The 115343-nt window shown below is 65.8% G+C and carries 90 protein-coding genes, 3 other RNA genes and 4 pseudogenes (2 of these 97 cut by a window edge); 73 read left to right on the top strand and 24 right to left on the bottom strand.

Going from position 1 to position 115343, the window contains the following annotated elements:
- The 3 genes in view from XCC_RS18010 to XCC_RS18000 are tightly spaced (at most 34 nt apart) and all read left to right on the top strand, a layout consistent with a single transcriptional unit that may run on beyond the window.
- Positions 1 to 733, top strand: partial view of a beta-propeller fold lactonase family protein gene (locus tag XCC_RS18010; protein WP_011038572.1) — the 3' portion only. Its footprint begins 314 nt before the window's first position; 733 of the gene's 1047 nt are visible here — the last part of the coding sequence; the start codon falls outside the window, past its left edge; it ends in the stop codon at positions 731 to 733.
- A 34-nt stretch (positions 734 to 767) separates the two neighbouring features.
- Positions 768 to 1874 carry an S-(hydroxymethyl)glutathione dehydrogenase/class III alcohol dehydrogenase gene (locus XCC_RS18005; RefSeq protein WP_011038571.1) on the top strand — a complete coding sequence of 369 codons (1107 nt, stop codon included), beginning with the start codon at positions 768 to 770 and terminating at the stop codon, positions 1872 to 1874.
- Between the two features lie 10 nt (positions 1875 to 1884).
- Entirely contained in the window at positions 1885 to 4269 is a 2385-nt protein-coding gene (locus tag XCC_RS18000; protein WP_011038570.1) for a TonB-dependent receptor, read from the top strand.
- A 301-nt stretch (positions 4270 to 4570) separates the two neighbouring features.
- Here the strand turns inward: XCC_RS18000 and XCC_RS17995 are convergent.
- From XCC_RS17995 to XCC_RS17985, 3 genes are all read right to left on the bottom strand, one after another.
- Positions 4571 to 5369, bottom strand: a protein-coding gene (locus tag XCC_RS17995) for an IS5 family transposase (protein WP_087942922.1) whose coding sequence is annotated in 2 segments (ribosomal slippage) — positions 4571 to 5099 and positions 5098 to 5369 — 801 coding nt in all. Because the reading frame shifts where the segments join, the coding sequence is not laid out codon by codon here.
- A 393-nt stretch (positions 5370 to 5762) separates the two neighbouring features.
- A complete protein-coding gene (locus tag XCC_RS17990; RefSeq protein WP_019237253.1) occupies positions 5763 to 7736 on the bottom strand; it encodes a sigma-54-dependent Fis family transcriptional regulator in 1974 nt (657 codons plus the stop codon).
- 679 nt (positions 7737 to 8415) lie between these two features.
- Complete coding sequence (locus XCC_RS17985; RefSeq protein WP_011038567.1) at positions 8416 to 9348, bottom strand: carbohydrate kinase family protein; 933 nt, start codon at positions 9346 to 9348, stop codon at positions 8416 to 8418.
- A 276-nt stretch (positions 9349 to 9624) separates the two neighbouring features.
- Here XCC_RS17985 and XCC_RS17980 point away from each other — a divergent pair, with 276 nt between their 5' ends.
- The 18 genes and pseudogenes from XCC_RS17980 to XCC_RS17895 all read left to right on the top strand — a co-directional run bounded on the left by XCC_RS17980 (position 9625) and on the right by XCC_RS17895 (position 30361).
- Positions 9625 to 10671 (top strand): rod shape-determining protein, encoded by a 1047-nt coding sequence (locus XCC_RS17980; protein ID WP_003482734.1) that lies wholly within the window; start codon positions 9625 to 9627, stop codon positions 10669 to 10671.
- A gap of 175 nt (positions 10672 to 10846) precedes the next feature.
- A non-coding RNA gene (locus XCC_RS17975) (sX9 sRNA) lies at positions 10847 to 10923 on the top strand.
- Positions 10924 to 11003: 80 nt separating this feature from the next.
- Positions 11004 to 12353 (top strand): rod shape-determining protein MreC, encoded by a 1350-nt coding sequence (gene mreC / locus XCC_RS17970; RefSeq protein ID WP_011038566.1) that lies wholly within the window; start codon positions 11004 to 11006, stop codon positions 12351 to 12353.
- On the top strand, positions 12350 to 12835 hold the full coding sequence (mreD, locus tag XCC_RS17965) for a rod shape-determining protein MreD (RefSeq protein WP_011038565.1): 486 nt from the start codon (positions 12350 to 12352) through the stop codon (positions 12833 to 12835). Before mreC ends, mreD begins: the two co-directional genes overlap by 4 nt.
- A 3-nt stretch (positions 12836 to 12838) precedes the next feature.
- Positions 12839 to 14899, top strand: coding sequence for a penicillin-binding protein 2 (gene mrdA / locus XCC_RS17960; RefSeq protein ID WP_011038564.1), 2061 nt, complete (start codon positions 12839 to 12841; stop codon positions 14897 to 14899).
- Complete coding sequence (gene rodA / locus XCC_RS17955; RefSeq protein WP_011038563.1) at positions 14896 to 16014, top strand: rod shape-determining protein RodA; 1119 nt, start codon at positions 14896 to 14898, stop codon at positions 16012 to 16014. The genes mrdA and rodA overlap by 4 nt, the downstream gene beginning before the upstream one ends.
- 170 nt (positions 16015 to 16184) lie before the next feature.
- A non-coding RNA gene (locus XCC_RS17950) (sX9 sRNA) lies at positions 16185 to 16259 on the top strand.
- A gap of 151 nt (positions 16260 to 16410) precedes the next feature.
- Positions 16411 to 17106, top strand: a pseudogene (locus XCC_RS17945) (type IV secretory system conjugative DNA transfer family protein); the annotation flags it as partial.
- 66 nt (positions 17107 to 17172) lie between these two features.
- A protein-coding gene (locus XCC_RS17940) for an IS3-like element IS1404 family transposase (RefSeq protein WP_138922025.1) occupies positions 17173 to 18275 on the top strand; the annotation gives its coding sequence in 2 pieces (ribosomal slippage) (positions 17173 to 17431 and positions 17431 to 18275; 1104 coding nt in all).
- A gap of 26 nt (positions 18276 to 18301) precedes the next feature.
- Positions 18302 to 19318, top strand: a pseudogene (locus XCC_RS17935) (type IV secretory system conjugative DNA transfer family protein); the annotation flags it as partial.
- Positions 19319 to 19405: 87 nt separating this feature from the next.
- Positions 19406 to 19828 (top strand): hypothetical protein, encoded by a 423-nt coding sequence (locus XCC_RS17930; protein WP_075287115.1) that lies wholly within the window; start codon positions 19406 to 19408, stop codon positions 19826 to 19828.
- A 122-nt stretch (positions 19829 to 19950) separates the two neighbouring features.
- The gene (locus XCC_RS17925; protein WP_011269504.1) at positions 19951 to 20595 is read left to right on the top strand and encodes a hypothetical protein; all 645 of its coding nucleotides are present in this window, start codon (positions 19951 to 19953) and stop codon (positions 20593 to 20595) included.
- Positions 20592 to 23504, top strand: coding sequence for a zeta toxin family protein (locus XCC_RS17920; protein WP_011038559.1), 2913 nt, complete (start codon positions 20592 to 20594; stop codon positions 23502 to 23504). The genes XCC_RS17925 and XCC_RS17920 overlap by 4 nt, the downstream gene beginning before the upstream one ends.
- A complete protein-coding gene (locus tag XCC_RS22485) occupies positions 23480 to 24427 on the top strand; it encodes a peptidoglycan-binding domain-containing protein (RefSeq protein ID WP_158014641.1) in 948 nt (315 codons plus the stop codon). Before XCC_RS17920 ends, XCC_RS22485 begins: the two co-directional genes overlap by 25 nt.
- Positions 24428 to 24783: 356 nt before the next feature.
- Positions 24784 to 26184, top strand: a complete 1401-nt coding sequence (locus tag XCC_RS17910) for a glycoside hydrolase family 28 protein (RefSeq protein ID WP_011038557.1) — start codon at positions 24784 to 24786, stop codon at positions 26182 to 26184.
- A 354-nt stretch (positions 26185 to 26538) separates the two neighbouring features.
- Positions 26539 to 27678, top strand: coding sequence for a lytic murein transglycosylase B (gene mltB / locus XCC_RS17905; protein ID WP_011038556.1), 1140 nt, complete (start codon positions 26539 to 26541; stop codon positions 27676 to 27678).
- A complete protein-coding gene (locus tag XCC_RS17900; RefSeq protein ID WP_011038555.1) occupies positions 27675 to 29021 on the top strand; it encodes a septal ring lytic transglycosylase RlpA family protein in 1347 nt (448 codons plus the stop codon). Before mltB ends, XCC_RS17900 begins: the two co-directional genes overlap by 4 nt.
- A gap of 128 nt (positions 29022 to 29149) precedes the next feature.
- Entirely contained in the window at positions 29150 to 30361 is a 1212-nt protein-coding gene (locus XCC_RS17895) for a D-alanyl-D-alanine carboxypeptidase family protein (protein WP_011038554.1), read from the top strand.
- 122 nt (positions 30362 to 30483) lie between these two features.
- On the opposite strand, the gene XCC_RS17890 is transcribed toward XCC_RS17895, so the two are convergent.
- A complete protein-coding gene (locus XCC_RS17890) occupies positions 30484 to 31545 on the bottom strand; it encodes a lipid A deacylase LpxR family protein (RefSeq protein WP_011038553.1) in 1062 nt (353 codons plus the stop codon).
- A 321-nt stretch (positions 31546 to 31866) separates the two neighbouring features.
- On the opposite strand from XCC_RS17890, the gene XCC_RS17885 reads away from it, so the two are divergent.
- The 5 genes from XCC_RS17885 to XCC_RS17865 all read left to right on the top strand — a co-directional run bounded on the left by XCC_RS17885 (position 31867) and on the right by XCC_RS17865 (position 37375).
- Positions 31867 to 32850, top strand: coding sequence for a CsgG/HfaB family protein (locus XCC_RS17885; protein ID WP_011038552.1), 984 nt, complete (start codon positions 31867 to 31869; stop codon positions 32848 to 32850).
- A gap of 125 nt (positions 32851 to 32975) precedes the next feature.
- Positions 32976 to 33254: a YbeD family protein gene (locus tag XCC_RS17880; RefSeq protein ID WP_011038551.1), complete on the top strand. Its 279-nt coding sequence runs from the start codon at positions 32976 to 32978 to the stop codon at positions 33252 to 33254.
- Positions 33242 to 33940: a lipoyl(octanoyl) transferase LipB gene (gene lipB, locus XCC_RS17875; RefSeq protein WP_011038550.1), complete on the top strand. Its 699-nt coding sequence runs from the start codon at positions 33242 to 33244 to the stop codon at positions 33938 to 33940. The genes XCC_RS17880 and lipB overlap by 13 nt, the downstream gene beginning before the upstream one ends.
- Before the next feature lie 14 nt (positions 33941 to 33954).
- Positions 33955 to 34968: a lipoyl synthase gene (gene lipA / locus XCC_RS17870; protein WP_011038549.1), complete on the top strand. Its 1014-nt coding sequence runs from the start codon at positions 33955 to 33957 to the stop codon at positions 34966 to 34968.
- 223 nt (positions 34969 to 35191) lie between these two features.
- Positions 35192 to 37375 carry a carboxy terminal-processing peptidase gene (locus tag XCC_RS17865; protein ID WP_011038548.1) on the top strand — a complete coding sequence of 728 codons (2184 nt, stop codon included), beginning with the start codon at positions 35192 to 35194 and terminating at the stop codon, positions 37373 to 37375.
- A 110-nt stretch (positions 37376 to 37485) separates the two neighbouring features.
- Here the strand turns inward: XCC_RS17865 and XCC_RS17860 are convergent, their stop codons facing one another.
- Complete coding sequence (locus XCC_RS17860; RefSeq protein WP_011038547.1) at positions 37486 to 38229, bottom strand: sulfite exporter TauE/SafE family protein; 744 nt, start codon at positions 38227 to 38229, stop codon at positions 37486 to 37488.
- 88 nt (positions 38230 to 38317) lie between these two features.
- Between XCC_RS17860 and XCC_RS17855 the strand changes: the two genes are divergently transcribed.
- The gene (locus XCC_RS17855) at positions 38318 to 39223 is read left to right on the top strand and encodes a LysR family transcriptional regulator (RefSeq protein WP_011038546.1); all 906 of its coding nucleotides are present in this window, start codon (positions 38318 to 38320) and stop codon (positions 39221 to 39223) included.
- 80 nt (positions 39224 to 39303) lie between these two features.
- On the opposite strand, the gene XCC_RS17850 is transcribed toward XCC_RS17855, so the two are convergent.
- Positions 39304 to 40170, bottom strand: a complete 867-nt coding sequence (locus tag XCC_RS17850) for an endonuclease/exonuclease/phosphatase family protein (RefSeq protein WP_011038545.1) — start codon at positions 40168 to 40170, stop codon at positions 39304 to 39306.
- Positions 40171 to 40351: 181 nt separating this feature from the next.
- On the opposite strand from XCC_RS17850, the gene XCC_RS17845 reads away from it, so the two are divergent.
- From XCC_RS17845 to gnd, 8 genes are all read left to right on the top strand, one after another.
- Positions 40352 to 41407, top strand: coding sequence for a bifunctional nicotinamide-nucleotide adenylyltransferase/Nudix hydroxylase (locus XCC_RS17845; RefSeq protein WP_011038544.1), 1056 nt, complete (start codon positions 40352 to 40354; stop codon positions 41405 to 41407).
- Positions 41408 to 41466: 59 nt separating this feature from the next.
- Positions 41467 to 42873 (top strand): nicotinate phosphoribosyltransferase, encoded by a 1407-nt coding sequence (locus tag XCC_RS17840; RefSeq protein ID WP_011038543.1) that lies wholly within the window; start codon positions 41467 to 41469, stop codon positions 42871 to 42873.
- Positions 42851 to 43996, top strand: coding sequence for a hypothetical protein (locus XCC_RS17835; protein WP_019237259.1), 1146 nt, complete (start codon positions 42851 to 42853; stop codon positions 43994 to 43996). The genes XCC_RS17840 and XCC_RS17835 overlap by 23 nt, the downstream gene beginning before the upstream one ends.
- Positions 43989 to 45053, top strand: a complete 1065-nt coding sequence (locus XCC_RS17830) for a DNA methyltransferase (protein WP_011038541.1) — start codon at positions 43989 to 43991, stop codon at positions 45051 to 45053. Before XCC_RS17835 ends, XCC_RS17830 begins: the two co-directional genes overlap by 8 nt.
- 74 nt (positions 45054 to 45127) lie before the next feature.
- Complete coding sequence (locus XCC_RS17825) at positions 45128 to 45913, top strand: DUF2242 domain-containing protein (RefSeq protein WP_019237260.1); 786 nt, start codon at positions 45128 to 45130, stop codon at positions 45911 to 45913.
- A 125-nt stretch (positions 45914 to 46038) separates the two neighbouring features.
- Positions 46039 to 46416 carry a glycine zipper 2TM domain-containing protein gene (locus XCC_RS17820; protein WP_011038539.1) on the top strand — a complete coding sequence of 126 codons (378 nt, stop codon included), beginning with the start codon at positions 46039 to 46041 and terminating at the stop codon, positions 46414 to 46416.
- 83 nt (positions 46417 to 46499) lie between these two features.
- Positions 46500 to 47894: a hypothetical protein gene (locus tag XCC_RS17815; RefSeq protein WP_011038538.1), complete on the top strand. Its 1395-nt coding sequence runs from the start codon at positions 46500 to 46502 to the stop codon at positions 47892 to 47894.
- 22 nt (positions 47895 to 47916) lie between these two features.
- Positions 47917 to 48858 carry a phosphogluconate dehydrogenase (NAD(+)-dependent, decarboxylating) gene (gnd, locus tag XCC_RS17810; RefSeq protein WP_011038537.1) on the top strand — a complete coding sequence of 314 codons (942 nt, stop codon included), beginning with the start codon at positions 47917 to 47919 and terminating at the stop codon, positions 48856 to 48858.
- 122 nt (positions 48859 to 48980) lie between these two features.
- On the opposite strand, the gene XCC_RS17805 is transcribed toward gnd, so the two are convergent.
- Positions 48981 to 50039 carry an oxidoreductase gene (locus XCC_RS17805; protein WP_011038536.1) on the bottom strand — a complete coding sequence of 353 codons (1059 nt, stop codon included), beginning with the start codon at positions 50037 to 50039 and terminating at the stop codon, positions 48981 to 48983.
- A gap of 149 nt (positions 50040 to 50188) precedes the next feature.
- Here XCC_RS17805 and XCC_RS17800 point away from each other — a divergent pair, with 149 nt between their 5' ends.
- The 5 genes from XCC_RS17800 to folK all read left to right on the top strand — a co-directional run bounded on the left by XCC_RS17800 (position 50189) and on the right by folK (position 55457).
- Positions 50189 to 50560 (top strand): BON domain-containing protein, encoded by a 372-nt coding sequence (locus XCC_RS17800; protein WP_043877709.1) that lies wholly within the window; start codon positions 50189 to 50191, stop codon positions 50558 to 50560.
- Between the two features lie 539 nt (positions 50561 to 51099).
- Positions 51100 to 52911 (top strand): CHASE3 domain-containing protein, encoded by a 1812-nt coding sequence (locus XCC_RS17795; RefSeq protein ID WP_011038534.1) that lies wholly within the window; start codon positions 51100 to 51102, stop codon positions 52909 to 52911.
- Entirely contained in the window at positions 52908 to 53348 is a 441-nt protein-coding gene (locus XCC_RS17790) for a response regulator (RefSeq protein ID WP_011038533.1), read from the top strand. Before XCC_RS17795 ends, XCC_RS17790 begins: the two co-directional genes overlap by 4 nt.
- Before the next feature lie 3 nt (positions 53349 to 53351).
- Positions 53352 to 54854, top strand: a complete 1503-nt coding sequence (locus tag XCC_RS17785; protein ID WP_011038532.1) for a hybrid sensor histidine kinase/response regulator — start codon at positions 53352 to 53354, stop codon at positions 54852 to 54854.
- A 96-nt stretch (positions 54855 to 54950) separates the two neighbouring features.
- Positions 54951 to 55457, top strand: a complete 507-nt coding sequence (gene folK, locus XCC_RS17780; RefSeq protein ID WP_011038531.1) for a 2-amino-4-hydroxy-6-hydroxymethyldihydropteridine diphosphokinase — start codon at positions 54951 to 54953, stop codon at positions 55455 to 55457.
- 6 nt (positions 55458 to 55463) lie between these two features.
- Here the strand turns inward: folK and XCC_RS17775 are convergent, their stop codons facing one another.
- Complete coding sequence (locus tag XCC_RS17775) at positions 55464 to 56201, bottom strand: pteridine reductase (RefSeq protein WP_011038530.1); 738 nt, start codon at positions 56199 to 56201, stop codon at positions 55464 to 55466.
- On the opposite strand from XCC_RS17775, the gene XCC_RS17770 reads away from it, so the two are divergent.
- Together XCC_RS17770 and XCC_RS17765 are read left to right on the top strand one after the other, a co-directional pair.
- Complete coding sequence (locus XCC_RS17770; protein ID WP_170873857.1) at positions 56200 to 57453, top strand: class I SAM-dependent methyltransferase; 1254 nt, start codon at positions 56200 to 56202, stop codon at positions 57451 to 57453. The two genes, XCC_RS17775 and XCC_RS17770, sit on opposite strands and share 2 nt — an antisense overlap.
- Positions 57450 to 57854, top strand: a complete 405-nt coding sequence (locus XCC_RS17765) for a VanZ family protein (protein WP_016944396.1) — start codon at positions 57450 to 57452, stop codon at positions 57852 to 57854. Before XCC_RS17770 ends, XCC_RS17765 begins: the two co-directional genes overlap by 4 nt.
- Before the next feature lie 44 nt (positions 57855 to 57898).
- On the opposite strand, the gene XCC_RS17760 is transcribed toward XCC_RS17765, so the two are convergent.
- On the bottom strand, positions 57899 to 58765 hold the full coding sequence (locus XCC_RS17760) for a 2OG-Fe(II) oxygenase (RefSeq protein WP_011038527.1): 867 nt from the start codon (positions 58763 to 58765) through the stop codon (positions 57899 to 57901).
- A 186-nt stretch (positions 58766 to 58951) separates the two neighbouring features.
- Here XCC_RS17760 and XCC_RS17755 point away from each other — a divergent pair, with 186 nt between their 5' ends.
- The 21 genes from XCC_RS17755 to XCC_RS17655 all read left to right on the top strand — a co-directional run bounded on the left by XCC_RS17755 (position 58952) and on the right by XCC_RS17655 (position 84831).
- Positions 58952 to 60436 carry a hypothetical protein gene (locus tag XCC_RS17755; RefSeq protein ID WP_012437382.1) on the top strand — a complete coding sequence of 495 codons (1485 nt, stop codon included), beginning with the start codon at positions 58952 to 58954 and terminating at the stop codon, positions 60434 to 60436.
- Positions 60437 to 60515: 79 nt separating this feature from the next.
- Complete coding sequence (locus XCC_RS17750; protein WP_011038525.1) at positions 60516 to 63170, top strand: TonB-dependent receptor domain-containing protein; 2655 nt, start codon at positions 60516 to 60518, stop codon at positions 63168 to 63170.
- A gap of 158 nt (positions 63171 to 63328) precedes the next feature.
- Positions 63329 to 64141, top strand: a complete 813-nt coding sequence (locus XCC_RS17745; protein ID WP_016944398.1) for a type II secretion system protein N — start codon at positions 63329 to 63331, stop codon at positions 64139 to 64141.
- The gene (gene gspD / locus XCC_RS17740) at positions 64138 to 66210 is read left to right on the top strand and encodes a type II secretion system secretin GspD (protein ID WP_011038523.1); all 2073 of its coding nucleotides are present in this window, start codon (positions 64138 to 64140) and stop codon (positions 66208 to 66210) included. The genes XCC_RS17745 and gspD overlap by 4 nt, the downstream gene beginning before the upstream one ends.
- A gap of 4 nt (positions 66211 to 66214) precedes the next feature.
- Positions 66215 to 67714, top strand: coding sequence for a type II secretion system ATPase GspE (gene gspE, locus XCC_RS17735; RefSeq protein WP_011038522.1), 1500 nt, complete (start codon positions 66215 to 66217; stop codon positions 67712 to 67714).
- Complete coding sequence (gspF, locus tag XCC_RS17730) at positions 67701 to 68897, top strand: type II secretion system inner membrane protein GspF (protein WP_011038521.1); 1197 nt, start codon at positions 67701 to 67703, stop codon at positions 68895 to 68897. Before gspE ends, gspF begins: the two co-directional genes overlap by 14 nt.
- A 26-nt stretch (positions 68898 to 68923) precedes the next feature.
- Positions 68924 to 69388, top strand: coding sequence for a type II secretion system major pseudopilin GspG (gspG, locus tag XCC_RS17725; protein ID WP_011038520.1), 465 nt, complete (start codon positions 68924 to 68926; stop codon positions 69386 to 69388).
- A 60-nt stretch (positions 69389 to 69448) separates the two neighbouring features.
- A complete protein-coding gene (locus XCC_RS17720; RefSeq protein ID WP_011038519.1) occupies positions 69449 to 69922 on the top strand; it encodes a GspH/FimT family pseudopilin in 474 nt (157 codons plus the stop codon).
- On the top strand, positions 69906 to 70277 hold the full coding sequence (gspI, locus tag XCC_RS17715) for a type II secretion system minor pseudopilin GspI (protein WP_011038518.1): 372 nt from the start codon (positions 69906 to 69908) through the stop codon (positions 70275 to 70277). The genes XCC_RS17720 and gspI overlap by 17 nt, the downstream gene beginning before the upstream one ends.
- A complete protein-coding gene (gene gspJ, locus XCC_RS17710) occupies positions 70277 to 70876 on the top strand; it encodes a type II secretion system minor pseudopilin GspJ (RefSeq protein WP_267131491.1) in 600 nt (199 codons plus the stop codon). Before gspI ends, gspJ begins: the two co-directional genes overlap by 1 nt.
- Positions 70873 to 71865, top strand: a complete 993-nt coding sequence (gene gspK, locus XCC_RS17705) for a type II secretion system minor pseudopilin GspK (protein ID WP_011038516.1) — start codon at positions 70873 to 70875, stop codon at positions 71863 to 71865. Before gspJ ends, gspK begins: the two co-directional genes overlap by 4 nt.
- The gene (gene gspL, locus XCC_RS17700) at positions 71862 to 72929 is read left to right on the top strand and encodes a type II secretion system protein GspL (protein ID WP_011038515.1); all 1068 of its coding nucleotides are present in this window, start codon (positions 71862 to 71864) and stop codon (positions 72927 to 72929) included. Before gspK ends, gspL begins: the two co-directional genes overlap by 4 nt.
- Positions 72926 to 73378: a type II secretion system protein GspM gene (gene gspM, locus XCC_RS17695; RefSeq protein WP_011038514.1), complete on the top strand. Its 453-nt coding sequence runs from the start codon at positions 72926 to 72928 to the stop codon at positions 73376 to 73378. The genes gspL and gspM overlap by 4 nt, the downstream gene beginning before the upstream one ends.
- A complete protein-coding gene (gene gspN / locus XCC_RS17690) occupies positions 73375 to 74091 on the top strand; it encodes a type II secretion system protein N (RefSeq protein WP_011038513.1) in 717 nt (238 codons plus the stop codon). The genes gspM and gspN overlap by 4 nt, the downstream gene beginning before the upstream one ends.
- Positions 74092 to 74456: 365 nt before the next feature.
- Complete coding sequence (locus tag XCC_RS17685) at positions 74457 to 75179, top strand: GntR family transcriptional regulator (protein ID WP_029216943.1); 723 nt, start codon at positions 74457 to 74459, stop codon at positions 75177 to 75179.
- 45 nt (positions 75180 to 75224) lie between these two features.
- Complete coding sequence (locus XCC_RS17680; RefSeq protein WP_011038511.1) at positions 75225 to 76502, top strand: sugar MFS transporter; 1278 nt, start codon at positions 75225 to 75227, stop codon at positions 76500 to 76502.
- Positions 76503 to 76542: 40 nt separating this feature from the next.
- Entirely contained in the window at positions 76543 to 77610 is a 1068-nt protein-coding gene (locus XCC_RS17675; RefSeq protein WP_011038510.1) for a LacI family DNA-binding transcriptional regulator, read from the top strand.
- Positions 77611 to 77616: 6 nt separating this feature from the next.
- A complete protein-coding gene (locus tag XCC_RS17670) occupies positions 77617 to 78645 on the top strand; it encodes an SIS domain-containing protein (RefSeq protein ID WP_011038509.1) in 1029 nt (342 codons plus the stop codon).
- A 2-nt stretch (positions 78646 to 78647) separates the two neighbouring features.
- Positions 78648 to 79802, top strand: coding sequence for an N-acetylglucosamine-6-phosphate deacetylase (nagA, locus tag XCC_RS17665; protein WP_011038508.1), 1155 nt, complete (start codon positions 78648 to 78650; stop codon positions 79800 to 79802).
- Between the two features lie 314 nt (positions 79803 to 80116).
- Positions 80117 to 81487 carry a S41 family peptidase gene (locus XCC_RS17660; RefSeq protein WP_170873858.1) on the top strand — a complete coding sequence of 457 codons (1371 nt, stop codon included), beginning with the start codon at positions 80117 to 80119 and terminating at the stop codon, positions 81485 to 81487.
- Positions 81488 to 82134: 647 nt separating this feature from the next.
- The gene (locus XCC_RS17655) at positions 82135 to 84831 is read left to right on the top strand and encodes a TonB-dependent receptor (protein ID WP_012437396.1); all 2697 of its coding nucleotides are present in this window, start codon (positions 82135 to 82137) and stop codon (positions 84829 to 84831) included.
- Between the two features lie 129 nt (positions 84832 to 84960).
- On the opposite strand, the gene XCC_RS17650 is transcribed toward XCC_RS17655, so the two are convergent.
- Together XCC_RS17650 and XCC_RS17645 are read right to left on the bottom strand one after the other, a co-directional pair.
- Positions 84961 to 86193 (bottom strand): multifunctional CCA addition/repair protein, encoded by a 1233-nt coding sequence (locus tag XCC_RS17650; RefSeq protein WP_011038505.1) that lies wholly within the window; start codon positions 86191 to 86193, stop codon positions 84961 to 84963.
- A 70-nt stretch (positions 86194 to 86263) separates the two neighbouring features.
- Positions 86264 to 88234: a transglycosylase SLT domain-containing protein gene (locus XCC_RS17645; protein ID WP_016944404.1), complete on the bottom strand. Its 1971-nt coding sequence runs from the start codon at positions 88232 to 88234 to the stop codon at positions 86264 to 86266.
- Between the two features lie 263 nt (positions 88235 to 88497).
- Here XCC_RS17645 and XCC_RS17640 point away from each other — a divergent pair, with 263 nt between their 5' ends.
- A complete protein-coding gene (locus XCC_RS17640) occupies positions 88498 to 91377 on the top strand; it encodes a TonB-dependent receptor (RefSeq protein WP_011038503.1) in 2880 nt (959 codons plus the stop codon).
- A 742-nt stretch (positions 91378 to 92119) separates the two neighbouring features.
- Here XCC_RS17640 and betA read toward each other — a convergent pair.
- The 7 genes from betA to XCC_RS17605 form a co-directional block, all read right to left on the bottom strand.
- A complete protein-coding gene (gene betA, locus XCC_RS17635; RefSeq protein WP_011038502.1) occupies positions 92120 to 93790 on the bottom strand; it encodes a choline dehydrogenase in 1671 nt (556 codons plus the stop codon).
- Between the two features lie 90 nt (positions 93791 to 93880).
- Positions 93881 to 95353, bottom strand: a complete 1473-nt coding sequence (gene betB, locus XCC_RS17630; protein ID WP_011038501.1) for a betaine-aldehyde dehydrogenase — start codon at positions 95351 to 95353, stop codon at positions 93881 to 93883.
- 40 nt (positions 95354 to 95393) lie between these two features.
- Complete coding sequence (gene betT, locus XCC_RS17625) at positions 95394 to 97373, bottom strand: choline BCCT transporter BetT (protein WP_011038500.1); 1980 nt, start codon at positions 97371 to 97373, stop codon at positions 95394 to 95396.
- Between the two features lie 124 nt (positions 97374 to 97497).
- A complete protein-coding gene (locus XCC_RS17620; protein ID WP_011038499.1) occupies positions 97498 to 98235 on the bottom strand; it encodes an endonuclease/exonuclease/phosphatase family protein in 738 nt (245 codons plus the stop codon).
- A gap of 49 nt (positions 98236 to 98284) precedes the next feature.
- Positions 98285 to 99106 (bottom strand): thiol:disulfide interchange protein DsbA/DsbL, encoded by an 822-nt coding sequence (locus XCC_RS17615; protein ID WP_011038498.1) that lies wholly within the window; start codon positions 99104 to 99106, stop codon positions 98285 to 98287.
- 93 nt (positions 99107 to 99199) lie between these two features.
- Positions 99200 to 99850, bottom strand: coding sequence for a thiol:disulfide interchange protein DsbA/DsbL (locus XCC_RS17610; protein WP_011038497.1), 651 nt, complete (start codon positions 99848 to 99850; stop codon positions 99200 to 99202).
- A 104-nt stretch (positions 99851 to 99954) separates the two neighbouring features.
- Positions 99955 to 100752 carry a c-type cytochrome gene (locus XCC_RS17605; protein ID WP_050911270.1) on the bottom strand — a complete coding sequence of 266 codons (798 nt, stop codon included), beginning with the start codon at positions 100750 to 100752 and terminating at the stop codon, positions 99955 to 99957.
- Positions 100753 to 100898: 146 nt separating this feature from the next.
- Between XCC_RS17605 and yihA the strand changes: the two genes are divergently transcribed.
- Both yihA and XCC_RS17595 read left to right on the top strand, forming a co-directional pair.
- Positions 100899 to 101522 carry a ribosome biogenesis GTP-binding protein YihA/YsxC gene (gene yihA / locus XCC_RS17600; RefSeq protein ID WP_011038495.1) on the top strand — a complete coding sequence of 208 codons (624 nt, stop codon included), beginning with the start codon at positions 100899 to 100901 and terminating at the stop codon, positions 101520 to 101522.
- A gap of 495 nt (positions 101523 to 102017) precedes the next feature.
- Entirely contained in the window at positions 102018 to 103382 is a 1365-nt protein-coding gene (locus tag XCC_RS17595) for a glutamate--cysteine ligase (RefSeq protein WP_011038494.1), read from the top strand.
- 39 nt (positions 103383 to 103421) lie between these two features.
- On the opposite strand, the pseudogene XCC_RS17590 reads toward XCC_RS17595, so the two are convergent.
- The 3 genes and pseudogenes from XCC_RS17590 to XCC_RS17585 form a co-directional block, all read right to left on the bottom strand.
- Positions 103422 to 104492: pseudogene (locus XCC_RS17590) on the bottom strand (ATP-binding protein); the annotation flags it as partial.
- An 86-nt stretch (positions 104493 to 104578) separates the two neighbouring features.
- Positions 104579 to 104918, bottom strand: a pseudogene (locus XCC_RS22830) (two-component sensor histidine kinase); the annotation flags it as partial.
- On the bottom strand, positions 104915 to 105634 hold the full coding sequence (locus XCC_RS17585) for a response regulator (RefSeq protein ID WP_011038492.1): 720 nt from the start codon (positions 105632 to 105634) through the stop codon (positions 104915 to 104917). The gene XCC_RS17585 and the pseudogene XCC_RS22830, both read right to left, overlap by 4 nt.
- A 135-nt stretch (positions 105635 to 105769) precedes the next feature.
- On the opposite strand from XCC_RS17585, the gene XCC_RS17580 reads away from it, so the two are divergent.
- A complete protein-coding gene (locus XCC_RS17580; RefSeq protein ID WP_011038491.1) occupies positions 105770 to 106867 on the top strand; it encodes a glycosyltransferase in 1098 nt (365 codons plus the stop codon).
- Between the two features lie 744 nt (positions 106868 to 107611).
- Here XCC_RS17580 and XCC_RS17575 read toward each other — a convergent pair.
- The gene (locus XCC_RS17575) at positions 107612 to 108778 is read right to left on the bottom strand and encodes a TDT family transporter (protein WP_187282996.1); all 1167 of its coding nucleotides are present in this window, start codon (positions 108776 to 108778) and stop codon (positions 107612 to 107614) included.
- A gap of 110 nt (positions 108779 to 108888) precedes the next feature.
- Between XCC_RS17575 and XCC_RS17570 the strand changes: the two genes are divergently transcribed.
- The 5 genes from XCC_RS17570 to fghA all read left to right on the top strand — a co-directional run bounded on the left by XCC_RS17570 (position 108889) and on the right by fghA (position 112991).
- Positions 108889 to 109803, top strand: a complete 915-nt coding sequence (locus XCC_RS17570) for a LysR family transcriptional regulator (protein WP_011038489.1) — start codon at positions 108889 to 108891, stop codon at positions 109801 to 109803.
- 207 nt (positions 109804 to 110010) lie between these two features.
- A complete protein-coding gene (locus XCC_RS17565; protein WP_011038488.1) occupies positions 110011 to 110286 on the top strand; it encodes a metal/formaldehyde-sensitive transcriptional repressor in 276 nt (91 codons plus the stop codon).
- 63 nt (positions 110287 to 110349) lie between these two features.
- Positions 110350 to 111459, top strand: a complete 1110-nt coding sequence (locus tag XCC_RS17560) for an S-(hydroxymethyl)glutathione dehydrogenase/class III alcohol dehydrogenase (protein WP_011038487.1) — start codon at positions 110350 to 110352, stop codon at positions 111457 to 111459.
- A 66-nt stretch (positions 111460 to 111525) separates the two neighbouring features.
- Positions 111526 to 112101, top strand: coding sequence for an S-(hydroxymethyl)glutathione synthase (gfa, locus tag XCC_RS17555; RefSeq protein WP_011038486.1), 576 nt, complete (start codon positions 111526 to 111528; stop codon positions 112099 to 112101).
- A 59-nt stretch (positions 112102 to 112160) separates the two neighbouring features.
- Positions 112161 to 112991, top strand: coding sequence for an S-formylglutathione hydrolase (gene fghA / locus XCC_RS17550; RefSeq protein ID WP_011038485.1), 831 nt, complete (start codon positions 112161 to 112163; stop codon positions 112989 to 112991).
- A 4-nt stretch (positions 112992 to 112995) separates the two neighbouring features.
- On the opposite strand, the gene XCC_RS17545 is transcribed toward fghA, so the two are convergent.
- Both XCC_RS17545 and XCC_RS17540 read right to left on the bottom strand, forming a co-directional pair.
- Positions 112996 to 113068: non-coding RNA, sX9 sRNA (locus XCC_RS17545), on the bottom strand.
- A gap of 318 nt (positions 113069 to 113386) precedes the next feature.
- Positions 113387 to 114796, bottom strand: a complete 1410-nt coding sequence (locus tag XCC_RS17540; RefSeq protein ID WP_011038484.1) for a PLP-dependent aminotransferase family protein — start codon at positions 114794 to 114796, stop codon at positions 113387 to 113389.
- A 122-nt stretch (positions 114797 to 114918) separates the two neighbouring features.
- Here XCC_RS17540 and XCC_RS17535 point away from each other — a divergent pair, with 122 nt between their 5' ends.
- A protein-coding gene (locus tag XCC_RS17535) for a PhzF family phenazine biosynthesis protein (RefSeq protein WP_011038483.1) crosses the window boundary here: on the top strand, positions 114919 to 115343 show its 5' portion. It continues 367 nt past the right edge of the window; the window shows 425 of its 792 coding nt (coding positions 1-425); it begins with the start codon at positions 114919 to 114921; its stop codon lies off the right edge, out of view.

The raw sequence follows: 115343 nt of genomic DNA, 5'->3' as shown, positions 1-115343 counted from the left end.
CGAGCACCACCGCCTGATCGAACTGGATACCACGCAGGACCGTGTGCTGCGCAGCGTGGAGATCGGCGAGAACGCCGAGGGCATCGCGCTGTCGCCGGACGGCACGCAATTCGCCATCTGCGTGGAAGGCCAGAACCAGGTGATGCTGATCGATGTCGGCCAGTTCAAGGTGCAGCAGGTGATCGCCACGCGCGGCCAGGCGCCGGAGCACTGCGCCTACACGCCGGACGGGAAGTGGGTGCTCACCAGCAATGAGGGCTCCAACGACATGGACATGATCGACCTCGCCACGCACAGTTCGCGCGGCGTGGTCGCCACCAGTGGCCATCCGCGTGGCATGGCCTTCGCGCCCGATGGCCACAGCGTGTACATCGCGCAGGAAACCGCCAACGTGGTGGATGTGATCGACCTGCAGACACGCACGCGCCGGGCCAGCATTCCGGCCGGCGTGCGCACCGCCGGGGTGACCTTGTCGGCCGATGGCACGCGGCTGTATGCCTCCAATGGCGGCGCTGGCAGCGTGAGTGTGCTCGACACCCGCACCGGTGCCGGCATCGCCGAAATCCCGGTCGGCCTGCGCCCGTGGAATCCGGCGCTGACCCCGGCCGGTGACAAGCTGTACGTGGCCAACGGGCGCTCCAACTCGGTGAGCGTGATCGACACCGCCACGTTGCGTGAGATCAAACAGATCCCTGTCGGCGAATTGCCGTGGGGCGTGGTGATCGCGCGCTGAGCGGCAGCATGCCGATGCGCGCCCGGGAGGCTGGATGAAGACACGCGCCGCGGTGGCCTGGGGCCCGCACCAGCCGCTGAGCATCGAAGAAGTGGACCTGCAGCCGCCACGTCCGGGCGAGGTGCTGGTGCGCCTGGTGGCCACCGGCATCTGCCACGGCGATGCGCATGCGTTGGCGCATGCGCCGGCCAGTAGTTTTCCGGCGATCCTGGGCCAGGAAGGCAGCGGGGTTGTCGAGGAAGTGGGTATCGGCGTGACCAGCGTGCGCGTGGGCGACCACGTGATTCCGCTGGACATGCCCGAATGCGGCGTCTGCAAGTTCTGCCGCTCCGGCCGCACCAATCTGTGCCAGGCGATTCGCAGCAGCCAGGAGCGTGGGCTGATGCCCGATGGCAGCAGCCGCTTCTCGCTGGATGGGCGGCCGATCCTGCATCACATGGGTACCAGCACGTTTTCCGAATACACGGTGCTGCCGGAGATCGCGGTGGCGCGGATCCATCCGGATGCGCCGCTGGATCAGGTCTGCCTGCTCGGCTGCACGGTCACCACCGGCGTGGGCGCGGTGCTCAACAGCATCCACGTGCGCCCTGGCGATTGCGTGGCGGTATTCGGCCTGGGCGGCATCGGTTTGTCGGTGATCCAGGGCGCGGTGCTGGCGCAGGCCGGGCGCATCATCGTGGTGGATATCGCCCCAGGAAAATTCGCCTTGGCACGCGCGCTGGGCGCCACCGACTGCCTGGACCCACGCGACTACGGCGCGCCGATCCAGCAGGTGATCGTGGACCTCACCGACGGCGGCGCCGACCACAGTTTCGAATGCATCGGCGATGTCGGTGCAATGCGCGCGGCGCTGGAGTGCTGCCACAAGGGCTGGGGCGAGAGCGTCATCCTCGGCGTCGCCGATGGCGCGCAGGAAATCAGCACGCGGCCCTTCCAACTGGTCACCGGGCGGGTGTGGCGCGGCAGCGCCTTTGGCGGGGTCAAGGGCCGCAGCGAACTGCCCGGTTATGTGGAGCGGTATCTGCGCGGCGATCTGCAGCTTGCACCGCTGATCACGCGCACGCTGGCATTGGACGACATCAATCAGGCGCTGGCGGATCTGCGTGCGGCGCGCGGCATCAAATCGATCGTGCTTTATTGAGGAGACCAGCATGGCAGCAGGCAAGCGCAGGGCAGCGGGAGTGCAGCGGAAGACGTTGGCGGGTGCATGCGCGATGGCGCTGCTGGCGGGGCCGGCGATGGGCATCGCGGCCGAGGCGCCGCAGGTGACCTGGCTGGATCGCATCGAAGTGACCGCCACACCGATCCCCGGCACCACCATCGATGCCGCGCAGCTGCCCTACATGGTGCAATCGGCCAACCGCGCCGAGCTCTCGCGCGGGCGCAGCAACAACCTGGGCGATCTGCTGCAGCGGCGTTTTGTCGGCGTGGATGGCAATGACGTGCAGGGCAGTGCATTCCAGAACGATCTCACCTTCCACGGCTTCCGCGCCTCCGCGTTGCCGGGTGCCTCGCAGGGCGTGTCGGTGTATCTGGATGGCGTGCGCTTCAATGAACCCTTCGCCGACATCGTCAGCTGGGACATGCTGCCCGAAGCGGCGATCAACGCAGTCACGCTGATGCCCGGTTCCAATCCGTTGTTTGGCCCCAACACGCTCGGTGGTGCGGTGGTGCTCACTACCGCCTCGGGGCTGACCGCGCCCGGCGCACAAGGCGAGCTCAGCATCGGCAGCGGCGCGCGCAAGCGCCTGGATGCCAGCTACGGCATTGCCGGCAACGACGGCTGGCATGGGTTTGTGGCGGTCACCGGCTTCGATGAAAACGGCTGGCGCGATGCGTCCGAAGGCCGGCTGGGAACGGTGTTCGGCAAGGTCGGCAAGCAGGGCGAGCAGACCGACTGGAGCCTGTCGGTGCTGCATGGGCGCAGCCGCCTGATCGGCAACGGCTTGCTGCCGGACACAAGCTACACCGACGACGGCAGCAGGCCGGGCCTGTACCGTGCCGACCGCCGCGCGGTCTACACCTCGCCCGACCTCACCCGCAACCGCAATACCTTGTTCACCGCGCAGCTGGATCACCGCTCCGATGCGGACACCGCGCTGCATGCATTGGCCTACTCGCGCGTGGGCCGGCGTGACACCGTCAATGGCGACATCGGCGAAGACTACGAGGAGTTCGTCGAAGAGTGCGCCTCCGGCTATGCCGCAGATGGCACTGCGCTGGATGCCGATTGCGACGTCGCTCGCGCCGATGCCGATACCTTGCCCACCGGCGCGCTCAATACCACCCAGATGCGCCAGGAAGCGCAGGGCGTGGCGGTGAATGTGAGCAAGCAATGGGGCGCCCATGCGCTCAGCACCGGCGCCACCTTCGATCGCGGCCATGTGCGTTACCAGCAATTCGCCCGCGAGGGCTGGGTGCAGCCAGACCGCTCGGTTGCCGCCGATCCGGATGCCGAACGCGCGTTCTTCTCCGGCGTACGCGGCAGCACCAAGACGCTGGGCGTGTTCGTTGCCGACACCTGGGCGCTGGATGCGGCCACCCATCTCACCGCCGCGGTGCGCTGGAATCACGTCACCGTGGACAACATTCTTTCCACCGCCGAGGACGGCGACCGCCCGCGCGAGCGCTTCGTGTATGCCAAGGCCAATCCATCGCTGGGCCTCACCCATCGGTTGCATGAGGGGCTCACTGTGTATGGCTCGGTCGCGCAGAACAGCCGCGCACCCACCGCCATCGAGCTGGGTTGCGCCGACCCCACCCAACCGTGCCGGCTGCCGACCGGGCTGCAGGCCGACCCGCGGCTGGAGCAGATCATCTCGCGCACCTACGAGCTGGGTGCGCGCTGGGCGCCTTCGCAAGACAGCGACGTCACCTTGTCGGTGTACCGTGCCGACAACCGCGACGACATCCTGTTCCTGCGCGCACCAGACACCCAACTGGGTTATTTCGACAACGTGGGGCGCACCCGCTACCAGGGCGCCGATGCGGCAATGCGGTTTCAGGCGGGCGCCTGGCAATGGTCGGCGGGCTACAGCTATCTGGATGCGACCTACCGCAGCGACGGTGAGCTGCTCTCCGGCGAACGCGTGATCACCTTGCGCCCGGGGCTGCGCATTGCCGCACTGCCGCGGCATAACCTCAAGCTCGGGGTCGAATGGCAGGGCGATGCACTGACGCTGGGTGCGGGGTTACGCGCGGTGTCGGGGCGCGTGGCCAGCGGCAACGAAGACGGCCAGGTCGATAACGCTGAAGACGGCGAGCCCGCACCCGAACGTATCGACATCGGCACCGCCGGTTATGCCTTGGTGGATCTGCAGGCGCGCTGGCAACTCAGCGAACGACTCTCGCTGTTCGCGCGGATCGACAATGTGTTTGACCGCCAGTACGCCACGTATGCCGCAGTAGCCGAAGACGTGTTCCCAGATGGCGAACTGGCGCGCCCGCAGGACGCGCCGGTAGAAACCGGGCCGGCCCGGTTTCTCGCACCCGGTGTGCCGCGGCAGTATCTGATCGGGGTGCGTTGGGCGTTATGAGTTTGGGGCGGGGATTCGGTATCGGAGATTAGAGATTCGTAAGGCGTCAGCACCAGCCGCGCTCGGCGGTCTCTGGAGGGCCGCGTGTCGCGCTGATCGGCAGTGCGGTGCCCTCACCGCTCGCGGGACACGCCGTGAACCCGTCCCTGGGGGCTCGGTGGCGGCATCCGTGCCGCCACACGGTCCCGCAAGCGGCGAGGACACCGCACCTTGGAGTTGGTCGGTTGTTTTCTTGAAATCTTGTCCTTTGCTCGGCTTTCATTGAGAAAATGATCGGACGCGCGGTTATCTAAGAACCTGTTCACGATCTTCTGAGTAATAGTGCCAAGAAGGCCAAATGGATGAACTGCAGGCTGGTGTTGAGTTTGCGCTCGCAGTTCTTCCATAGCCTTCGGTTCTTCTCCAGCCAAGCAAAACTACGCTCGACGATCCATCGCTTGGGCATGACCTTGAAGGTGTGCAGTTCGCTGCGCTTGGCAATCTGCACCGTGAGCTGTTCGCCTAAAATCTCTCGCACGCCGTCGGCAAACCGTACTCCGGTGTAACCGCTGTCGCACAGTAAGGTTTGTACATGCGTCAACTTTGACTGGCAGCGCTCCAACGCTTGCAGCGCACCTTTGCGGTCGGTCACCTCCGCCGTCGTCACCGCGATTGCATGGGGCAATCCCTGAGTATCAACAGCGATATGCCGCTTGATGCCCGACACCTTCTTGCCCGTGTCATATCCCTTTTGCCCTGCTGTGTCCGTGTTCTTTACGCTCTGCGCGTCCACGATCAAGAACCTGGTGCAAGCGTTGCGCTCCTGTCTGGCGCGGGCCACGCCAACCTGATTTTTTAAGTGCCTGCTCCAGCAGGCTCACTCCCTCATCGTCGCACTCGCTCCACTTGGCAAAGTACGAGTGCACGGTTCGCCACTTCGGAAAGTCGCTGGGTAGCGCTCGCCATTGGCAACCGGTTCGCAGCACGTACAACACTGCGCACCACACCTCATACATATCCACACGGCGTGGCTTGGTGCGCTTACGCGCTTGTTCCAGAATCGGCAGCACGTGTTCGAACTGCTCCCGGCTCATGTCACTCGGATAGGTCTTTTGGCGCATCCGCATAGTCTGCACTGATCAGGAAAGATCGTGAACAGGTTCTAAGCAACCCACGTCAAGCATTGCTTGCACCATGCACACCGACCATCTCCACTGGTCCTTGCCCGCTCACCGTCGCGGGACCTTACGCGGCATGGATGCCGCGTAAGAGCTTACAAGGACGTACTTGCAGCGTGTCCCGCGATGGTGGGCGGGCAAGGGCCCTGCAGCTAAGCCCAGAGCACCCGCTCCGCAATCGCGACATGCGCGCATGACAAACGCCGCACACGGCCACAGCACCACCCGTCTGATGGCCAAGAAATAATTGTGTTGATCGCTCTAAATGTCAGCGCAAAGCCACTGCCTTGGCTTTGACGAATCCCCAATCCCCAATCACCAATCCCCGCCGCTCAGTCACCCCGTTTCCAACCCATGCTTGCGCAGCTTGCGATACAGCGTATTGCGGCTGATGCCCAGCGCGTCAGCGGTGCGGCTGACATTCCAACGGTGTCGTTCGAGCTGCTGCTGCAGGACCAGGCGCTCGGCCTGGTCCAGCGCCACGCGCCCGGGCATGTCGTCGGCGGCCACGGCGCGGCCATCGACCAGGCACGGCGCACTGCCGGCATCGACGATTTCCTGCGGCAGGTTGGGCAGGCGAATCACCGCATCGCTGCACAGCACCGCGGCGGTGCGCAGCACGTTGCGCAGCTGGCGCAGATTGCCGGGCCACGCGTAGCTGAGCAGTTTGTGCATGGCCTCTTCGCTGATGCGGACACCGCGCTCGTTGTTCTCTTCGCGCAGCAGGGTGCGGATCAACTCGGCCTTGTCGCTGCGCTCGCGCAAGGGCGGCAGATGCAGCACCACGCCGTTGAGTCGGTAATACAGGTCTTCGCGAAACTCGCCCGCGGAGACGCGCTGGGCCAGGTCTCGGTGGCTGGCGCTGATCACGTGCAACTCCAGCGGCACCGCACGCTCGCTGCCGAGTGGGGTAACGCATTGTTCTTCCAGCACACGCAGCAGGCGGCTTTGCAACGGCAGCGGCATGTCGCCGATTTCATCCAGAAACAAGGTGCCGCCGCTGGCCTGCAGCAACTTGCCGTGGCGGCCTTCGCGCGCGGCGTCGGTAAATGCGCCGCGCGCATAGCCGAACAATTCGCTTTCGATCAGCGCCTCGGGAATGGCCGCGCAGTTGATCGCCACAAACGCGCCGCTTGCCCAGGGCGAACCGCGGTGCACGGCCTTGGCAAACTCCTCCTTGCCGGTGCCGGTGTCGCCGCGCAGCAGGATGGAGACGCGGTGCGCCGCCAGTTTCAGCGCATTGGCCAGGTTGTGGCGCATGCGCGGATCCGAACCGACATGCTCGCCAGGATTCAATTCGGTTTCCGTGGCCGGCTGTGCCGGCCCGCCCACTGCCGGCAGCGCCGGGCGCGCACGCGGCGGCCGCACCAGCGCATAGAAGCGGCGGCCGTGGCAGGCGCAACGGATCGACCACAAGGTGCCGGCATCGCTGCCGGCGCGGTGCTCGATGGTGTCGAAGTCCAGCTGCATCACCTGCGAGATGTCGCGGCCCACCAGCTGGCTGCGGTCCAGCTTGCCCAGCTGCTCCAGCACCGCCTCGTTCACGGCCAGCACGCGGCCATCGGCACCGATGGCGATCAGTGCTTCATGCAGCAGGCCGGCGAACTCCGGGCGGCTGTGGAAGCGCAGGATGAAGGCGTGACCGAACTGGTTGAGGAAGTGCGAGCGCGAGATCTGCGCCGCCGACATGCTCACCAGCGCCACGGTATGGCGCTGGATCTGCTTGCCGTCCTGGGCATTGGGGGTGGAGGCATCCAGCACCGCCAGCAGCCCGCCGTGCGCGTCCAGGATCGGCGCGCTGCAGCACGACAGCGGCAGGTGCCGGGTCAGGTAATGCTCGCCGCGGTGCACGCTCACCGCGGTGCGCTCGGCCGCGCAGGTGCCCAGCCCGTTGGTGCCCTGATGGCGCTCCGCCCAGCTGGCGCCGGCAAACAGGCCCACCTGGCGGAATTCGCGCAGCAGGGTAGGGTCGTGCACGCTGTGCAGCACGGTGGCGTCGGCGTCGGCAAAGATCACCGCATAGCCGCTGCCGGCGATCTGCTCGTAGAGGTTTTCCATCTCCACCCGGGCGATCCGCAGGACATCGCCCAGGCGTTGCTGGCGCTCGCGCACATGCAGGGCGTCATGCACCATCGGGTCCGGCAGCGCCTCCGGCAACAAGGCGTAGTCCTCCAGGCAGCGACGCCAGGAACGCGACAGCGGAGCCGCCAGCGGCGCGATATCGCGCAGCCGGCGGATCTGCTGGAGCAGTTCCGGCTCGATCTCCGGCAGGACGATGGAGGTGCTGGCCACAACGCTCGGCTCGGACATGGGCCAGCGTTCCTCGAAGGGCGCGAGGCGCCAGTAGAGACACAAACCGGGCCCATGCTCAAACCGCATCGCAGCAAAGCGCGACGGCGGTGACGCAATGCCTGCTGCGGTATGGCGGGCCGGACCACGGCTGGCGCGGTGGGATGACGCGCGCAACGGCGGTTTGCACGGATAGGGCGACCACAGCAGCCGTTATCACTCGGCGAAGTCGGCACGCTGCTATTGCTGAGTTCGCTGCAATGCACTGCAAGCTTGCGCGGGCTTTACGCAGGACGACGGCGTTTTAGCCGAACTGCTGTTTCGCGGCCTTGGACACCTGGTGCGCATGACTTGATGCCGGCGCTGTGCCATTGCCATTGCCACTGCCCGCCGTAGCAGATCGGCAGCCGCAGGCAGCGGCTCGCCGCCGTGCTGAGTTGTCCCACGCAATCGACTGTCCCGATCACTTCGGATGGGGAAGAAGGGGACGAGGCGGGCGGGGGAGATGCACACCCGCGCCATCGCCACGGGCGAACCCACTATCGCCACGGCCAAACGTATTTGACCGGGACATCGGTGCATGAGCTACCAGTGCGCCTCGCAGCAACCATTACACGCAACGCCGGCGCCGCCGCCACGGCGCGCGGAGCCAGGTCATGCACTTACAACCGCATCAGCACCCTGCGGCGCCGCTGCGTGCTTACAGCGCGTAGCCGAACTGCTGCTTGAACTGGTCGTTGAACTCGGCGAAGTCGAAGCGCTGGTTCTGGGTGCCCGGGTGCTCCACCTTCAGCGCGCCCATCAGGTTGCCCATGCGGCCGATGGTCAGCCAGTCGTAGTTGTGCTGGATGCCGTAGATCAGCCCGGCGCGGAAGGCGTCGCCGCAGCCGGTGGGGTCGACCACGCGGCGCTCGTGCGCCGGCGGAATGTCGTAGGTCTTTTCGGGCGTGTGCACCAGCGCGCCCTTCGGGCCCTGCGTGGTGATGTAGGCCTGCACGCGCGACACGATGTCCTGCTCGTTCCAGCCGGTGCGTTCCTGCAGCAGGTTGGACTCGTAGTCGTTGACCACCACGTAGTCGGCCTGCTCGATGAACTCGCGCAGCTCCGGGCCGTTGAACAACGGCATGGCCTGGCCGGGATCGAAGATGAAGGGGATGCCGCCGGCAGCGAACTCTTCCGCGTTCTGGATCATGCCTTCGCGCCCGTCCGGGCCCACCAGGCCCAGGGTCACGCCCGGCACGTCGCGCACGTGGTTCTCGTAGCTGCGCATCATCGCGCCCGGATGGAAGGCGGTGATCTGGTTGTTGTCGTGGTCGGTAGTGATGAACGCCTGCGGGGTGAACAGGTCATCGATGATCTTCACGCGCGACAGGTCGATGCCCAGCGTCTCGAAATGCTCGCGGTAGGGGCCGAAATCCTGGCCCACCGTGCCCATCGGGATCGGCGCGCCGCCCAGCAGATGCAGGTTGTAGGCGATGTTGCCGGCGCAACCGCCGAACTCGCGGCGCATGCGCGGCACCAGGAACGACACATTCAGGATGTGCACCTTGTCCGGCAGGATGTGGTTCTTGAACTGGTCCGGGAACACCATGATGGTGTCGTAGGCGAGGGAACCACAGATCAGTGCGGACATCGAGTCAGGCCTTTGCGTAGGGAAATAGCCGCCAATTGCCGGGCATGGCAGCGGGACGGCGCGGGCGCCGCGGCGCAAAGGTTAACGGCTGCGGCCGGCCAGGGCCAGACGCGCTTGCCATGTTCAGGGTGACCGCCGCATGAAAATACGCGCGTGACGGCGCATTTTTCCTTGCTCGCACCTAGGCGGATTGCTAGGCTAGTTGACTTCGTTTTCTGCCCATTTTTGCGCCAATCGGCCGCCGGGCACGCGACTCCTTCAGGAACGACTCCCTCGATGTTCAAGAAACTCCGCGGCATGTTCTCCAACGACCTGTCCATCGACCTGGGCACGGCCAATACGCTGATCTACGTGCGCGGACAAGGCATCGTACTGAACGAACCCTCGGTGGTGGCGGTGCGTCAGGACCGTGCCATCGGCGGAACGCGTTCGGTGGCTGCCGTCGGTGCGGAGGCCAAGCAGATGCTGGGCCGCACCCCCGGCCACATCACCACGATCCGCCCGATGAAGGACGGCGTCATCGCCGACTTCACCTACACCGAGGCAATGCTGAAGCACTTCATCAAGAAGGTGCACAAGTCGCGCTTCCTGCGCCCCAGCCCGCGCGTGCTGGTGTGCGTGCCGGCCGGTTCCACCCAGGTGGAGCGCCGCGCGATCAAGGAATCGGCGGAAGAGGCCGGTGCGCGCGATGTCTACCTGATCGAGGAACCGATGGCCGCGGCGATCGGCGCCGGCATGCCGGTGACCGAAGCGCGTGGCTCGATGGTCATCGACATCGGCGGCGGCACCACCGAAGTGGCGGTGATCTCGCTCAACGGCATCGTCTACTCGCAGTCGGTGCGCGTGGGCGGCGACCGCTTCGACGAGTCGATCACCAACTACGTGCGCCGCAACCACGGCATGCTGATCGGTGAAGCCACCGCCGAGCGCATCAAGCTGCAGATCGGCTGCGCCTACCCGCAGGACGAGGTGCAGGAGATGGAAATCTCCGGGCGTAACCTCGCCGAGGGCGTGCCGAAGATGATCAAGATCAACTCCAACGAAGTGCTCGAAGCGCTGCACGAGCCGCTGTCGGGCATCGTGTCTGCGGTGAAGCTGGCGCTGGAGCAGACCCCGCCGGAACTGTGCGCCGACGTCGCCGAGCGCGGCATCGTGCTCACCGGCGGCGGCGCGCTGCTGCGCGACCTGGACCGCCTGATCTCCGAAGAAACCGGCCTGCACGTGCAGGTGGCCGACGACCCGCTCACCTGCGTGGCCCGCGGTGGTGGCCGCGCGCTGGAGCTGGTGGACATGCATGGCAACGAGTTCTTCGCGCCGGAGTGATGGGGACGGGAATCGGGAATCGGGAGTGGGGAATCGTCAAACCATTCCCTGCCTGCGGCCCTGCGCCGTTTCGATGCGCTCCCGCCGAGGTGAGCTCCGCCAATGTGAGTTGTAGAGCAGCGAACAACGCCGCTGCGCAGCTGCCAGGCAGGCGCGACCGCTGCTCGAAACCCTCATGGACCCCCCCCTGCGCTTTGGCTCCTCTGCGCTGTCCGCACCCGCCTGACGATTGCTTGCTACGGTCTGTTCGCCGCGCTTAGCCTCAACCGCACCGAGGGCGGCACAGCGCTCTCCGATTCCCCACTCCCAATTCCCCAATCCCGGCCCTGAAAGTGCCCTCCTACGCCGGTCCTCCTGTCGCCTCCCGCCCGGGCGAAGTCACCTCCACGCTGCGGCTGCTGGTCTATCTGGTGCTGGCGGTCGTGCTGATTGCGCTCGACAGCCGCGGTGGCTGGCTGAGCCAGCTGCGCCTGCAGGCCAATCTGCTGATCCAGCCGGTGTGGGCGGTGGCGGGGTTGCCGGGCCGGATCGGCTCGCAGGTGCGCGACAACGCCGCGACCCACGCCCAACTGGTGGAAGAGACCCGCGCGCTGCGCAACCAGCTGCTGGTGGCCAATGCGCGCCTCACCCGCCTGCAGACCGCTGCGCTGGACAACGCCCAGCTGCGGGAACTGCTCAACGTGGCCGAGCGCCGCGGCCTGGACGTGCAGCTGGCGCCCATCCTGGATATCGACCTGGACCCCACCCGACAACGCCTGCTGCTGGATGCCGGCAGCCGCGACGGCGTGCTGATGGGCCAGGCGGTGATCGACGCCGGTGGGCTGATGGGGCAGGTGATCGAAGTGACGCCGCTGCATTCCACCGTGCTGCTACTCACCGACCCGGACCATGCGGTGCCGGTCAGCGTGGCGCGCAACGGCGTGCGCCTGATCGTCTACGGCCGCGGCGACCGCCTCGAACTGCGCGACATCCCGCTCAGCGCCGGCGTGCAGGTGGGCGATGAGATCGTCACCTCCGGCCTGGGCGGGCGGTTCCCGGCCGGCTTCCCGGTCGGCAAGGTGTCCGAACTGCATCCGGACGACACCCACGCCTTCCTGGTCGGCGAACTCACCCCCGCCGCCAAGCTCGACCGCGGCCGCGATGTGCTGTTGCTGCGTGCCGGCAAGCCGCTGCGGGTGGCGGTGGGGGCTGGGAATGGGGAGTCGGGAATTGGGAATGGCAACGGCAACGGCAGTGTCGCGCCAGACACCACTGCGCCAGCGAACATGCCGGTGACTGCAGCCCCGCGCACGCCGGCGGCTGGCGGTTCCAGTGCGGCGACCGATCCGGCACGCCCGACGGCGGGCGCGGCATTTGGTGCCACAACCGCCACCGCCACCAATATCGGCGCCGCGCCGCGCGCCCAGTCCGCGCCGACACCAGCCACGCCTGGCGCACAGCCGGCCAGCGCGCCGACGCCCAGCCGCCCGACAAGTCTGCCTGCCCGTCCTCCTGCATCGAACGAATCCAGCATCCAGCATCCCGATTCCCGCCCGGCGTCGCCGCAGGGCTCACGGGCATCAGGGAATGCAGCATCGGGAACGGGCAACCGCAGCGCCTCACCGCCGCAGAGCACTGCTCCTATCGATTCCCGACTCCCGACTCCCGATTCCCGGCCGTCTCCCACGGAGACGGACCAATGAGCCGCATGCGCAACAGCTGGATCCTGCCGGTCAGCATCATGATCGCGCTGGTGCTGGGGCTGCTGCCGCTGCCGGCGGTGGTGCAGCCGCTGCGCCCGTACTGGCTGGCGCTGGTGCTGGCCTATTGGGTGATCGAGGAGCCGGACCGGGTAGGGCTTGGCGCGGCGTTCGTGGCCGGGGTGCTGGCCGACCTGCTGTATGGCGGTCTGCTTGGCGAACAGGCGCTGCGGCTGGTGATCATGACCTTCATCCTGCAGCGCTTCCGCGCGCGGATGCGCTTTTTCCCGATCTCTCAGCAGGCGCTGGCGATCGGCGGGCTATTGCTCAACGACCGTATCGTCTCCTCGGCGGTGCATCTGGCGGTGGGTGAGCCCACCCTGCCATGGAGCTACTGGTGGGCGCCGCTGCTCGGCATGGCGCTGTGGCCGCCGGTGTTCGTGTTGCTGGATGCAGTGCGGCTGGGCAAGCGGAGCAAGAAGTAACCCATGCACGGGCGTCGCCACCCCAAGAATCCGCACGCCGAGGCCGAGCAGTTCCGCCGCCGCGCGGTGCTGGGCTTTGTGATGGTGGTGCTGTGCCTGGTCGGGCTGGGCGGCTGGTACTTCAAGCTGCAGGTGCTCGACCACGAGGTCTATGCCACCCGGTCGGAGGCCAACCGCATCAAGCCGCGTCCGGTGGTCCCTGGGCGCGGCATGATCTACGACCGCAGCGGCCGGCTGCTGGCCGAGAACGTGCCGGCGTTCCGCCTGGACGTGACCCCGGACAAGGTCGAGAACATGGAGACCATGCTGGCCGCGCTCGGCAAGGTGATCCCCATCGCGCCCGAGGACCTGGAGCGCTTCAACCGCGAGCGCAAGGCCCGCCGCAGCTTCTTGCCGGGGACCCTGAAGCTGCGCATGAGCGATGAGGAGATGGCGCGCTTCGCGGTGGAGCGCTGGCGCTTCCCCGGCGTGGAGCTGGAGCCGTACCTGACCCGGCGCTACCCGTACGGGCCGCTGTTTGCGCACATCATTGGCTACGTTGGGCGCATCGACGAAAAGGACCTGGCGGTGCTGGGCGAGGGCAATGCCGCGCTCACCCACATGGGCAAGTCCGGGCTGGAGCGCTATTACGAACAGGACCTGCGCGGCCAGGTGGGCTACGAACAGGTGGAAACCAACGTGCAGGGCCGGGCGATCCGCACGGTGGGCCGGGTGGCGCCGCAATCGGGCGCAGACCTGCGCCTGTCGGTCGATGCCGACCTGCAGCGCGCGATGGTGGCCGCGTTCGGCGAACACGAAGGTGCGGCGATCGCGATGGACCCGCGCACCGGCGAGATCCTGGGCATGGTCAGCCTGCCCAGCTACGACCCCAACCTGTTCGTCAACGGCATCTCGCATACCGACTTCAAGGCACTCAACGACAACCCCTCGCGGCCGCAGTTCAACCGGCTGGTGCTCGGTGGCGTGGCGCCGGGCTCCACGCTCAAGCCGTTGATCGCCCTGGCCGGCCTGGACAGCGGGCTGCGCCGCCCGGAAGACCGCGTGCTCTCCACCGGCATGTTCTATCTGCCGGGCGTCAGCCGTGGCTGGGGCGATTCGCACCGTGGCGGGCATGGCTGGACCGATCTGCGCAAGTCGATCGCCCAGTCGGTCAATACCTATTACTACCGCCTGGCGGTGGACATGGGCATCGACCGCTTCGACCACTACATGGGCGAATACGGCTTCGGCCAGCCCACCGGGGTGGATCTGCTGGGCGAAATCGGCGGCATCCTGCCGTCGCCGGCCTACAAGTACAAGACCCGCAAGGAGCGCTGGTACCCGGGCGACACGGTCAACATCGCCATCGGCCAGGGCGACTGGAAAGTGACGCCGCTGCAGCTCGTGCGTGGGGTCTCGGCCATTGCCGGCGGCCTGTTGCTGCGCCCGCACCTGGTGCTGGAAGAACGTACCGGGTTCGACCACCCCTGGCAGCCGATGATCCAGCCGCCGGGCAAGCCGATCAGCGCCAACGCCGCCCATCTGCAGGTGGTGCGCGAGGGCATGATGGACACCATGCGCCCGGGCGGCACCGGCTATGCGATCACCCCTGGCGCGCCGTACCAAATGGCCGGCAAGACCGGCACCGCGCAGGTGGTCAGCCGCCGCGGCGTGGCTGCCGTGGACCCGCGCAGCCTGCCCTTGCATCTGCGCCACCGCGGCCTGTTCGTGGGTTTTGCCCCTGCCGACAACCCAGTCATCGCCGTCGCGGTGGCGGTGGAAGGTGGCGGTTTCGGCACCAGTTCGGCCGCGCCGATCGCGCGCAAGATCTTCGATGCCTGGCTGCTCGGCAAGTTGCCCGAAGGCCTGGAGCCGCTGGATAGCGAGCTGGGCATGACCGCGGTCGGCGTGAACCAGTTCGAGGCCGGCGCCACCGATGCGCGCCAGCAAGGCGATGCCGCCGCTGCGGCGCTGGACGAATTGCCGGTGGTGATCGGCCAGGTGGCCGTGGCCCTGGATCCCAACCGCCCCGCGCAACCGGTGATTCCGGACGTGCCGGACACTGTCTCGGAGACCGACCGGTGAGCGACATCCTGCGCTGGCTGGTGGATCTGGCCGCACGCTTCGCCCGCAGCCTGGACTGGGTGCTGTGCCTGGCGCTGGCCGCGCTGATGGTGATCGGCCTGTCGGTGCTCAAGAGCGCCGGCGGCACCGCCAACGGCGATCACCTGGTGATGGCGCAAGGCGTGCGCTTTGCCATCGGCGCGGCGGCAATGTGGGGCATCTCGCGCATGTCGGTGCTGCGCCTGCGCGCGTGGACGCCGTGGGTGTACGGCTTGTCGATGCTGCCGCTGCTGGCGGTGTTCGCGCTGGGCACCGGCAAATACGGCCGCCAGTGGCTGGATCTCAAGCTGTTCTACCTGCAGCCGGCCGAGCTGCTCAAGATCAGCCTGCCGATGATGGCGGCCTGGTATCTGCACCGCATGCCATTGCCGCCGCGCATTTCCACCGTGCTGGTCACCTGCGTGATCATCGGCGTGCCTACCGCCTTGATCATGTTGCAGCCGGACTTCGGCACCGGCGTGCTGATCGCCGCCAGCGGCGTGTTCGTGCTGCTGCTGGCCGGCCTGCCGTGGTGGTGGGTGGCGGTGGGCGTCGGCGGCGTCTCGGCCGCGGCGCCGGTGGCCTGGTTCTGGCTGCTGCGGCCATACCAGAAGGACCGCATCATGATGTTCCTCAACCCGGAAAACGATGCGCTCGGCGCCGGCTGGAACATCATCCAGTCCAAGATCGCCATTGGCTCTGGCGGATTGAACGGCAAGGGCTGGGGGCTGGGCTCGCAGTCGCACCTGAACTTCATCCCCGAACAGACCACCGACTTTGCGTTTTCGGTGCTCAGCGAGGAATTCGGCTGGATCGGCGTGGCCACGGTGCTGACGCTCTACCTGGTGGTGATCGGCCGCTGCCTGTGGATCGCCTCGCAGGCACGCGACACCTATTCGCGCCTGATCGCCGGCGCCACTGGCCTGGCGTTCTTCGTCTACGTGCTGGTCAACGGCGGCATGATCTCCGGCCTGCTGCCGGTGGTCGGTGTGCCGATGCCGCTGATGAGCTACGGCGGCACCTCGGCGGTCTCGCTGCTGGCAGGGCTGGGCCTGGTGATGGCGGTGAAATCGCATCGACCGGTGCACGGGTACTGAGGCTGTCGGCCGCTGTGCCCGAATAGCCAATTTTCGCAATGCCGGCCTTTGCAAATGAGCGCTGTGGACTCGTCAAGAGAGGCTGATCAGTGCAGTAACTGGCACCTTAGAGCAGCTATCAAAACTACTGCGCAGCCGTCAGGCGGGCGCGGCCGGTGCTCGGAATCCTCATGTACCCACGTACACTCCGGTTCCTCCGCGCCGTCCGCACCCACCTGACGACTGCTCGCTACGTTTTGTTAGCCGCTCTTAATCCTCATGCCTTGCAAGGCAGACCTGGCAGAAAATCTTGCATGGCTGGTAGAGCTTCCTGACAGTCAGCGGGTGCTGACCCTGTAATCTGGAAGACGGCTTACGCTGGTAGACGAGTCAAGGACCGATGAAAGGAATCGCACGGTGAGCAGTAATCTCAGGATAGTCGCTGCATTCGGCCTGTTGCTGCTCGCAGCAATCGCGGGAATTTTCTTCTCCGGTCAGTTGATCTTGATGCTGTTGAAGGTGGCTGCGCCGCTCAGCGTCGACACTTACTGGTCTTACGTCAAAGCGCTCGACCTCCCGCAGTTCGCTCCCTATGCCAGCAAGATCAAGCTGGCTGGTGCCATAGGCTTCGGCGTGCCGCTGCTGGCCTGGATCGCGCTGCTGATCCCGCTGTTCAAGCCAAAGGCGGCCGCATTGCATGGCGACGCGCGCTTTGCCTCCGGCAGTGATCTGGCCAAGAAGGACATGCTCAAACCGTCGCCAACCGGCATTGTGGTTGGCAAGCACGGCGGCAAGGTGGTGCGCTTGCCTGGTCAGCAGTTTGTGATCCTGGCCGCGCCCACGCGTTCGGGCAAGGGCGTGGGCATCGTCATTCCCAATTTGCTCGACTACCAAGGATCGGTGGTCGTTCTGGACATCAAGCAGGAGAATTTCGACCTGACCTCGGGTTGGCGCAAGAGCCAAGGCCAGGAAGTCTTTTTGTTTAACCCGTTCGCGGAAGACGGGCGCACCCACCGTTGGAACCCGCTCAGCTATATCTCACCGGACCCGGCGTTTCGCGTGTCGGATCTGATGAGTGTTGCGGCGATGCTCTACCCGGATGGCTCTGACGCGACGTCCCCCCAATTTTGAGTAGCGCCTCAGTTTGGAGTCCAATTCCCTACCCCGAGGAGATTGGACGTGAAGAAACGTTTTACTGACGAGCAGGTCATCGGCTTTCTGCGCGAAGCCGAAAGCGGCGTCGCCATCAAGGACCTGTGCCGGCGGCATGGCTTCAGCGAGGCCTCGTACTACCTGTGGCGCAGCAAGTTCGGTGGGATGAGCGTGCCCGATGCCAAGCGGCTCAAGGACCTAGAGTCCGAGAACGCGCGGCTGAAGAAGTTGCTGGCCGAGCAGCTGTTCGAGAACGACCTGATCAAGGATGCACTGCGAAAAAAGTGGTAAGCGCACCGGCGCGTCGGACGCTGGTGCGCGAATGGATCGGGCGTGGTGCCAGCGAGCGTCGTGCGTTGGCAGTGATCGGCATGAGCGCCAGTGCACTGCGGTATTGCCCGCGCGAAGATCGCAATGGCGAACTGCGCGAACGCATCTGTGCGTTGGCACATCGCCATCGCCGCTATGGCGTGGGAATGATCTATCTCAAATTGCGGCAAGAAGGGCGCATCGTGAACTACAAGCGTGTGGAACGGTTGTACCGCGAGCAGCAGCTGCAAGTGCGCCGCCGCAAGCGCAAGAAGGTCCCAATAGGCGAGCGTCAACCGCTGCTGCGGCCATCGCAGGCCAACCAGGTGTGGTCGATGGACTTTGTGTTCGACCGCACCGCCGAAGGCCGGGTGATCAAGTGTCTGGTGATCGTGGACGATGCAACCCACGAAGTGGTCGCCATCGAAGTGGAGCGCGCGATCTCCGGGCACGGGGTGACGCGCGTGCTGGACCGACTGGCGCACAGTCGCGGTTTGCCGAAGGTGATCCGCACTGACAACGGCAAGGAGTTTTGCGGTAAGGCGATGGTCGCCTGGGCGCATGCCCGTAATGTGCAACTACGGCTCATCCAGCCAGGCAAACCGAACCAGAACGCCTACGTCGAATCCTTCAACGGCCGACTGCGCGACGAATGCCTCAACGAGCACTGGTTCCCGACGTTACTGCACGCGCGCACCGAAATCGAACGCTGGCGACGCGAATACAACGAGGACCGACCCAAGAAAGCAATCGGCGGCATGACCCCGGCTGCTTATGCCCAACATCTGGCAAACACCGATATCATCAACCCCGGACTCTAAACCAGGCCGCTACTCAGGGCGGGGGGACGTCGGACGCCCAAAAGTTCTGGGTGAGCCAGGCCCGCAACGCCTTCATGGCGTTTACGCTCTATCTGTTCGATAGCCTCGATGATCAGATCAAGCGCGAGCACCCCAAAGACACCTGGATGTTTCCAACCCTTGGAATGCTCTATCGCGTGTCGTCGGGAGATGGCAGCGACTTGAAGGGCTACCTCAAAAAGCTCTCGCAGCGCGACTTCCTGGGTCGTGACGCAAAGACAGCCTTTGACAATTTGCTCTCGCAAGCCGAAGAGACCTTCGCCTCGATCATGGGCACGTTCAAGGAACCGCTCAACCAGTTCATCAATCCGATCCTGGATGCGTCAACCAGCGACAACGACTTCCTGCTGACTGATGTGCGCAAGAAGAAGATGAGCATCTACATCGGCATCCAGCCGAACAAGCTTGCCGAAAGCCGCCTGTTGATCAACTTGCTGTTTAGTCAGCTCATCAACCTCAACACCAAAGAGCTGCCGCAGAACAACCCGGTGCTCGAACACCAGTGTTTGTTGCTGATGGACGAGTTCACGTCCATCGGCCGGGTCGACATCATTGCAAGCGCGGTGAGCTACATGGCCGGCTACAACATTCGCTTGCTACCGATCATCCAGAGCATGGCGCAGCTGGACGCGACCTATGGCAAGGATGTCTCGCGCACCATCATCACCAACCACGCCTTGCAAATCGTCTATGCCCCGCGCGAGCAGCAAGACGCCAACGACTACTCGGACATGCTCGGCTACACCACGGTGCGCAAGAAGAACAAGTCGCAAACCAGTGGCAAGCAAAGCAGCGTGTCTTATTCAGAAACCGAGCAGCGCCGCGCCTTGATGCTGCCGCAGGAGTTGAAGGCGATGGGTTTTGATAAGGAAGTCTTCCTCTATGAAGGCATCCCAAGCCCGGTGCTCTGCGAGAAGATCAAGTATTACGAAGATGCTTACTTCACGAAGCGGCTGTTACCTAAAGCAGAAGTTAAGGCCTTAATGTCTACGGCGGCATGGTAACAATTAATTTTTATAAAAAAGTGCTATGGGATATGGAGAGACGGTTAGTTCCTGCGCCTGGTACGCAAACGTGGAAGGAGTGTTGAGATGCTAGTCGATGAAAACGAACCTCTGGATCGTGATTTACGCTACCCAATCCCACTGGAGTTATACAAAATATTAAGAAGTTATCCTACATATTTATCGAGGTTGCAAGATGCTTTTGATCAATTCGCGGAAAAATTGCCAGGTGGCGAATTCTCGAGGGAGAAATACGGCCCGGCTTACAGAAGGTTGATGGATATGGTTTGTGCTGAATTAAATAAATTTCACATTGAAGCATCGCAAGAACTTGATGCTGTAGCTAAAGACGTTAGGCTTTCTAAATCAGCAGTTGACCAGATAAAAATCGATTTTTCTTGCGAATTAGCTGAAAAAAAGTTCAGGGATTTTTCAGCATTTCCAGTATACCGCGGCTATTTTTCCGATCTTTCTCCTGTCGTTAAATACCTCGTCTCACGAGGAAAATGATCGGCATTGATGGATCGCATTTACAATAGAATATTAAAAAATGGATATCGCAATGTTAGCCATGCGACACCATTTTACTGAAGCCGGTTATTCTCCAGCGGCATCTGCAGAAGGAAGCCCATATGAGCGATACATCAGGCTCCCATTACATCGCATTGGCGCAGCGCTTAGCCGAGACGCGTGCCGCACAGCTGCTGCGCGATTTGCAACTGATCAATGAACGCACGCAGCGCGAGCTAGGCCCGCTGCCGCATGGCGGCTTGCTGGAGCATGTCAAGCGCAAACCCAAGCCGGCACCGTGGGTGCAGCCGGTGCAGCCGGTCCCTGCACTGGATGACAATGCGCACACTGCGCCGCGCGTGCCCATGCCTAAGAGGAAAGATCCTGCCATGTCGAAGCCCATGCCTCCCTCCATTGAAAACGGCTTGCCTGCGCCTCCTGTGCCGCAGAAATTGCGTGAGCTACTGAGAGACTATCCCGAGTTGATTCAGCGCTTGCAGGATGTTCTCGATGATTACATCAGGAAGCCAAATCCGTTGATTCCGTTCGATGGAGCCATCTGGGCGTTGGAAGGAAGGCTTGAGTCTTTCATCTCCGAAGCCCGCGAGGAACTCGATCTTGCGCACGCTAGCGGTGATGCTAACGCCGTAAAAATGGCTGAAGAAAAAGAACGTTTGACCCGCCATGCAAGATCGAGAAATCGCGGAATGTCGGATCTAGATCAGCTGTGGAATTACATCGAGACGCACAAGGAGTCTTTGATATGAACGAAAAGGAATCCCGTCTCGATAATGTCGAGCATCGCAGATTATTTGAGCAGAAGATTCTTGATGATGCCGCACTGGAGACAAAAACGTCCTTCGAACACCCCAAGGCGATCATCCTCGCTGGGCAACCTGGCTCGGGAAAAGGAAGTCTCGCAAGAGCTGCAGACGTCGAGCTAGGCAGGGATGTCGTCCTGATCGATCCGGATGAATTGCGTAACGCTCACCCCGAAGTGTCCGCCCTGCGCAATGCCCACCCCTACACCTGGTCTGGCTACACCCACTCCGATGCCAGCCAATGGGCCGATGAACTGCTGCAAGTCACTATCGAAGGCAAGAAGAACCTGATCTTCGACACCACGCTCAGCAATGGCCAGTGGAGCGCGGAACTGATCAAGGATCTGCAATCGCGCGGCTATGACGTCGAGGTGCGTGCAATGGCCGCGCACAAGCTGGAAAGCGAGCATGGCGTCGATTCCAGGTTTTCTCAGCAGCTCGATCGGGAAGGCTACGGCCGCTACGTGCCCGAAAGTCATCGCGAGGTCGTCTACACCAGGCTGCCGATCAGCCTGGACACGGTGCATGCCCAGACCACGGCGCCCGTACGCATCTTCAACCGCCAGGGTGCCGAGGTTTACGATAGCCGCACCGATGCACGTCCGCCCGGGCAGGCACTGGAAGCGGCGCGCAATGCGTGGTTCAAGGATCCAGCGGTCACCCAAGTACTGCGCGAAAGCTGGCAACAACAGGTCGATTGGCACCGCGATCTACCGGCGCATGTGCAAGACATCCCCAACGCCGCCCCCGCCGTTCAGGAGCAAGTGCTTGCTGAGCACGCCGAGCTACACGTCAGTGACGGCGTGAACAGCCGGCTGGAAGGCATTGCCACCATTGATGAACTCGTGCGGCCAGGGGCTCCGCCTGCACGCGTGCCTGTGCCTGAGCCGGAGATCCCAGGCTTGCGTCGCGCCGGGATGACAGCAGGGCTTGCGGGTTTGGGCGTTGCCGCCACTGCCTACGATGCGTCGCAAACCGGAGAGCGTGTTGGCACGCTGTTGGCGCAAGACAACCTTACCGCTGCGCGGTCAGAAGCGCTGCACTTTAGTGCCCGAGGCATAGGCGGCTGGGCGGGAGGCACCGCCGCCGCTGCCGTGGTTGGCACAACCGGCGCCGGGCCCGTCGCGCTGGTGGTGGCCGATGGTTATCTGTTCAGTGCTGCTGCCGACAAGGCCGTGACGCTCTGGGACAACCGCCAGATCTATACACAAACTGACAAGCAGGGCGTGAGCTGGGAGTTCAATGGCAACCAGTGGTTGCGCCAAGAAAAGGCCGATCTTCCCAACGATAGCGTCGATGCACCGCAGAAGCAGGCCATGTTCGCACTGCCCGAAAAAGCGCGCGAGCTGAACTATCACGCCAGTAGCGAAGCGACCGAGCAGGCGCTTGGCAAGGTGCAACCCAGTAACCCCTATGTGCAGCCATCCAGTGAGGCAGATGCTGCGCATCTTTACGCACGGGATTGGCGGCATGATCCGGCAAGTGGCCAGTGGTCCCGGATGATCGCCGACGAAGTCGATAGGAACGAGCGGCCCGTCTGGACGGTTGATCCGGCAAGCCCCGAGCGCAGTGCCGGGTTGGATCAACAAGCAGCCCAGGTGGTGGACGCCAACATTGCCCGTGGCCCAGCTGCAATTGCAGCGACTTATCAGACTGCCTATCAGCGCAATGGATGGGACGATTTTGGCCCCGTGCCATCAGCCGTGCAGGCAGCCTTGAACCCAGACTCACTGCAAGCCTCGGACGGCAAGCAGTATCAGCGCGATACGCAAGATCAGTGGCGGCATGATGGTGTTGCTGCCGAAGGCAATGTCCCGTCAGAACTCAATGCAACGCGCGAACGCTTGCAACCGGCATTGGAGCAGCACGGGCAGGCGTTGGCACAGATGCCGGCAAGGCAAGCGCCAACGCCAACGCCACAGCAACAAGATCAGGCCAATACCGAAGCGGCCTATGCCGCCTATGGCGTTGCGCCCAATGCCCAGACCGCAGGCGCGATCCAGCTTGCGGTGCAACGGACACGTGAGGCAAACGGGATCGATGCCGCGACCAGCTCTTTGGCGTTGCAGCGTGATACGACCGCGCAATACTCGGTGTACAGCCCCATCCAGCATCTGAGCCGTGACGCCGATGGTGCGGTGCGTGTTGCAGCAATGACCAGCACCGACGATATCCATCAGGCACTCAGCGAGGTGCAGTCACTTCGGCAGGAGCAACCGCCTTCGGCCGGTGCGCCGGAGCGCCGGAGCAACGCATTGACGCACAGTCGCCCCAAGAGCGCGATGCTTACGAGCAAGCGTTGCGGGAGGCTAATCGGCAAGGTGTGCCTACGCAAGAAGCGCAGCAAGCCGCAAGCTTTGCGGCGACAACGGTTACCGCCCCGCATGTGGATGAAACCCGAGCACCTCAGGCGGCCATTGATGCGCAGCGAGATCGAGACGTTGCACGTACACCCGATGCGCCTGCTGCTGCGGAGGCGGCAACGCCTGCTCCTGTCGCGGTGGCTACATCCGTCAACGCGTCTCTGCAGGAAGACGTGCGCCCGGTCGCCAAGCCTGCCGAACCGAAGCCCGAACCTGTCCCGCAACGAGAACCCCAAGAGACCCAAGCACCTGAGGTTGGGGCACCCCCGACAGCCGGCGCAGTCCAGCCGAGGGCAGAGGCAGTGGGCCCAGCCTTGGCGGGCGCATCTGCGCCGAACCTTGGATCAGCATCATCCGCTTCGACCGTCCCCAATCAAGCGCCTACTCAGGCAGCTGCCGCAACACCGCGCTCATCGCATGAAGTGGAAGGGCTGCGCCTGGGCGACCGGGGGCAAGAAGTCGAGTTCTTGCAATATCGCTTGCAGCAAGTAGATGCGCGTGGTCCAAACGGGCAGGCCGTGCCGCAAGACGGGCACTACGGTTCGGAGACCGAACATGCCGTGAGACAGTTCCAGCAAGACCAAGGTTTGCCGGCAACGGGCGTTGCCGGACAAGAGCTGGATGAAGCGTTGTCCCAGGCACAACATGCGCGCCGAGAAGCTTTGAAACCCATAGCGCCGGCATCGGCAAATGGGCCGGTGGAGCAGGGCAGCGAGCAGCAAGCCCGAGTAGGCACGCCACAGAACGATGCGCCATCGGCTGTTCCATTGCAGGCAGAGCAGCAAGAAGCGATGCAGGCAACATTGCCGCCAACGCCAACGCCAACGCCAACGCCAACGCCAACTCAGAGCGAAGTGCCGGCACAGATCGTCTTGCCTGAGCGCGCGTCGTCCTCCTATACGTCATCGCCTGGCTTTGGTGGGACTGGCGGGCGTTCAAACGCAGGCGTGAACGATGAGGATCGGGTCGAGCAAATCAGGCCATCCCAAGATGTCGCTCAGCAGGCGTTTCCCTCTGATCATCGGGATTACGCATTGTTCTCCGCCATCCAGGCACAGCTCCCCAGGGGCACATCTGATGAGAAAACGGCCGAAGTGCTTCAAGCCGTCAAAGAATCGGGGATTGAGCGCGCGGATGAACTCCGGAAAGTAACCATCCAAGATGATGTGGCCTTTGTCTTTGGCAAAACGCTGGGATTCCATTCGGAAACCGCGCTCAATACGCCATCGCCCGGCATGACTGAAACCTTGCAAAAAACGGAGGCAATGGATCAGCAACGGGCGCAGGAGATGGTGCAGTTCCAGCGCGAGCGCGAGGAGATCGACAAGGAGCCTACGGGCCCGGTGATGACGCTTGCTGCGCGCTCTCAGCAGCAGGCGATGTCAGAAGCGCCTGCCAGTGATGGCGGTGGTTGACCTTACTTTGAAGCGACGCGCCGCCTGTGTTGGATGGCCCTCTGCGAGGCAGGGTAATGTCGGCGGCATGCCTTGCGGAAGTTCCGCTCAGCCGGGCATGCGCCGCAACTAGCCGCAGTGGATCGTTTCCTTGCCAAGTAACGCCACGCACTAACTTGCTGACCACGTGGATCTGCGCACTTGGTAGCAACAAGGAAGCGCGGTGGCATGCTGCTTCGTTTGCACGGCAGCCGGTTCGCGCGCTGCCATCGCCCCCGGTCGACGCGCTGTAGAGTGCGCCATTCACCGTGTTGGTTCCCTGGGCGCTGCGTCGCCCCCGAACGGCACGCGTCTCTTCTTCTTCGGGTGACTACGTCATGAAACTGCTTGCTGCCGCCATCGGCGGTCTTTGTCTTTCGCTTGCCTCACAGGCGAGCGCCATCACCCAGGCAACCGGCGATGGTCGTGCAGTCTCCGAGCCTGGTATTCCGGCGACCTGCCAGGCGGTAAAGGCCGAGCACACGGCTAGCGCGCGCCAGTTCGCGGCGGCATTGGAAAGTGCGCCGCCCGATACCAAAAACATCCAGGCCGCACTGACCGCGTGTGCGGGGAAGAATGGCAGCGTGCTGCTGACGGCGGGCGCGGGCAACGCGTTCCTGACCGGGCCGCTGTCGATTCCTACTGGCGTGACGTTGGTGGTCGATCAGGGCGTCACCGTGTACGGCTCGCGTAACCCCGCCGATTACGGCAGTGGCTGCGGCACGGCCGGTTCCAAGAGTGGCGGATGCCTGCCGTTGATCAGCGTCAAGGGCACCAGGTCCGGTGTGATGGGTGTGCGCATCGGTGGGCGCCAGGGCACCATCGATGGCCGTGGTGACCTGACCATGCTCGGCAAGAGCACCACGTGGTGGGAGTTCGGCGAGAACGCCAAGAAGGCCAACCAGGTGCAGAACAGCCCGGACCTGATCAAGGTGCAGAATTCCAGCGCATTTACGCTCTACAACGTCAATCTGATCAATGCGGCGTACTTCCATTTCTTCGCGCATATCGTCGATGGCCTGACCATCTGGGGCACGCGGGTGAAGTCGCCAGCGACCAGCCCCAACACCGATGGCCTGGACCTGGATAGCGTGGTCAACGCAACCGTGTTCGATAACGATGTGATGGGCGGCGACGATTGCGTGGCGATCAAGACCATCGCCTCCAAGTCCGGCAACATCACCTTGCGCAACAATCGTTGCTACGGCACGCACGGCATCTCGATCGGCAGCGAGGTGATGTCCGGCGTCAGCAATGTGTTGGTCGATTCCACTGCCATCACCGCCAGCGACGATGCCGGCAACCGCAGCACCGACAACAACGGTCTGCGCATCAAGACCAGCATCGCCAAGGGCGGCCCGGTCAGTCTGATTACCTATCGCAATACCTGCCTGTACGGCGTCACCAGCCCGCTGGTGATCAACCCGTTCTATTCCAGCGGCGGCAGCGGCACCGCGCCCACCTTCAGCCAGATTGTCGTCAATGGCTTGCGGACCACCGGCGATGCGGGTCTCAAGGGCAAGGGCTGGATCCTGGAAGGCTATAACGAGCAGACACCGCTGGACCTGGTGCTTGCCAATGTTGCGACAGGCAACAAGGCCGTCACCGCCAGCAATGCGCGGATCGGGCTGAGCAGCAGCGAGCTCGTGCCGACCGGCACCAATGTCACCACCAGCACCGTGCAGCTTGCCGGCAGCATCCCGACCTGCTCGAGCGCACCGCACTTTCCTGCGTTGTGATCGGACTGGGTGCGGTGGGTCACCGGGGCTGCGCAACTTACCGGCAGCAGGTCGACCTGCCTGGACGAACTGCTTTCAGTTGATGTATCCCATCCAGGTGCGGCCGGAAGCCGGTCGCACCTGGTGAGGTGTCACGGAAGGTGATGCCAGAGGCGGCACGCGACAGCCGCGACCGGCAGTCGCGGCAACCAGGCCCATCTGTTCGCTCTCGCAGTTCTTCCATGCCCATGCCCGCTCGCCGGCAGTCGCAGCGAGGGTGTGCCCGTGCTGCGCCCTGCCTTGACAAGACCTAAAGTTCTTGCGTTTCATGGCCTTATTGCCAGAAGTTCATCTGGTCTCTGTTACCCTCGGCCGATGATTCGACGCACACTGACCTGCCTGCTCACCCTCGGCCTAGTCGCTTGCGCGACCCAGCCCAGCCCTCCACCTGCGCCTCCGGCCGCCAGTGCGCCGCCGGCCAAGCCGCCGCTTGCTCCCGCTGCGCCCGCCAGTGCGGCGGCCGAAGCGCCGGCCTTGCCGCCGGTGGACCTGACCCCGGTGCCGTTCGAGATCGCACGCGCCAACTTCGTGCGTGACACCGCGGCCAAGTACGGCATCGACGCGGCGCAGATCGAAGCGGTGCTGGCACAAGCCCAGTTCAAGGATGCGATCGTCACCGCGATGTCGCGCCCGGCCGAGCGGGTCAAGCCGTGGAACGAATACCGGCCGATGTTCATCACCCAGGCGCGCATCGACGGCGGCCGCAAGTTCCTGGCCGAGCACCGCGCCGAGCTGAGCAAGGTGGAAGCCGCCACCGGTGTTCCGGCGCAGGTGATTGTGGCCATCATCGGGGTGGAAACCAGCTACGGCAGCAACGCCGGCAAATACCGTGTGTTGGACGCGCTGTACACGCTGGCCTTCCGCTACCCGCGCAGCGGCGACCCAGCCAAGCTCGAACGCGAAGTGCGCCGCGAGCTGTTCTTCCGCGATGAACTCGGCCAGCTGTTCGCACTGGGCAAGGAAGAGCAACTCGACGTCACCACCCTGATCGGCAGCTATGCCGGCGCCATGGGCATGGGCCAGTTCATGCCGTCCAGCTACCGCCAGTTCGCGGTCGACGGCGATGCCGACGGCAAGCGCAATCTGTTCACCGATCACGACGACGTCTTCGCCTCGATCGCCAATTACTTCGTCAAGAAGGGCGGCTGGGTGCGCGATGGTCAGGTCGCCGTGCCGGCCACGTTGGCTGCGGGGCGCGAGGAGTTCAACCCCACCGACTGGTCGCCGGTGTACACGCTGGCCGATCTGTCTGCGCGCGGCTACCAGCCCAACGCGCCGGTGGTTGCCGGCAGCACCGCCACGCCGATCACGCTGGATGATGCCAACGGCAAGCAGTACTGGTTGGGCTTCCAGAACTTCTACGCGATCACCCGATACAACATTTCCAAGATGTATGCGATGGCCGTGTTCCAGCTGTCCGAGGCCATCGCCGGCAAGGAGTTACCCCCGGCATGAACAGCATCACAGGTCCCAAGTGGCTGATCCCGATGGCATTGATGCTCGGGCTGGCGGCCTGTAGCAGTGCACCGAAGAAAACCGCCGGCAACGGCGGCAATGGCGCGATCAAGGGCGTCAAGGTAGAGGGCAAGGGGCCGGCGCATGTCGCCACCGGCTGCCCGTCCACCTCGCCGTATGCCGCCGCCAAGGAAGACCCCTCCACGCGCGGCGACTACACCGCCGGCGGCCTGTACAAACCCGGCGTCAAGGACTCCACCCCGGACCACGTGCCCAACGTGGCCTGCATTCCCGAGCCGCTGGTCAGCAACGAGCCGCGCTCGGCGGTGGGAAATCGCTCGCCGTATGAAGTGCTGGGCAAGCGCTACGTGGTGATGGACAACCCCGGCGACTATGTCGAACGCGGCACCGCCTCGTACTACGGCAGCAAGTTCCACGGCCGGCTGACCTCCAACAAGGAGGTGTACGACATGTACGCCTTCACCGCTGCGCACAAGACCCTGCCGCTGCCCAGCTTTGCGCTGGTGACCAATACCGACAACGGGCAATCGGTGGTGGTGCGCGTCAATGACCGCGGGCCGTTCCACGATGGCCGGGTCATCGACCTGAGCTACGCCGCTGCGGTGAAGCTGGGGATCACCGGCAAGGGCACCGGTAATGTCGAGGTACGCGGCCTGACCGAAGCCGACAACGCCAATCTGCTGGCCAAGCGCCGTAGCGGCATCGCGCCGGTCACCACCGTGGCCGCGGCCAAACCGGCTGCCAGCAGCCAGATCGACAGCCTGGTGCAACAGCTGCCCGCCCGCGGCACCACTGCCCGCCCGCCAGCCACCGGCACGGCCGCAGCGCCAGTGCCGATGGGCGAGCGCTGGCGTTACCGGGTGGCCGATTCGCGGCAGCCGGGCAATGCCGACAATTTCGATGCGTGGATGAAGTCGCAGGGCGTGCGCGTGGCCACCGGCAAACCGACAGCGGCCACGCCGCGCCCGGCCGCTGCCGCCGCCGTGGCAACCACCGTGGCGGTGGCCAGGACGCCGGATGCTCCGCCAGCGCCGCGTCCTGCCGCTCCGGTCATCGTTGCCAAGCCGCCGACCGCCGCCGAAGCCGCGCTGGGCGACATCCTGTTGCAGGTCGCCAGCTTCGCCAGCCGCGAGAACGCCAACCGCGCGCTGTCACAGCTGGCCTCGGCCGGCATTGCCGGTGCCAGCGTCAGCGACATCGTCAGCGGCGGGCGCACCCTGTGGCGCCTGCGCGTGAACGCACGTGACCACGCCAATGCCTCGGAAATCGCGCAGCGCATTGCCGGGCTGGGCTTCGGCCGCCCGCAGATCGTGGCCAATTGAGCGCCCTGCGCGCCTGAGCGGGGCTGAACTTCGGTCAGGCGCGACGCCAGTGCGCATCGCCCTGATCGCTGTGGCCCCTTACAATTTCGCATTACCCAGCCTTCGGGCCCGTCAGGAGTCGTTCTTCAATGAAATTCCGCTTCGCCGCCGCTGCCGTGGCCACGTTCGCGTTCGGCCTGGTCTGCGCACAGACCCCTGCGCCGCAGCCGACCCCCGCCGCTGCCGCGCCGACCGCTCCGGCGGCATTGCCGGTTCCGCCGGCACCGGCACCGGCCGTGTCCAAGTCCTGGATCCTGATGGACTACGCCACCGGGCAGGTGCTCGCCGGTGAGAACATCCACCAGGAACTGGCGCCGGCCAGCATCACCAAGGTGATGACCTCCTACGTGGTGGCGGCCGAGATCAAGAACGGCAAGATCAGCCGCGACGACCAGGTCATGATGAGCGAGCGCGCCTGGCGCGAGGGCGGTGCCGGCACCGACGGCAGCTACAGCGGCTTCCCGGTCAACCAGACTGCGCGTCTGGAAGACATGGAAAAGGGCATGGCGATCCAGTCCGGCAACGATGCCGCGATTGCGCTGGCCGAGCATGTCGCCGGCAGCGAAGAAGCCTTCGCCTCGCTGATGAACAGCTACGCCGCCAAGATCGGCATGAAGAACTCCTACTTCGTCAACGCACATGGGTTGAGCGCCGAGGGCCACCATTCCAGCGCCTACGATCTGGCCATGCTCGGCCGTGCGATGGTGCGCGATTACCCCGAGACCTACGCCTACAACAAGATCAAGGAATTCCAGGTCGGCACCATCAAGCAGAACAACCGCAATCTGCTGTTGTGGCGCGACCCGGCCGTGGACGGCATCAAGACCGGCCACACCTCCGAAGCCGGCTACTGCCTGCTCAGCTCGGCCAAGCGTGGCGACCAGCGGCTGGTGGCCGTGGTCATGGGCGACACCTCCGAGCGCCAGCGTGCCGATGACAGCCTGGCGCTGCTCAACTGGGGCTTCCGCTTCTTCGAGACCCACAGCCTGTACGCACCGGGCAAGGTGGTGACCAAGCAGAAGGTCTGGAAGGGCGAGCAGGACGAAGTACAACTGGGCGTGGCCCAGCCGCTGCTGGTCAGTCTGCAGCGTGGCCGCTACAAAGACCTCAAGCCCAGCATGGAAGTGGCCAAGAACCTGCAGGCGCCGATCAAGAAGGGCCAGCAGGTCGGCACCGTCAAGGTCAGCCTGGAAGGCAAGGTCATCGCGCAGGCACCGCTGGTGGCGATCAACGCGGTGGAAGAGGGCGGGTTCTTCAAGCGCCTCTGGGACGCCTTCTGGATGTGGTGGGAATCCGAATAACAAAAAAGCCGGCGAAAGCCGGCTTTTTTTGTTGAATCGGGAGTGGAGAATCGGGAATCGTAAAAGCGGCGCGCCGCTCCTGCTGTTCCCATTCCCAATTCCCGATTCTCTATTCCCAGCTTTCAAAGCATCCGGCTGATCGTGAAACTGCCATACACCGGGGTCTCGCGCTGGGTCTCGAACTCGCGGGTGCGGTGGTAGCGGGCGATGGCGAATTTCCAGCGGCCGTACATCACCGCCAGGCCGTAGCCGACATCGCCGACTAACGGGCGCTTGTCCACGCTGTGGCTGTTGCGGAAGGTGTTGCCGTCCAGGGTGATGTCGCGGATCACCCAGCGCGCATCGGTGGTCAGGAACAGATGTCCGGACCAGCCACTTGCGCGGCCCAGGCGGCTGGGTGCGGTGTTCTCGCCGGCCGGGCGGGTCGGCGTGCTGCCGAAGTCATCCGGCAGCTTCCAGCCGAAGCGCACTTCGCCGCCGGCATTGAGATGGGTCGACATGTTGCCCAGCGATCCGCCCCAATGCGAAATCGCATCCCAGCCCCAACCATCGGCGTTGACCGTGGCATCGCCCGGCCAGCGGCGCATGCGCTCGTGCACGAGGTTGACCAGCGGCTCGTTGTGCAGCTGGTTGTCCCAGCCCTGGAATTTCTCGTCACCCAGCGCGTCATGGATGGCGTCCTGCGCTTCCTGCGCGAAGGCCCACGGGCCAACCACGCCGATCTGCAGCTGCGTGGTACGCAGGTGCGCGTCGTTACGCGCGTTGTAGCCGAAGCTGGCGAGCAGGATGCCCGCGTACGGGCGGTCGTCCGGAATCACGTCGCGGCGGGTGTAGTCGGTCGGGGTAAAGATCGCCTGGCCGATCGAGAACACCATGTTCTGCTGATCGAACTCGCCCGGATGCAGGCGTTCCAGATAGCTGTTGACCCAGCGCGCCGTGCGCGGCAAACACGGGTCGTCGGTGTAGTCGACCAGATTCGGCGAGACCAGCGTCAGCAACGCGCCGTTGGAATAGCCCTGGTCCTGGTCTTCGCCGCCGAACAGGTCGTTGTCGACCCGGAAATTCACCGCCGGCGGCGTACGACCCAGCCGGCTGGAATCGCACTGGTCGGCCGCCAGCGCGGGCAGCGCCAGGCCGGTGAGGGAAAGCAACAAGGCAGCGGACAGCGCGCGCGGTCGGAGCATGGAGGACCCGGTACAGGAGGGACAGGATGCGGCAAAGGTGCCTGCGGCCACTGCTGCGCCGCGTGAACATGGGCTGCATGATGCAGCGCCTGCCGTGGCGGGCATGACTGCATGTGCGGACCAGTTCGTTCTATCGCGCTCGGGAGGTCCGTCGGCGCGAATTGCACGGCGGGCATGAGCCCGCTGCCATGAATTTCGCGCGCTAATAGCATATGATCCGCCCCGGGGGAACTAGCCCCAAGGAACGGCGGCCTGCAGCAGGCTATTTCATTACCAACGGATCGCGTTCGCCCACGGCGGCGCAGGTGTTAGGGGAACAACATGAGCAAGACGATTTCTGTGAGCGCGGCGGTACTGTCCAGCGTGCTGGGTATTGCATTGGCCAGCGTGAGTGCACCGGCGTCCGCCGGGCTGAAGGACGCCTTCAAGGGATCCGCGCAGGACCAGCGGAAAGATGCCGTCGCGCAGATCCCGGTGTGCGCCAAGCCCCTGGGCAGCCTGTCGGTGATTGAGCCGGAAGACGCCGTCAACTGGTGGTCGGGTCAGCAATTGCCTGCGCCCTCCAAGCTGATCAAGGTCTTCGTGAACCGGTCGCGCTGCTTCACCCTGGTGGACCGTGGTGCCGGCATGGCTGCCTCGCAGCGCGAGCGCGACATGGCCGCCAATGGCGACCTGCGCGCGCGCTCCAATATGGGCAAGGGGCAGATTCGCGCGGCCGATTATGTGATGACGCCGGACCTCATCTCGCAGAACCGCAATGCCGGTGGCAGCGCCATTGCCGGCATGTTGGGCGGTCTGGTTGGCGGTAACGCCGGCAATCTGGTGGGTGGGTTGAATCTAAGCAAGAAGACCGCCGATGTGGTCTTGACCATCACCGACGTGCGCTCGTCCGAGCAGGTCGCAATGGCTGAAGGCAATGCCAAAAAGACCGACCTCGGCTGGGGCGCGCGCGGCAATGTGTTCGGCGGTAGCGACTACGGCGCTGCCGGTGCTGGCGGTTATGCCAATACCGAGATCGGCCAGGTGATCACGCTGGCGTATCTGCAGGCTTACACCGATATCGTCAGCCAGTTGGGTGGTCTGTCCGGCAATGCCGCAGCGTCCAATGCCCAGCAGGCAGTCACCGTGACCCGTGCGGGCCGTTTGCTGGCCAATGCCAAGGGCTCGGGCGCAGCAGTGCGTACGCTGGAGCCGGGCATGATGCTGTACCCCACCGGCACCAAGGAAGGCGTCATGTGGGAAGTCGAAGACGAAATGGGCAACCGCGGCTGGGTGTCGTCGGCCATGCTGGAACTGTCCAAGTAAGTCGTCCGCAAGATGCACATTTAGTGTGAAACGACGGGGCCCACTGGGCCCCGTTTTGCTATCTGCGACAGGCGGTGCGACAGGGCAGGGTTGGGTTTGCCGCCAGGCGGCCCGATAATGGGCGGATGGAAATCAGCTCCGACAACCCCGATCACGGCTTCCAGTTTCCCGGCACCTTCGAGCTCAGCGCCATGGGCACGGCCGAGCGCGGGCTGGAAACCGAACTCCCGCGCCTGCTTGCCGCTACCGGCGTTGAACTGCTGGAAGAAAGCATCAGCTGGAAGCACTCCTCCAGTGGCAAATACGTCTCGGTCCGGATCGGCTTTCGGGCCGACACCCGCGAGCAGTTCGACTCCGCGCATCAAGCGCTGCGCGAGCACCCGGAAGTGAAGTGGACGCTGTAGCGGCCGAGCCTGTCGTGGCCCCGGTGTTGCCCTTGCCGGCGCAGGTCCGCGACCTGGGCATGCAGGATTACGCCCCGGTCTGGCGTGCAATGCAGCGTTTCACCGATACACGTGACGAGCACACCGGCGACGAGCTGTGGGTGGTCGAGCATACGCCGGTGTTTACTCTGGGGCAGGCCGGCAAGCCCGAGCATGTCCTGGCTCCGGGCGAGATTCCGGTGCTGCAGGTCGATCGCGGCGGGCAGGTGACCTACCACGGCCCTGGCCAGCTGGTGGTGTATCCGCTGCTGGATCTGCGCCGACTCAAGATCGGTGTGCGCGACTATGTGTGCAAGATCGAGCAGGCCCTGATCGATACGCTGGACGAGTGGAACATTGTGGCCGAGCGCCGCGATGGCGCGCCTGGCGTGTATGTGGGCGGGGCGAAGATCGCCGCGCTCGGCATCCGCGTACGCCGCGGCTGCACCTTCCATGGGCTGTCGTTCAACGTGGCGATGGACCTGGAACCGTTCCACCGCATCAACCCGTGTGGCTACCAGGATCTGCAGGTGACCTCGGTGCTAGACTTGGGCGGCCCCTCCGGGATGGACGCCGTCAAGGCGGTGCTGCTCGACCAGCTGGCGCGCCAGTTCGGCCTCGTGTTGCAGCCCACCTCCGCATTGCCCGACCTTTCGCTTCCGGCCTGAGCGCCCGTACCGTCATGACCCAGCCTATCGCCCGCTCCATTCCCTTGCAGGTCGTCTCCGGCGACACCGCCGCACCTGCGTCGCTGCAGACCGGCGTCAAGCAGATCGGTGGCGACAAGATCAACCGCTCGCCGGTGCAGTTCGTCGACGCGCCGGTGCTGCGCAAGCCGTCGTGGATCCGGGTGCGGATCCCGTCCGGCAACGCGGTGCAGAACCTCAAGGCCAAGTTGCGCGAAAACCGCTTGGTCACGGTCTGCGAAGAAGCCAGCTGCCCGAACATCCACGAGTGCTTCAGCCACGGCACCGCCACCTTCATGATCCTGGGTGAGGTGTGCACGCGGCGCTGCTCGTTCTGCGACGTGGCGCATGGTCGGCCCAAGCCGCCGGATGCGAGCGAGCCGGCCAGCCTGGCCACCACCGTGGCCGACATGGGCCTGAAGTACGTGGTGGTGACCAGCGTGGACCGCGACGACCTGCGCGACGGCGGTGCCCAGCACTTCGTCGACTGCATCTCGGCGATCCGCGCCAGCGCGCCCAAGACCCGGATCGAGATCCTGACCCCGGACTTCCGTGGCAAGGGCCGCATGGACCGCGCGCTGGAGATCCTGGCCACCAGCCCGCCGGACGTGTTCAACCACAACATTGAAACCGTGCCGGACCTGTACCCGAACGTGCGCCCCGGTGCCGATTACCAGTGGTCGCTGACGCTGCTGCAGCGCTTCAAGGCGCAGCACCCGACCATCGCCACGAAGTCCGGCATCATGCTCGGCCTGGGCGAAACGATGGAGCAGGTGCAGGTCACCCTGCGCGACCTGCGTGCGCACGATGTGGACATGATCACGATCGGCCAATACCTGCAGCCCACGCCGCACCACCACCCGGTGATGCGCTACTGGACGCCGGAGGAATACAAGGCGCTGGAGGAGTACGGCAATGCGCTGGGCTTCAGCCACGTGGCGTCCGGCCCGATGGTGCGTTCCTCGTACCACGCCGACCGCCAGGCTGCCGGTGCCGGCGTCGCCGCCTGAGCCCAACTGCATCGGTGTGTGCATCACGGCCCTGCGCAGTGCGCGGGGCCGTGTCGTATCCGGGCCAGCGTGCCGAGGGTACGGGCGCGTTCACAATCTGCTACATGCCCGGAGCTAGGCTGATTCAGCCAGCGGATGACAACGCCAGCAACTTTCGGCACTGTCATGCTGTCACATCCGATCACCGCCCTTCTTTCATCGGCCCCGTGCCGAGAGCCATTCGATGACCTACAACGTTTCTGCGTCCCTGAAGGCCGGCCTGCTGGCACTGGTGCTCACCACTCCGATGGCATTGCTGGCGCGTGCGGACACGGCGCTGCCTGCCGCGGCCACGCCCGAACAGGCGACGGCGACCAAACTGGTCTACGGGTTGCTCTCGGACAGCCGGTATGCGTATCGCCCGCGTACCCTCGACGAGGCGATGTCCAAGGACGTCTTCAAGCGGTATCTGGAGACGCTGGACGGCGGCAAGCAATTCTTCACCCAGGCCGATGTGGATGCGTTCGCGCCGCTGCAGGCGGGCGTGGGTGATGCGCTGCGCGGCGGCAATCTGGAGCCGGCGTTCCAGGTGTTTTCGGTCTACAAGAAGCGTGTCGATCAGCGCGTCAAATACGCGCGCGAACTGCTCAAGCAGGATTTCGATTTCACCGGCAGCGAGAAGTTCGAGTACGACCGCAAGGACGTGCCGTGGGCAGCCGACGACAAGCAACTGGACGTGCTGTGGCGGCAGTCGGTGATGAACGACTGGCTGCGCCTGAAGCTGGCCGGCAAGAAGTCGGACGACATCCGCAAGACGCTGGACAAGCGCTATGCCACGTTGGCCGATTCGGTCAATGAACTGAAGGGAGAAGACGCGTTCCAGTTTTTCCTCAACGCCTACACCAATGCAGTTGACCCGCACACCGATTACTTCACGCCGCGCACGGCCGAAACCTTCAATCAGCAGATGTCGCTGTCGCTGGAAGGCATCGGCGCGCAGCTGCAGAAGCAGGACGACATGGTGGTGATCCGCGAGGTGATCCCGGGTGGTCCGGCCGCGGTGGACGGCACGCTCAAGCCGGGCGACCGCATCGTTGGCGTTGGCCAGGCCAAGAGCGGCGCCATCGAAGATGTGATCGGCTGGCGCATCGATGACGTGGTTGCCAAGATCCGCGGCAGCAAGGACACCCAGGTGCGCCTGGAGTACATCCCGGCCGAGCTGGGCATCGACGGCACGCACCGCACCGTGACCCTGACGCGGCAGAAGGTGCGCCTGGCCGAACAGGCTGCCAAGGGCGAGACCATCACGCTGCCGGCCAGTGGCGACGTGCCACAGCGCCGGATCGGCATCATCAAACTGCCGGGCTTCTACCAGGATTTCGAAGGCCGTCGTCGTAACGCGGCCGACTATGCCTCGGCCACCCGCGATGTCGCCAAGCTGCTGGCGGGCTTCAAGTCCGACAAGGTCGACGGCGTGGTGCTGGATCTGCGCAACAACGGTGGCGGTTCGCTGGACGAAGCGATCGAGCTCACCGGGCTGTTTATCGAACAGGGCCCAGTGGTGCAGGTGCGCGAATCCGGTGGCCGGGTCACCGTCAATGGCGACAGCAACCCGAAGGTGGCCTGGGATGGCCCGCTGGGCGTGCTGATCAACCGCGGCTCGGCTTCGGCGTCGGAAATTTTTGCTGGTGCCATCCAGGACTACGGCCGCGGTCTGGTCATTGGTGAAACCACCTTCGGCAAGGGCACGGTGCAGAACATCGTTGACCTGGACCGCTGGCCGGCCGCCGAAGGGCAGCGTTATGGGCAGGTCAAGCTGACCATTGCGCAGTTCTTCCGCGTCAGCGGCTCCAGCACCCAGCACAAGGGCGTGGTGCCGGACATCGCATTCCCGGCCAGCGTGGATGCCACCGAATTCGGCGAAAGCACCTACGACAACGCGCTGCCGTGGACGCGCATTGCCGCCGTGCCGCACACCCAGTACGGCAACTTTGCCCCGCTGCTGCCGAAGCTGCAGACCCTGCACGCCACGCGCATCGCCAGCGACAAGGAATTCCAGTGGTGGGAAGAGGACGTCAAGCAGTTCCGTGACGAGAAGGCCAAGAAGTACATTTCGTTGAACGAAGCCGAGCGCGTGGCCGAACGGCAGAAGCAGGATCAGCAGCGCAAGGACCGCCAGCAGGTGCGCAAGCAGCTGGGTCTGCCACTGGACCCGCTGGCCGACGACAGCGACGACGGCCTGACCGGCAACGAGCGCGATATCGTCAAGGACACCGCCCGCGAGAAGGCCGCTGAAAAGCGTCCGGATCCGCTGCTGCACGAATCGGCGGCCATCCTGGCCGATGCGCTGGGGTTGTTGTCCAAGGACCAGCCGCTGTCGGCGCAAGTACTGCCGCAATCGACGGCACCGGGTCGCTGGGCTGACTGATTGCTTGCGTCATTGATGGGTGAGCAACGCCACCGCTTGTCGGTGGCGTTTGTTTTTGGGGCGGCGCATCGGTGGGCGACACCTGTGCGCACCCGACTGCCTGCAGCAGATCAGGCCAGCGCCTGCCAGCAGGCCTGCAGGCCGAGCAGCAGCAAGGTGCCGAAGAACACGCGCCGGAACATCTCGGCGGAGATACGTCGCCGCACCCGGGTGCCGGCCCACATGCCCAGCGCTGTTGGCAGCAGCGCCAGTAGCGATGGCACGCCCGCCGATAGCTGCACGCCGCCCTGCCAGACCAGCGCGATGGCCAGAGCAAGCGTTGCGGTACCAAAGCAGGTGGCCAGTGCGCGGATCAACAGCTCGCGCGGCAACCCCAGCGCGGCGAAATACGGCGCTATCGGCACCACCACCACGCCAGTGGCGCCGTTGAGCAGGCCGCTGATCAGGCCGGTCAATGGGCTGGCCCAGCGTTCATGGTGTGGTGGCAACGTCCACTGCCAGCGGGCAAGCCCCAGCAACGCATAAGCCACCAACAACACGCCGAGCGCGGCACGCAGGGTGCGCGGGTCGCCACCGATGATCAACCCGGCAGTCAGCCAGGTGCCCACGCTCATCAGTGCCAGCAGGGGCCATAGTCGCCGCAACAGTGCACCCGGTGCCGGCCCCCAGGCCTGCTGCAGATTCGTCACCAGCGAAGGCAGCACCAACAACGCGGCTGCCTGGCTGGGTGGCAGCCAAAGCCCGAGCAGGCCCATGGACACGGTCGGCAGGCCCATGCCGGCCACACCCTTGACCCCGCCAGCCAGCAGGAACACGCCTGCGATCAGGACCCAGTGCAATGCATCGTCATTCATGCCGGGCAGGATCCTGCCGCCGGGGCGAGGCGGCAAGCTGTCTTTGTTTGAGGCAGACTTCGTCCACACCGAAGGCTGGGGCTGCGCGATGCAAGTGGAGTTCGTCGATTTGCGGATCTTCGTGGCAGTGGCCGACACCGGCAGCATCACCGCCGGTGCCGAGCGCGTGGCGCTGTCGCTGGCCGCCGCCAGTGCCCGCATTCGCGCGCTGGAGCTGCAGGTGGGCGCTGCGCTGTTCGAGCGTGGCCGGCGCGGCGTGACGCTCACCGCCGCCGGGCAGGTGCTGCTGCGACACGCGCGGGTGCTGGCCCGACAGGAGCAGGCGATGCGCACCGAGCTGGGCGACTACGGTGCGGGTGGGCAGGTCACCCTGCGGCTGGCTGCGAACACGGCAGCGCTGTCGGAATGGCTGCCCGAGTGCGTGGCCGACTTTCTGTTGGCGCATCCCCGCGTGGACCTGACCCTGGCCGAGTGGGGAAGTGAGGAGGCCGCCGATGCGGTGCGCGAGGAGCGGGCCGATCTGGCGGTGGTCGCCGGGCATGCGGATTTCACTGGCCTGCAGCGGCGCCCGTTCCGCCACGATCAATTGGTGGTTGCGGTGGCGGCCCGCCATCCGCTTGCCGGCGCGGACACGCTGCGCCTGGCCGATATCCAGGACATGCAGTTGTTGGCGTTATCGGCCGACAACGCCTTGCAGCGTCATCTGCGCACCCACCTGGCGCGAGCCGGCGTGCACCTGCGCATTCGCGCGCGCGTACCGGGGATCGAAACGCTATGCCGCATGTTGGCGCGCGGCGTCGGCGTGGCGATTGTGCCGCACGCGGCGCTGGCGTGTTCCAGCGTCCGCCAACAACTGGTGGCCGTGCCGCTGGACGAACCCTGGGCACGGCGTGAGTTGTCCATCGTCTGGCGCGATACGCCATCGGCTGCCTTGCAGGCGTTGCTGGAATGGCTGCAGGCAAGCGCGGCGCAGGCGGGCATCCGGCCACCGTGATTGCCGGCTGTTTCGCAGGCATCGGCGCGCTCACTCCGTGCGCGCCGATGCCTGCGAAGCAGTGATTGAAGCGCGCGCTTTCAGCGCGGCCAGGCAAACTCGGCGAGCACCGGATAATGATCCGACGGCAGCACGCCGCCGGGCCGGTCATCCAGCGTGGTGAACTGCGTTGGCGTCAGCCCGCGGAACAGGATCCAGTCGATCCGCCGGGTGGGATGGGTGCTGAAATCCTGGAAGGTGTTCTCCGGCCCGCTGCGCTTAGGCGCCCTCGCGCGTGCGTCGCCCAGCACGGCGGTGAGCGTGGGATAGGTGATCTTGTCCGGGTCACTGTTGAAGTCGCCGGTCAGCACCACCGGAATATCGGCCGGCAATTGCGCGATGCGCGACAGGATCAGTCGCGCGCTGTGTTCGCGCGCGGGTTCATCTTCGTCGCGGTACGGGAAATGCGTGTTGAACAGATAGAAGCGGCGCTTGTCGCTGCGGCGCTCGAACAACGCCCAGGTGACCATGCGCGGCAACACGTTGCCCCAGGTGATGCTGCCGGCCACCTCGGGCGTATCGGACAGCCAGAAGTTGCCCGATTCCACCACGTTGAGCGTGCGCGTGTCGTAGAACACGCCCATGTGTTCGTCGCTGTCATCACCGCGCCGTCCCTGGCCGAACCAGCGGTAGTTAGGCAACTGCGCGGCCAGATAGCCGGCTTGCTCGCTGACCAGTTCCTGGGTGCCGAACACATCCGGATGCGTCTGCTTGATCACGCTGACCATCGCACCGCGACGCGCCTGCCAGCGTTTGTCGCCATCGGTATCGACGGGCACGCGCACATTGAATGACATCACACGCAACGGCGTGATTGGCGCTGCGGCAAGTGCCGGCAAGGCGATGCACAGCAGTGCAAGGGTGGCAAGCAAGCAGCGCGTCAGCGCGCGCGTGGTCAGGCGTGGCATGCAGGCAAATTCCTGAAGAACAGAGCCGCCAAGTCTAGTCAGCGACGATGACCGCTGTGTCATGGCAACGCCGGTGTTTGCCGATGCGATCGCGCGCTTGACGTCGCTGCGCATCGGCGTAGCATTTGCCGCAAGCCAGCGGACAGACCACTGGCTGACCACGCAACCGTGAGGGATTCTCATGGCAACACCGTACGACTATCTCGTCTTTATCGGGCGTTTCGAGCCCTTTCATAACGGCCACGCCGCCGTCGCCCGCCACGCGCTGGGCAAGGCTCGCAAGCTGATCGTGCTGATCGGTTCTGCCGATACCCCCCGCACCATTCGCAATCCGTGGACCGTCGCCGAACGCGCGGTCATGATCCAGGCGGCATTGCCCGACGATGCCGAACGCCTGATCCTGCGCCCGCTGCGCGACCATCTGTACAACGAAAGCCTGTGGATTGCCGAAGTGCAACGGCAGGTGGCCGAAGCCGTGCAGGCCGATGGCGGCAGTGCCGATGCACGTGTGGGCCTGATCGGCATGGACAAGGACGCCAGCAGCTATTACCTGCGGGAATTTCCGCAGTGGCCGCTGGAGGATGTGCAGCACACCGCCACGTTGTCGGCCACCGAACTGCGCCGCTATCTCTTCGAAGCCGGCGATATCGGCTTCCATGGTGGGCTGTTGATGCTGCGCGGCAATGTGCCGGCGCCGGTGTACGACATGCTCGAAGCCTTCCGTCGCAGCTCACCGAGCTATGCGCAGCTGGTGGCCGAATTCCGCTTCATCGAACAGTACCGCGCTGCCTGGAAGGACGCGCCGTATGCGCCCACCTTCGTCACCACCGATGCGGTGGTGGTGCAGGCCGGCCACGTGTTGCTGGTGCGTCGTCGCGCCGAGCCGGGCAAGGGCTTGTGGGCGCTGCCGGGCGGGTTTGTGGGGCAGGACGAAGGCCTGCTGGACAGCTGCCTGCGTGAGTTGCGCGAGGAAACCCGGCTCAAGGTGCCGCTACCGGTCATCAAGGGTTCGTTGCGCGCACGGCAGGTGTTCGATCACCCCGAGCGCAGCTTGCGCGGGCGCACCATCACCCATGCGTTCCACTTCGAATTTGCCGCGGGCGAATTGCCGGCGGTGCGTGGCGGCGACGATGCCGACAAGGCGCGCTGGATCCCGATCGCCGAGGTGATGGCGATGGGGCCGCGGCTCTACGAAGACCATCTGCACATCCTTGAATTCTTTCTGGGCCATGGCTGAGCCATGACCTCCCGCTGGCGGACAGACCGCCGGCCTCCCGACGCGAAGGAGCTTCCGTCATGCATTATCTCGACAACCTGCTGCTCAACACCGACAGCTACAAGGCCAGCCACTGGCTGCAATATCCACCTGGCACCGATGCCTCGTTTTTCTACGTGGAATCGCGCGGTGGCGTGTACGACCAGACCGCGTTCTTCGGCCTGCAGTCGATCCTGAAAGAAGCGATCAACCGTCCGGTGACGCACGCCGACATCGACGATGCCAAGGCGTTGCTGGCGGCGCATGGCGAACCGTTCAACGAGGCCGGCTGGCGCGATATCGTCGACCGTTTGGGTGGGCAGTTGCCGATCCGCATCCGTGCGGTGCCCGAAGGCTGCGTGGTGCCCACGCACAACGTGCTGATGACGATCGAATCCACCGACGCCAAGGCGTTCTGGGTGCCGTCGTATCTGGAGACCCTGCTGCTGCGCGTGTGGTATCCGGTGACCGTGGCCACGGTGAGCTGGCAGGTGAAGCAGATCGTGCGGGATTTCCTGCAACGCACCAGCGACGATCCCGAGGGCCAGTTGCCGTTCAAGCTGCATGACTTCGGTGCGCGTGGCGTGTCCAGCCTGGGCTCGGCCGCGCTGGGTGGTGCGGCGCACCTGGTGAACTTCCTCGGCACCGATACTTTATCGGCGTTGTTGCTGGCACGCGCGCATTACCACACGCCGGTGGCCGGTTATTCGATCCCCGCGGCCGAGCACAGCACCATCACCAGCTGGGGGCGCGAGCGCGAAGTCGATGCATACCGCAACATGCTCACCCAGTTTGCGCGGCCGGGCGCGATTGTGGCGGTGGTGTCGGACAGCTACGACATCTACCGCGCCATTCGCGAGCATTGGGGCACCACGCTGCGCGAGGAGATCATCGCCTCCGGTGCGACCGTGGTGATCCGCCCGGATTCGGGCGACCCGGTGGATGTGGTCGAGCAGTGTCTGCTGTTGCTGGACGAGGCGTTCGGCCATCAGGTCAACGGCAAGGGCTACAAGGTGCTCAACCACGTGCGGGTGATCCAGGGCGATGGCATCAATCCGCAGTCGCTGCGCGCCATCCTCGAACGCATCACCGCTGCCGGATATGCGGCCGACAATGTCGCCTTCGGCATGGGCGGTGCGCTGCTGCAGAAGGTGGATCGCGACACGCAGAAGTTCGCACTGAAGTGCTCGGCGGTGCGCGTGGATGGCGCATGGATCGATGTCTACAAGGACCCGATCACCGATCAGGGCAAGCAGAGCAAGCGCGGCCGGCTGACGCTGCTGCGCGATCGTGCCACGGGCCAATACCGCAGCGCCTTACTCGACGAGGTCGCCACGCACGCGGGCGACAGCGACGATGCCTTGGTCACGGTGTGGGAGAACGGGCAGATGCTGCGGGAATGGACGCTGGAGCAGGTGCGTGCACATGCAGACGCTGCCCGGTTGTGAGGTAGGTGCGCAGGCCAGCGCGGCGCTGACACCGGAGCAGCCCAGCACGCAGGTGACGGCGGCGTCGGTGCTGGCCACCTTGCGGGCTGCCGCGCCGGCGATCGAGCAGCGGGTGCCGGCTGCCCACGATGTCGACCGTTGGCATGCACTGGAGATCGGCGGGCGCCGGTATCGCGCGGCGCTGCCGATCACGTTGACGCCCTACGCCTCGGTGCGGCCGTGTTCGGCGCGCTGCGGCTTCTGCTCGGAGAATCTGCGCTCGCAGTCCGGCGGTGTGGCGGCCGCGCAGCTGCGGCCAGGGCCGGCGTACTTCGACCACTTGCAGCAGGTGCTGCAGCTGCTGGCTGGGGTGCCGTTGTCGTATTCGTTGTCGGGTCTGGAAATGACCGACGATGCGGCGTGGCTGCAGACCCTGCTGCAGACGCTGGCGCACACGCGCAACGGGCCGCAGGTCGCGCAGCGGGTGCTCTACAGCAATGGCGCCGGGTTGGCGCGCAGCCACGGGCAGGCGTTGATCGATGCGTTGGTGGACTTCGATCTGTCGTGGATCGAGCTGTCGCGCCATCATCCGCTGCAGGCCGGCAACGACGCGATCATGCGCTTCCGCCCGGACGAGCCGATCGCACAGGTGGATGCGTTCGTGCACACCGCCAATCGGTTGGCACTGCGCGTGCCGGTGCGCCTGGTGTGCATCGTGCAGCAGGGCGGCGTGGATACTGCGCAGGAAATCGCCCGTTATCTGGAGTTCGCGCGACGCTGCGGCGCCAGCCAGGTGATCTTCCGTGAGCTGTCGCGGCTGGATGCCGGCTACCGCACCAACGGTACCGTGCGTTACATCGAGCAACGGCGCATCGGCGTGGAGACCTTGTTGGCCGAGTGCATGCAACAGCCGTGGTGGCCGGGCTGGACGCTCGACGGCATGACCCAGGGCTACTACTTCTGGAACGTGCGGCTGCGCGATGCGCACGGCATGCACGTCGTGTTCGAAAGCGCGGACTACGCCGCCATGCATGCCCGCCACGCCAGCGGCGATCTGTACAAGCTGGTGTTCTTCGCCAATGGCCGGCTGTGCGCAGGCTGGGACCCGGATGCGGACATCCTGTGGGAGCCAGGCCATGGATGAATTCGATCAGCGCAGCTGGTGGACGCCAGCGCCGGACGATCCGGCCTGGGCGCTGCCGGACGACCTGCGCGCCGCCGATCCCTTGCATGGGCGCGACTGCGGCTGGGTCAATCAGATGCGCCCGTTCGTGCGCCATTTCAGTGCGCCGGGGCAGCAGGTGTTCGACCCGTTCTGCGGGTTCGGCAGCACCTTGCTCGCGGCCGCGTTGGAAGGCCGCCAGGCGCATGGCATGGAGGTCGACCCGGCACGTGCCGTAGTGGCACGCGAGCGCTTGCGGCGGCACGCGGTGCAGGCGCCGGTCGTGGTGGGCGGGCTGGCGCAGGTGCCGCCGGCCGCGCCGGTGGACCTGTGCCTGACCAACGTGCCGTATTTCGGCTGCCACTGGTCCGGGCCGGTGGCGCCGGGCCAGCTATATGCCAGCACCGATTACGCCAGTTATCTGGCCGGCTTGCGTGCGGTGTTCCATGCGCTGCGTCGCCAGCTGCGGCCAGGCGGCTTCGGCGTGGCGATGGTGGAGAACGTGGTACTGGACGGGCAGCTAGTGCCGCAGGCCTGGGACCTGGGGCGCATCCTGTCCAGTCTGTTTACGCTGCGCGAGGAGCGGGTGCTGTGCTATCCACGCGCCGGCGGGGTGCTGGCGCAGCGCGGCACCGCCAGCAACCGCAGCCACGAATATGCGCTGATCTTCCAGCACTGCCGCACCCGCCTGGATCTGCAGGCCGCCGCGCAACTGCTGCAGGCGCTGCGCGAGCAGGGCTTGCCTGTCACCCCGCACGGCAGCTACGCACGTTGGCTGCAGGCGCCCGAACAGGTGCCCGATGGCCCGGCCGATCTGGACCTGATCGTGCCCGGCGAGCAGGCGGTCTGGGACCGGCTGTCCCACTGGCTGCACGCGCAGGGCTTCGCGCTGAGCCTGTGGGGCGCGCCGTGTCTGCCCGCCGTGCCGTTGGCGATGGTCGCGGCGCACCACTATCTGCGCGCCGAACGCCTGGACGCCGATGGCCGCCGCCTGCAGGTGGACCTGCAACTGCCGATGGATGAACCCGCGCAGCCATGAGCGGCGGACGCGACACCGCGCGCACATGGGTTGCGGCTATGCTCTGTGCCGGTTTTGGATGCCGGAATTTACCCATGTCCTGTTCTTCCCTGATTGCGCGCGGCGCGTTGCTTGGCGCATTGGCGGCTCTCGCCGGTTGCGGTGGCAGCAAAGGCGACACCATGCTGATGCGCGAGTCGTTCAATTCCGACGACACCTATTCGCGCAACGTCAGCGCGACCTCGCCGCAGGCGTGCGAGGCGGCGCGGCGGGTGCTGTTGAGCCAGGGCTATGCGGTCACGCGCGCCGATGCCGCCGCCGTGGAGGGCAGCAAGAACTTCCAGCTCAAGGAAGCCGACCAGAGCGAGCAGCTCAATCTGCGCATTTCCTGCGCCGGGCAGGACGGTGGTACCGCGCAAGTGTTTGTCAGCGCGCTGCAGGACCGCTATGCATTGAAGAAGAGCTCCACCTCCGCCAGCGTGGGCGTGGGCGTGCTGGGCTCGCTGTCGGTGCCGGTCGGCAGCAGCGGTGATTCGCTGGTGCGTGTGTCCAGCACCACCGTGCAGGATGCGGCCTTCTACAAGCGCTTCTTCGAGCGGTTGAATTCGTACCTGCCGAAGGTGGCCGAATCCACGCCGGCCGCTGCGGCACCGGCACCAGCGCCAGCGCCAGCGCATGCTGCGACGTCTCCGGCGCCAGCGCCAGTGCCAGCAACGCAGCCAGTGCCCACCACGGCAGCGCCGGCAACCACTGCGCCGCCGCCGGCAGCAATGCCGACCACCGTTGCGCAGCCGCCTATCGCGCCGCTGCCGGTTGAAGCGCAGGACCCGCCGCCCGCACCAGCCCCGGTGCCGCAGGGCGAGCCCGCAACGCAGCCGTGACGGTGCATTTCACGCTCCGCGCTGAAGCCTGAATAGCGGGGTGTTCGCTTCACGTACTGTTCTCGACGTAGCGACCAGAGTGCAGCCATGGCTCGCCGAATGGGCGAGAACGATGGAGACGTACGATGAAAATGCACACTTCCCTGATGGGTATGTCCCTGATCGCTCTGATGGCGACGAGCACCTTCGCGCAGGCGCAAAACTACTCGCAGCACCGGTACACGACGGCAGACGAAGGCCGCAGGTTCAATGACGGTACCCGTGTGCGCTGCAAGAACGTGGAAGTGCAGAAGAATTCCCGTGACCCGAACCGCATCGCCGGCACCGCGACTGGCGCCATCGTCGGTGGTCTGCTCGGCAACCAGGTGGGCGGCGGTAACGGCAAGAAGGCCGCAACCGTGCTGGGTGCGGTGGCAGGCGGTGCGGCAGGCCGCACGATCCAGGGAAACAGCCAGCAAAATAACGGCGATCGCCGGGTCGAACGCGTCTGCGAGCGTCGTTGAGGCTGAGCGACTGAACACCACGAGCCCCGGCCCTGCCGGGGCTTTCTTTTGCCCGCGCCGCAGTGCGGATCTACGCTTGATCAATGCCGCCTCGCATGACGTTCGCCCCCCATCAATACCCCGCAGCAACCAGACTCGTTGAGCGACGCCTGCACGCACGGCGCCGTGCGCGCGTTGCCTGTGCGGCGGTCTTTTTGGGTGCGCAACTGCTGCAAAGCGTGTTGGCGGCACCCAGTGCAACGGCAGCCGCAGCCGATGCCGCTTGCGTGGAGGTGTTGTTGCGGCGGATGGGCTGGCGGATCGAGCAGGCATCCACCACGGCACCGGTGATCGAACGTGGCCTGCCGTGTACGCGTGCCACCTTGGCGCAGGCGCAGCAGGCAGGCGATTTGCACGCCGTGCTGCCGGCGCAGTGGAATGCGCAGCAACGCGGCGATGCCTTGCGGGCGCTGCTGCACGATCCCGCCACGCAGTGCGCGTACGCGTTCGAGCTGGGCGCGGCCACACAACGTGCAGTGACCAAACTGCAGGACAACCCGCGGTATCGCTTTTCGGCAGTGCAACTGGGCTGGATCGGCTTTGGCTGGCGTGGCGCTGCGGCGCAGGGGTGGAGTGGATTCAAGAGCTTCGGTCGCGGCTATCAGCCAAGCGGGAGCAACGCGCAGGCGCTGGATGCGTTCTATCGCGGCCAGGTGCGCTCCGAATGCGGGGTGGGCCGGCAGGTGGCGCAGCTGGCCACGCAGCGCGAACTCTACGGCGATGCAGGCTTCGATACAGTCTTTAGCGCGGGCGAGCTGTCGATCGGCACATTTTTGACCTTGCACGACACCGACAGCATTTTGCTGGGTGCGCACGCCGGCGAGTTTTTCGCCGATGGCAAGGCGATCAAGACTGCGCAACTGGGGCGTCAAGCCTTCGTGGGGGCGCCGGGCTTCATCGCGCATGTGTTCGACAAGGCGTATCTGGACGACATCCACAATCAGGCCGAAAACTTCGTGGTGGTGGACGTCAGCGATGCAGCCGCGCAGGCGCTGGCACGCCGCGGTGGCTTTGCGTACTACGACGCGCGCAACCGGCAGATCTGGGAGCTGGCCAAGGACCTGCGCGGGCCCGGCCGGCGGCGTTTCGAGCGGCTGTTGTACGAACGCGACGCCGCGCTGCGCGCCAGCCTGGATGCGCATCAGCGGGCCCGTCTGCAGGAACTGCTTGCGCTGCTGGACGACCCGTTCTACCAGGGGTTTCAGGTGTACGTGCACCCCAAGGGCGTCAAGCCGATCGGCTACCACGTGGCACGCCTGCTCGACCGTAACCCGCGCACGCCGTATGCCATCGACCTGACCCTGCACAACCTGCGCAGCACCCTGTACTGGCGCTGGATCGATTGGCAGCTGCAGCAGTGCGCGGCCGGTCACGCGCTGGAACAATCCATTGAGAATTCCGCCACGCCGTTCTACGCGCCGCGTGGCACCCTGCACTGATCAGATGACACGAGGAGTGACTATGGAACTGGGTATGGTGGGACTGGGCCGCATGGGCGCCAACATGGCCGAGCGGCTGGTGCGCGGCGGGCATCGCGTGCATGGGTTCGATCTGGGCGCTGCGGCACGCACCAGTGCGCAATCCAAGGGCATCCAGACAACCGATGCGCTGGTCACGCTGGTCTCCGCACTGCCGAGTCCGCGCGTGGTGTGGCTGATGGTGCCGGCCGGCAAGATCGTCGACGACACGCTGGCGCAGCTGCTGCCGTTGCTGCAGGCCGGCGACATCGTCATCGACGGCGGTAATTCGTATTACAAGGATTCGCAGCGCCGCGCCGCGCAGCTGCAATCCAGCGGCATTGCGTTTGTCGATTGCGGCACCAGCGGGGGCGTGTGGGGCTTGCAGGAAGGCTACAGCCTGATGGTGGGCGGCGACGAAGCGGCCGTGACCACGTTGCATCCGGTGCTGGCCACGTTGGCACCGGCGCCGGACAAGGGCTGGGGACGGGTGGGCCCGAGCGGTGCCGGCCACTTCACCAAGATGGTCCACAACGGCATCGAGTACGGAATGATGCAGGCCTATGCGGAAGGCTTCGCGCTGCTGCAGCACAAGACCGATTTCGCGCTGGACCTGCACCAGGTCGCCGAGATCTGGCGCGATGGCAGCGTGGTGCGTTCGTGGCTGCTGGACCTCACCGCCGATGCGCTGGCGCACAACCCGACCATGGGCGGCATTGCGCCGTATGTGGCCGATTCCGGCGAAGGCCGTTGGACGGTGGCAGAGGCCATCGACCTGGAAGTCTCCGCGCCGGTGATCACCTTGTCGCTGATGGAGCGGTTGCGGTCGCGCGACAAGGATTCGTTCACCGATAAATTGCTGGCGGCGATGCGCAATCAGTTCGGTGGGCATGCGGTGCTGACCACCACGCCAACCCCGACGCCGATCGGCAGCAAGGACGCCTGATCCGGCCAGGGCCGTGCGCGCCACGCTTGGCGTGGCATGCATGTCTGCTTCAACAACAGCGTGTGCGCGTGGCAGCAGCCGCGCGCGGTGAGCGCGGCACCGCCGCTGCCGGGCCTTGGCGCTCAGTCGCTGCTGTTGCCTTCCAGCCAGAGCACCTGGCCCAGCGCAGCACCGCGTTGCGCCAGCTCCAGCAGCTCCATCAGCCGCACCGCGTCGGCAGCACTGACCGGTGGCGGTGCGGTGCCGGCCATTGCGTCGCGGAAGGCCGCATAGCAATGGCGGTAGTCGCCGGGTACGCCATCGGGCTGATGCGTGTGCACACGGCCTTCGTCGTCCACGCGGGTGAGCGTGCCGGGCAATGGGTCCATGCCCCAGCCGGCGGTGCCGGGCCGGCGGCCGGCACGCAACTGGTCTTCCTGCGTATCGGCGCCATGCTTGAGATAGCTGCCGCGCGTGCCGTGCACGGCGAAGCGCAGGCTGCCGTCGGCCACCAGCGAGCCGGCGTGCAGGATCACCCGCAAGCGGGGATAGCGCAGCACCACGTTGAAGTAATCGTCGCTGCGCGCCTGGGTGCGCTGGCGCTGCAGGTCTGCGCTGATCGCCTGCGGCATGCCGAACAACTGCAACGCCTGGTCCAGCAGATGCGGCCCCAGGTCGTACCACAGCCCGGCGCCGGGGATATCGCTTTCGCGCCAGCGGTCGCGCACCTGCGGGCGATACCGGTCGAAGTGCGAATGGAACTCCACCACCTCGCCCAGTTGGCCGTCTTCGATCAAGCGCCGCACGGTGAGGAAGTCCGCATCCCAACGGCGGTTCTGGAACACGCTGACGATCTTGCCGGCCTCTGCGGCGGCGTCCACCACGGTGCGAGCCTGTGCGGCATCCAGGGCGAAGGGTTTATCCACCAGCACGTGCTTGCCGGCCGCCAGTGCCTGCAGCGCCATGGGCGCATGGGTCTGGTTGGGCGTGGCGATGACCACCGCATCCAGCGCCGGGTCGGCCAGTGCAGCCTCCAGGTCGGGCAGCACGCGCACCTCGCGGAAGTCCGCCTGCGGTTGCTGCGGCTTGGACGACACCACGCTGTGCAACTGCAGGCCGGGCGTGCTGGCGATCAGCGGTGCGTGGAAGGTGCGGCCAACATAGCCATAGCCGACGACGGCCAGATTGAATGGTTTAGGCATTGAAAACGATTCACCGCAACGCTGGGGAAGACCTGCATGGTATTGCACCCACCCGTGTGCGCCGGGTTCACGAACTCTGCATCCAGCGGTCACATCCGCGCGACGGCTGGGCCCGCAGACTCGCCCCACACCCAACGGAGGGTAATCGGATGAACGCCATGACGCATGCACGCAAGTTGTTGGCTCTGTCGCTGTCGCTCGGTCTGACGCTTGGCGCGTCGCAGGCATTTGCCGCACCGCAGGAACACGCAGACCACAAGGACCATGCCGCCGGCATGAACGAGTCCAAGAAGCCGGTCACCGACACCTGGATCACCACCAAGGTGAAGGCCGATCTGCTGGCCACCGACAATGTGTCCGGCACCGACGTCAAGGTCGAGACCAAGAACGGCATCGTGACCCTGACCGGCAGCGTTGCCACCAAGGCCGAGCATGACAAGGCCGTGGCCGTTGCCAAGGGCATCGAAGGCGTCAAGAGCGTCAAGTCGACCGGCCTGAAGGTCACTGCTGCAAAGATGTAAGCAGCAGGCACGCATGCCGGGCCGGCCGAGGCGAGGCGGCTGCCCGACACGAGGCGCACTCTTACGGGAGTGCGCCTTTTTTGTGTGCGGGCATTTGATGGCTGAGGGCGGGCCATGCCTGCTGACATGCAGCGCACGCATCCACATTGCGTGCCGGCCTTCGCTGCCCGACGTGATGTTGCCAACGCGCCATGGCGCCTGTGCTGGGTGAGGGCAGGGCGCTGGGACCGCCACGCACACCGGTGCCCTAAAGGCAATCTGCACGCGCAACCGTGGAGCAGCGCCACGGGTGCTGGCGCCTGATCGCTCGTCAGGGCAGGTCTGGGGCGGTTGGTAGCAGGGCGTAGAGCACCTCGAATACCGCCGGTCGGCTGGGCCAGTTCTCGCGCAGTTTTCACGTGCGCTGCACTTATGATATGCCCATTCAGCTATGTCATGGACCGGCGCAGCTGAGCCTGAAGCATTCATTCCAATGCGGGTCTGATCGGGGACAATACGCCCTGCCTAGCCCACTGCCGCGAGCGGACACAGACCCCGTAATGCAAACACCGGTCCGAGAAGACGTTTGGGATCGCTGGCGCCTGCCGTTACTGGCGGTTGCCGTGTTCCTGATCGTGGTGGTGCCGTCGCTGCTGTTGCAGCAGATGGCCGCCAACGCCAATCAGGCGGCGGTGTGGGTGTCGCATAGCCAGGACGTGCAGGAGACCGCGCAGCGGTTGGAAGCGTCGATGCGCGATACCGAGTCGGCGGCAATGATGCGCTCGCACGGCGTGGATCGCCCGGTGCTGGTTGAGCGCATGCGCCAGGGCCGCACCGAGGCCATGAAGGCCATCACGCATCTGATCGCGCTGACCAAGGACAACCCTTGCCAGCAGGTGCGCATGGGGCGTATCCAAAGCACCATCGAGCGCCGCCTGTTGCTGGCCGAGCGTATCGCGGTGACACGCGCGCCGGAGCAGATCCGTGCACTGATCGAGGAGATGACGGTCAGTAACCCGATCCGCGAATTGATCGGCGATCTGCAGACCGCCGAAGGCCGGTTGCTGAGCGTGCGCAATGCGCGCGCCGAACGCGAGCGCCTGCATTACAAGGTGCTGAGCTGGGCAACGCTGGCGGTGCAGTTGTTGTTGCTCGGCACGGTGATCTGGTTGCTGCAGCGGCAGATCCGGCGCCGCCTGGCGGCCGAACAGGAATACCTGCGCGCCAGCGGCCGTGCCGGCTCGGTGCTGCAGACCGTGCGCGAGCCGATCGTGTTGCTCGACGCACGCCAGCGCATCGTGCTGCACAACCCGGCGTTTGCCGAGCTGTATGGCCTGGAAGAGCGCGGCAATGAGTTGATGCTGCTGGACGATGTGGGTGATGGCGCCTGGCGCGATCCGCAGATCCACCAGCGCCTGGCCGACGTGTTGCTGCGCGACCGCGAGCTGTGGGATTTCGAGCATGAGCAGCGCGGTGCCGACGGTGTGCTGCGCACCATGCTGATCAACGCGCGCCGCATGCCACTGCCCGATGATGGCGAGGAAGAAGTGGTGCTGATGACGGTCAGCGACATCAGCCTGCAGAAGGTCTCGCAGCAGCGCATCCAGGAGCTCAACCGGCAGCTGGAAGGCAAGGTGGAGCAGGTCTCGGAGGTCAACCGCGAGCTGGAGGCCTTCAGTTATTCGGTCTCGCACGATCTGCGCGCGCCGCTGCGGCACGTGGCCGGCTTCTCCGACAAGCTGGCCCGTCATCTGGGCGATGCAGCCGACGAGAAATCGCGCCACTACATGGAAGTGATCAGCAGCTCGGCGCGGCGGATGGCCTCGCTGATCGACGACCTGCTGGTGTATTCACGCCTGGGCCGCAGCGCCTTGCGCCTGCAGGCCGTGGACATGCAATCGCTGGTGGCCGAGACGCGCGCGATCCTGGATGCCAACGTGCAAAGCGAAAACACCGGCCACCGTGTGGACTGGCACATCGCGCCGCTGCCGGTGCTGATTGCCGACGAAAACATGATGCGCCAGCTGTGGATGAACCTGATGGGCAATGCCGTCAAGTACAGCACCAAGCGCGAGGTGGCGAAGATCCAGATCGGCTACGAGCCCATGCCCGACGGTGGCCACTATTTCACCGTGCGCGACAACGGCGCCGGTTTCGACATGGACTACAGCGGCAAGCTGTTCGGCGTGTTCCAGCGGCTGCACAAGGTCAGCGAATATCCCGGCACCGGCATTGGCCTGGCCAGCGTGCGCCGCGTCCTCGCGCGCCATGGCGGCCGCGTCTGGGCCGAAGGCGTCGTGGACGAGGGCGCCACCTTCCATTTTGTCCTTCCCCCTGCGCTTGAAGCGCCCAACCAAGAGTCCACCGTATGACCGCCATCCGTACCATTCTTCTGGCAGAAGACAGCCCGGCCGACGCGGAGATGGCCGTCGACGCGCTGCGTGATGCCCGTCTGGCCAATCCCATCGTGCATGTGGAAGACGGTGTGGAAACCATGGATTACCTGTTGCGGCGCGGCGCCTTCGCCAACCGCGAGGAAGGCCTGCCGGCCGTGTTGCTGCTGGACATCAAGATGCCGCGCCTGGATGGGCTGGAAGTGCTCAAGCAGATTCGCAACGAAGAATCGCTCAAGCGCCTGCCGGTGGTGATCCTGTCGTCCTCGCGCGAAGAGAGCGACCTGGCGCGCAGCTGGGACCTGGGCGTGAATGCCTATGTGGTCAAGCCGGTGGACGTTGACCAGTTCTTCAACGCGGTCAAGACGCTGGGCACCTTCTGGGCGGTGATCAATCAGGCACCGGAGCTGGACTGACCGATGCCGCATGAGGGTGGCCAGCACGAACAGTTGAAGATTCTTCTGGTGGAGGATTCACCGGAAGACGCCGAGCTGTTGTCCGATCAGCTGCTGGACGCGGGCATCGATGCCGCGTTCGAGCGCGTGGACAGCGAGCCGTCGCTGCGCGCGGCGATGGAGCGGTTTCAGCCGGATATCGTGCTGTCTGACCTGAGCATGCCCGGGTTCTCCGGTCACCAGGCCTTGCGCCTGGTGCGCCAGAGCGGCGCCACGCCCTTCATCTTCGTCTCCGGCACCATGGGTGAGGAGACCGCGGTCAAGGCGCTGCAGGACGGTGCCAACGACTACATCATCAAGCACAACCCCACCCGCTTGCCGAGCGCGGTCTTGCGCGCCATCCGCGAGGCGCGTGCGGAGATCGAGCGCCAGCGCGTGGAAAGCGAATTGATGCGTGCGCAGCGCCTGGAAAGCCTGGCGATGCTGGCGGCCGGGCTGAGTCACGACCTGCGCAATATCCTGCAGCCGTTGTTGATCGTGCCCGACCTGTTGGCCGGGCGCACCGACGACCCGCAGCTGCGCCAGCTGGCCAACGTGGTGGCCGAATGCGGCCGCCGTGGCCATGAGATGGCCGAGTCGATGCTGTCGTTCGTGCGCGGCTCCAACAAGCCGCGCGAGCAGGTGTCGGTGGCCAACCTGTTCCAGGCCGTGCAGATGCTGCTCAAGAGCAGCCTGCCCGATGGCGTGCGCCTGAAGATGGACATGGTGGTCTCCGACCTCACCATCGAAGCCAACTACACCGAGCTGCAGCAGTGCCTGCTCAACCTGGGCTTGAACGCGATCCAGGCGATGCCCGGTGGCGGTACGCTCACCTTGTCGGCCGAGCAGCACGACGGCACCCGCGTGCGCATGAGCGTGGCCGATACCGGCGTGGGCATGAGCGATGACACCCGCGCGCGCTTGTTCAGCCCGTTTTTCACCACCAAGACCGATGGCACCGGGCTGGGGCTGATTTCGTGCAAGCGCATCATCGAAAGCTACGGCGGCACGATCCTGGTCGACAGCCGCCTGGGCGAGGGCACGCGCTTTGACATGATCGTGCCGATGCGCGCGGCGGTGACGCCCACCACCGAGAGCGAGCCGCCGCTGGCGCTTGGGCACGGCCAGCGCATCCTGCTGGTGGACGGCGAAGCCACGCGGCTGTCGCTGCTGGGCAATGCGCTCTCCAGCCAGGGTTACCAGCCGCAGCTGGCCACCGATGGCGCTGCGGCGTTGCAACTGGTGCAGCAGCACGCCATGCCGGATCTGGTGATCATCGACAGCGACATCATCCTGCTATCGGCGGTGAGCGTGCTGTTGAGCATGCAGGAACTGGGCTACCAGGGCCCGGCGATCGTGCTGGAAGATGTCGGCGCGCCGCTGCAGCGTGCGCATCTTCCCCACGATATCCCGGTGCACGTGCTGCGCAAACCGCTCGAGATGCGCCGCGTGTTCCGCGCCGTGGCGCACGCACTCGAAGTGGCCTGAGCCGCGTTGCGCACGGCGGCGTGCGCGCAGCGAATAGCTAGCTGGCATGCGCGCAAGACGGTTGACGCTGACGCCGCCCGCATGCGCGAATATCGCATGACCACCGTGCTCCTCAGCCTGGGCAGTAACGTCCAGCCAACCCATTACCTGCGTCTGGCCGTCGAGGCCTTGCGCGCGCGTTTTGGCCCGATCGACGTCTCGCCGGCGTATCGCACCGCGGCGGTTGGTTTCGATGGCCCTGACTTCGTCAACAACGGCGTGCAACTGCAGACCGATTGGGAGCTGCAGGCGCTGGACGACTGGTTGCATGCGCTGGAAGACCGCCATGGCCGCGATCGCAGCGGGCCGCGTTTCAGCGACCGCACGCTGGATGTGGACGTGGTGTTTTTCGGCGACCGCATCGTGGAAGGGCCGGGCCACCTGCGCGTGCCACGGCCCGAGCTCAAGCATGCGTTCGTGCTCAAGCCGTTGGCTGACATTGCGCCAGCATTCGTCGATCCGCTGAGCGGCAAGACCCTGGCGGCGTTGTGGCAGGCGCATCCGCAATACGGCAGCGCGTTCACCACGGTGGAACTGGACAACGCGGTGGCATTGCCGCAGTAACCGCGCTCAGCTGAGCCGGCGGCCGCCGTCCACGCGCAAGGTATGGCCGGTGATGAAGCTGGCATCGTCCAGCAACCAGCGCACGGCCTCGGCCACTTCTTCGGGCGTGCCGATGCGCGCCAGCGGCGTGCGCGCGAGCAGTGCCTGCTTGGCGGCGTCGGCCTTGCCGTCTTCCGGCCACAGGATCGCGCCCGGTGCGACGGCATTGACGCGGACCTGCGGCGCCAGCTCCAGCGCCAGCGAGCGGGTCAGCATTTCCAGCGCGCTCTTGGAGGCGCCATACAGCGGGTGCTGGCGCATGGGTTGTTCGGCATGCAGATCGGTGAGGTTGACGATGGCGCCGTGGTGCGCGCGCAACTGCGCCGCAGCGGCCTGTGCAATGAAGAACGGAGCGCGTGCGTTCACCGCGAACAACTCGTCCCATTGCGCCGGCGTGGCCTCGCCCAGCACGGTGGGATAAAACGCGCTGGCATTGTTGACCACCGCATCCAGGCGGCCGAATGCAGCCACACAGGCATCCACCAGCTGGGCCGGTGCCTCGGGCGTGCGCAGGTCGGCCTGCAGTGCACAGGCGCTGCCCGCGCGCTGGGCGCATAGCGCCGCCACGCGTGCAGCCAATGCATCGCCAGAGCGGTGCGCGTGCAGGGCCACGCGGTAGCCGGCGCCGTGCAGGGTGGTGGCGATCTGCGCACCGATGCGGCGGGCGGCACCGGTGATCAGGACCACCTTGGAACTGTCTGTCATGGCGTACTCGCTCGGCGTTGCGAAAGGCTCGGCTATCCTGTGCATTGTCTCCGCAACCGGTGCCCGCATGCACGCCGACCTTCCCGTTCCCGATCAGGACGCACTGGCCCACAGCGATCAACTGGCCGCGCATTTGCGCGCCGAGATCACCGCCGCCGGTGGCGCGATTCCGTTCTCGCGTTTCATGGAGCTGGCGTTGTACGCGCCGGGCCTGGGCTACTACAGCGCCGGCGCAAGCAAGTTCGGTGAGAGCGGCGACTTCGTCACCGCGCCGGAGTTGGGCCCGTTGTTTGCCGCTACCGTGTCCGGTGCGCTGGCACCGGTGCTGCAGCAACTCGGGCCGCAGGCACGTGTGCTGGAGGTCGGTGCCGGCAGCGGCGCGTTTGCCGAGGTCACGCTCAAGCGCCTGCTCGAACTGGATGCCTTGCCGGAGCGCTACGCGATCCTGGAGCCCAGCGCCGATCTACGCGAGCGCCAGCGCGAACGGTTGGGACGCAGCCTGATCCCGCCGGTGTTCGACCTGGTGGAGTGGCTGGATGGCCCGTTCCCGGACGATTGGGACGGTGTGCTGTTCGCCAACGAAGTCATCGACGCATTGCCCACGCCGCGTTTCACCCTGCGCGATGGCGAGGTGTATGAAGAAACCGTGGTGCTGGATGCACGGCAGCACTTCGCGCGTGGCGAGCAGCCGGCCGATGCGCTGCTGGGCGCGGCGGTGCGGCATCTGGAGCGTTACCTGGAACAACCGTTTGCCGATGGTTACCGCTCGGAGTTGCTGCCGCAGTTGCCGCACTGGATCCAGGCCGTGGCCGGTGGCTTGAAGCGTGGCGCGATGCTGTTTGTCGACTACGGCTACCCGCGTGGCGAGTTCTACCGTGCGCAGCGCGAAGACGGCACCTTGCGCGCGTTCTATCGCCATCGCATGCACACCGATCTGTACCGTTGGCCGGGCCTGCAGGACCTCACCGCATCGGTGGATTTCACCGCGCTGGCCGAAGCCGGCACCGGCGCCGGTTTCGAATTGGCGGGCTACTGCACGCAGGCCAACTTCCTGCTCGGCAACGGGCTGGATGCGTTGCTGACCCAGGCCGATGCGCGTACTGACGAGGTCGGCCGCATGCGCCTGCGTCAGCAGGTCAAACAGCTCACCTTGCCCAGCGAGATGGGCGAACGTTTCCAGGTGATGGGCTTTGCACGCGACGTGGATTTTGCGCCGGCGTTTCTGGCGGGCGACCTGACGTGGCGGCTATGACGCAGGCGTTGCGGCCGTTTCGGCGGCCAGCGCTGTGGGTGGGGCTGTGGGTTCTGGCGATCCTGGTGGTGATCGGCGTGTGCCTGGGACCGCCGCCGGAGTTCCCGGAGCTGCCGTCCAATAGCGACAAGGCCGAGCATTTTTTGACCTTCGCGTTGCTGTGCTGGGGCGCGGTGCAGTTGTTCGCCACACGGCGTGCGCTGGTGTTCGCGGCATTAGGCCTGGTGTTGCTCGGCATCGGGATCGAGATTGCCCAGGGCGCGCTCACCACCAATCGCAGCGCCGATCCGTACGACGCGTTGGCCGACACCTTGGGCATCCTGGCCGGCCTGTGCCTGGCGTGGACGCCGCTGCGCCTGGTGATGCTGCGCATCGACCAGCGCGTGTTCGGCAGCCGCTAACACCGCCACGAAAGCCCACGCATGCGGGCACGCTGCAGCACCGATCAGGTCGGTGCGTGCAGCGGGCGTTCGCGCAGCCATTTGGTGGCCACCCATTTCTCGCCGGCCAGCACCGGTGCGCCGGCGTGCAGGGTGCGTGTCATCGGATGTGGGCGGTCGTAGCTGAAGAACACCGCATTGCCTTTCACCGCGGCTACGTCCAGATGCACATCGGGAACGCGCGTGGCGCCGCCGCGTTCGGGCGTGTTGAGGTACATCACCAGCGAGGCGACGCGTTGCCCGCCGTGCTGCAACAGCACTGGCGTGCCGGGGGCATCCGGTTCGAAGTAATCGTAATGCGGCGCGTACTGCGCACCGGTGGCATAGCGCAGTACCTGCAGCCCTTCGCCGTGCTCCACCGGCCATTCCAGCAGCTGCGCAATGCGCGCTTCGATGCGTTGACATAACGCATCCTGGCCCGGTTGCAGGGCCATGCTGTGGCTGGTGCGCGCAGCATGCACGATCTCGCTGCCGTCGCGGTTGTCCACGGTGCGCGAGCGGGCCAGTTGCGGGCGTGCCAGTGCGATCAATGCATCGCATTCGTCATCGGCGAGCAGGCCGCCCAGCACCACCACGCGCGGCAGCATCAGGCTGACCAGTACCTGCACCTGGCGATCGCCCAGATCCAGCAGCGACGACGCGTCGGCCTGCAGCGGTGCGGGCACGCGCACCGGCACCGGCACCGGCAGGCCGTGCGCCTGCGCGTGTGCCTGCACATGCGCGCGTACCAGCGCTTCCACCGCATCGATGGCGTCCTGCTCGCTCCAGCCCGCTTCCAGCAGCGGTTGCAGCGTGTGCTCGGGCGGGTGTCCGGCGATGGCCTGGGCAATGATCCAGTCGCCCAAATCGGCGGGAATGGAGGTGTTTGTCATCCCGCTACAGTGCATGCCGACATGTGGCAGCTGTGTGTCAGCGTGTGTCGCGTAAGACAAATGCAACACACGCCCTCTATAAAAGTGACGGGGATCTTGAACGTGCTCGCCACTGCAGTGAGCGGAACGCAACCATTCTTGACGACTCCTCTTCATACCGGACCCTTTGACCTGGAGATCAGCCGCATGTCCGTTCGCAATAGCAGTAAAACCCTTCTCATGACCTTCGGCACCGCGCTGGCGTTGTCCGCCTGCGGTGGCGGTGCCGACCGTGTTGCTTCGCCGGGCGAAGGCGCATTTCCGCCCGCACCGGCACCGGCACCGACCCCGGCGCCCACGCCCGCACCAACGCCGGCTCCGACACCGACGCCGGCGCCGACCGGCCCGGCTGCAGATTGCCCCACCGGTTTTTCCAACGTCGGCACCATCGCCAACAACACGCTGCGCGCCTGCCAGTTGCCGGAAACCGTCAGCGGCAACCTGGTGGTGCCTGCGCGCGCCGGCACGGCGTATTCGATCAGCGGCCGCGTCAATGTCGGCACCGACCGTGGCGGTAACGCCACCGCGCCGGCCGCCGGCAGCGTGCAGGGCGTGCTGACCATCGAGCCGGGCGTGACCTTGTACGGCTCGTCGGGTAGCGACTACATCGTGGTCAACCGCGGCTCGCAGATCTTTGCCGAAGGCAGCGCCACCGCACCGATCGTGTTCACCGCACGCCAGGCGCTGGAAGGCCAGGTCAGTGCCAACACCATCGGTCTGTGGGGCGGCATCGTGGTGTTGGGTCGCGCAGCGATCAATAACTGCCCGGCCGCCACGGTGTCCGGTACGCCGGAATGCCAGACACAGGTGGAAGGCACCAACGCGTTCTACGGCGGCAATAACGCCACCGACAACAGCGGCACGCTGCGCTACCTGCGCGTGATGTATTCGGGCTTTGAAATCTCGCCCAACAACGAGCTGCAGGGCATCACCATGGCCGGCGTGGGCAGCGGCACGCGGATGGATTATGTGCAGATCCACAACAGCTCCGACGACGGCATCGAGTGGTTCGGTGGCACGGTCAACGGTAGCCACGTGGTCATCACCGGCGCCGACGACGATGCACTGGATACCGATGCCGGCTGGAGCGGTGCATTGCAGTTCGGCATCGTGGTGCAGCGCGCCGGCGGCGGCGACCGCATGAACGAGTGGAGCAGCCTGCGTCGGCAGCCGTATTCGCGCCCGAAGGTGGCCAACTTCACTTACGTGGGCAATGCCCGTGCCGGTGCGGCGATCATGCTCAACCAGGGCACCCAGGCGGCGTTCTACAACTCGGTGTTCACCCGTCCTGCCGGCGGCACCGGCGATGGCCTGGTGTGCTTGAACATGGCCGATGCCGATACCGCCGGCGTGTTCCAGTCGGTGTTCTTTGCCTGCCCGACCGCCTTCGGCAGCGACCCGCGTGCAGCGACCTCGTTCGCGGCCGGCACCAACAACGTGGCCAACGGTGTGTCCACCTTGCAGAACACCTTCATCAACGGCGCCAACGAGTCTGCAGTGCCGGCGTTCCAGGGCCTGACCGGGGTGAGCAGCTTCTTCCAGCAGGTCAATTACATCGGTGGCGTGCGTGATGCCAACGACACCTGGTGGCAGGGCTGGACCTGCGGCCTGACCGCCGACCGCCCCTGCTGAGGCCGGGCAGCGCGGAGCGGCATCCGGCCGCTCCGCGCTGCATCCACGCCTTCATTCTTCTGTTGCCAGGGCTCCCACGATGCGAACCTTCGCTGTTGCCCGTCTTTCGCGGACGGGCTTGTCTCTTTCCATTTCCGCTTTGCTCGCCTCCGGTGCAGCAATGGCGCAGTCCACCACCACCGATGCCGCCGGCGGCACCAGCAGCTCCAGTGCTGCCGCCATTGCGCCCAAGCAGCTCGACCAGGTCGTGGTGCGCGGTGAATACATTCCCGAACCGATGCTGCAGACCTCCGAAGTGGCGTCGTTCGTCACCCGCGAGGACATGGAGCGCACCGGCGACAGCAGTGCCGCAGTCGCGCTGACGCGTGTCACCGGCCTGAGCCTGTCGCGCGGTAAATATGTCTATGTGCGCGGCCTGGGCGAGCGCTATTCCTCGGCGCTGTTCAACGGTTCGCCATTGCCCAGCCCCGAGCCGATGCAGCGCGTGGTACCGCTGGATCTGTTTCCCAGCGACGTGCTGCAGAGCGTGACCGTGCAGAAGACCTATTCGGCCGATTATCCCGGCGAATTCGGCGGTGGCGTGATCGATCTGCAATCGATGGCGGTGCCGGAAAAACCGTTCTTTTCGCTCACCGTCGGTGGCGGCGCCAACAGTGTCAGTACTGGCGAGAAGGGCCTGACCTACTACGGCTCCGGCGATGACGAGTGGGGCTTCGACGATGGCGCGCGCAAGCAACCGGGCGCACTGCGTGATGCCATCGCCACCGGCCGGCGCGTGGACCTGGGCAGCTTCTCGCGCGAGGACATCCGCCGCATTGGCCGCAGCATGAACAACGCCAACCTGTATGTGCTGCAGGAGAAGGACAGCATCGATCCGGACGTCAATGTCGGCGCCAGCGCCGGCTACAGCATGGACATTGGCGAGGCCAAGCTGGGCATCCTGGCCGTGGCCAGTTACGACAACGAATGGCGCACGCGCACCGGCAAGCAGCAGGACGGCATCTTCACCGGCGACACGGTGGAGTTCAATTCCAACTACGACTTCGCCACCACCCGCAACAACGTGCGCAGTAACGGCATGCTGGGCCTGGGCTGGGAATACGGCCGCCACACCATCGGCTGGACCACCTTGTACGTGCACGACACCTTGAAGGTGGCGCGCAGCCGTGCCGGCCGCGATGAACTGGCCGGCTTCGATGTGCGCGACGACAACACCGAGTGGTACGCGCGCCAGCTGATCAACAACCAGCTGCGCGGCACGCATGCGTTTGGCGAGTACGACGATCTGAAGATCGAATGGCGTGCAGCGCTGGCCAACGCCAGCCGCGATGTGCCGTACGAAACCGGCATCCGTTACGAACTGCTGGACGGCTACTGGGCGCACGATGCCTCGCGCGTGCAGAACTACACGCGTTTCAGCAAGGTCGACGATAAAGTGGCCAGCGGCGGCGTGGACGTGACCTGGCGCCTGCCGATCGAGCACGACCTCACCGTCAAGGGTGGCCTTGCGTATCTGGACAACGACCGCACTGCGTGGAATCGCGAGTTCCGCTTCCTGGCGCTGGACGGCCCGTTGCCGTTCTACAACCAGTACCAGCGCGTGGACTACCTGATCTCCGACTACAACCTCAGCAACGATTTCCTGCGCCTGCGCGAGACCACCGGCAGCTTCGGTGCGGCCGCCTACGACGCCACGCTCAAGGTCAAGGCCGCCTACCTGCAGATGGAAGGCGAGATCGTGCCGACCCTGCGTGCCACGGTGGGCCTGCGCTATGAAGACGCCACCCAGGCGGTGCATCCGTACGACATCTTCAGCGGCACGCGCCAGGACAGCGTGGCACCGTTGGAGAACAGCTACGCGCTGCCCTCGGCCACGGTGACCTGGAATTTCGCCGAGAACCAGCAGCTGCGCTTCGGTGCGTCCAAGACCATCGCGCGGCCGCAGTTCCGCGAAATGGCGCCGCAGCAGTATCTGGACCCGGACATCGACCGCCAGTTCTTCGGTAACCCGTTCCTGGTCGACAGCGAACTGGTCAATCTGGATGCGCGCTACGAGTGGTTCTTCGAACCGGGCGAATATGTCACCGCCGGCCTGTTCTACAAGCAGATCGACAAGCCGATCGAAGCCATCGTCAATGACGCACCCGGCGGCGGCATCGTGCAGAGCTTCATCAATGCGCCGGAAGCCACCTTGTATGGCATCGAGCTGGAAGCCAAGAAGTATCTGGACCTGCCGATTGCCGCCAACTGGTGGGGCGACAACCGCATGTTCGTCTCGGGCAACTACACGCGCACCAAGTCCGAGGTCAGCGCCAGCGACGGCGACACGGTGCAGCCGTTCGGGTTTGCCGCACCGGTGCAGGCGACCTTGTTCGTGCGCGATGGCAGCACGCTGCAGGGGCAATCCGACGACATCGCCAACCTGCAGATCGGTGTGGAAAGCGAAAGCACCAACAGCCAGGCCACGTTGATTGCCAACTACGTGGGCGAGCGGATTTCCGCTCGCGGCCGCCCGGGCCAGCCCGACTACATCGACAAGCCGGGCACGCAGCTGGATCTGGTGATCAAGAAGGGGCTGGTGTGGTCGGGCAACAAGCTCTCGCTGAACTTTGCCGCGCGCAATCTGCTCAAGACCAAGTACCAGGAATATCAATCGCGCGGCGGCAACCGCGTGGACCTGTACGAGTACCAGCCGGGCATTACCTATGACATCAGTGTGACAGCGCGCTTCTGATCTGCGCCATGTGCCGATGAACGCAAACGCCCGCCCTGCCTCGCACGGCGGGCGTTTTGCATTGGCGTGTTGGCCGTGTGTGGCAATGCGTGTCATCACTTTCTTCGAACTGACACAATTCCGCCGCATTCTGTCATCCGACCGCAATCCTGAGACGGATGTCCGCTTTGCAGCGCGTTTCGCCCTCGTTGAATGACCTGATGTCGGCGCGCGCCGTGCGCACTGCCGCTGTCTGTGTGTTGCTCGTGCTGCTTGCCGTGCAGGGCGTGCGCCTGGTGTGGCTGCTGGTGACGCCGCTGGGCCCGCTGGGCACCGCACAAGGCGCAACCACCGCTGCACCCTTGCCTGCATTGCAGCGCGACGTGTTTTTTCGTGCGCCCGCCGACAGCGGCGACCTCGGCCTGGTGCTGCATGGCGTGCGCGTTGGCGGTGCGGACTCAGCGGCGTACCTGAGTACCGGCGATGGCCGGCAGGGCGCGTATCGCATTGGCGATGCGGTTGGCCCGGGGCTGACGCTGCAGGCGATTGCAACCGACCACGTGATGGTGCGTGCAGGCAGTGCACTGCGCCGGCTGCCGTTGATCGAACACGCTGCGGCGAGCGCGGCAATAACGGCACCATTGCCGGCGAGTGGCGCTCCCGCAGCAGCCGCGGCGGTGGCGTCCAATGTCGGCGCGCGTACGGCAGCGGCCGGCACCACGGCGGTCGATCCGCAACAGCTGCTGCGCACCACCGGCTTGCGTGCCAACGCCGATGGCGGCGGCTTCACGGTGATGCCGCGCGGCGATGATGCGCTGTTGCGTCAGGCCGGCCTGGCGCCTGGCGATGTGCTCACCCAACTCAACGGCCGCACGCTCGACGCCGAACACCTGCACGAGCTGCAGGACGAACTGCGCGATGGCCAGACCGCCACGCTGACCTACCGCCGTGACGGCCAGACCCACACCATGACCTTGAAGCGCCCGCAATGATCGTCGTCCGTCGCCCCTGGCTGTTGTCCGCCACCTTGTTGCTTGCGCTGCCGTCGTTGACGATGCTGCCGCTGCACGCCGCCGATGCACCGGCGGTGCGCATGCAGGATGTGGACCTGCGCGCCTTCATCCAGGATGTCTCGCGGGCCACCGGCATCACCTTCATCGTCGACACGCGCGTGCAGGGCTCGGTCAATGTGGCGCGTGCGCAGGCCATGTCCGAAGCCGACCTGCTGGGCATGCTGCTGGCGGTGCTGCGTGCGAATGGCTTGATTGCTGTGTCCAGCGGGCCATCGACCTACCGCATCATCCCCGACGACACCGCCGCGCAGCAGCCCGGCAGCGCGGCCAGCGGCAATCTCGGCTTCGCCACCCAGGTGTTCACGCTGCAGCGCGTGGATGCGCGCAGTGCGGCAGAGATCCTCAAGCCGCTGGTGGGGCGCGGCGGGGTGATCATGGCGATGCCGCAGGGCAATAGCCTGTTGATCGCCGACTACGCCGACAACCTGCGCCGCATCCGTGGCCTGGTGGCGCAGATCGACACCGACCGCGCCGCCATCGACACGGTGACGCTGCGCAACAGCTCGGCGCAGGAACTGGCGCGGACGCTCACCACGCTGTTTGGCCAGGCCGGCGAGCGCAGCGCGGTGTTGTCGGTGTTGCCGGTGGAGAGCAGCAATTCGTTGATCGTGCGGGGCGACCCGGCATTGGTGCAGCGCGTGGTACGCACCGCACTGGATCTGGATGGGCGGGCCGAGCGCCGTGGCGATGTCAGCGTGGTGCGCCTGCAGCACGCCAGCGCCGAACAACTGCTGCCGGTGTTGCAGCAACTGGTTGGGCAAACCCCGGGTAACGAGGCGGAGCCAGGGCAAGAGACGCGCCCCACCGCCGTGGATGTGGCCGCGAGTGCTGGCGCTGCGCAGGCGCAGGTGATTGCACCGGCCGCCGGCAAGCGCCCGGTGATCGTGCGCTACCCCGGTTCCAATGCCCTGATCATCAATGCCGACCCGGAAACCCAGCGCGCCTTGATGGACGTGATCCGCCAGCTCGACGTGCACCGCGAGCAGGTGCTGGTGGAAGCGATCGTGGTGGAGATTTCCGACACCGCCGCCAAGCGTCTGGGCGTGCAGCTGCTGCTGGCCGGGCGCAATGGCACCGTGCCGTTGCTGGCCACGCAGTACAGCGGCGCGGCGCCGGGCATCGTGCCCCTGGCCGCTGCGGCCGCCGGCACGCGCAGCAATAACGGGGAAGACGATTCGGTACTGGAGCAGGCGCGCAACGTGGCCGCGCAATCGCTGCTCGGATTGAGCGGCGGGCTGATCGGCCTGGCCGGGCAAAGCAACGATGCGGTGTTCGGCATGATCATCGATGCAGTCAAGAGCGACACCGGCTCCAACCTGTTGTCCACGCCGTCGATCATGACCCTGGACAACGAGCAGGCACGCATCCTGGTGGGCCAGGAAGTGCCGATTACCACCGGCGAAGTGCTGGGCGCGGCCAATGACAATCCGTTCCGCACCATCCAGCGCCAGGATGTGGGCGTTGAGCTGGAGGTACGCCCGCAGATCAACACCGCCGGTGGCATCACGCTGGCGATCAAGCAGGAAGTCTCGGCCATTGCCGGGCCGGTGAGCACGCAGTCCTCCGAGCTGGTGTTCAACAAGCGCCAGATCGAAACCCGCGTGGTGGTGGAGAACGGTGCCATCGTCGCGCTGGGCGGCTTGCTGGATCAGAACGACCGGCAGACCGTGGAGAAGGTTCCGCTGCTGGGCGACGTGCCCGGGTTGGGCGCGTTGTTCCGGCACAAGTCGCGTAACCGCGACAAGACCAACCTGATGGTCTTCATCCGCCCCACCATCATCCGCGACGCCGCCGATGCGCAGCGCATGACCGCGCCACGCTACAACTACCTGCGCGACCGGCAGCTGGCCGATGGCGACCCGGAAGCGGCCCTGGATGCGTTGGTGCGCGACTACCTGCGTGCACAGCCGCCACAGCTGCCGGCGTCCGCGCCCACCGCGCCTGCGCCGCAGGCGCCGGCACCCACCGCCGCGCCGCGCACGCGCTGACAGCATGTCGACCACCACTCCCACGGCCACGCTGTCGTACGCGTTTGCCAAGCGCCACGGCGTGGTGCTGCTCGGCGGCGATAACGCCGCGCAGGCGCAGGTCGGCCTGCGCGCCGGTGGCGACGTGCAGGCCTTGATCGAAGTGCGCCGCGTGCTTGGCGTGCCGTTGCAGGTGCGCACGTTGGCACCGGCGGTGTTCGACCGGCACGTGTCGGAAATCTATGCCGATGCCGGGCTGGAGCAGGGCATGCCGGTGGAAGCGCTGGACCTGCACGGCAGCCTGGATTCGCTGATCGAAGATATCCCCACCGCCGATCTGCTCGACAGCCAGGACGATGCGCCGATCATCCGCCTGATCAACGGCATCATCGCCGAGGCCGCACGCCTGGGTGCGTCCGACGTGCATCTGGAATCGTACGAGTCGCGCCTGCGCGTGCGCTTGCGCGTGGACGGGGTGATGCGCGAAGCGGCGACCTTGCCGGGGCGGATCGCGCCGTTGCTGGTCTCGCGCGTCAAGGTGATGGCGCGCCTGGATATCGCAGAGAAACGCATCCCTCAAGATGGCCGGGTGTCATTGGCCATGGGCGCCAAGGCGCTGGATGTGCGCGTTTCCACTCTGCCCACCCGTGGCAGCGAACGCGTGGTGCTGCGTATCCTGGACAAGGAGCAGGGCACCTTGTCGCTGACCCAGTTGGGCATGCCCGCCGGTGTGATGGGCGCAGTGCAACGCGCGCTGCAGGTGCCCAACGGCATCGTGCTGGTGACCGGGCCCACCGGCTCGGGCAAGACCACCACGCTGTATGCCGGGCTGAGCCTGCTCAACGACGGTTCGCGCAACATCCTCACTATTGAAGACCCGGTGGAATACGCCATCGACGGCGTTGGCCAGACCCAGGTCAATGCGCGCGTGGGCATGACCTTTGCCGCCGGCCTGCGTGCAATCCTGCGCCAGGACCCGGACGTGGTGATGATCGGCGAGATCCGCGATACCGAAACTGCGCAGATCGCCGTGCAGGCCAGCCTCACCGGCCACCTGGTGCTGTCCACCGTGCACACCAACGATGCGGTGGGCGCGGTCACGCGCCTGCGCGACATGGGCATCGAACCATTCCTGCTGGCCTCCAGCCTGCGCCTGATCCTGGCGCAGCGGCTAGTGCGCCGGCTGTGCACGCACTGCCGCACGCCACGGCCGCTGGATGCGGCAACCACGCAGATGCTGGGCACATCTACCGATGCGGTGATCTACAGCGCCGCCGGCTGTGCGGCCTGTCACCACAGTGGCTATGCTGGGCGCTTGGGGATCTACGAAGCCATCACCGTCGACGACACCGTGCGCCGGCTGATCGGCGACAACGCCGACGAAGACGCATTGGCCGCCGCGGCCTTCGTACGTGCGCCGCGCCTGGGCGACGCCGCGCGCGCGGCCGTGCTGCAAGGCGTGACCACGCTGGAAGAAGCCTTGCGCGTCACCCGTCAGCAGGACGAGGCGCATGGCGAAGTTTGACTACACCGTGCTGGATCTGCACGGCCGCAATCGCCACGGCGTGATCAGCGCCGACAGCGTGCGCAGTGCGCGCAGCTTGCTGGAGCAGCGCCAATGGGTGCCATTGCGGGTGGAGCCGGCAGCGGCTACCACGCCGATGCGCGCGGCGCGCTTCAGCGGCAAGGACCTGGTGTTGTTCACCCGCCAGCTCGCCACCCTGGTGGACACCGCACCGCTGGAAGAAGCGCTGCGTACCATCGGCACCCAGTCCGAGCGCCGCGGCGTGCGCGCGGTGACCGGCCAGACGCATGCATTGGTGGTCGAAGGCTTCCGCCTGTCCGATGCGATGGCGCGCCAGGGCACTGCCTTCCCGCCGCTGTACCGCGCGATGGTGGCGGCCGGCGAAAGCGCCGGGGCCTTGCCGCAGGTGCTCGAGCGCCTGGCCGACCTGCTCGAGCGCCAGGCGCAGGTGCGCAGCAAGCTGCAATCCGCACTGGTGTACCCGGCAGCGTTGGCAATGACCGCCGGAGTGGTGGTCATCGTGCTGATGACCTTTGTGGTGCCCAAGGTGGTGGACCAGTTCGATTCGATGGGCCGCGCACTGCCGTGGCTCACCCGCGCGGTCATCGCGCTCTCGCAGTTTCTGCTGCATGCCGGCATTCCACTGCTGGTGGCTGGCGTGATCGCTGCGGTGGTGGCCGTGCAGGTGCGCAAGCGCCCGCCGGTGCGGCTGGCGATCGACCGGGCAATCCTGCGCGCGCCGCTGCTGGGGCGCTTGCTGCGCGACCTGCATGCCGCACGCATGGCGCGCACCCTGGCGATCATGGTCAACAGCGGCCTGCCGTTGATGGAAGGGCTGATGATCGCCGCGCGCACCGTGGACAACCATGCGCTGCGCCTGGCCACCGACAGCATGGTCACCGCCATCCGCGAAGGCGGCAGCCTGGGCGCGGCGATGAAGCGCGCGGGCGTGTTTCCACCCACCTTGTTGTACATGGCCTCCAGCGGCGAAAACAGCGGGCGCCTGGCGCCGATGCTGGAACGTGCCGCCGACTATCTGGAGCGCGAATTCGAGTCGTTCACCACTGCGGCGATGAGCCTGCTGGAGCCGCTGATCATCGTGCTGCTGGGCGGCGTAGTGGCAGTGATCGTGTTGTCCATCCTGTTGCCCATTTTGCAATTCAACACCTTGGCACTCGGCTGATGGCAGCCGCGTATTCGGAGAGTCTCATGTCGCGTATGTCGTTTCGCCGCGTTTCCCCGTGCACCGCCTCGCGCCGTGCGGCGCGCGGGTTCACCCTGGTCGAGTTGATGGTGGTCATCGTCATCATCGGCTTGCTGGCCACGGTGGTGATGATCAACGTGATGCCCAGCCAGGACCGCGCCATGGTGGAAAAGGCGCGCGCCGATGTCGCCGTGCTGGAGCAGGCGCTGGAAACCTATCGCCTGGACAACCTCACCTATCCCAGCACCGAGCAGGGCCTGCAGGCCTTGTTGAGCGCGCCCGGCGGCCTGAGCCGGCCGGAACGCTACCGCCAGGGCGGCTACATCCGCCGGCTGCCGGAAGACCCGTGGGGTCACGCCTACCAGTACCGCCGTCCCGGGCGCAGCGGCGGCTTCGATGTGTATTCGTTCGGCGCCGATGGTGCCGAAGGCGGCGATGCCGACAACGCCGATATCGGCAACTGGCGCTGAGTCGCAGGGATGGCCGCGCGCGCGCTAGCATCGAGTGGCTCCCATGCGCCGCAAACGCGCATGCGCGCCGCGCTGCCGTGCGCGCGCAATGCGCCGGGCTTCACCCTGCTCGAAGTACTGGCCGTGCTGGTGATCACCGCGCTGGCCAGCACCGTGGTGCTGCTGACCCTGCCCGACACGCAGCGCACGTTGCCCGACCAGGCCGATGCGCTGGCCACCGCGCTGTCGCATGCGCGCGATGAGGCCATCCTGAGCCTGCGCATGACCGAGGTGGTGCTCAGCGCCGGGGGCTATGCCTTCCGCCGCCAGGCACGTGAGCGCTGGGTGGCACTGGACCAGGTGCCGTTTACGCCCGTGCAGTGGCCGGAAGGGGTGCGCACGCAGCTGCCGGAGGGTGTAACGCAGGTGAGCGTGCGTTTCGACCCGACCGGCGCCGCCACGCCGCAGCGTCTGGTGTTGGGGCAGGGCCAGCAACGCGTGCAGGTGGTGGTTGATGCAGTGGGCACGGTGCGGGTCGATGCAGCGGCGCGCTGACACCCAGGCAGGGTTCTCGCTGCTGGAACTGCTGGTCGCGTTGGCGATCTTCGGCATGGCGGTGGTGGGGCTGTTGAATCTGTCCGGCGAAAGCACGCGCACCGCGGTGATTCTGGAAGAGCGCGCGCTTGCCGCAGTGGTGGCGGAAAACCAGGCGATTGAAGCACTGCTTGCACCGGCGGCCGTTGCCGCGGCACCTGCCGCAGGGCAGGAATCAGCCGGTGCGCGCGGCTGGGACTGGAAGCGCACGGCAACACCCGCCGGGCAGGGCATGCTGCGCATCGCCATCAGCGTGCACGCGGCCGGGCAGGCGCAGGAACTGGCCAGCCTGCAGGTCGTGCGGAGTACGGAGTGATGCGCCTGCGCCGCGCCGCTGGTTTCACCTTGATCGAACTGCTGGTGGCGTTGGCGGTGTTTGCGTTGGTGGCTGCCGCGGCAGTGGGGGTGTTGCGGCAAAGCATCGAGCAGCGCGCTGCGGTGCAGGCGCGGCTGCAGCAGCTGCGCGATTTCCAGATTGCGCACGGCCTGCTACGCAGTGATCTGCAACAGGCCGCGGTGCGGCGCACCCGTGGCAGTGATGGCGTGCCTGCGCGGACTGCCTTTGTCGCCACACCACCCGGCGCACAAGGCCCGTTGCTGGCGTTCGTGCGACGCGGCTGGAGCAATCCGGACCAGGCGCCGCGTGCATCGCTGCAGTACGTGGAATACCGGCTGGTGGAGGACCGGCTCGAGCGCAGCGCACGTCCGGCGCTGGATGGTGCAGTGACCGGCGCACCACAGGTGCTGCTGCGTGGCGTGCGTGCGGCCACCGTGGGATTTCATTACCGCGCGCAATGGAGCGATGGCTGGAGCGGTGGTGTGGCAGCGCTGCCGGATGCGGTGGCACTGGAGTTGGAAATGCAGGACTGGGGCCGCGTGCGGCAATTGTTCCTGGTGCCGGAGGGGAGCGAATGAGCGGGCGTGGGGGGGCTCACCGGCAGCGCGGCGTAGCCTTGCTCACCGTGTTGCTGTTGGTGGCAGTGATGACCGTGCTGATGGTTGCGGTGCTGGATGACTTGCGTTTTGGCTTGCGCCGCAGCGGCAACGGCGAGGCCATGACGCAGGCGCAGTGGTATGCGCTGGGCAGCGAAGCATTTGCGCGTCAGCGACTGCAGACCCTGTCCAGGCGCGACCCGCTGCGCACCACGCTGGACGGCGGGTGGGATGACCAACCGCTCAGCTTTCCGCTGGAGGGCGGCAGCGTGCAACTGCGCCTGCGCGACCGCGGCAGCTGCTTCAACCTCAACAGCGTGGTGTTCGGCGCGGCCGAGCAATGGCAACGCAGCGAAGAAGGCGTGCGCCAGTACGTGGTCTTGTTGCGCACGCTCGGCATCGCGCCTGCGCAGGCCGATGCGCTGGCCGACGCCTTGGTGGACTGGATCGACAGCGACCAGCAACCCGGCGCACAGGGCGCAGAGGACGCCGCATATCTGCAGTCTGCGCTGCCGCTGCGCACCGGCGACACCTTGCTGGCAGGTGTGAGCGAACTGCGCGCCATTGCTGGCTATACCCCCGCATTGCTGGCGCGCCTGCAGCCGCATGTGTGCGCGCTGCCGAGTGGGCGCCTGTCGCAGGTGAACATCAACACGCTGCGCGCCACCGATGCGGCCGTGCTGGTGGCCATCGCCGAAGGCACGCTAGACCTGGGCGCGGCGCGCCGCCTCATTGCTGCGCGCCCGGCCGGCGGGTGGCGCGACGTGCAGGCGTTCTTCCGCCAGCCGGCATTGCTGCAGGTCACCGTGCCCGATGCGATGTACGAACAGATCGTGCTGCGCACCGAATATTTTTCGCTCTACAGCCAGGTCGACTACGCGGGTGCCGAGGTCATGCTGGAAGCGTTGCTACAACAAGCGCCAGCCGGGCGGATCCGCCTGGTGGCGCGTCAATGGAGTTCCGATCAATGAGTACCACCTTGCTGTTGCTGCCGGCCGATGCAGGCACAGCCGCCACCGCCGTGCATGTGGATGCGCAGGGGCATGTGCACGTCCATGCCGCCGGCGCTGCGCCGCTCACACCCGCGGCGCGCACGGTGCTGGTGGTGCCGGGCACGCAGGTGCACTTGCGCTGGCTGGCCCTGCCCGGGCGCAGCCCGGCACAATCGTTGGCGGCCGCGCGCCTGCAACTGGCCGAGCATCTGGCCAGCGATGTCAGCACGCTGCATGTGGTGATTGCGGCCAACGCGCAGGCCGATGGCACGCGCCTGGTGGCCGCAGTGGAGCAGGCAACCCTGCAACAGTGGCTGGAACGTGCCGCGCAGCACGGCATCGTGCCCGATAGCGTGGTGCCGGAGTGTCTGCTGCTGCCCACGGTGGACGCTGATGCGCCACCGACGGTTGTGCAGTGGGACGGGCGTTGGCTGGTGCGTGGCGCACGCCTGGCCTGCAGCCTGGAGCCGGAGACCGCGCAGCTGGTGCTCGACGCACAGGGCCATCCGTCGCCGCTTCCGCCTCTGGATGATCCAGCGCAGGTCATTGCCGTCTTCGCTCGCCATGTGGCGCAGGCACCGATCGAATTGCGGCAGCATGCCTTCGCACGCGCCACGCCGCAGCGGCGCGGGCTGACGCCGCGCAGGCTCGCATGGCTTGGCGTGTTGCTGCTGATCTCGCCGCTGCTGTTGCTGGGTGCGCAGGCACTGCGTTATGAGATCGGCGCGCAGCTGTTGCAGCGCCGCGCTGTGGCGGTGCAGGGCGTGCAAGCCACCGGCGCAACGCCGGTGTCGGCCGATGCGTTCGCAGCGCAGCTCGCCGCGGTGATCGCCGCGGTCGATAGCGTGCCCGGCGCCGAGCTCGACATGCTGGCGTATCAGCAAGCGCAGCCAGTGCGCGCAACGCTGGTGCATGACGATGACGCGCAATTGCAGCAATTGCTGGCACGCTTGCGCAGCGCCGGCTGGCAGGTGCGCCCGGCCAGCAGCCAGGCGGTCGAGACCAGGCTGCAGACCCCCTTGGAATTGGAGCCACCCCGATGACCGCCTTGCGACACCGCAGCCATCGTTGGTGGCAACAGCGCGCACCGCGCGAGCGGGTGATGCTGGCCGTGATGGGCGCGGCAATCGCTGCCTTCATCGCGTGGTACGCCATCCTCGTGCCGCTGCGGCAATGGCGCAGCACAGCGCAGGCGCGCTATGACACCGCCGCGCAAGCCTTGCTCGACGCACAGGGCCGGCAACGCAGCGCGGTGGTGACCTTGGCGGACATCCTGCAGGCCGCACGCGATGCCGGCGTGGCTATTGTCCCGGCGCCGCGTGCGGTGGCCGGCGCAGTCGAACTGCAGATTGATGCCGTCAACAGCCCGGCGTTATTCGCCTGGCTGGAACGCCTGCGCACTGCGCATGGCTTAGCGCCCACGCAACTGCAGATCACCCGCCACGCGCAGCAGTTGCAGGTGCGCTGTCGCTTCGAGGGCATCACGCCATGAGGCTGCTGCGCTGGTCGTTGCTGGTGCTCGGTGTGCTGATCGCCATTGTCATTGCCACCTTGCCGTTGCGGTGGGTGCTGCCTGCACAGTCGCTGCCGATCGCGGTGCTGGAGGCGCAAGGCTCGATCTGGAACGGCAGCTTGCGCGGCGTCACCTGGAAGGCGCAGCCCATCGGCGATGTGCAGGTGGCCCTGCAGCCGTGGCCGCTGGTGCGCGGCCAGCAGCACGTGCGGCTCGCCACGTCCACGGCAGCGCTCATCGCCCTGCAAGGTGCGCGCCATGGCATCGACCAAGGCAACGGGCGCGTGTTGCTGCGCAAACCCGGTGGCATCACCTTGCTGGATCTGGCAGTGGACCTGCGGCAGGTGCAGGCCGTGTTCGACGCCACCCGCTGCGTACAGGCCGCAGGAGAGGTGACCGTGCAGATCGTGCCAACCAGCGCTGGCGAAGCGGCCGGCCTGCTGCCGCTGCGCCTGCGCGGCAGCCCGCGCTGCAATGACGCTGTGGTGGAACTTGCACTGCAGCCAGATGGCGGGATGCCCGATGGCATGCAGCTCAGCGCGGAGTTGCGCCTGCAACACGACGGCCACTGGCAATGGCGCACCCAGGTCGACCCCGGCAGCGACACCGCCCTGCACCTCGGTCTGCAATTGCTGGGGTTTGTGCCAACGCAGGAGCGCCGCCTGCTTCGTGTTGATCAGGGCACGCTGTAACGGCGCGCCATCCACGTAGCCGGCTGCACGTTTTCTACCGATGGGATGGAGGACGGACGCGCCCCTGCCAGACAGCGCGCTGGTCTGTGCAGCGGCTGAATTGGTCTGCTTCCACTCACCTTGAGTGGCCGCGATACGCCAGTCAACGCCATAGCTCGAAGGGCTAACCGTCCCGTCTCCTCACTGACCTTCCGTAGCTACCCATCCCTTTCTTTGGGCGCGGCGCCATGACAGATGACAGGCCTACCCGTCGCGTCCGGGCACAGGGCTGGTATGCCGACGCCGATTGGTACTATATTGGACCTAACGAATCCTGCCAGGTGAGAACACCCATGGCCAAGGCCAACGCGGAGGGGGACAAGCGACTGGACGACCTGCGTCTTGACGCCTCCGCGCCCACACCGCTGTACCTGCAGCTGGCCGCCAAGCTCGGCGAGGCGATCCGCGGTGGCCACTGGAAGGCCGGCGAAGCGCTGCCCGCCGAGCGCCAGCTGTGCGAGCGGCTGCAGATTTCGCGGGTCACCTTGCGCCAGGCGGTGGATGCGCTGGTCGAGCAAGGCCTGGTCTCGCGTCGCCAGGGCGCCGGCACCTTTGTCACCTCGCATATCCAGCACCAGCTCAGCGGCTTGACCAGTTTCAGTGAGACGCTGCGCATCAAAGGCTACGAGCCCGGCACCAAGTGGCTGGAACGGCGCCTGCGGCCCGCGCATGGCGAGGAAATCCTGCGCCTGGGGCTGTCGCCGGATGCGGCGGTCGCCTCGCTCACCCGCCTGCGCAGCGCCGATGACCGCGTCATGGCCTACGAACACGCCGTGTTGCCGCAGCGCGTGGTCGCCGACCCGGAGCAGGTGGGCGATTCGCTCTACAGTTTTCTCGATGCGCAAGGCACCCCGGTGGTGCGTGCGCTGCAGTACTTCCGCGCGATCAATCTGCCGGCACGGCTGGCCGAACACCTGCGCATGAAGACCGGCGAGGCGATCCTGCATGTGGTGCGCGTGGGCTACACCCGCGACGGCAGCGCGATCGAACTCACCGACACCTATTGCCACAACGACTTCTACGACTTCGTCGCCGAACTGCGCCGCTGACGCCGACGGCATTCCCCCGCACGACAACCTAGAGCCAGCCGATCCATGACTACCGCCAGGCCCGCAAATCCCGTTGTCTCGATCGCCATCGTCGGCGTGCTGTTTTTCATCATCGGCTTTTTCACCTGGATCAACGGGCCGCTGATCACCTTCGTGCGGCTGGCGTTCGACCTCAACGAGGTCAATGCGTTCCTGGTGCTGATGGTGTTCTACCTGTCGTACTTCTTACTGGCGCTGCCCTCGTCATGGATCCTCAAGCGCACCGGCATGAAAAAAGGCCTGGCGCTGAGTCTGGTGGTGATGGCGCTGGGCGCCGCAGCATTCGGGCAATTCGCTACGCAACGCTGGTATCCGGGCGCACTGGCCGGCATGTTCGTGATCGGTAGCGGCCTGGCGTTGTTGCAGACCGCGATCAACCCATACATCAGTATTCTCGGGCCAATCGAAAGTGCGGCGCGGCGCATCGCGCTGATGGGCATCTGTAACAAGATTGCCGGCATCCTGGCGCCGATCCTGATCGGCTCGCTGGTGCTGCATGGCATCGGCGATCTCTCCACGCAGGTGGCCGCGGCCGATGCGGCGACCAAGCAGCAACTGCTCAACGCGTTTGCCGCCAAGATCCATGCACCATATCTGGTGATGTCCGGCGTGTTGCTGGTGCTGGCGGTGGGCGTGTTGTTCTCGCCGCTGCCCGAACTCAAGGCCTCCGAAGCCAATGCCACGCCGGGCAGCGGTGGCGCGGCGCAGAAGTCCAGCATCTTCCAGTTCCCGCATCTGTGGCTGGGCGTGTTGTGCCTGTTCGTGTATGTCGGTGTGGAAGTGATGGCCGGCGATGCCATCGGCACTTACGGACACGGCTTCAATTTGCCGCTGGACAGCACCAAGCTGTTCACCTCCTACACGCTGGGCGCAATGTTGCTGGGCTATATCGCCGGCCTGGTGCTGATTCCGCGGGTGATTTCGCAGGCGCGCTACCTGAGCGTGTCTGCGCTGCTGGGCGTGCTGTTCTCGCTGGGGGCGCTGTTCACCCACGGCTATGTGTCGGTGGGGTTCGTGGCCGCGCTCGGTTTTGCCAACGCCATGATGTGGCCGGCGATCTTTCCGCTGGCCATCCGCGGCCTGGGCCGGTTCACCGAGATCGGTTCGGCGCTGCTGGTGATGGGCATTGCCGGCGGCGCGATCATTCCGCAGCTGTTCGCCATTCTCAAACAGCATTACGACTTCCAGGTGGTGTTCGCCGCGCTGATGGTGCCGTGCTACCTGTACATCCTGTTCTATTCGCTGCGCGGCCACCGTGTGGGGCTGCCGGCTCAACCGAAATGAGTGAAGCGGCATGATGCGTTCAGACGAACAAGGCACGAGTATGCGCAGGCCCACCATCAAAGATGTCGCCGAGCGCGCCAAGGTCTCCTTGAAGACCGTGTCGCGCGTGATCAATAACGAACCTTCAGTGATGCAGGCCACGCGCGCGCGCGTGCTGCGCGCCATCGCCGATCTCGATTACGAACCCGATCCGTCCGCGCGCAACCTGCGCAGCGGCACGCCGTTCGTGATCGGCCTGGTCTACGACAACCCCAACCCGTACCACATCATCGGCATCCAGAACGGCGTGTTGGCCGCCTGCCGCGAAACCGGGTTCGGGTTGCAGATCCATCCCTGCGATTCCACTTCGCCGCTGCTGGCCGAAGAACTGGCCGAATGGGTGCAGCGCTCGCGCCTGGCCGGCGTGGTGCTGACCGCGCCGATGTCCGAGCGCCCCGAATTGCTGGCCGGCCTGGCCGCGCGAGGCATCAAGAGCGTGCGCATCATCGCCTCCACCACCGACCCGGGCGATGGGCCGTGCGTGTACATCGACGACCGCGATGCCGCCTATGAAATCACCGAGCATCTGATCCAGCTTGGACACCAGCGCATCGGCTTTTTGTGGGGCGGCCCGCAGCACCGCTCCAGCGGCGAGCGCTACGCCGGTTACGAAGCTGCATTGAAGGATTACGGCATCAGCCTGGACAAGCACCTGGTGATTCCGGGCGACTACACCTTCGACGATGGGTTCCGTGGTGCGCGCCGGTTGTTGTCGCTGCGCGAGCCGCCCACGGCCATCTTCGGCAGCAATGACGAGATCGCTGCCGGCGTGCTGGCCGCGGCCAAGTCCACCGGCATGAACGTGCCGTACCAGTTGTCGATCGCCGGGTTCGAAGACAGCCCGTTCTCGCGGCAGTCGTGGCCGGCGCTGACCACCGCCAAGCAAGCCACCGAAGACATCGCGCGGCACGCCGCACGCCTGCTGATCAGCCAGCTGCGCAGCGACGCCTACGACGACCAGCCCGCGCAACTGCAGAACCGCGGCTTCGTGCCGCAGTTGGTGGTGCGCGGCTCCACTGCACCGGCGCAACCGCCGGCCGCCAAGTCCCCCTCCCCCGAATCCGCCTGAGCTCCGATGAATCTCCCCCAGGAAACCGACACCTTGATGTTCCGCGAGGCGGCCGAAACCGCCGACGTGGTCGCTGCACAGTTCGCGCGTAATGCCGACACCATCGCCACGTTGGCGCAGTCGCTGCGCGAGAACCCGCCACCGTTCGTGGTGACCTGCGCGCGCGGCAGTTCCGATCACGCCGCCACCTACGCCAAGTACCTGTTCGAAACCCAGCTCGGCATCGTCACCGCATCGGCTTCGCCCTCGGTGGGCTCGGTCTATGTGGCGCCGCTGCAGTTGCGCGGCGCGCTGTACATCGTGATTTCGCAATCGGGCAAGAGCCCGGACCTGCTGCGCAATGCCGAAGCCGCCAAGGCCGCCGGTGCGCGCGTGGTGGCGCTGGTCAACGTGGAAGATTCGCCGCTGGCGCAGCTGGCCGAGGTGGTGATTCCGCTCGGTGCCGGCCCGGAAAAGAGCGTGGCCGCGACCAAGAGCTATCTCGCCTCGCTCGCTGCGGTGCTGCACCTGGGCGCGGTGTGGAAGAACGACCCCGCATTGCTCGCCGCCGTGCAGCAGTTGCCGCAGCAGCTGCGCAGCGCCTGGCAGGCCGATTGGTCCGCACTCACCAGCGGCCTGAAGCCGGCGCACAATCTGTTCGTGCTCGGCCGTGGCCTGGGCCTGGGCGCGGCGCAGGAAGCCGCGCTGAAGTTCAAGGAAACCTGCGGCCTGCACGCCGAGGCCTACAGCTCGGCCGAGGTCAAGCATGGCCCGATGGCCTTGGTGGGCCCGGGCTTCCCGGTGCTGGTGTTCGCGCAGCCGGATGAAACCGGTGCAGGCACGCGCGCCCTGGCGGAAGAATTTCGCGCACGTGGCGCGCAGGTGTGGCTGGCCGCGCCCGATGGCGACCTGCCGCTGGCCGATGCCGCGCACCCGGCGTGCGCACCGTTGCTCACCGTGCAGAGCTTCTACCGCGCCATCAACGCACTGGCCCTGCAGCGCGGGCATAACCCCGATCTGCCGCCGCATTTGAACAAGGTCACGGAAACGGTTTGAACATGGATGCTTCCCCGATTCAAGCGCTTTGCAATGCACGCGTGCTCACCGATGACGGCCTGCAGGACGGCCTGGCCGTGCTGCTGGACGGCGCGCAGATCCAGGCCGTTGTCGCGGCCGACGATGCGCGCGTGGCGCAGGCCGGCACGCGCGTGGATCTGGGCGGGGCGACCCTGCTGCCCGGCTTCATCGACATCCAGGTCAATGGCGGCGGCGGGGTGTTGTTCAACAACGCCTGCACGCCGCAGGCGCTGGCGACGATCGCCGCAGCGCATCGCCGCTACGGCACCACCGGCATGTTGCCCACGCTGATCAGCGACACCGCCGAGGTGATGGCCGAGGCCATCGCCGCCACGCGCCAGGCGATCGCACAGGGCGTGCCGGGCGTGCTCGGGATTCATCTGGAAGGCCCGTACCTGAGCCCGGCGCGCAAAGGCACCCACGACGCACAGAAGTTCCGCGTGCCCGACGCGCACGAGATCGCGGTGGACACCTCGCTGGACAACGGCGTCACCCTGATCACGCTCGCGCCCGAGCGCGTGCCGCTGGACGACATCCGTGCCTTTGTCGCCGGTGGTGCAGTTGTGTTTGCCGGCCATACCGCCGCCACCTACGAGCAGGCGCGCGACGGCATTGCCGCCGGCGTCAGCGGCTTCACCCATTTGTACAACGCGATGTCGCCACTGGCCGGGCGCGAGCCCAATGCCGTGGGCGCCGCGCTGGAAGATCCCGCGGTATGGTGCGGCGTCATCGTGGACGGCGTGCATGTGCATCCGGCCAGCCTGCGCGTGGCGCTGGCCGCCAAGCCGCGCGGCAAGCTGCTGCTGGTCACCGACGCCATGCCGATGGTCGGTGCCGACAGCCCCAGCTTCGATCTGTACGGCGAAACCATCACCGCCATCGACGGCGTGGTACGCAATGCCGCCGGTGCGCTTGCCGGCTCCGCGCTGGACATGGCCACCGCGGTGCGCAACAGCGTGCAATGGCTGGGCGTGGACCTGGCCGAAGCCGCGCGCATGGCGTCCACCTATCCGGCGCAGTGCATCGGCCTGGGCGAGCGCCTGGGCCGCATCGCACCGGGTTACCAGGCCGACCTGGTGCTGGTGGATGCAGACGTGCACGTGCTGGACACCTGGGTGGCGGGGCAGCGCGACTGACGTTGTGCAGCATGGTTGCGCTCGCTGACGTGTAGCGCCGTCGATGTGCCGTGCCTGCGGATCGCAGTCACCGGTTGCGTGCCTCGGTACGGTGTTGACGTTCAAGGGGCAGTGCTCGCCGGAAGGTTGAGCGGTGGGCATCTGCCGTCGCGACAACGGCGCGGCATGCCTGCCAGGCACGGTCCGGAACGGTTGCTGTGCCTTGCCATTGCCTGTAGCGCTGAATCGCCGCCGCCACGCATGCAGCGCTGCCATCCACAGTGGCACGTCGTGGCTGCTAGAGTCGCGATCAACTCCAGGACAAGGCAGTGCCGATGAGACACGCACGGATGCGATGGTGGCTGGTGGGGTGTTTGCTGCTTGGCGCGCATGCAATTGCGGCTGCGGCCAACTGGCAACTGGTTGCCGGCGGCACAGATTACCAGTTGGATGCTGCGCAGGGCGATGTGGAATCGGCCGAGGGCGCACGGCTACGTCTGACCGCACGCACCAAGCGCACGGCCGCGTTCGGTGCGGCCGCCGTGCAACTCGATGCCGTCCCGCTGCGTGGTCAGTCGCTGGCCTTGGATGGTCTTCTGCACACCTTCAGCGCCGTCCCGGGCGCAAACCTGTGGATGCGCGCAGTCGATGCGCAGGGCAAGGTCGTGGCATTCGAAACCTCGCAAGCCGAGCGGGTGAGTGGCAGCGCTCAGGCACGCCGTGGTATCGCGATGCAGATTCCTGAGCAAGCAAATCGACTGGCAATTGGTGTCGTGCTGGCTGGCGATGGCGCCGTCGAAGTTACTGCCCTACGGCTGATGGCCCAACCTGTCGTGGATGCTGCGTCTGCAGCGGCGATTCTCGACGTTGCGATTCCTGCGATCAGGGAGCATGCGTTACAGCGCAGCCGCATCGATTGGGCCACCCGCGAGCCACAGTTGCGCGCCCAGGCCGCCAGCATGCGCAAAGCCGACGCCTATGCCGCCATCGAGGCGCTGATTGCCGAGCTCGATGACGGCCACAGCGCACTGTTACGGCCTAGCACCCTGCGCGATGTGGAGGCGCATGCCACGCACGCTACAGTGCAGGCACGGTTGCTGCAGCCCGATGTGGGCTATGTCGCGGTGCCCGGCCTGATGACCTCGTCCAGTGATGTCAGGGGCGACTATCAACGCGCGCTGAGCGCCGCGCTGGATGGCATGGCATCGCAGGCACGCTGCGGCTGGATCATCGATCTGCGGCAGAACAGCGGGGGCACCATGTGGCCTATGGTCAACGGCTTGCAGCCGTTGCTCGGTGATCACGTGCTCGGCTACTTCCTCAACGCAGATGGCGAGCAGACGCCGTGGCGAGCAAGAGCCGTGCCGCCGATGTCCGGCGTGCGCGTCGCGCAAACCGATCGCCCGGTGGCCGTGCTGATCGGGCCAAACACGGCAAGCGCGGGCGAAATGGTCGCCATCGCGTTTCGTGGCCGTCCGGCTACGCGGAGCTTCGGCCAGCCGAGTGCGGGGCAGACCACCAGCAATCGCACGGTCGATCTGCCCGGTGGTGGCGTGCTTGCGGTTGCCAGCAGTGCGATGCAGGACCGCAATGCACAGCGTCTGGATGGCGCCTTGCAACCGGATATGGCGCTGGACCCGCAGGCCGATGCCATCGATGCGGCGGCGCAATGGCTGCGAATGCAGCGGTGCGCACCGGCGCAGTGATACACGCAAGGCGTGCGCGGATTGCGTTGGATCAACGCGACGCGAAGACCGGCAACGGAAGCCTTGCTCTGATTACGCTGTGGGCGAGCGATAGCATGACGCAGCCCTGAAACAGGCAGGCGCATCGTCCAACGGCACGCGTCGCCTGCATTGCGCGTCACGCCAACGCGACCAGCTGCGATCACGCGCATTGCAGCGTCGCATGGTGCCACTTATGCAATAGGCCCCAGCACGACCTCTGCAATGCAACATTTCGCTGCGCAGCCTTGCTGGGCGAGGTCGCCGGCGCAGTGTTCTGCATGGGCTGTTTGCTGGAATGCGATCCTGGTCACGCTGTCGTTCCATTATCGACGCCTAGGACAGCGTATTCCGCATAAAACAAGGGGGTTCTGGCGAAAAGTTGACAGTGCCGCTATCGGAAGGCACCTTCGCTGATAACGTTGTCAGCGAACAGGAGCTTCGTTCCGCACCAGCACATCACCGCCGCTGGCCAAGCCTTGGCCCGGCATCTCGATCCGTTGCGCACATGCCGCACGGATCACTGTTTGCACGCCGGCGCAGGGGACGGAGTGCAGCACGGCGCGCACAGCGCGCTTCAGCGCAGCCCATCGGTTGCGGCCTGACGTATCAGCCACGAGGTCAACGCAATGCTGTTTCCCCGATCGTTCCAATGGTCAGTCGAATCAACCTGCACCGCCGCGCACCGGCAACCACCACGGCGCGTGCCACTGAGCGCAGCGGTCCGCGCTTTGTTGATCGGTGGCGTAACAGTGAGTGGCGCGCTGGCGCTTCCGGCGCTTGCGCAGCAACAGCCCGCAGCAGCGCCGGCACAGCCGCCATCCCCTGCAGTTGCGCAGGACGCCGCGCCCACCAATCCCTCGGTGTCCACGTTGGACGAAGTCAAGGTTGTCGGGTACCAGGCCAGCCTGGGCAAGGCGCTCAACGTCAAGCGCAATGCCGATGCCATCGTCGATGCGATCAGCGCCGAAGACATCGGCAAATTCCCCGACACCAACGTCGCCGAGTCGCTGTCGCGGCTCTCCGGCATCACCGTGGACCGCCAGTTCGGCGAAGGCGAAAAAGTCAGCATCCTCGGTACCGACCCGGCGCTCAACCGCGTGTTGCTCAATGGCCAGACCATCGCCTCCACCAGCTGGGGCGGCGACCCCAACGACCCGGACAGCCGCTCGTTCAACTACAGCACGCTGGCACCGGAGGTGGTGGGCCTGATGGAGGTCTACAAGACGCCTGAGGCGCGCATTGATGAGGGCTCGATCGGCGGCACCGTGATCGTGCACACGCGCAAGCCGCTGGAGCTGGAGCGCAACACGCTCACCGGCACCGTGAGCTACGGGTACAACGATCGTTCCGAAGAAGGCAAGCCCAATGCCTCCGCGTTGTACAGCTGGAAAAACCAGGATGAAACGCTCGGCGTGCTCACCTCGGTGATGCATTCGCAACGCGTGCTGCGCCGTGATGGTGTGGAGATCTTCGGTTACGACGATGTGGCAGGCGCCGGCTTTCCCGCTGCCGTGGTCGGCAACAATACCGGGGTGTTTCCCACCTCGATCAACACCGCCTTGTTTCAGCAGACGCGTAAGCGCGATGGCGTCAGTGCCGCACTGCAGTGGAAGCCGGATGCAGACTTCGAGCTCAACCTGACCGGCCTGTACGTCAAGGAAAGCTTCGACAACTACAACCAGAGCCGCTACGGCTACTGGGGCTCCACGCCTGGCGATGCGCAAGCGCTGGGGTTCGAAAACGGCATTGCCACCTCGGGTACGTTCGGTGATCAATCCACCACGTTCCTGGACGGTTACCTGCGCAACAGCGAGGTCAGTACCGGCAGCATCCATCTGCGTGCCGACTGGCATGGCGATGGCTGGAATGCCTCCAGCCAGGTGGGCTACACCAGCTCGCAAGGCGGCGCCGAGCGCATCTACGGCATCCAGTTCCGCAACCTGGCCGGCTACAGCTACAACATCGACGGGCGCCGCACCGCAATGGACTACAGCACCGACCCCACCAATGCGGCCGCGATGCAGCTCAACAACGCTTCGGCCAGCCATAGCCCGCAGTACGACAAGGAACGCTACCTGCAGCTGGACTTCGACCATGCGGTGGAGTGGGGCCCGTTCACGCAGATTCTTACCGGCATCAAGCTCACCAATCACGCCACCGGGCAGTCGTCGTACAGCCGTACCTGGAACCCGAACGATGGCAGCACGCTGGCCGCGTTCTCGCCGGGCACCACGCCCTCCGGCTATCTGGACGGGCTATCGACCAGTGCCGACATGCAGCGCTGGTCGACGATCAACAGTGGCGCCATCAGCCAGTACATCGGCGGGCTCGAAGGCGATGAAGGCTTGCCGATCAGCTATGCGGGCAACTACAGCATCGAAGAACAGAACCGCGCCTGGTTCCTGCAGGGCAATTTCTCCGGTGAGCGTTATCGCGGCAACATCGGCGTGCGCTATGTGCATACGCGCGACTCCACCGATGGCTATAGCTACGCACCGGGCGGCGGCTATACGCCGGTGAATTTCCTGAGCAGTTATGGCAAGTGGCTGCCGGCGTTCAACATCGCCTACGACCTGCGCGACGATCTGATCATGCGTTTCGCCGCCTCCAAGGTCATCGCGCGGCCGCGCTATACCAACATGACCCCGTACGTGGCCACCGACGACACCACGCTGACCGCCTCCACCGGCAACCCCGGCTTGAGCCCGTACGAGTCGACTAACCTGGGCGCATCGCTGGAGTGGTACTTCACCGACAGCAGCGTGCTCAGCGGCGAGTTCTTCTCGCGCGATATCTCCAACTACATCCTCACCACCGTGCAGGACCGGGTGTTCTTCAACAATGCCACCGGCGGCTCCAGCACCTACCAGACCTCGGTGCCGACCAATGCCGGCGATGCAAAGGTGCGCGGTGTGGCGGTCAATCTTCAGCACAACTTCGGCAATGGCTTCGGCGTGGTGGCCAACTACACCTATTCCGACTCCAACACCGATGGCGACTACAGCCTGCCGTACAACTCGCGCAATGCCTACAACATCAGCCCGTACTACGAGCAGGGCAAGTGGAGTGCGCGCGTCAACCTGGGCTGGCGTTCGGAATACTTCACCCAGATCGGACGGCTCAACGGGCAGCAGATGACCGATGCGTTTACCCAGGTGGATGCGTCGGTGGGCTATCAGGCCACCGAGCGGCTGCGTGTGGCGCTGGAAGCCACCAACCTGCTGGACGAAACCTACTTCAGCTACATCGGCAACAAGAACCAGCCGTACTACCTGTACAAGAACGGCCGCGCCTTCATGCTGAGCCTCAACTTCAAGCTGTAGCTGTACCACCTGGCGAACGCCGGCTGCGTGCGGGCGTTCGCCAGGTGAGTATCACCGAGTGGGTGTCACCGAGACGGCTTGGCCTGCCGTGTGGCCGCGCGGCGCCCACACCGCGCGTCGATCCCGCGCTTACTGACGCAAGCTGCGCGCCTGTGCAATGGCGGCGATGCGCGCACTGGCCAATGCCTCACCAATCTGCGGGCCCTGCAAACCGTCTGCCGCAAGATCACGCGCATTGATCGCCAGCGCCGCGGCGTGCACACGCTGCAGTTCCGGCCCTTGCGGGTATGCGGCTTCTTCGCTGCCCAACCGGCCGCGCTTGTCCGCCTCACAGACCAGCGCCAGTTGGGCGATGCGCTCCGGCCGACGGAAGCCGTCGCACCGCACCAGCAGCTCATGCACGGTGCGGTCGCGCAGTTCGGGCAAGCGATGCACGTTGAGATGTTCGCGGCAGGCGGTGACCGCAAGCTGGCGATAGTCCTGCGGCACTTTCAGCCGCTCGCACAGCGCCTGCAACGGGGCCACGCCGCGCTGCTCATGCATCACATGGCGCGGCCATTGCTCCGGCGGGGTCAGCGCCTTGCCCAGGTCATGGGTGAGCGCTGCAAATCCCACCAGCGCATCGCCGGGCGCAAGCCGCGCAGCCATGTCGCTGACCATCTCCTGGTGCACGCCGGTATCCACTTCCGGATGGAACTCGGCACGCTGCGGCACGCCGTACAGCGCGTCGAGCTCGGGCAGGATGGCGCGCAGCGCGCCGGTGTCGTGCAAGGTGCGCAGGAACGCGGAAGGCTGCGCACTGCCCAGCACGCGGCGCAGCTCCTGCCATACGCGTTCGGGCACCAGGCTGTCCAGTTCGCCGCTGTCGGCCATCTCGCGCATCAGCGCGGCGGTTTCCGGCGCAATGCCAAACCCCAGCGGCGCCAACCGTGCCATGAAGCGCGCCGCACGCAGCACGCGCACCGGGTCTTCCACAAACGCCGGGCCCACATGCCGCAACACGCGTTGCTGCAGATCGCGTACGCCGCCATACGGGTCGAACACTTCGCCGCTGGCTTCGTCGCGTGCAATCGCATTGATGGTGAAGTCGCGGCGCAGCAGGTCTTCTTCGAGCGTCACCGACGGGTCGGCGTCCACGACAAAGCCACGGTAGCCACGCCCGGACTTGCGCTCGGTGCGTGCCAGCGCGTATTCCTCGCCGCTGCGCGGGTGCAGGAATACGGGGAAATCCTTGCCCACCGGCTTGTAGCCCAGCGCCTGCATCTGGGCCTGGTCGGCGCCGACCACCACCCAGTCGCGGTCGCCGGCTGGCTGGCCGAGCAAGGCATCGCGGACTGCGCCGCCCACAAGATAGATCTTCATGCGCACATGATGCCCGATGCCCTGCGCACTGCCACGCACGGCAAGCGCGTGCGGCAGTGCGCGGGCTGCGTCAGTCCTGTGCGGCGTTGGCCGCCGGGCCCGGCGAACACACCGGACGCGTGCGCTTGTCCACCAGCCGGCCCATCAGCCGATCGCTCAACGGCAATGCATCGCCATTGAGGCGCCAGTCGTAGATCACGCTGAAGGCCAGCACCCGCGCAACGTACTCACGCGTTTCCTTGTAGCTGATGGTCTCGATCCAGAAATCCGGGTCAAAGCCCGGCCGTTGCGCCTGCCAGCGCCCGGTCGGGCCGGGGCCGGCGTTGTAGGCGGCGATGGTGACGTAGGGCAGGCCGTAGGTGTTGAGCAGCTGGCGCAGGTAAGCCGTGCCGATCGCGATGTTGGTGTCTGGCTCGTAGAGGCTGGCGGCGCCGCCGTAGTTGGGCAGGGCAATACCCTTGGCCACCGCCGCGCCGGTGCCCGGCAACACCTGCATCAGGCCCATTGCATTGGCCGGCGAGCGTGCGCGTGGATTGAAGATGCTTTCTGCGCGAATCTCCGCGGCCACCCATGCCGGATCGATCGCATTCTTGGCCGCTTCGCGGCGGATGCTGTCGTCGTGGTGCAGCGGAAAGCGCAGCGCGTACAGGCGCTGTTCGTCGGGCTGCTTGCCGAGTGCGAACACCGCGCGGTCGAACCACCCGTTGTCGCTGGCGACCTCCACGGCGAGGCGGCGTTGGCTGTCGTCGAAGCGGCTGGCGGCATCGTTCCATTCGGCCACGGCCCAGCCGGGGCGGTCGATCTGGAACAGCGCGATGGCGCGCACCAATGCCGGGTCGCGTGCCACCGCAGCCTTGGCCTGCGGGCTGTCCTTGGGCTCCCACGGGCACAGCCGGTAGGGCTGCTGCAGGCGATCGGCAGCCAGGAAGCCGTGGAAGGTGGGCGACTGCGCGGCCGCGCGATACAGCGGCTGTGCCGCGGCGGCGGCGCCGGTCTTTTCGGCCAGCCGCGCTTCAAAATATTGCCAGCGCGAATCACTGCGCTGGGTAGCCGGCATCTTGCGGATGGCGGCCAGCGCCGCCGGCCAATCGCCACGCGACATCGCCTCACGCGCGCGCCATTCGTGCAGGCGTTCGTCATAGGACGCATCGGGCACTGCATTGAGGCGGCGCGCCGAATCGGGCAGATACGAGGCCACGGTCCACAACGCAATCTGGTACAGCACCTGCCCACGCTGCGCCTCGCTGAAGCCCAACGCGGCGGCCAGTGCAGGCAGTTGTTGTTCGGCCGCGTCCGGGTCGCTCTTGGCCAGCTTGGCCAGGCCGTCCACGGCGATGTTGCGGCTGCGCTCGGTCCTGGGCCAGCTCGCCGCACGCGGATGCACCTTGTCCAGGAATGCCGCGTAGTCGGTGGCCAGGGCCAGATCGGCCGGCGGCAGCCCGCGTGCGGCCGTGCGCATCACCGCAGGCTGCTGCGCGTCGGCAGCGGCTTCCACGCGCTCCCAGCGCAAGGCGGGGGTGAGCTCGCGGCGCGACTCCAGCCCGGCAACCACCGCGTCGCAGGCATCGGGCAGGCCCTTGCCGGTGCGCCACAGCGTCAAGGCATCGCGGCTCCACTGCGCATCTGCCTTGCCGGTGGCCTGGCGCGCGTTCAGCTGCGCACAGCGCAGGCCCAGGTTGTCGGTGGGCTTCCAGTTGGCCAGCAGCGTGGTCCAGTCCTGACGCCGCGCCACGGCCGGCAACCAGGCGCCGCGGAAGCTCTCAGCCACCGGCTGGCCCGCATACCGCTGCAGAAAGCCCTGCGCCTGCGCGGTGGAGACGCTGTCGATGTTGCGCTTGAGCGCGGCGTATTCCAGCCAGCCGTACAGCGGATGCCGGCGCAGGGCGGTGAGCTGGCCGTCGTCGGCCTGGCCGCGCTCGGCGGCGGCGATGGCATCGCGCATGGCGGTCAATTGCGGATCGAGCGATTGGGCATGCAGCGCAGTGCTGCCAAGGCAAAGCAGGCCGGCGAAAACAGCGGCGAAACGTGGGGAATAAGTCATCGCGCGACTATACCGAAGCGTGGCTGAGCACTTGAGTGAATGTGGCGCGGCGGCGCCGCGCATGTGCGCCTGTCACGCGCTGCATAGGTGGGGCTGGCACTCGCTCAGTAGGGAGCACGAAGCAAGCGTGCCGATGCGATGACGGAGGCAGTGCTGCATCGCCAGGTTGCGGTGCGTTAAGGTTTCGTTTAAAAGTCGGCATGGACCGCAGGGCACGGGGGCGTGCGGTGACATTTCCTGAAATCCTTCTGGAGAGAGAAAGGATGAAGCGTTTGAGTGGCTCCCGTCGGTCGTGCCTGGCCGTGCAGTTGTCGTTGTGTCTGATCCCCTCGCTGGCCTGGGCGCAGCAGCCCGAACCCGCCCCGAGTACGCGCACGCTCGACAGCGTGCAAGTCACCGGCACCCGCATCAAGACGGCCGAATTGCAGGGCCAGGTGCCGATCCAGACGCTCAACCGCGCCGATATCGAGCGCACCGGGCTCACCTCGATCGGCGAGGTGTTGCAGGAACTCACTGCCTCCGGCTCGGCGCTCAATGCCAAGTTCAATTCGTCCGGCAACTTCGGTTTTCCGCCCGACGGCAGCGGCGTGGGTGCCGGCTCGGCGCAGGTGGATTTACGCCATCTCGGTTCCAAGCGCGTGCTGGTGCTGGTGGATGGCATCCGCTGGGTCAATGAATCCTCCGCCTCCGGCGTGGGCTCGTCGACGGACCTCAACACCATTCCGTTGGCGATCGTGGAGCGCATCGAAGTGCTCGAAGACGGCGCCTCGTCGCTGTACGGCTCGGATGCGATCGCCGGTGTGGTCAACATCATCACGCGGCGCACGTTCGACGGCGCGCAGGTCACGCTCAATTACGGGCAGTACGGCAAGGGCGATGGCACCAACCAGGGCATGGACCTGGCCTGGGGCACCAGTGGCGAGGATTTCAGCCTGTTTCTGGGCGCCAGCTACGTCAAGCAGGATCCGATCTATGCGCGCGACCGCGCGCAGGCACGCTTCCCCATTCCCGGCACCGGGCTGACCTTTGCCAGTTCGGCCACGCCCGATGGGCGCTTCCAGTTCGTCGACCCGAACACCGGCGTGCGCCAGAACCTCACCCCCAACGCGGGCGTGGGCACGCCGCAATACGACGGCAGTGGTGGCTGCACGCGCAGCGATGACTACCACTGCTTCGGCACCGCCGACCGCTACAACTTCGCCGAGCAGAACCTGCTGCTGACGCCGTCCGAGCGCAAGGGTGTGTTCGCGCAGTTCCGCTATTACTTCAACGACGACGTGCAGTGGTACGTCAAGGCGTTGGGCAACCGGCGCGAATCCACCAACCAGGCCGCGCCCGAACCGATCTTCCTCGGCCCCGATGCCGGCACCGGCAATCCGCTCGCCGACAACATCGTGATTTCGGCGCTCAATCCGTTCAACCCGTTTGGCTTTGATCTGAACTCGGCCACCAACCTGATCCAGATCGGGCGGCGCCCGGTGGAAGGCGGCCCGCGGCGCTATGAGCAACAGGTGGACACACAGTATTTCGGCACCGGCCTGGTCGGCACCTTCGAAGGCGCGTCGCGGACCTGGTTCTGGGACGTCAACGGCATGTACAGCAAGAACAAGGCCGAGCAGACCAACTACGGCAGCTACAACCTGTTCAACATCAACCTGGGGCTCGGCGACCCGGCCGCCTGCGCGGCGGTGGCCGGCTGCGTGCCACTGGATATCTTCAGCGGCGCCGGCAGCATCACGCCGGAGATGTTGCGTTGGATCCAGCCAGTGGTGCGCGACCGCAGCCAGAACGAACTGAGCCTGTTCACCGCCAACCTGAGCAGCGAGCTGTTCCAGTTGCCCGGCGGTGCGGTGAGCTTTGCCACCGGCTACGAGTACCGCAAATACGAAGGCTCGTATCAGCCTGACCCGCTCACCGTGGCCGGCCGCTACAACGGCGTGCCGTCGTTGCCTACCTCCGGCAGCTACGACGTCAATGAAGCCTATCTCGAACTCAACATCCCGATCTTTGCCAACTCCACGTTGGGCGACAAACTCGATCTGAACATTGCGGGCCGGTATTCGGATTACTCCACGTTCGGCGGCGAGTTCACGCCCAAGTACGGCCTGCGTTGGCAGGTGAGCGACGAGTTCGTACTGCGCACCAGTTATGCGGAAGGCTTCCGCGCGCCGACCATCGGCGAGTTGTTCGGTTCGGCGGCGCGTGCGGATCTGCAGTTGTCCGACCCGTGTTCCATCGGCCTTGGCGGAACCGCGCCGCGTGGCAGCGCCGCCAACTGCGCAACGCTGGGGGTGCCGGTGAACTACCAGCAGGCCAACCAGCAGATTTCGGTGACCACCGGCGGCAACGAGCAGCTGGAGCCGGAGCGCTCGCGTAGCTTCAGTGCCGGCTTCGTGTTCAGCCCGGGCTTCGGCAGCAACGCAAGTTGGTCCGACCGCCTGGATCTCGAAGTGACCTTCTACCGTCACCATGTGGATGGCGCGATCCAGGCGATCAACGCGCAGACCCAGCTCGATCTGTGCGTGGATACGCTGGACGCGCTGTACTGCGACGGCATCGGCCGCGCGTCCACCGGCGGCATCAATGCCTTCAACAACCGCCTGACCAACCTGGGTTCGATCAAGACCGACGGCTGGGACGTGGACCTGTTCTGGACCTTGCCGGAAAGCGCGTTGGGCCGCTTCAAGCTGTCCTGGCAGAACACCTTCGTGGGCCGTTACGAGGCGCTGGGCGCCGCCGGGCAGCGGCAGCCGCAGGGGCCGGGCATCGAAGTGGTGGATAGTGCGATCCCCGAGTGGACCAGCAACGCGGTGCTGGACTGGTCGCTGGGCAACTGGACTGCATCGTGGACCGCACGCCACATTTCCAAGCTCACCGAACAGTGCGGCGACGCAGTGGAATTTGCAGTGTGCTCGACGCCGGCCGAGGGCACCAATCAACTGGATGCCATCACCTATCATGATGCACAGGTGGGCTACCGCTTCGACTGGTTGAAGGGCCTGCAACTGACCGCCGGCTTGAACAACGTGTTCGACAAGGATCCACCGATCTGCCTGTCGTGCTCACTCAACGGCTATGACGCGTCCACCTATGACATCCCCGGCGGCCGCTCCTGGTACGTGCGCGCGGACTTGAAGTTCTAGTTGGCACAACGGCTGCCTGCCGCGCTTGATGCGTGCGGCGGGCAGCACTCTGCTTGCAATGCAGATGTGCGTTGACGCATCGCGCATCGACATTGCACTTGCATCAGTCAGCGACCAGGACGGATGGCGCGGTGCCCTCACCGCGTCCGGGACCCTTGGCGGCATGGATGCCGCCAAGGGTCCTTATCTGTTTGGATTCACGGCGTGTCCCGGGGGCGGTGAGGGCATCGCGCGCTCGAGCTGCTGGCGTTCCGCGTCAGGCTGGCATCGCTGGTGTTTTCCCACTGCGAGTCGGTGCCTGAGATCCAATTGCTGGTCGCTCAGCGCTGTCTGCCAGGCATCAATGCAGCGATCAACGGCGTTGTGCAGTAAGGCCACAGGCACGTATAGCGCATGCAGGGCCCTTGCGCGCCCGCCATCGCGGGACACGCCGCAAGTACGTCCCTATAGGCTCTTTGGCGGCATCCATGCCGCCAAAGGTCCCGCGATGGCGGGCACGCAAGGACCAGGCGAGTTGGCTGGTTTGCGTGGGTTTCAAAAAACACCTCACGTGCTACATGCGATGTCTTCGCCGCCTGCCGAACCGCGGCGGGACAGATGCCGCACAAAGCCTTAATGAAAGGACGTCCCGCGTGTCACTCGAGCGGTGAGGGCGCTGCGCTTGGCTATCTAGATCAAACGCAAGTCGGCCGACAGCTCGCTTGGCAAGCAGTTTCAAACCATGCACTCGGTCGATCACACATCACCGGCGTACAGGTGCATCACCCGCCACGTAATAGTCGGCGGTGCTGCGCGGCAGTGGTGCACGCCCGCGTATTCGGTCGACGATCTTCTCGGCGATCATGATGGTGGTGGCGTTGAGGTTGCCAGTGATGATGCGCGGCATGATCGAGGCATCAATCACGCGCAACCCCTCCATGCCGTGGACGCGGCCTTGCCCATCCACCACCGCCATGTCGTCGGTGCCCATCGCACACGAGCACGAGGGGTGATACGCGGTTTCGGCGCGTGCGCGCACGAATGCATCCAGCTCGGCGTCGGTCTTGCAGTCTGCGCTGGGGCTGATCTCGCGCCCACGGTAAGGGTCGAGTGCGGGCTGGGCGATGATCTCGCGGGTGATGCGGATTGCGTCGCGAAATTCCTGCCAGTCCTGGTCGGTGGATTGGTAGTTGAACAGGATCGATGGATGCTGGCGCGGGTCGCGCGACCTGGCATGCACGCGGCCGCGGCTGGGCGTACGCATGGAGCCCACATGGGCCTGGAAGCCATGTTCCTTCACTGCGTTGCTGCCGTTGTAATTGATCGCCACCGGCAGGAAGTGGTACTGGATATTGGGCCAGTCGAATTCTTCGCGGGTGCGAATGAAACCGCCGGCCTCGAACTGGTTGCTGGCCCCGGTGCCGGTGCCGGCAAACAACCACTCGGCGCCAATGGCCGGCTGATTCCACCACTGTAGCGCCGGGTACAACGACACCGGCTTGGTGCATGCATATTGCATGTACACCTCCAGGTGGTCCTGCAGGTTCTGCCCCACGCCGGGCAGGTCGTGCACCAGCTGCACGTCGAGCGCGCGCAACAGGTCCGGGGCACCCACGCCGGAGCGTTGCAGCAACTGTGGCGAGGCAATCGCACCCGCACAGACCAGTACTTCGCGGCGCGCGTGCGCGTCGATGCCTTCGCTGCTGTTGCCCACCAGGTAATGCACCCCGACCGCGCGCTTGCCGGCAAATAAAATGCGGTCGGTGGTGGCGTGGGTGACGATGTGCAGGCTGTCGCGCGGCTTGGCCATGTCCAGATAGCCGCGTGCGGTGCTGGCACGCCGCCCTTGCGGCGTCACGGTGCGGTCCATCGGCCCGAAGCCTTCCTGCTGATAGCCGTTGAGGTCGTCGGTGCGCGGGTAACCCGCCTGCACGCCAGCATCGACCATCGCCTGGAACAGCACGTTGTTGTCGTTCTTCGGCGTGGCCACGCTCACCGGGCCTTCGCCGCCGTGGTAATCGTTGGCGCCGATGTCGCGCGTTTCTGCCTTGCGGAAGTACGGCAACACATCGCGGTAGCCCCAGTCTTCCAGCCCCGGGCGCTTGGCCCAATGATCGAAATCCAGTGCGTTGCCGCGGATGTAGCACATGCCGTTGATCAGCGATGAACCACCCAGCCCCTTGCCGCGCCCGCATTCCATGCGCCGGTTGTCCATGTGCGGTTCCGGCTCTGTTTCATAGGCCCAGTTGTAGCGGCGGCCCTGCAACGGAAACGCCAATGCGGCGGGCATCTGGGTGCGGAAATCCAGCCGGTAATCCGGCCCGCCGGCTTCCAGCAGCAGCACACTGACGCCCGGGTCTTCGGTGAGGCGCGCGGCCAGTACGTTGCCGGCCGAGCCTGCGCCAATGATGATGTAGTCGTATTCGCGTTGCATGGTGATCTCCTGATGCGTGGTCGGTGAGGCGTGCGGATTGGCACGCGTCTGCGCTCGTTTGAACGGCAGTACGCGCGCTGTGAGCCGCGCCTAGAACACCGACGCGTAGCGTTCCAGTTCGACCTGGACAGACTTGGTGCGTGTGTAGGCCTGCAGCGTGGCCAGGCCGTTCTCGCGGCCCACACCCGATTGCTTGTAGCCGCCCACCGGCATCGGCGCCGGTGATTCGCCCCAGGTGTTGATCCAGCAGATGCCGGCCTCCAGGCGATGGATCAGCCGATGCGCGCGTGACAGATCCGGCGTCACAACACCCGCCGCCAGGCCATAGCTGGTGGCGTTGGCGCGCGTGATTGCCTCATCTTCGTCGTCGTAGGTGAGCAGGCTCAGCACCGGCCCGAAGATCTCTTCGCGCACGATGGTCATCACGTCGGTGCAATCGCTGAAGATGGTCGGCGCCACGTAGCAACCCTGCGCCAGTGCACCATCGCGCAGCCGCTCGCCACCGAACAGCAGGCGCGCCCCTTCGGCCTTGCCTTGCTCGATGTGTTCCAGCACGCGCTGCATGTGCGCGGCACTGACCATCGGCCCGAACGTGGTTCGCTCATCGAGCGGGTCGCCGATATGGATGCGTTGCACGCGTGCCAGCAGACGCGCTTCGAATGCAGTGCGCAGTGCCCGCGGCACGAAGACGCGCGTGCCGTTGGTGCACACCTGGCCGGAGCTGTAGAAGTTGGCCATCATCGCGATGTCGGCCGCCAGGTCCAGGTCGGCATCGGCACAGACAATCAGTGGCGATTTGCCGCCCAGTTCCATGGTCACGTCCTTCAACGACGAACTGGAGGCGCTGGCCATCACCTTGCGGCCGGTTGCGGTGCCACCGGTGAAGCTGATCTTTTCGATCTCCGGATGCTCGGTAAGCGCGTGGCCCACGCTGGCGCCGTCGCCGGGCAGCACGTTGAACACGCCATCCGGCAGGCCGGCTTCGGTGAAAATTTCAGCCAGCTTGAGCGCGGTGAGCGGCGTCACCTCGCTGGGCTTGAAGATCATCGCGTTGCCGGCGGCCAGGGCCGGTGCGGCTTTCCAGAGCGCGATCTGGATCGGGTAATTCCACGCGCCGATCGCGCCCACCACACCAAGCGGTTCGTGCCGCGTGTAGAAGAAGCTGCCTTCGCGCAATGGCACCTGCACGCCCTGCAGCGCCTGCGCCACGCCGGCGTAGTACTCCAACACGTCGGCGCCGGTGACGATGTCCACGCTGCGCGTTTCGCTCAGCGGCTTGCCGGTGTTGAGCGTTTCCAGCTCCGCCAGGGCGTCGTTGCGCTCGCGCAGTAGCGCGACGGCACGCAACAGAATGCGTGAGCGCTCCACCACAGTGAGTGCGGCCCAGTGCCGTTGGCCGGCCTTGGCGCTGTCCACGGCTGCATCCAGATCGTCGGCGTCGGCGTTGTGGACGTTGGCAAGGACTTCACCGGTGGCCGGGTTCACCACCTCGAACGTGTGGCCGCCGCGGGCGGGAACATAGCGGCCGCCGATGTACAGCAGCTGGTCGGGGAAACGTGGCATGACAAACCTCCTGTGGGACGCTCGCCGCAGCGACGACACCTCAGCGGGTGAGATGCAGGAACTGCAGGTGACGCTCGTATTGATCGATGATGTCGTTGATGATCTGTTCGCGGCTGTAGCCGACCAGGTCGTAGTCCTGGCTGCCTTCGAACAGATACACCTCGGCGCGGTAATAGCGCTGGTTGCGCAGGCGCTGCGCGGCGAACGACGGGGTGAGGTAGCCGCGCATCACCACCTGGTAACGGAAGCCTTGTTGTTCGCCATGGTCGACGCTGATCTCCATGTCGGCGTCGTCGAGCCGGCTGCTGACCTGCCAACCTTCGTCCTGCAGCTGCGCGGCCACCGCTTCGATCGCCGGGCGAACCTGTTCGTGCATGAAGCGATAGACCTCATCGCGCGCGGCAAAATGCATTGCCTGGCCCAGGCGCTGACGCCAGCCGCGGTGATCGCGCGATTGCCCGATCAACGGGCTGGGGTTGTAGAGCTGCGCACGCTTGCGCTGCGATTCCTCACTGAGCGCGCGCGACAACCCCCACGCCATCAGCAGCAACACGGCCGAGAAGGGCAGCGATGCCAGCACCACTGCGGATTTCAGCGCGTCCATGCTGCCGGCCAGCAGCAAGCCTGCGGTGACCACGGCCGTGAGCACGCCCCAGAACACACGCAGCCAGCGTGGGCCGTCGTCATGCGGCTCGCCACCATGCGAGGACAACGTGGACAACACCACCGTGCCCGAATCGGCCGAGGTGACGAAGAACACGAAGCTGATCGCCACCGTGATCGTGATGACCACGCGACTCCACGGATAATCCTGCAGCAGCGAATACAGCACCGTTTGCGGCGCATCGATGGCCTGCTGCGCCCAGGCGGCCTGCCCGTGGTGCAGCAGCTGATCGAGCGCGCTGTTGCCGAAGATCGACAGCCACGCCAGCGTGAATCCCAGCGGGATCAACAACACGCCCAGCACGAATTCGCGGATGGTGCGGCCACGCGAGATGCGCGCAATGAACAGCCCCACGAAGGGCGCCCAGCCAATCCACCACGCCCAATAGAACACCGTCCAGTTGCCGAGCCAGTCGGGGCGGCCGCCATAGGCGTACACGTCGAAACTCTTGCCGACCACGCTGCCCAGGTAGTCGCCCAGGTTCTGCATCAAGGCATTGAGCAGATAGTGCGTGGGGCCTGCGAACAGCATGAACAACAGCAGCGCGATCGCCAGCAGCATGTTGATGTCCGACATCCAGCGCACGCCTTTTTCGACGCCGGACACCGCCACCAGGATTGCGGCGCCCATCATGGCGACGATCAACGCCACCTGCACCCAATGCGTGTGCGGCACGTTGAACAAGGTGGCCAGGCCGGCGTTGAGATGCAGCACGCCAAAGCCCATGTCTGCGCCCAGGCCGAACACCGTGGCGACGATGCCCAGCGCATCGACGGTATAGCCGATTGGCCCGTTGATGCGTTTGCCGATCAACGGATACAACGCCGAGCGCAAGGCCAGCGGCAGATTGTGGCGAAATGCGAAATACGCCAGTGCCATCGCCGCCAACGCGAACACACCCCAGCCGTGCAGGCCCCAGTGCAGGAACAGCAGCTGCATGGCCTGGCGTGCGGACGCCTCGCCGTTGCCGGTGCCGCCTTGCGGTGGCTGCAGATAGTGCGTGAGCGGTTCGGAGACGCAGAAGAAGAACAGCGTGATGCTGATACCGGCGGCGAACAACATGCCGGCCCAGGAGAGATAGCTGAATTCCGGCTCGTCGTGATCGGCGCCAAGTTTGATGTTGCCGTAGCTGGACAGCGCCACACCCAACACGAATACCAGATACAGCGTCATTGCCAGCAGGTAGTACCAGCCCACATTGCGCGAGGCCCAGGTCTGCGCGTCCAGCAAGATGCGCCCGGCATCGAGGGGGAACAGCGCCACCAGCAGCGCGAACGTACACACCACCGTCGCCGCCAACACGAACACCGGCCGAAGGGTGCGTACCGGTGCGAGCTGCGGCTCGGACACATTCATGCGCGGTGCGTCACGTGGCGTGCTCCAACGAAAAAACCGCCTGTGTTATGCCACAAGCGGTGTCTAGAGCACGTCATCGGTTGAGGTCGCCAGCGCAACCGGGCGCTGGCGTTCTACTGCGGGTTTAACGCAGCAATTGCAGCGGAACGCGCAGATCCATGCCCACTGCAAGGTGGTCGGAGAACGCTGCAGGAATCGCTTCGGTGTGCTCGATCACCAGGCTGTCGCTGACCAGAATGTGATCGATCGCACGGTCGGGGCGCCAGCTCGGGAACGTGTGCACCACGCAGCTTGGCGGTTGCAGCCGAGTGTGCCGATACAAGGCCTGCATCTCCGGCCGATCGGCAACGCAATTGAAGTCGCCCATCAGCATCACATTCGGATGGTCGGACAATAATTCGGCAATGAAGGCCAGTTGCGCCATGCGCGAATTGGCGCCCAGCGACAGATGCGCGACGGCCACCGCCAGGCCTTCGCGGCCTTGCCCGAACTTGGCCAGCAGGATGCCGCGCCCGCCGATGCGGCCGGGCAGGGCATGGTCCTGGACTTCCAGCGGTTCCAGCTTGCTGAGCAGGCCGTTGGCGCTGGACGCCACCCCGCCCATGCGGCGGTTGGGCTGGTGGCTCCAGTAGTTGAAGCCGGCGCGCTCGGCCAGGTAGTGGGTCTGGTTGGTGAAGCCCGAGCGCAGGCTGCCGGGGTCGCTTTCCTGCAGGCCCACGATGTCGCGCTCGCCGGCCAGCTTGGCGATGCTGTCCAGGCTGGTGCGCTTGCTGCCCAGCGGCAGCGCATGCGACCAGCTGCGGGTCACGTAGTCACTGTAGCGGCGGGTGCTGGAGCCGGCCTGGATATTGGCGGTCAGCACCCGCAGGGTGCGCGAGTCCGAGGCGTTCACGACGTAGCGATCGCTCGGGTCACTTGGCCAGCGTGGCGCGTTCGCGCGCGATCAGGTGATCGGCGATGCGCAGCATGTCCGGGAAGCTCTGGCCCTTGACCAGGTACTTGCCGTTGACGATCAGCGACGGGGTGCCGGTGATCTTGCTGCGGGTGGCGAACTGCTTGGCGCGGTTGGTCTTGGCCGACACGCCGAAGCTGCTCATGGTGTCGATGAAGGTCTTCGAATCCACACCGTACTTGGCATAGAAACCGGCGATGTCCTGCACCGAATCCTTGCCGCGCTCGCCCTTCAGGCTCTGGTCGACGTGGATCGCCTTGTACAGCGCGTCGTGGGTCTTTTCCTGCACGCCCAGCGTTTCTGCGGCGTAGAAGGCGCGCGCGTAGTCATCCCACGGCCCGCCGAACATTGCCGGCACGTAGACGAAATGCACATCCGACGGCAGGCCGGCTTTCCATGGCCCGATCAGCGGCTGGAACGCGTTGCAGGCCGGGCAGACGTAGCCGAACACTTCCGCCACTTCGATCTTGCCGGCGGCCTGCTGGTACGGCTGGCCACCTTCGATATCCAGGTAATCGGTGCCGGCGACCGGCTCGGGGCCGTTCGGCGCACGCGGTGCCGGCGCTGGCGGCGCAGCAGCGGTGTCGGTGGCCGGCGCGTTGGCGCTCTCGCCCACGGCAGGCGGGGCAGCGGCATCAGTGGCCGGGGTGGCCGCAGGCGCGGTGGCGGTCTCGGCAGCCGGGGCAGGCGCCGGGGCGGTGTCGGACGAACCGTCCTGGGCCTTGCAGGCGACCAGGATCGGCAGCAGCGCCATCAGCGTCAGGGCGAAGCGGGTCTTCATCGGATTGGATCTCCAGCGTGGGGCGGAAGGGGAGGCCGCAGCGGCCGCGGGGCGCATGATGCCACGGGCCGTGCGTGATGGCGGTTATGCGGCTCAGCGCGCGGCCGGCGCGGCGTGCTCGCGGGCAATCAGATAATCGGCTACGCGCAGCATGTCGGTGTAGTCACGCGCGGTGATCAGATAGCGCCCGTTGACCACCAGGGCCGGCGTGCCGGGGATCTTGGCGCGCGTTGCAAATTCGCGCGCGGCCTTGACCTTGTCTTCCACCGCCGCGCTCTTGAGCGTGTCGATGAAACGTTGCTGCGGCACGCCGTAGGCGACGTAGAAGGCCGCCAGCTCTTCCGGGGCCACGTTCTGGGTGGGCACGGTGTGCTTTTCGTGGATGGCGTCGAACATGGCGCGGTGGCTGCGCTTGGCCACGCCCAGCGTGTCGGCGGCGAAGTAGGCACGCGCGAACGCATCCCAGAAGCCGCCAAAGGCCGCCGGTACCGGCGTGACCCGCACATAGGCCGGCTGCTTGGCGGTCCACGCTTCCAGCGTCGGCTCGAAGTGGGCGCAGTGCGGGCAGGTGTAGCCGAACACTTCCGCCACTTCGACCTTGCCCGCCAGGGGCGCATACGGCTGGCCGCCGTCGATCAGCACATAGTCCTCGCCTTCCACCGGCGGGGCCTTCTTGTCCGCGGCACAGGCGGCCAGCGGCAGCAGGATCAACAACAGCAGCGACAGACGGGAAAACAGGTTCATGCGGGCTCCGAGGGGGATGGATTGCGGTGATACGACGCGGTGAAACGACAACGCCGGCCCGAAGACCGGCGTTGCGAAGCGGGTGGACCGCCGCGGCACTCACCTCATGAGCGTGCGGGCGTCCCGGCGGGCAGTTGCGCGGCCGCGGCATCGTCGGCGCGGTCGTGCAGGCCTTGCAGATAGCTGGCCAGCGCCTGGATCTCCTGCTCGCTCAGCGGCTTGGCCACCTGCGCCATGATATTGAACAGCGCCGGATTGCGCTCCTGGGTCGTGCCGGCCTGGTATTCCTTGAGGCGGCGCGCCACGTACTCGGCGTGCTGGCCGCCCAGGCGCGGGTAGGCCGGCCCCGGGTTGCCGCTGCCGGAGGGCCCATGGCAGGCCATGCAGGCCGGCACGCCGCGGGCGATGTCGCCGCCGCGGTAGAGCTTCTCGCCGGCCTCGTAGAACTTCATGCCCTGGTAGGGGCCCTCGCTGATCACCGCATCGTCGGCGACGCCGGCGGCGGATTTCTGCGTGGCGAAGTAGGCGCCCAGATCGCGCATGTCCTGCGCGGTGAGGTCCTTGACGAAGGGCACCATCACCGCCGACATGCCGGTATTGCGCTCACCGCTGGCGATCAGCGCCACCTGGTGCGCCACGTAGCGCTCGGTCTGGCCGGCGATGCGCGGATACATCGGCACCGCCGGGTTGCCGTCCGGCCCGTGACAGGCCGCGCAGGCAGCGGCCTTGGCCTGGCCGGCCTTGGCATCGCCCCAGGTGGTCTTGGACAGGTCGACCTCCAGCGGCGCAACGCGGATGGGCGGCGGATCGGGGATCGACGTGACCGCCGACTGGGCAAACGCCACCGCGGCAACGACCGGCACGGCAATGGCGGCAAGGACAAGCACACGAGCATGGCGCATCAGCTAAAGCTCCGTATGGACCCGGCCCGCGCGCGTGAAGTTGCTGGCTGTGGCAGGCGTCCCCGATTATCGACACGCCTTCGCGCCAGGGTCAACGAACAGTGCAGCAAAATCGCCTGGGGCGCCGAACGTGCGATCCTAGGGGGATGTCGCTCCTTATCGAACAAGCCCGCTACCACCTGTCCGCCCATAACGCTCGGCAATTGCCGGACGATGGCGGCTACGAGGTCGCCTTCGCCGGCCGCTCCAACGCCGGAAAATCCAGCGCACTCAATGCGTTGACCCGTCAAAATTCCCTGGCCCGCGTGTCCAAGACGCCCGGCCGCACCCAGCAGCTGGTGTTCTTCCAGATCCAGCCCGAGCGCTATCTGGTGGATCTGCCCGGCTACGGCTACGCCAAGGTGCCGCAGGACCTGCAGGCGCACTGGCAGGCCTTCATCGACCGCTATTTCCGCACCCGCGAAGCGCTGCGCGGCCTGGTGGTGGTGATGGACATCCGCCACCCGCTCAAGGATTACGACCTGCAGATGCTGGGCTACGCCGCCGAACGCGGCCTGCCGGCGCACGGCCTGCTGACCAAGGCCGACAAGCTCGGCCGTGGCCAGCAGATGCAGACCCTGCAGAAGGTCAAGAAGGAAGTGAGCTCGCGTTTCGGCGACAGCGTGACCGTGCAGACCTACTCGGGCGAATCGCGCCAGGGCGTGGACGAACTGCGCGGCATCGTCGGCGGCTGGCTGGGCCTGGACGTCGAACCGCCTGCAGACGCATAGCCCCCTACGCGCAGCGTGGCTGCGCGTCTGGATTGCCAGGCTCATCGGCAGTGCGGTGATCGGCTGGCCTGCCCTGGTGGTCTGTGCGCAGTTGCTGGTTGGTGCGGTTGCTTGAAGGTGGTGCGGCGCCAGCGTTTTGCGCAGGTGCAGCACATGCAATGCGCGCATACGCGGCGCTTGGCTTCGGTGGACGTGCTCAGCGGTTGAAACGAACCGCCACGGATGCCCGGCCTGCCCTCCTGCAATGCGCAAGTCAACGCGTTCAGCGGCTGCTGTCTCGGCAGCGGACGACATCGGCCGGCCCTCAAACAGCCCTTCTGCGCCACCGGCCTCCCGTGCCCATCCTCCACCGCAGCGCCGAGCGCCTGTGAGTGGAAATCTCATGCCCCGTCCATGTCGCCAATCCGGGCACGCCCTGCGGTTATAGTGCGGGCCTTGCGGTGGCAGGGGGCGATCCCCACATCGTCCCACCCCCTTTCGCCTGCGAGCGTGCCCTTGTCGAGTCCCAGCCACGTTGCCGAAACGCCGATCACCGAACGCGCAGAGCTGATCCAGGTGCTCGCCTCCGGCGAGAAGCCCGGTGCGGATTGGCGGATCGGTACCGAACACGAGAAGTTCGGCTTCCGGCTGGATGACCTGCGCCCGCCCACCTTCGATGGCGAGCGCGGCATCGAGGCGTTGCTGGTCGGCATGACCCGCTTCGGCTGGGAGCAGGTGCAGGAAAACGGCCGCACCATTGCGCTGCTGCGCGATGGCGCCTCGGTCACGCTGGAACCGGCCGGGCAGTTCGAGTTGTCCGGCGCGGCGGTGGAAACGCTGCACCACACCTGCGTGGAAACCGGCACCCACCTGAGCGAAGTGGCCGAAGTGGCCGGCGAGCTGCAGCTGGGCTTCCTGGGCATGGGCTTCCAGCCCAAGTGGCGCCGCGACGAGATGCCGTGGATGCCCAAGGGCCGCTACCAGATCATGAAAAGCTACATGCCCAAGGTCGGCTCGCTCGGCCTGGACATGATGACGCGCACCTGCACGGTGCAGGTCAACCTGGATTACGCCACCGAAGCGGACATGGTGAAAAAGTTCCGCGTCTCGCTGGCGCTGCAGCCGATCGCCACTGCGCTGTTCGCCGATTCGCCGTTCACCGAAGGCAAGCCGAACGGCTACCTCAGCTACCGCTCGCACATCTGGACCGACACCGATGCCGATCGCACCGGCATGCTGGATTTCGTGTTCGACGACGGGTTCGGCTACGAGCGTTACGTGGATTACCTGCTCGATGTGCCGATGTATTTCTCCTACCGCGATGGCGTCTACCACGATGCCAGCGGGCAGAGCTTCCGCGATTTCATGCAGGGCAAGCTGCCGGTGCTGCCGGGCGCACTGCCGACGCTGCGCGATTGGTCCGACCACATGACCACCGCGTTTCCCGAAGTGCGCTTGAAGAAGTACCTGGAAATGCGCGGCGCCGACGCCGGGCCGTGGAATCGCCTGTGCGCGCTGCCTGCGTTCTGGGTGGGGCTGCTGTACGACCAGACTGCGCTGGATGCGGCCTGGGACCTGGTCAAGGACTTCACGCTGGCCGAGCGCCACGCATTGCGCGACGGCGTCCCCAAGCAGGCGCTGGGCCTGCCGTTCCGCAACGGCGTGGTGCGCGATCTGGCGCTGGAGGCGGTCAACATCGCCCGCGAAGGCCTGCGCCGACGTGCCCGCCTGAACCGCGATGGCCAGGACGAGACCGGCTTTCTCGATGTGATCGCCGAGATTGCCGAAACCGGCGTCACTGCTGCAGAGCGCAAGCTGGCGCTGTATCACGGTGCCTGGAAGGGTGATATCGACCCGGTGTTCCGCGAGTTCGCGTACTGAGTCAGTGAGCCGTGCGGCGCAGGCCTGCCTGCGTCACCGTCAGCGCCGTTCCGGCATGCACGGCAGGCGCACGGTCACCCGCAGCCCGCCACCGTCGCGATTGTCCAGCCGCAGTGCGCCGCCATGCGCCAGCACGATGCTGTGCGCCACCGACAGCCCCAGCCCGATTCCGCCGGTGTCGCGGTTGCGCGAGGATTCGCCGCGCACGAACGGCAGCAGCAGTTGTTCACGCTGGCTGGGGTCGATGCCCGGGCCGTCGTCGTCGATCCACAGCACGCCGTCCTCGCCTTCGCGATGCAGCCGCAGGCGCGCGCGCCGGCCGTATTTCAGCGCGTTTTCCAGCAGATTCATCACCGCGCGCCGCAACGCCAGCGGGTCGCCGTCCAGGGTGATCGCCGGGCCTGGCAGCAGTTCGGCATCGGCGCCGGTGTCCACCGTATTGTCGACCACGCTCTCCACCAGCAGGCGCAGGTCCAGCGGGGCGCGCTCGCCGCGATGGCGGTCGTTCTGGATGAAATCCAGCGCCGCAGAAATCATCGCCTTCATCTCGTCGATGTCAGCCAGCGCCTTGTCGCGCAGCGGCGCTTGCAGGTCGTCCAGGCGGAACGACAGCCGCGCCAGCGGGGTGCGCAGGTCGTGCGCGATCGCCGCCACCATGTGGGTGCGCTCGTTGATCAGCCGGTTCAGGCGTGCCTGCATGGCGTTGAACGAATCGGCCGCGCGCACGATCTCCGGCGGGCCGCTACGTTGCAGGGCCGCCGCGTCGGGATTGCGGCCCAGGCGGTCGGCGGCTTCGGCAAAGCGCTTGATCGGCGCCGACAGCGCACGCGAGAACCACCACGCCAGCGGCACGTTGGCCAGCAGGCCGGCCAGGAACAGCAGCACCACGTGGGTCTTGAACTCGGCCGAGAGGCGACGCCGCGGCGATTCCACGGTGCGCCAGCGGCCGTCGGGCTGTTGCAGCGCGGCGGTGAAGCCGTCCAGCAGCGGCACGCCCGGGGTCAGGCGTTCGCTTTCCCAATCACCGCGCGGGTCGTCAGGTCGCAGCCCGTTGCCGAAGGGCGCGCCCTCGGGGCTGGGGCGTGGCCAGTCCTTGCCGAATGGCGGTGCCCCGGCTGGGAGTTGCTCGCTGCCCGCGCTAGCCGCGCTGGTCTGGGCCGATGTCCGGTTCGATGTGCCCTCGCTCGGCAGGAGCCGTGGCGCCTCGCCGTCATCGGCACTGCGATAGAAGCGCACGCGCGCGCTGTCCACATCCAGCCAATGCGCCAGAAGCATTTCGGCGAAGCCGTCGCGGACCTGGCCAGGCGGTGGCGTGGGCGCCTGGCGGGCCTCGTGCACCTTGAGCGTCTGGGTGCCGGCCGGCATGCGGGTGGACAGCAGGGCCACGACCTCCGGCGGATGCACCGGCGGCTCATAGACGGGGGTGCGCATCACCAGCAGGGCGATGCCGACCGCCTGTGCGGTGACCAGGGCCACCGCCAGCAGGACGAAGGTGCGGGCAAAGATCGACAGCCCGCGGCGTGCCGGTTCACTCACAGACGCGCGACGCTCGGCAGCAGCATGTAGCCCTCGTTGCGCACGGTGCGAATCAGCTCGGTGTGCACGCGTTCGTTGATCTTGCGGCGCAGCCGGCTGATCTGGCTGTCGATGGCGCGGTCATAGACGTCGGTATCGCGGCCGCGCGCGTAGTCGAGCAGTTGGTCGCGGCTCAGCACGCGTTGCGGATGCTCCACGAAGGTGCGCAGCAGGGCGAATTCGCCGTCGGAGAGGTTGATGAAGATACCGGTGGGGTCGCGCAGGTCGCGCCGCACCACGTCCAGCCGCCAACCGGCGAACTCGTAGACATTGCCGCGCGGCTCGGCCTGGTCGCTGGTGACCTGGCTGCGGCGCAGCAGGGCGCGCACCCGCGCCAGCAGCTCGCGCGGGTTGCAGGGTTTGGCCAGGTAATCGTCGGCGCCAACCTCCAGCCCGATGATGCGGTCTGTATCATTGCCCAGCGCGCTCAGCATGATCACCGCAGGCGAGCCGCGTTCGCTGGCCAGCGAACGCGCCGCACTCAGCCCGTCTTCTCCCGGCATCATCACGTCGAGTACGATGAGGTCCGGACGCCGTTGTGTGATGCGCTTGCGCATTTCGGCGACATTCTCGGCCACATCCACCTGGTAGCCATGGGCGCTCAGGAACTCGCCGATCAGCTTGCGCAGGTCGGGGTCGTCGTCGACCACAAGAACGCAGGGTTGTTGCATGTCCATGGAGGTCATCGTCGGAGGCGCAACGGTCGGGCTGCGCGGGGTGGCTACCGGAAACATGGTGCTCGCAAGGTGCAGGACGGGAGCACGCATCATAATGATCGAATTTGTCAACCATTGGCACACGTGTGACGCAGCATGACAGACCGGGACATCCCACCAAAATCCGCTGCACCGACACTGCCCGCCGACAAGGTCGAGCAGGTGCATGACGTGGTGTTGCCGATGATGCGGGTGATCAGCCGTGACAATGGCGTGGGCCTGACCCGCGACATGGTGTTGATGGCACAGACGCTGCGTGCCGGCGGGGCGCAGGTGCAGGAAGTGGGGTTCACCAGCCAGCGCCTGCACGACACCGGGCGTGAGTTGCGCCTGTGGGGACGGCGCGCGCTGTTGGGCAAGGTGCCGGTACAGATCTTTTCCGAGCGCGTGTATGCGCGCTGCCTGCCGTTGGGGCACGCCAATCTGCTGGTTCCCAACCCGGAATGGCTGCTGCCCAAGTGGTTGCCATTGCTGCCGCGGTTCACCGCGGTGTTGTGCAAGACCCACCATGCCGAGCGGATCTTCCGCGAGTTGGGCTGCCGCACGCAGTACATCGGCTTCACCAGCCCCGATCGCCACGATCCGGAGGTGTTCCGTCAGCGTGCCTTCTTCCACCTGGCCGGGCGTAGCACCGCCAAGGGCACCCGCGTGTTGCTGGAAACCTGGCAGCAGCATCCCGAATGGCCGCTGCTGACGGTGGTGCAGAACCCGCGCACCGCGGGCAAGCAAGTGGTGGCGGCCAACATCGATCACCGCGTCGGGTATCTCGACGATGCCGCGCTGCGCCGCCTGCAGAACGCCCACCAGTTCCATATCTGTCCATCGGAGGCAGAAGGCTTCGGGCATTACCTGATGGAGGCCTTGAGCGTGGGTGCGATCACCCTGGCCACCGATGGCGAGCCGATGAACGAATTGGTCCGCCCCGAGCACGGCCTGCTGATTCCGGTGGCGACAGTGCGCCAGCGTCGGCTGGCGAGCTATCACTATGTGGATGCGGCAGGCATTGCGCAGGCAGTGCAAGCCGCGCTGGCGCTGCCGCCCGCAGAGCTGGAGCGCCTCTCGGCCGCTGCGCGGGCGTGCTATCTGGCCAACGACGCGGTTTTTGCGGGGCGCTTCCGCGCTGCGGTCATGGCCGCGGTGGCGATGCCGACCGAGGCAGTGGCCGACGTGGTGCCGGTGGCCGCGAAGAGCTGATTGGTGATGCGCTGATCGTACGGTTTGTCGCGCGGTGCTGATACACGCTGTGTGATCGCGCGCGCGGGCCTGCTCTAGCCAGGCGTTGGATCGCGCTGGCGCAATGCTGGTGCACGAAGCCTGTTTGTCGTCGTTTCGCTTGTTTCCTCACGTTTGTATGCGCCCGGCACGGCATGCCATGCGGCGCCAGCGCACAACACAGCTGTGCAAAACGTGCCTGCAAGGATCTCCTGGTAACGGAGCACGCATCGCTCCGCCACACGCCGCGCGCTGCGTGTGCCGTACACAAGCGAGATCAAAACATGGGGCAGACGCGCCCAACCATTTCTACCGTGAGCGCCATGCTTGCGCTGCTGAGCCTTGGAGGCTGTGCAAGCCTGTGCGGTGCGCCACCTAGCCCACCGCTAACTCCCCCGGTGCATGTGCATCGCGGGGCGCCGCCGTCTGCAATGGAGCGAGGGATCCTGCGCAAGTGCCTGCAGTCACCGGACCAGCCACCCGTGTTGCACGATGGCGCGGAAGACATTCCCGTAGATCCGGCAGCGCTCGCGCGCTGCCTGGCGGATCACGACATGGATGTCCCGCTAGCACCACCGGATGCATTGGATGCGCCTGATGCCGATTGGTTCGATGACCCATCAGATCCGCCACCACTACCGGATCTGGACGCCGCGGAATAGCCGAACGCGCATGCGTGCTCATCCGGCAGCGCGAAGCGCACCTGTCAGACATGCAACCTGTACTTCAGCGTGCAGGTGCATGCTCGCTGGATTCGACAAGACAGGGCGCAACGAACAGCGTGCCGCGATAGGCCCCTGCCGCAGTGCGTGCCGCCACGATCGTCCAGGTCACGCATAGCAGCAGGACCAATACGCTGCCGACTACATCGAAGACCTGCATTTGCAGCGCGGCGCCGAGCTTCAATGTCGCCAACGCATAAACCCCGAGTGGGAACGTGAATCCCCACCAGCCCAGATTGAACGGCACTTTGTCTGCGAAATAGCGGGCCGTGATGAGGATGGCCAGCGCCAGCCACCACAGCCCCAGCCCCCACAGCAACAGGCCGGCGATCAGGCCACATCCCGCCGCGGCCTGGCCGATGGTGCCCATGCCATGTGCGGCGAACAGTGCCGGCGCGTCGCCGGCAAATACCAGCATGCCCAACGCGCCAGTGCCGATCGGCCCCAGCGCCAGCCAACTCGAAGCGGCCATGCTGGCCTGCGGCAACTGGTGTAGCGCCATGCGCAGCCACAGGATCACCAGGATGCCCAGCGCCACCGGCACCGAGTACGCCCACAGCACGTACCCGGCAACCAGCATGCCGAAGCGGCTGCCGGCATCGGCCAGATGCGGGGCGAGCGCGCCAGCACTGGCCGCGGCGACTTCCGCAGCCACCACTGGCAGTAGCCATAGTGCGGTCATCTGTTCCATGCGGTGCTGCTGGCGGGTAAACATCAGGTAGGGCACCAGCACGCCGCAGGCCAGCGCCATGGCCGCGTCCATCCACCACAACGCAGTCGCCACGGGAATGACGGCAGCGCCCCAGCGCGGCAGGCCATAGAGCAGCAGGCCGTTGATGAGCGTCGCCAGGCCCATCGGGATAGTGCCCAGAAACATCGAGGCGGTCGGGTGAGCCAGGATGCGTCGGGCTTCGTGCGGGTACAGCGCCCAGCGAGCGAGATACAACGCGCTGAACACCACAAACAACCCGACATTGCAGCGCCACAGGCCAGCGCCGAGCAACGCGGCGCCAGGCACGGGCCAGGGGAGCTGGCCCAGCACCAGCGACAGGATGCCGGTGCCCATCGTCACCGCGAACCAGTTTGGTGTGAACTGGCGGATCGCTTCGCCCGGACTGGGCAGCGCGTACAGCGGCCAGGCGGTTGCAGGGCGGGTCGGGGAGGTGGGCATGCGCATTTGGGTCACAGCGGTGTCGGCTGAAGAAGTGAGTGAGTCTAGGCAGCTGGATCTAGCAGTAAAGCGCGTAATATCGGTTGATGTAACCCAATAAATCGCTAACCATGAAACTCAGCCTGCGGCAACTTCAGATCTTTTGTGCGGTTGCCGAGTGTGGCTCCACCACCGCAGCGGCGGCGCAGGTGGCGTTGTCGCAGTCGGCCACCAGCGCCTCGCTCAATGAGCTGGAAAGTGGCTTAGGTACCCGGTTGTTCGATCGGGTCGGCAAACGCTTGCTGTTGAATGACAGCGGCCGCGCATTGCTGCCGCACGCGCGCAGGATGCTCGACAACGCGCAGCAGATCGAAGCCGGTTTCCATCCCGGCAGCGCCAGTTTGTCGACACGTCTGAAGGTGGGCTGCAGCACCACCATCGGCAATTATGTGCTGCCGCTGGTGCTGCGCGAGCTGCATACAACCGCTGCGCATCTGCGCGTGGAAATGGAAGCCGGCAACAGCACGGCCATCGCTGCGAAGGTCGCCAATTTCGAGCTGGAGATGGGGCTGATCGAAGGCCCGTGCCACGTGCCCGAGTTGCACGTCGAGCCCTGGTTGTCCGACGAATTGCTGATCGTGATTGGCAGCCAGCACCCGCTGGCAAAGCAGGCAAACGTCACCCGCAAGGATCTGCGCGCCGCTGCGTGGCTGTTGCGCGAACCGGGTTCTGGCACGCGTGAGGAGGTGGAGCAACGACTGCTGCGGCATCTGCATCAGTTGGCCGATGCACGCCAGATCGGCAGCTCCGAAGCGATCAAGCACATGGTGATGCACGGCCTGGGCGTGAGTTGTCTGTCGCGTTGGGTGGTGGAGGCGTCCTTGGCTGCCGGGACGTTGAAGGCCATCACCGGCGTGCTCCCGCCGATGTCACGTCGCTTCTTTCTGATCACGCATCGCGACAAGTTTCTCTCGCCGAGTCTTGCGCGTTTTTGCAGCAGCTGCCGGCAGTTTGCACAGACGCAGAGAGCGTCTGTTACACCATAACGTGTTGCTGCAGCGCAGCTTGCCGAATGTTCGCAGCCCACTGCATATGCCATCGCAGGGGAGTTGTGGTGCTGGGGCGCGACGTGTGCCCACGCTGCGAAGAAAGAAGCTAGAAGTCGGCGCACTGCATCGTCTGTCATGCGGCGGTCATGGCTTTTTTGTCTTCGATCCATATACTACCCCCCAGTATCCGGAACGGGACCGTGCATGCCGCATTCGCCACAGGAGAAAAAGCGAGCGCTAGCGCGTGTGCGTCGGCTGCGTGGGCAGTGCGATGCACTTGAGCGTGCGCTGGAAGTAGGGGCAGACTGCGCTCCAGTCCTGCAGCAGATTGCCGCGATCCGGGGGGCCGTCAACGGACTGATGTCGCAGGTACTGGAGGCGCATATCCGTGAAGACTTCGGGCATGCCGCCGCGTCCGATGCGCAACGCGCCGAACGGGTGCAGGAATTGCTTGGCCTGGTCCGGTCCTATCTCAAATGAACTCCCACCGGGTCGGCATGCGCCGCGCCCGTCCTCGAACATCCTCGTCAGGAGCACTCATCCATGAAATCCCGTGCAGCAGTTGCATTCGGACCCGGCAAGCCGCTGGAAATCGTCGAGATCGACGTGGCACCGCCGCAGGCCGGCGAAGTGCTGGTCCGCATCACCCACACCGGCGTCTGCCACACCGACGCGTTCACGCTGTCAGGGGATGACCCGGAAGGTATTTTTCCGTCGGTGCTCGGACACGAAGGTGGCGGCATCGTCGAGCAGATCGGCGAAGGTGTGACCGGCGTCAAAGTGGGCGATCACGTCATCCCGCTGTACACGGCCGAATGCCGCAAGTGCAAGTTCTGTCTCTCCGGCAAGACCAACCTGTGCCAGGCCGTGCGCGCAACCCAAGGCAAGGGTTTGATGCCCGATGGCACCACGCGCTTCTCCTACAACGGCGAGCCGATCTTCCACTACATGGGCTGCAGCACCTTCAGTGAATACACCGTGGTGCCGGAGATCTCGCTGGCCGTGGTGAACCCGGAAGCGCCGCTGGAAAAAGTTTGCCTGCTGGGCTGCGGCGTCACCACCGGCATCGGTGCCGTGCACAACACCGCCAAGGTCAAGCCGGGTGAGAGCGTGGCTGTGTTCGGGCTGGGCGGTATTGGTCTTGCGGTGATCCAGGGCGCGGTGCAGGCCAAGGCCGGGCGCATCCTGGCCATCGACACCAACCCGGGCAAGTTCGACCTGGCGCGCAGCATGGGCGCCACCGATTGCATCAACCCGAAGGATTACGACAAGCCGATCCAGGAAGTGATCGTCGAGTTGACCGATGGCGGCGTGGATTTCAGCTTCGAATGCATCGGCAACGTCAACGTGATGCGTTCGGCGCTGGAGTGCTGCCACAAGGGCTGGGGCGAGAGCGTCATCATCGGCGTGGCCGGTGCCGGCCAGGAAATCAGCACCCGCCCGTTCCAGCTGGTGACCGGCCGCGTGTGGCGCGGCTCGGCCTTCGGCGGCGTCAAGGGACGTACCCAATTGCCGGGCATGGTGGAGCAGTCGATGAAGGGCGAGATCGATCTGGATCCGTTCATCACCCACACCATGCCGCTGGAACAGATCAACGAAGCCTTCGACCTGATGCATGAAGGCAAGTCGATCCGCACCGTGATTCATTTCTGACCGGACGGCCAGGAGCGGCGCGCGGCCGCTTCCGCGCACGTGGGACCCGTAACCGGGAGGGGCATGATGGCTAACGTGTCGATTCACCCTGCAGTAGATGGTGGTGTTGTGCATGGCAGTACCGAAGGTTTTGCAGGGGGCACCCTGCAATGCCTGTGTGCCAGCAACAAGGTGACCGTGGACGTGGCATCGCAGAGCGCGCACAACCACGCCTGCGGCTGCAGCAAATGCTGGAAGCCGGAAGGCGCCAAGTTCTCGGTGGTAGCGGTTGCGCCACGCGACAAGGTCACCGTGACCGCGCATCCGGAGAAGCTCAAGATCGTCGATGAAAGCGCGACGATCCAGCGCCATGCCTGTACCGGTTGCGGCGTGCATCTGTATGGCCGGATCGAGAACAAGGACCATGCGTTCTATGGTCTGGACTTCATCCATACCGAGCTGTCGCAGCAGTCGGGATGGTCGCCGCCGGGCTTTGCTGCGTTCGTCTCGTCCATCATCGAAACCGGCACGCCGCCGGACCAGATGGATGGCGTGCGTGCGCGTCTCACCGAACTGGGCCTGACGCCGTACGACTGCCTGTCGCCGGCGCTGATGGATGCGCTGTCGACCAACGTGGCGCGTCACAAGGGCTTGTTGCACTGATGGTTCGATCCTGCGGCCGGTGATCCCGGCCGCAGGATTTTCTCTTCGCAAGGAATCCCATGGAACGTATCGAACACCGTGCCTGCTTCGGCGGCTGGCAAGACGTTTACCGGCACCACTCCACGAGCCTGGGCTGCGCCATGCAGGTGGGCGTGTATCTGCCGCCGCAGGCAGCCGACGGCCCCTTGCCAGTGCTGTACTGGCTGAGCGGGTTGACCTGCACCGAGCAGAACTTCATCAGCAAGGCCGGCGCTCAGCGCTATGCCGCCGAACACGGCGTGATCCTGGTGGCCCCGGATACCAGCCCGCGCGGTGACGATGTCGCCGATGCCGAGGGCTACGACATTGGCAAGGGTGCCGGCTTCTACGTGGATGCCACCGAGCAACCATGGGCCGCGCATTACCGCATGTACGATTACGTGGTGAACGAACTGCCGGCATTGATCGAAGCCAGCTTCGCCACCACCGGCGTACGCGCCATCAGTGGTCACTCGATGGGCGGGCACGGCGCGCTGACCATCGCCTTGAAAAATCCAGGCCGCTATCGCAGCGTGTCGGCGTTTTCGCCGATCGTCGCACCGAGCCAGGTGCCGTGGGGCGAGAAGGCCTTCGGTCAGTACCTGGGCGACGATCGCGCGGCATGGAGGGCGTACGACGCCACAGCACTGATCGCACAGGCAGCCGAGCGCCTGCCGCTGCTGATCGACCAGGGCGATGCCGATGAATTCCTGGAAAACCAGCTGAAAACAAAGCTATTTGAAGATGCCGCCAAGACGGCGGGCTATCCGGTCACCGTGCGGTTGCAGCCCGGCTACGACCACAGCTATTACTTCATCGCCAGCTTCATCGGTGAGCATATTGCCCATCATGCGCGCGCGCTGAAAGGCTAAGAGCGGCTAACAGACAAAGCGAGCAATCGTCAGCTAGGCGCGGACGGTGCGGAGGAATCGGAAGGTACGGTGGCCATGCCGATCCGAGCACTGGCCGCCGCTCCCGCCTGGCAGTTGCGTCGTTGTTTTGATCGCTGCTCTCAGTGAGGCAGTGCCGGCGTGTTTGGTGTCGTAGTGGTTGCCGTGTCGCGCGCGCTGATGCGGTAAGGCGCCATTGCTAAATGCGGTGGCAATGCCGCAGTGTTGTCGCCCTGCGAGCCCTTGCTTTTAGTTCCCGCAGCGCATCGCGTCACGACTGCGGACGCCGTTGATCACCTTCCAACCATCGACGCGCAGTACCTGCGAACAGAGCAGGTGCCTGCTGGATTTCTGGCAACAACGCGTACGCCCGCGATTCAACGCGGGCGTTGCGCGGTCAGCCGTCCCAGCTGCCGCATGGCGCGGTCCAGTGTCTCGCTCCACGGCTGGCCGCAGGTCAGGCGCAGATGGTCGGCGTAGTCGCCGCGGCTGGAATACACCTGGCCGGGTGAGGTGCCGATGCCCTTGGCCAGCGCGGCTTCGAACAGCGTCTGGCCGCTGCCGCCATCGGGCAACTGCAGCCACAGCGACAATCCACCTGCCGGCTCGCCGATGCGCGTGCCGGATGGCCAGTGCCGCACGATCGCATCGCGCAGGCGTTGACCGTTGTCGGCCAGCGTGCGGCGCAGCTTGCGCAGATGCCGCTCCAGATCGTGTTGCGCCAGGTAATCGGCCAGGGCCAGCTGCGGCAGGCTCGCGTTGCCGACGGTGGAAAAATACTTGGCGCGCACCAGCGCGTCGGTCCACGGCCCACCGAGCAGCCAGCCCACGCGCAGGCCAGGTGACAACACCTTGGAAAACGAGCCGCAGGTGATGACGTTGGCGTGCGTGTCGAACTGCCGCAGCGGGCGTGGGCGCTGACCAGACCAGGCCAGCTCGCCGTAGATATCGTCTTCGATCACCACCGTGCCATGCCGTGCGCAACTGTCCACTACGGCGCGCTTGGCGTGATCGGGGGTGAGGCTGCCCAGCGGATTGTTGAAGTTGGGCACCAGGATCGCGGCGCGTGCCGGCGTGCGTTGCAGCAGTGCATCCAGATGCGCGGCGTCAATGCCTTGCCCTGCGCGGTTGGGAACTTCCAGCACCTTCAGACGCAGCGCGGCGACCGCTTGCAGGATGCCGTGGTAGGTGGGCGCCTCCACCACCACCACATCGCCTGGCGTGGTGATGGTGCGTAACGTCAGGCTGATTGCCTCCATCGCGCCAGCGGTGATCACCACTTCGTCTGCGTCCACGTTGGTGCCGCATTGCGCATACCGCAGCGCGATCTGCCGACGCAGCGCGGCGTGGCCCTGTGGAGGTGCATAGTCCAGTGCCGCAGTGCGCTGGCGGCGTAGCTGGCGCGACATCGCTGCGGCTAGGTGTGCGCCGGGTAGTAGCGCGGGCGCAGGCGTCGCCAGGTGCAGCGGCACCAGGTCGGTACGTGCGAGCAGGTCGAACACGCCCTGCAATGCGGGGTTGGCGATGACGCCCGGCGCACGCCGGCGTGGCGTGGGCGTGGCGGCCGGCAGTGGCGCGGCAGCGGCGCGCACGAAATAGCCGGAACGTGGCCGCGCCTGGACGCGGCCCTCGCGTTCCAGTTGCAGGCAGGCCTGCACGGCGGTGGCGGGGCTGATGCCGTGGCTGGCGGCCAGCTGGCGGATCGAGGGCAGGCGTTCGCCGGCGCGCAGGGTGCCGCGCTCGATCTGTTGCCGCAGCTGTGTGGCCAGCGATTCGTAAAGCAGCATGGGTACGGTGCCCAAATCTGTATTGGTCTGTTTGTAGCGTATCTGAATCTGTCCTGGTCGCGTATCGCGCTGCAGACTGGCCGTGCCGGGCGACCTGCCCGGCCTTCTGGCGAGGTTGCAACGTGCTGCTTTCCCTGTTCGTGGTCGATGCGTTTACGTGTGTGCGTTTCAAGGGCAACCCTGCGGCGGTGGTGCCATTGCAGGCATGGTTACCGGTGCCGGTGATGCAGGCGATCGCTGCCGAAAACAATCTGTCGGAAACCACGTTCTTTGTGCGCGATCACGCCGGCGTCTTCGACATCCGTTGGTTCTCGCCGTTGAAGGAAGTCGGCTTCTGCGGCCATGCCACGCTGGCAAGTGCGTACGTCATTGCGCGCCAGCAGCTGGCACCGTTTCCGTTGCGGCTGCGCGCCCCGGCGGTCGGTGAGATCGGTGTTGAGCAGGTGGACGAAGCTACGTTCGAGATTTGCTTTCCCAATCAGCTGCCGACCCTGGTCACGCAGGTCCCGGCGCCACTGCTGGCCGCGTTGTCGATCGCACCGCAGGC

It is taken from the genome of Xanthomonas campestris pv. campestris str. ATCC 33913, from assembly GCF_000007145.1.
Taxonomy (GTDB): domain Bacteria; phylum Pseudomonadota; class Gammaproteobacteria; order Xanthomonadales; family Xanthomonadaceae; genus Xanthomonas; species Xanthomonas campestris.
The sequence above is the reverse complement of the archived record's forward strand: the minus strand, read 5'-3'. Positions and strand labels throughout refer to the sequence as shown.

What these genes read in the sequence shown, in the direction of transcription:
- XCC_RS18005 (WP_011038571.1), top strand. Translation starts at nt 768, where the DNA reads ATGAAGACACGCGCCGCGGTGGCCTGGGGCCCGCACCAGCCGCTGAGC.
- XCC_RS18000 (WP_011038570.1), top strand. Translation starts at nt 1,885, where the DNA reads ATGGCAGCAGGCAAGCGCAGGGCAGCGGGAGTGCAGCGGAAGACGTTG.
- XCC_RS17990 (WP_019237253.1), bottom strand. Translation starts at nt 7,736, where the DNA reads ATGTCCGAGCCGAGCGTTGTGGCCAGCACCTCCATCGTCCTGCCGGAG.
- XCC_RS17985 (WP_011038567.1), bottom strand. Translation starts at nt 9,348, where the DNA reads ATGTCCGCACTGATCTGTGGTTCCCTCGCCTACGACACCATCATGGTG.
- XCC_RS17980 (WP_003482734.1), top strand. Translation starts at nt 9,625, where the DNA reads ATGTTCAAGAAACTCCGCGGCATGTTCTCCAACGACCTGTCCATCGAC.
- mreD (WP_011038565.1), top strand. Translation starts at nt 12,350, where the DNA reads ATGAGCCGCATGCGCAACAGCTGGATCCTGCCGGTCAGCATCATGATC.
- mrdA (WP_011038564.1), top strand. Translation starts at nt 12,839, where the DNA reads ATGCACGGGCGTCGCCACCCCAAGAATCCGCACGCCGAGGCCGAGCAG.
- XCC_RS17930 (WP_075287115.1), top strand. Translation starts at nt 19,406, where the DNA reads ATGCTAGTCGATGAAAACGAACCTCTGGATCGTGATTTACGCTACCCA.
- XCC_RS17925 (WP_011269504.1), top strand. Translation starts at nt 19,951, where the DNA reads ATGAGCGATACATCAGGCTCCCATTACATCGCATTGGCGCAGCGCTTA.
- XCC_RS17920 (WP_011038559.1), top strand. Translation starts at nt 20,592, where the DNA reads ATGAACGAAAAGGAATCCCGTCTCGATAATGTCGAGCATCGCAGATTA.
- XCC_RS17910 (WP_011038557.1), top strand. Translation starts at nt 24,784, where the DNA reads ATGAAACTGCTTGCTGCCGCCATCGGCGGTCTTTGTCTTTCGCTTGCC.
- mltB (WP_011038556.1), top strand. Translation starts at nt 26,539, where the DNA reads ATGATTCGACGCACACTGACCTGCCTGCTCACCCTCGGCCTAGTCGCT.
- XCC_RS17900 (WP_011038555.1), top strand. Translation starts at nt 27,675, where the DNA reads ATGAACAGCATCACAGGTCCCAAGTGGCTGATCCCGATGGCATTGATG.
- XCC_RS17895 (WP_011038554.1), top strand. Translation starts at nt 29,150, where the DNA reads ATGAAATTCCGCTTCGCCGCCGCTGCCGTGGCCACGTTCGCGTTCGGC.
- XCC_RS17890 (WP_011038553.1), bottom strand. Translation starts at nt 31,545, where the DNA reads ATGCTCCGACCGCGCGCGCTGTCCGCTGCCTTGTTGCTTTCCCTCACC.
- XCC_RS17885 (WP_011038552.1), top strand. Translation starts at nt 31,867, where the DNA reads ATGAGCAAGACGATTTCTGTGAGCGCGGCGGTACTGTCCAGCGTGCTG.
- XCC_RS17880 (WP_011038551.1), top strand. Translation starts at nt 32,976, where the DNA reads ATGGAAATCAGCTCCGACAACCCCGATCACGGCTTCCAGTTTCCCGGC.
- lipA (WP_011038549.1), top strand. Translation starts at nt 33,955, where the DNA reads ATGACCCAGCCTATCGCCCGCTCCATTCCCTTGCAGGTCGTCTCCGGC.
- XCC_RS17865 (WP_011038548.1), top strand. Translation starts at nt 35,192, where the DNA reads ATGACCTACAACGTTTCTGCGTCCCTGAAGGCCGGCCTGCTGGCACTG.
- XCC_RS17860 (WP_011038547.1), bottom strand. Translation starts at nt 38,229, where the DNA reads ATGAATGACGATGCATTGCACTGGGTCCTGATCGCAGGCGTGTTCCTG.
- XCC_RS17855 (WP_011038546.1), top strand. Translation starts at nt 38,318, where the DNA reads ATGCAAGTGGAGTTCGTCGATTTGCGGATCTTCGTGGCAGTGGCCGAC.
- XCC_RS17850 (WP_011038545.1), bottom strand. Translation starts at nt 40,170, where the DNA reads ATGCCACGCCTGACCACGCGCGCGCTGACGCGCTGCTTGCTTGCCACC.
- XCC_RS17845 (WP_011038544.1), top strand. Translation starts at nt 40,352, where the DNA reads ATGGCAACACCGTACGACTATCTCGTCTTTATCGGGCGTTTCGAGCCC.
- XCC_RS17840 (WP_011038543.1), top strand. Translation starts at nt 41,467, where the DNA reads ATGCATTATCTCGACAACCTGCTGCTCAACACCGACAGCTACAAGGCC.
- XCC_RS17835 (WP_019237259.1), top strand. Translation starts at nt 42,851, where the DNA reads ATGCAGACGCTGCCCGGTTGTGAGGTAGGTGCGCAGGCCAGCGCGGCG.
- XCC_RS17830 (WP_011038541.1), top strand. Translation starts at nt 43,989, where the DNA reads ATGGATGAATTCGATCAGCGCAGCTGGTGGACGCCAGCGCCGGACGAT.
- XCC_RS17825 (WP_019237260.1), top strand. Translation starts at nt 45,128, where the DNA reads ATGTCCTGTTCTTCCCTGATTGCGCGCGGCGCGTTGCTTGGCGCATTG.
- XCC_RS17820 (WP_011038539.1), top strand. Translation starts at nt 46,039, where the DNA reads ATGAAAATGCACACTTCCCTGATGGGTATGTCCCTGATCGCTCTGATG.
- XCC_RS17815 (WP_011038538.1), top strand. Translation starts at nt 46,500, where the DNA reads ATGCCGCCTCGCATGACGTTCGCCCCCCATCAATACCCCGCAGCAACC.
- gnd (WP_011038537.1), top strand. Translation starts at nt 47,917, where the DNA reads ATGGAACTGGGTATGGTGGGACTGGGCCGCATGGGCGCCAACATGGCC.
- XCC_RS17805 (WP_011038536.1), bottom strand. Translation starts at nt 50,039, where the DNA reads ATGCCTAAACCATTCAATCTGGCCGTCGTCGGCTATGGCTATGTTGGC.
- XCC_RS17800 (WP_043877709.1), top strand. Translation starts at nt 50,189, where the DNA reads ATGAACGCCATGACGCATGCACGCAAGTTGTTGGCTCTGTCGCTGTCG.
- XCC_RS17795 (WP_011038534.1), top strand. Translation starts at nt 51,100, where the DNA reads ATGCAAACACCGGTCCGAGAAGACGTTTGGGATCGCTGGCGCCTGCCG.
- XCC_RS17790 (WP_011038533.1), top strand. Translation starts at nt 52,908, where the DNA reads ATGACCGCCATCCGTACCATTCTTCTGGCAGAAGACAGCCCGGCCGAC.
- XCC_RS17785 (WP_011038532.1), top strand. Translation starts at nt 53,352, where the DNA reads ATGCCGCATGAGGGTGGCCAGCACGAACAGTTGAAGATTCTTCTGGTG.
- folK (WP_011038531.1), top strand. Translation starts at nt 54,951, where the DNA reads ATGACCACCGTGCTCCTCAGCCTGGGCAGTAACGTCCAGCCAACCCAT.
- XCC_RS17770 (WP_170873857.1), top strand. Translation starts at nt 56,200, where the DNA reads ATGGCGTACTCGCTCGGCGTTGCGAAAGGCTCGGCTATCCTGTGCATT.
- XCC_RS17775 (WP_011038530.1), bottom strand. Translation starts at nt 56,201, where the DNA reads ATGACAGACAGTTCCAAGGTGGTCCTGATCACCGGTGCCGCCCGCCGC.
- XCC_RS17765 (WP_016944396.1), top strand. Translation starts at nt 57,450, where the DNA reads ATGACGCAGGCGTTGCGGCCGTTTCGGCGGCCAGCGCTGTGGGTGGGG.
- XCC_RS17760 (WP_011038527.1), bottom strand. Translation starts at nt 58,765, where the DNA reads ATGACAAACACCTCCATTCCCGCCGATTTGGGCGACTGGATCATTGCC.
- XCC_RS17755 (WP_012437382.1), top strand. Translation starts at nt 58,952, where the DNA reads ATGTCCGTTCGCAATAGCAGTAAAACCCTTCTCATGACCTTCGGCACC.
- XCC_RS17750 (WP_011038525.1), top strand. Translation starts at nt 60,516, where the DNA reads ATGCGAACCTTCGCTGTTGCCCGTCTTTCGCGGACGGGCTTGTCTCTT.
- XCC_RS17745 (WP_016944398.1), top strand. Translation starts at nt 63,329, where the DNA reads ATGTCCGCTTTGCAGCGCGTTTCGCCCTCGTTGAATGACCTGATGTCG.
- gspD (WP_011038523.1), top strand. Translation starts at nt 64,138, where the DNA reads ATGATCGTCGTCCGTCGCCCCTGGCTGTTGTCCGCCACCTTGTTGCTT.
- gspE (WP_011038522.1), top strand. Translation starts at nt 66,215, where the DNA reads ATGTCGACCACCACTCCCACGGCCACGCTGTCGTACGCGTTTGCCAAG.
- gspF (WP_011038521.1), top strand. Translation starts at nt 67,701, where the DNA reads ATGGCGAAGTTTGACTACACCGTGCTGGATCTGCACGGCCGCAATCGC.
- gspG (WP_011038520.1), top strand. Translation starts at nt 68,924, where the DNA reads ATGTCGCGTATGTCGTTTCGCCGCGTTTCCCCGTGCACCGCCTCGCGC.
- XCC_RS17720 (WP_011038519.1), top strand. Translation starts at nt 69,449, where the DNA reads ATGCGCGCCGCGCTGCCGTGCGCGCGCAATGCGCCGGGCTTCACCCTG.
- gspI (WP_011038518.1), top strand. Translation starts at nt 69,906, where the DNA reads ATGCAGCGGCGCGCTGACACCCAGGCAGGGTTCTCGCTGCTGGAACTG.
- gspJ (WP_267131491.1), top strand. Translation starts at nt 70,277, where the DNA reads ATGCGCCTGCGCCGCGCCGCTGGTTTCACCTTGATCGAACTGCTGGTG.
- gspK (WP_011038516.1), top strand. Translation starts at nt 70,873, where the DNA reads ATGAGCGGGCGTGGGGGGGCTCACCGGCAGCGCGGCGTAGCCTTGCTC.
- gspL (WP_011038515.1), top strand. Translation starts at nt 71,862, where the DNA reads ATGAGTACCACCTTGCTGTTGCTGCCGGCCGATGCAGGCACAGCCGCC.
- gspM (WP_011038514.1), top strand. Translation starts at nt 72,926, where the DNA reads ATGACCGCCTTGCGACACCGCAGCCATCGTTGGTGGCAACAGCGCGCA.
- gspN (WP_011038513.1), top strand. Translation starts at nt 73,375, where the DNA reads ATGAGGCTGCTGCGCTGGTCGTTGCTGGTGCTCGGTGTGCTGATCGCC.
- XCC_RS17680 (WP_011038511.1), top strand. Translation starts at nt 75,225, where the DNA reads ATGACTACCGCCAGGCCCGCAAATCCCGTTGTCTCGATCGCCATCGTC.
- XCC_RS17675 (WP_011038510.1), top strand. Translation starts at nt 76,543, where the DNA reads ATGCGCAGGCCCACCATCAAAGATGTCGCCGAGCGCGCCAAGGTCTCC.
- XCC_RS17670 (WP_011038509.1), top strand. Translation starts at nt 77,617, where the DNA reads ATGAATCTCCCCCAGGAAACCGACACCTTGATGTTCCGCGAGGCGGCC.
- nagA (WP_011038508.1), top strand. Translation starts at nt 78,648, where the DNA reads ATGGATGCTTCCCCGATTCAAGCGCTTTGCAATGCACGCGTGCTCACC.
- XCC_RS17660 (WP_170873858.1), top strand. Translation starts at nt 80,117, where the DNA reads ATGAGACACGCACGGATGCGATGGTGGCTGGTGGGGTGTTTGCTGCTT.
- XCC_RS17655 (WP_012437396.1), top strand. Translation starts at nt 82,135, where the DNA reads ATGCTGTTTCCCCGATCGTTCCAATGGTCAGTCGAATCAACCTGCACC.
- XCC_RS17650 (WP_011038505.1), bottom strand. Translation starts at nt 86,193, where the DNA reads ATGAAGATCTATCTTGTGGGCGGCGCAGTCCGCGATGCCTTGCTCGGC.
- XCC_RS17645 (WP_016944404.1), bottom strand. Translation starts at nt 88,234, where the DNA reads ATGACTTATTCCCCACGTTTCGCCGCTGTTTTCGCCGGCCTGCTTTGC.
- XCC_RS17640 (WP_011038503.1), top strand. Translation starts at nt 88,498, where the DNA reads ATGAAGCGTTTGAGTGGCTCCCGTCGGTCGTGCCTGGCCGTGCAGTTG.
- betA (WP_011038502.1), bottom strand. Translation starts at nt 93,790, where the DNA reads ATGCAACGCGAATACGACTACATCATCATTGGCGCAGGCTCGGCCGGC.
- betB (WP_011038501.1), bottom strand. Translation starts at nt 95,353, where the DNA reads ATGCCACGTTTCCCCGACCAGCTGCTGTACATCGGCGGCCGCTATGTT.
- betT (WP_011038500.1), bottom strand. Translation starts at nt 97,373, where the DNA reads ATGAATGTGTCCGAGCCGCAGCTCGCACCGGTACGCACCCTTCGGCCG.
- XCC_RS17615 (WP_011038498.1), bottom strand. Translation starts at nt 99,106, where the DNA reads ATGAAGACCCGCTTCGCCCTGACGCTGATGGCGCTGCTGCCGATCCTG.
- XCC_RS17610 (WP_011038497.1), bottom strand. Translation starts at nt 99,850, where the DNA reads ATGAACCTGTTTTCCCGTCTGTCGCTGCTGTTGTTGATCCTGCTGCCG.
- XCC_RS17605 (WP_050911270.1), bottom strand. Translation starts at nt 100,752, where the DNA reads ATGCGCCATGCTCGTGTGCTTGTCCTTGCCGCCATTGCCGTGCCGGTC.
- yihA (WP_011038495.1), top strand. Translation starts at nt 100,899, where the DNA reads ATGTCGCTCCTTATCGAACAAGCCCGCTACCACCTGTCCGCCCATAAC.
- XCC_RS17585 (WP_011038492.1), bottom strand. Translation starts at nt 105,634, where the DNA reads ATGGACATGCAACAACCCTGCGTTCTTGTGGTCGACGACGACCCCGAC.
- XCC_RS17580 (WP_011038491.1), top strand. Translation starts at nt 105,770, where the DNA reads ATGACAGACCGGGACATCCCACCAAAATCCGCTGCACCGACACTGCCC.
- XCC_RS17575 (WP_187282996.1), bottom strand. Translation starts at nt 108,778, where the DNA reads ATGCCCACCTCCCCGACCCGCCCTGCAACCGCCTGGCCGCTGTACGCG.
- XCC_RS17570 (WP_011038489.1), top strand. Translation starts at nt 108,889, where the DNA reads ATGAAACTCAGCCTGCGGCAACTTCAGATCTTTTGTGCGGTTGCCGAG.
- XCC_RS17565 (WP_011038488.1), top strand. Translation starts at nt 110,011, where the DNA reads ATGCCGCATTCGCCACAGGAGAAAAAGCGAGCGCTAGCGCGTGTGCGT.
- XCC_RS17560 (WP_011038487.1), top strand. Translation starts at nt 110,350, where the DNA reads ATGAAATCCCGTGCAGCAGTTGCATTCGGACCCGGCAAGCCGCTGGAA.
- gfa (WP_011038486.1), top strand. Translation starts at nt 111,526, where the DNA reads ATGGCTAACGTGTCGATTCACCCTGCAGTAGATGGTGGTGTTGTGCAT.
- fghA (WP_011038485.1), top strand. Translation starts at nt 112,161, where the DNA reads ATGGAACGTATCGAACACCGTGCCTGCTTCGGCGGCTGGCAAGACGTT.
- XCC_RS17540 (WP_011038484.1), bottom strand. Translation starts at nt 114,796, where the DNA reads ATGCTGCTTTACGAATCGCTGGCCACACAGCTGCGGCAACAGATCGAG.